Source organism: Amycolatopsis sp. NPDC114484, assembly GCF_055633755.1.
The window spans coordinates 489,639-602,810 of sequence record NZ_JBVKDQ010000001.1; the positions used below are offsets into that span (position 1 = coordinate 489,639).

Consider the following 113,172-nt stretch of genomic DNA (forward strand, 5'->3'; position numbering starts at 1 on the left):
AAATCGAGTTCTACCATCGATGTCATGGCCGAGGAAGAGACGATCGCCGCGCAGCCCGCGACCGAGACCAAGCCGTTGACCGAGCGCGACATCCGGGTGTCCGACGACGAGCGCGAACACGTGGTCGGGGTGCTGCAGAAAGCGATCGGCCACGGGATGCTCACCCTCGACGAGTTCACCGAACGCACCGACCAGGCGCTCGCGGCCCGCACCAGGGGCGACCTCAACGCCGTTCTCGCCGACCTGCCCGGGCTGGTGCACCCCGGAGCGGCACCGCAATACGCGCCGATGCCCGAACCTCCCGGCTACGGGCCGAACTACGGGCTGGGCAGGCGGCTCGAACTCAACGCCAAGTACTCGTCACTGCAGCGCAGCGGCCCGTGGCAGGTGCCGGCCGCGATGGTGGTGCGCAACAAGTACGGCAGCACCAAACTCGACTTCACCGAGGCCCGCGTCGCCACCCCGGTGGTGCAGATCGAACTCGACTCGAAGTGGGGTTCGGTCGAGCTGATCATCCCGCAGCACGCGGCGGTGGACTACAACTCGATCACCGAGATCAAGTTCGGCTCGCTCGACGACAAGACCGGCAGCAACGGCCGCGCGGGCACCCCGCGCTACGTGCTGACCGGCCGCATCCACGGAGGCTCGCTGGTCATCCGCCACCCTCGGCGGGGCATCTTCGGCTGACCAGCGTCCGGCGCCGGATCCGGTTACCCCATCTCTCACCCGGGTCCGGCGTCCCCTTATGCGGAAACTGCCTCCGCGACCGCCTTGCGCGCCGAGGCGGGATCGGCGGTGGCGAGCGCCGCCGCCGCGATCTCTCGCGCCTGCTCCCGCGACACCGTCGCCAGGCTCGCGCCGACCGCGCGGACCGCCGGGGCGTTCATCGACAGACTCGTCAGGCCGAGCCCGGCCAGCACCAGCGCGAGCCGCGGGTCGGCCGCCGCCTCGCCGCACACGCCCGCCGGTTTGCCGGTCGCTTCCGCCGCGTCGCCGATCAGCTTCAGCAGGCGCAGCAATCCGGGCTGCCACGGGTCGTTCAGCTTCGCCACCGCGCCGAGCTGACGGTCGGCGGCGAAGGTGTACTGGGCCAGGTCGTTCGTGCCGACAGAGACGAAATCGACCACGTCCAGGATTTCCCGCGCCAGCACCGCGGCGGCGGGAATCTCGATCATCACGCCCGCGCGGGCGATCCCGGCGGCGCGCACGCGCTCGGCGAACCAGGCGGCTTCCTCGACGGTGCCGACCATCGGGGCCATCACCGAAACTTCCGCGCCGGAATCCTCCGCCGCGCCCGCGATGGCTTCGAGCTGCCGGTCGAGCACCTCCGGCCGGTCGAACGCGATCCGCAGGCCGCGGACGCCGAGCGCCGGGTTGGGCTCGTCGTCCGGGGACAGGAACGCGAGCGGTTTGTCCGCGCCCGCGTCCAGCGTGCGCACGATGACCGGCTTGCCGCGGAACGGCGAAAGCACTGCGGCATAGGCTTTTCGCTGCTCTTCGACGGACGGCTCGGCCGGCGCGTCGAGGTAGCAGAACTCGGTGCGGAACAGCCCGACTCCCTCGGCGCCCGCGTCCGCGGCGGCCTGCGCGTCGGCCGGGGAGCCGACGTTGCCGTACACCTTCACCCGGTGCCCGTCGGACAGCTCGCCGACGCCGTTCCATTCGGCCGGGCCAGAAGCGGCGGCGGTGACGATCGGCGCGGACGGGTCGACCGTCTCGATCACGCCGGTGTCGCCGTCGACCGACAGCGCCTTGGCGTCGGAGGCCAGCAGCCCGCGCACCGCGACGACCGCCGGAATTCCCAGCGCCCGCGCGAGAATCGCGGTGTGGCTCGTCGGGCCGCCCTCCTCGGTGACCAGCGCGAGCACCTTCGCCGGGTCGAGCCCCGCGGTGTCGGCGGGCGCGAGGTCGCGGGCGACGAGCACGCTCGGCGACGTCAGCTCGGGCACCCCGGGAGGGGCGACGCCGAGCAGTTCGGCGACGAGCCGGTCGCGCACGTCACGAACGTCGCGGACCCGCTCGGCCATATACCCGCCGGCGGCCGCCAGTGCGTCGGCGAAACCTTCGGCGGCCTGGTAGACGGCGCGGGCCGCGGGTAGGTTCCGCGCCGTCACCAGCTGTTGAGCCTGAGCGGCGAGCGCCGGGTCGGCGGCCATCGCGGCGGTCGTGATCAGGATCGTCGCGGCCTCGCCGGTCGCGGCCTCGGCGTGGGCTTCCAGCCGCGCGGCGACCGCCTGCGCGGCGGGCTCGATCCGGGCCGCCTCCGCCGCCGGATCCTCCGGCGCGGGCGTGCTGGCGGGTTCCCCGAGCGGCTCGGCGACCCGCACGACGGGTCCGCTCGCGCGTCCGGGGCTCACCGCGACCCCGGTCAGCGAGGAACCGGCAGCGGACTCGGCCGGAGCGGCGGCACTCTCAGACATGGTCTAGACCATAGCTCACGTGGACGGCGATCTCCCGGGGCGCCGCACCCGTTTCCCGATTTCGCACCCGTTCGACCACCGGACGCACCTCCTCGTGCCACCAAGCGCGGGCCAGTTCCGCGCGGTCGCGCGGCACCCGGCCCCGCAAAGTCTGCCGGAAACCCCAGTCCTCCGCCGAGTCCGCGAGCCGGAACCAGTCAGCCGGGTCGTCCAGCCACAGGTCGGTCCGATCGGCGTCAGCGAGCGGGACGCGCTCCAGGAACATCCGCTCGGCCTTCTTCGACGTGACGTCGCGATCGTGCGCACCGACCGCACCTCGGCCAGGACAGTCTCGGCACCGCGCGCCCTGGCCAGCGCGATCCGGTGAGGTCCGGCCTCCACGAAGTGTCTGTCTCCCAGCCGCACGAGCCGCACTGGCGGGCCTGGCTCATTCCAGCTCGGCGGCCGTCGGATACGACGGCTGGGCCCCATGCCGCGTCACGGTCACCGCGGCCACCTTCACCGCCCGCTCGGCGGCTTCGACCAGGTCAGCGCCATCGGCGAGAGCCGCCGCCAACGCACCAGCGAACGCATCGCCCGCGCCCGTCGTGTCGACTGCTTCCACCTGGGGCGATTCGACCGTTGTCGACTTGTCGCCCTCAATCACCGCCGCGCCCTTGGCACCGAGCGTGACCACGGCCGCGCGCGGGCCGAGTTCGAGGAGTTTTCGCGGGTCAGCGTCCTCCGAGCCGAGCAGATAAGCCGCCTCGTGCTCGTTGACCAGCAGGACGTCCAGCGCGGCCAGCGTTTCGGGCGACACCTCGGCCGCCGGGGAGAGGTTCAGCAGCACCCGCACGCCGTTCTCGCGCGCCCGCACCACCGCGCGTTCGATCGTCGGCAGCGGCACTTCCAGCGAGGCGACGAGCACGCGGACGCCGTCCAGCGCCTCGTCGGTGATGTCCCCGGGTTCCAGCGCGGAGTTCGCGCCGGGGGAGACCAGGATGGAGTTTTCCCCGTCCGGAGTCACGGTGATGTAGGCGATTCCGGTAGGCCGATCGACAGTCCGAACGAATTGCGTATCGACACCCGCATTAGACAACGAATCCCGCAGCATTCGACCGTATGGATCGTCGCCGACCGCACCGAGCAACGCGACGTCCGCTCCGAGTTTTCCCGCCGCGACCGCGGTATTCGCTCCCTTGCCGCCCGGGGACAACGCGGTGTCGCCGCCCAGCACCGTCTCGCCGCCGCCGGGACGACGATCGACCGGCACCACCAAATCGGCATTCGCGGACCCGACCACCAGCACCGCAGCACTCATGCCGCCACTCTGCCATGACCCGTCCTTTCCGCCATCTGTGCCCGAAAGTGAAAGCGTTTGTAACTTTCTCGGCGCTCAGTGCGACAATCAGGCGGAACAGCGACTGGCCGTCACTCGATCGGGGGATCCGTATCCCCCGGGCGTCACTTCTGCGACGGGCTTCGCTCTTCTTCGAGCGTCACTGGCCTTGAGCCGATGACGTTGCCCCGACCGGAAGCGCACCGGAGAGGGCATCGGGTCGCCGGCGCCGATCACGTAGCCCCCCGAGTGATCGGCGTCGGCGGCGCCCCGATTCGCGCGCCAGGTGCCTGAAATGGTGTCCAGACCACCTAGACTGCCCAGATGAGCAGCCCCACACGCAGGGGTCGCGCGCGAGCGGCTACCGAATCCGACATCCGCCGGACCGCGCGAAAACTGCTGGTAGGCCAGGGTCCGGAAGCCGTGACGCTGCGGGCCATCGCCCGGGAGCTGGGGATCACCGCACCGGCTCTCTACCGCTACTACGAATCCCGCGACGACCTGCTGGAGAACCTCCGCCTCGACGTCTGCACCGACCTCGCCGCCGAAATCGCCGAGGACATCGCGGAACTCAAGGACGAGGGCCTGCTGCAGCTGTTCCAGATCTGCAAAGGCTTCCGAAGCTGGGCGCTGACCCACACCAAGGAATTCACCCTGGTGTTCGCGTCGCCGACCGGGGCCACCGGCACCGCGACCGGCAGCGCGCTGCGCAGGCTGGACGAGCCGTTCGGCAAGATCTTCCTCGCCGCGGCGGGCCACGTGCTCGCCCAGCACGACCTGGTCATGCCGCCGAACGACGTGGTCCCGCCCGAACTCCGCGACGACCTCACCGCGTTCCAGCAGGACCTGCTCACGGTGCTCAAGGAGTCCGGACGGGAGATCCCGCCGGAGAAGCTGGACCTCGGGCTCACCTACCTGATGATCACCTTCTGGGCGCGGCTCTACGGCCACGTGACCCTCGAGGTGTTCGGCAACTACCCGATCCCGGTGTCCAAACCCGACGTGCTGTTCGAGGCCATGCTCACCGACCTCGCCCGCGACGTCGGCCTCTACTCGGGTTAGGCCGCGTGGCCGCCGTCGACCGAAATGGTCGAGCCGGTCACGTACGCGCTGGCCGGCGAGGCGAGGAACGCCACCGTGTCGGCCACTTCCGCGGGCTTGCCGTACCGGCCGGCAGCGGTCATGGACGCCTGGTCCGCGGCGTACGGGCCGTCGGCCGGGTTCATGTCGGTATCGGTGGGTCCCGGGTGCACCAGGTTCACCGTCACGCCGTTCGGAGCCAGTTCGCGGGCCAGCGCCTTGGTCAGCCCGACCATCGCGGACTTGCTGACCGCGTACAGCACCATCCCCGGACCCGGCACGCGATCGGTCACGCAGCTGCCGATCGTGATCACCCGGCCGCCCTCGCCGAGGTGCTTGGCCGCCGCCTTCGTCGCGGCCAGCACGCCGCGCACGTTCACCGCGAGCACCCGGTCGACGTCGTCCATCCCAGTCTGCTCCAGCGGCCCGACGAAACCGACGCCCGCGTTGTTGACCAGCACGTCCAGCCGTCCGAACTCGGCGACCGCCGCCTCGACCGCGGCTTCCACGGCCGCCGGATCGGCGCTGTCCGCACCGACGGCGAGCGCGCGCCGCCCGAGCGCCTTGATCCGGTCGACCACTTCCGCCGCCTGCTCGGCGTTCACCGCGTAGGTGAGCACCACATCCGCCCCAGCCTCGGCGAGCCGCGTGGCCGTCGCCGCACCGATTCCGCGGCTGCCGCCGGTCACCAATGCCACTTTGCCGTCGAGGTTCATGTTCGTCCTTCCGGTGTGTTTCCCTTGCCCTCCAATAAAAGCGGGACAGGACGGACGAAGCTGGCGTCTTTCGGTCGCGGCGGTCCCGGACACAAAACCGGCCCGGGACCGCGAAGTCCCGGGCCGGTGTGCGGCTAGCCGCTCAGAGCACGATGTTGACCAGCCGGCCCGGCACCACGATCACCTTGCGCGGCGTCTTGTCGCCGACCAGCGCGGCGATCTTCTCGTCCGCCAGCGCGGTCGCCCGCACCGCGTCGTTCTTCGCGTCCGCGGCCACGGTGATCCGCGAGCGGACCTTGCCGTTGACCTGGATCGGGTACTCGACCGAGTCCTCGACCAGGTACTTCTCGTTCACGACCGGGAACGGCCCGTGCACCAGCGAGTCCACGTGGCCCATCCGGTGCCACAGTTCCTCGGCGACGTGCGGGGCCAGCGGAGCCAGCAGCAGCACCAGCGGCTCGGCCACCTCGCGCGGGGTCCCCGCGGCCGAGCCGTACACCTTGGTCAGGTGGTTGTTCAGCTCGATCAGCTTCGCGCCGGCAGTGTTGAACCGCATCTCCGCGTAGTCCTCGCGGACCCCGGCGATGGTGCGGTGCAACAGCTTCCGGTCCGCCTCGGTCGCCTCGTCCGCCGAGACCCGCAGCTCGCCGGTCTGCTCGTCGACCAGCAGCCGCCACAGCCGCTGCAGGAACCGGTGCGCGCCGACGACGTCCTTGGTCGCCCACGGCCGCGACATGTCCAGCGGACCCATCGACATCTCGTACACGCGGAAGGTGTCCGCGCCGTAGGTGTCCGACATTTCGTCCGGCGTCACGGCGTTCTTCAGGCTCTTGCCCATCTTGCCGTATTCCTGCTTGACCTCTTCGTCGCCGAAGAAGAACTTGCCGTCGCGCTCGACGACGTCCTCAGCAGGCACGTACACACCGCGCTTGTCGGTGTAGGCGAACGCCTCGATGTAGCCCTGGTTGAACAGGCGGCGGTACGGCTCCTTCGAGGACACGTGGCCCAGGTCGTACAGCACCTTGTGCCAGAACCGGGAGTACAGCAGGTGCAGCACCGCGTGCTCGACGCCGCCGACGTACAGATCGACGCCGCCCGGGTCGTCCACGCCGTGCTCGGCCGGACGCGGGCCCAACCAGTACGCCTCGTTCTCCGGCGCGCAGAACACGTCCTGGCTCGCCGGGTCGACGTAGCGCAGCTGGTACCAGCAGGAACCAGCCCACTGCGGCATGACGTTGGTGTCGCGGCGGTACTTCTTCGGCCCGTCGCCCAGGTCCAGGGTGACCTCGACCCAGTCCTTCGCGCGCGACAGCGGCGGCGACGGCTCGGAATCGGCGTCGTCCGGGTCGAAGGTCTTCGGCGAGTAGTCGTCGACCTCCGGCAGCACGACCGGCAGCTGGTCCTCGGGCAGCGCGATCGGCAGGTTGTTCTCGTCGTAGACGATCGGGAACGGCTCGCCCCAGTAGCGCTGGCGGGCGAACAGCCAGTCGCGCAGCTTGTACTGCACGGTGCCCTCGCCCGCGCCGCGGTCCTCCAGCCAGGCGATGATCGTCTTCTTGGCGTCGGCGACGCCCATGCCGTTCAGGTCAACGGTGTCGTTGGCGGAGTTGATCGCCGGACCGTCGCCGGTGAACGCCTCGCCCTCGAAGCCCTCGCCAGGGTCGACCGTGCGGACGATCTCCAGCTCGAACTTCTTCGCGAAGTCGTAGTCGCGCTGGTCCTGCGCGGGCACCGCCATGATCGCGCCGGTGCCGTAGCCCATCAGCACGTAGTCGCCGACGAAGACCGGGATTTCCTTGCCGTTGACCGGGTTCACCGCGTAGGTGCCGGTGAAGACGCCGGTCTTCTCCTTGTTCTCCTGCCGGTCCAGATCGGACTTGCGGGAGGCCGCGGCCCGGTAGGCGGCGATGGCCTCGGCGGGCGTCTTCGCGCCGCCGGTCCAGCTTTCCGGGTGCTCGCCCGGCCACTGCGCCGCGGTCAGCTTCTCGACCAGCGGGTGCTCCGGCGCGATCACCATGTAGGTGGCGCCGAACAGGGTGTCCGGACGGGTGGTGAAGACCTCGATCTTCTCGTCTCCGGCGGCGAACGCGACGCGCGCGCCCTGCGAGCGGCCGACCCAGTTGCGCTGCATGGACTTGACCTTGTCCGGCCAGTCCAGCAGCTCCAGGTCGTCGACCAGGCGGTCGGCGTACGCGGTGATCCGCATCATCCACTGGCGCAGGCTCTTGCGGAACACCGGGAAGTTGCCGCGGTCGCTGCGGCCGTCCGCGGTCACCTCCTCGTTCGCGACGACGGTGCCCAGGCCGGGAGCCCAGTTCACCGGGGCCTCGGAGATGTAGACCAGCCGGTGGTCGTCGATGATCTTGCGCTGCTCGACAGTGCTCAGCTCGGCCCACGGGCGGCCGTCCGGCGTCGCGCGCTCACCCGCGGCGTACGCCTTCTCCAGCTCCTCGATCGGGCGCGCCTTGCGGGCGTCCTCGTCGTAGTAGGAGTTGAAGATCTGCAGGAAGATCCACTGTGTCCACTTGTAGTAGTCCGGGTCGATCGTCTCGATCGACCGGCGCTCGTCGTGGCCCAGTCCCAGCCGCTTCAGCTGGCGGCGCATCGTGGCGATGTTCTGCTCGGTCGTGGTGCGCGGATGCGTGCCGGTCTGCACCGCGTACTGCTCGGCGGGCAGGCCGAACGCGTCGTAGCCCAGCGTGTGCAGCACGTTCCGGCCGATCATCCGGTGATACCGCGCGTAGACGTCGGTGCCGATGTAGCCCAGCGGGTGCCCGACGTGCAGGCCGGAACCGGACGGGTACGGGAACATGTCCTGCACGAACAGCTTGTCCGAGGGCACCGGCTCGCCCGCTTCGGCGAGCGGACCGACCGGGTTCGGCGCGTGGTAGGTGCCGTGGTCGGACCAGTGGTCCTGCCAGCGCTGCTCGATCTGCCCGGCCAGCTCCGCGGTGTAGCGGAACGGCGGGGCGTGCTCAGCGTCCGCGGCACTCTTCGCCGCGGCCCCGGTGGCCTCGTCAGACCCAGTCATCGCCGTCTTCCTCCGTGTCGAGCCACTCCCAGAAACAACTCGACCCCCCAAGCCAGAAGGCATGAGGGGTCGCCGCGCCGAGCCGGTCATCGGACCAGGTCAGCGCGGCAGGCCAAGGAGCAGCCGAGCCGTGTTCATGCACTCATCGTAACGCGCTGGTCAAAGCCGTTCCGACGGGACCGCCAAAGCGACGACCTGGGTCACCTGGGACGCGGAGAAGTTGTTGTCGCTCACGAGCAGGAGACTGCGCTGACCGGACGGCAGCGCCGGGCCCCAGGTCATCCCCTCGATGTTGTCCACGGTGGACAGCGGAAGGTCGGAAAGGTCGACGAGCAGCTTTTTCTTCACCGGCTTGACGTGCTTGGCGGCGGTCAGGGACGGGGTGTCGAGGACGTTCGTCGCGCCGGTGGTGTCGATCTCGAAGATGCGCACCTTGTTGCCGACGCCGGTGACGAAGGACCGCTCCATCATCAGGAATTTCGTCGGATCCGCCTGGTTCACCGCGAGCATCGAGGAAACGCCGGTGTCGGCGAACCCGGTGGCGGGCTTCGGCGCGGCGAAAAGCTTCTCCTGCGGATACGCGTACTGCGCGAGCACGTGCCCGAACCGGCTCTGCAGGGTGATCCGCGACAACGCGCCCGACGTCGGCGTGGGCGGCGGCCCGTCCTGCAGCAGCGGGGCCTCGACCTCGCTGGCCAGCAGTGTGCCGAAGCCGGTGTAGGCGAGGCCTTCGAGGACGTAATTGCGGCGCGGACCAGCGTCCGGCGTCATCCGCTCGTTGGCGGGCAGCGGCAGATCGCGCACGTAGCGGCCGTCCCGGGCGGCTTCGCGGATCGACGGCTGGATCAGGTGCTGGTCAGCGAGCCGGTCGCCTTCCTGCGACCAGACGTAATGCCCGGTCCACGGGTCGACGCGCAGTTCCTCGGGGTCGATCGTCTGCTCGTTCTGCGGAGCGGCCGGGTCGTTCTTCGCGAGCGGCGGGTACGGCGTGCCGTCCGGGCGCAGCAGCGGCTGTGTGCCGGTGAAGGTGACCGGACCCACACCGTTGGCGCTGACGTCGAACTTCGCGGTGTAGAAGCGCGCCGGGTTGATCGCGGAGCGGTCGTCGCTGATGAAGACGTAGCCGCCGGTGCGCGGATCGAAGTCGATCGACGACAACCCGCCGACCGTCGTGCCCTGGAACTGCAGATTGTGCGGCACCCGCTGCTCGCCGAGCAGCCGGACCGGACGCGGCGCGGCGTCGGCGGTTCCCGGGATGAGCAAGGACAGCGTGACGATCCCGGCGGCGGCGAGCACCCGGTGTCGCGTGGACGAAGACATGGCCGCTAGCACAGCCGACGAGGGTATCCGGGACATGGCCGTGAGGTCACGCTTATCCTCAAGAGGTGTTCGCTATCGCGCTCGTCCCGATCGTCCTTGGTGTCGTCGTCGGCTGGGGTGGTTTCCTCGGCATGCGCGGACGGCTGAGCAGGGCAAGCGGGGCCGGAGTCCGGACCGAAGCCTCGATGCGCAGCGAAGAGGCGTTCAAGCTCGCCAACCGGGTGGCCGGAATCCCGACCCTGGCCGGCGGCGCGGCCGCGGTGGTCTGCGGACTCGCCGGCCTCGCGATCCCCGCTACCGCTGGCCTGGTGGCCGCCGCGATCGTCGGACTGCTCGGCCTGCTGGTGATGGTCGTCGCCGGTGCCCGGATGGGTGCCCGAGCCGCGCTGACAGTGCCCGCCCCCGCGCCGGTCCCGTCCGGTTGCAGCGGCTGCGCGTGCGGCGCCGGCGGCTGCGGAGTCCTGCAGAAGTCCAGCGAGGCCTAATTCCGCTGCAAATCGCCGGGATGGGTGGCCAGCAACGCGAGCGGCACCCCCTGGCGGCGCAGTACCTGTCCCCACAGATCGCGGCTGGGCGGCGCGAGAATGTCGCTGGGCAACGCGGGGACGATCACCCAGTCCTCGCGCTCGATCTCGCCCGCGAGCTGCCCTGAGTCCCATCCGGCGTAGCCCGCGAACACGCGCACGCCCCGCACCTTCGGCACGAGAACCTCGGGATCGCTGTCCAGATCGACGAGCGCGACCGGCCCCCGCACCGCGACCACGCCCGGAACGCTGGAGGCGGTCTCCCCAGTCCGCAACGCGGCGAGACAAAGCGCGGTCTTCTTGTCGACCGGCCCGCCGACGAAGACGGACTGAGGCTCGGCGACGTGCGCGCCCCACCCCGGCAGGACGTCATTCACCGGGACGTCGGACGGCCGGTTCAAGACCACCCCGAGCGTGCCCTCCGCCCGGTGATCGATCACGAACACCACGGTCCGCTTGAAGTTCGGGTCGAACATCGTGGGTGCGGCGACCAGGAGCGTTCCCGGTTCAACCTCGGCGTCCGCTGGCACGCCACCCATGATCCCATCACCCGCCACGGGAAATCCTCCCGGCACGGGAACACCAGCACCACGCGCCTCGTTGAGAACAGTGAGCCGGCGCACTCGTGTCCCCCGGGCTCACTGAAGAACCGCCTTTGTGGAATACCGGTCCGGCCGGAGCCACACTGCGCCAAGCCGCCGAGAGGCGAAACGAGTGCGCCGGTGTCGGCTCTTCCTGTTCGGCGCTTCGCACCTTCCCCCCGGCCACCGGCGCCGAGTACCCGGGGGGCCGAGCCCCCCGGACCCCCGCGGTGCCTTTGGTGGCGGTTTTCGGGGTGGCGGGGGCGGAGCCCCCTTTGGCTTCGGGGTGGGTGGGTTGGGTTGTGGGGGTGCGGGTGGGTTGTTGCCCCGGTGGTTAGCCCCGGTAGTTAGTGGTGGGGCTTGCTGGAAGTTTGTCTGGTTTGTTGATCCCTGTCGGGTTTGTTGAGGCACTTGGCGGTGTGGGGCGGGCTGGCTGCGCTTTGCTGTGCCGTCGTGAGCTTTCGTTCTGTTGTGAGCTTTTCGTTCTGTTGTGACTCGCACGCTCTGTGTGCGTGAGAGTGATCGGTCCCTGCTGCGGTGTTCGCCCGCAGGTGGCCATTGCTTTGTTTTCTGCGGCGTGCGCCTTCTGCGCTTTGGGCGCTTGCGGTCCTTGCCAGCGGTGCGCCCTTTCTGCGCTTCGGTTGCTTGCGGTCCTTGCCAGCGGTGCGGGCTTTCTGCACTTCCGGCGCTTGCGCGCGTCCTTGCCAGCGGCGTGCCTTCTGCACTTCCGGCCCTTGCGCGCCCTTGCCTGCGGCGTGCTTTTGGGCTTCGGGCGCTTGCGGTCCTTGCCAGCGGTGCGGGCTTTCTGCGCTCCGGGCGCTTGGGGGCCTTGTCTGCGGTGTGCTTTCTGCGCTTCGGGTGCTTGCGTTTCGCTGGTTTGTGGTGGTGCTTTTTGCGGGGCGGTCGCTCGGCCTCGGGTTGCGGTGCGCTCGGTCTCTTTGGGTCGGGTTGTGGGTGGTCTGCTCAGCTGTCCTGGTTTGTGGGTGTTCGGTGCCTCGCGGAGCGGTGTCTGTGCTGGGGTCTGCTCTCGTTGTCTCTCTCCTCTTGCTCGGTGCGGCCTCCTCTTGCTCGGTGCGGCGTTTAGCTGGCTGCGGGTCCGGTGTGGGGTGGGTGTGTTGCGGGCGGCTGTTCTGCATCTTCTTTGGCCGTGGGGGTTGCGCGGCTCGGTTGCGTGTTGTGCTGCGTCTCGCTGGGTGGTGGGTAGTGCTTCGTTGGGTGTCTGGCGGGGCTGGTGCGTCGTGGGAGTGTTGGGGGCTTGTTTTTTTGGGGGTTTTGTCGGGGGGTCTCGGTAGGGTTGCGGGGTGACGGTGGGGGAGCGGCGGCTGGGTTGGCAGTTGGTTCGGGATCCGTTGTTTCGGCGGTTGCTGTTCACGCGGTTCGCGGCGCAGTGGGGGGACGGCGTCTTCCGGGCCGGGTTGGCTGGGGCCGTTTTGTTCAATCCCGAGCGGGCGACCGATCCGCTGGCCATCGCGGAGGGGTTCGCGGCCTTGCTGCTTCCGTATTCGCTGGTGGGGCCGTTCGCGGGGGCGTTGCTCGACCGGTGGGATCGGCGGCGGGTGCTCGTGTTCGCCAATCTCGTGAGGGCTGCCGCGATCGTGGCGTCGGTCTTCGCGGTGGGTGCGGGTGTGGGCGGGATCGGGTTGTTTTCGCTCGCGTTGCTCGCCGAGGGGATCAGCCGGTTCATCGGGTCTGGGCTGTCGGCCGCGTTGCCGCACATCGTGGAGCCCAAGGCGGTCGTTTCCGCGAACGCGGTGGCGGCGACGCTCGGGTCGGCGATCGCGGTCGTCGGGGGCGGGTGCGCGATCGGGTTGCGGGCGGTGTTCGGGTCGGGGGACGTCGGCTCGGCGGAGACCACGGCGTTCGCGGCGGTCGGGGCGTTGCTGTCGGCCTTCCTCGCGCATCGGTTCGCGAAGGGAGTGCTTGGGCCGACCGTCGTCGACGAGCCGACTAATCCGGTCGTGGCGGTTGCGCGGGGGCTCGCGGACGGAGCGAGGCACGCCTGGCGGGCACCCAACGTCACAGCCGGGTTCGTCGCGTTGTTCGCACATCGTGCCGCGTACGGGATTTCGTTGCTGGTCAGCGTGTTGCTGATGCGCAATTACTTCACTGACGACGGGATTTTCCGAGCGGGACTACCGGGGCTTGGGCAGCTGGTCGCGTGTGCGGGGGCGGGCATTCTCGTAGCTGGCCTGGTGACGGCGCGGCTGATCCGGTCGGTCGGCCGGGTTCGGACGGTTCTGGGGTCGCTGCTCATCTCAGCGGTCACGCAGGCCGCGCTCGGGTTGCCGATGTCGCTGCCGTTGGCGGTGGTCGCGTCGTTCCTGATCATGGGGACCGGCCAGGTGTTGAGGCTGTCCGTCGATTCCTCGGTACAGCTGGATGTCGCGGACGAGGCGCGCGGACGGGTCTTCGCTCTCTACGACACCCTGTTCAACATCACCCAGGTGGTGGCGGTCTCGATCGCGGCGGCCTTCGTCAAGGACAACGGGTACTCGCCGGAGCTGATGGTCGTCGCGACCGCGCTCTATCTGCTGGGCGGGGCCGGATATCTGCTGGCCCGCCGACGCCGCGGCGATTCGCTGCCGCAAACCGTTGAAGCCAAACGGGGGTAGTAACTCACCGTTTGGCATTAGGGTGACTTGTGACCCGGTCGAGTTAATCTCGGCACGCGCAACCGACACGAGGGGCCACCGTGAGCACCATCGGCGACGACCGTGCCCGTCTCGACGCCGCTCCAGCTGTCCTGACCTCGCCCGACGGGCTCGTCCGCGCGACCGCCGGGCCGGCTGGCACGCTCGGCCGGCTCGAGTTCGCCCCGGACGCCTTCGAACGGACGACGCCCGCGCAGCTCGCGTTGACCGTCCAGGCCCTTGTCCAGCACCTGGCCGACGCCCCCGAACCGCAGCACGCCTCCTCTATGCCTGCTCCGCGGCCGACCCCGCGCCGCGTCCGTCCGCGCGGAACCGTTCCGCAGAACCGCCGTCGCGGGTCCTGATGCCGTCCGCTCCGGACGGGATGATTCACGTGGAACCAACGAGTACCGGTCAGCAGGCGCTCGTCGAGATCGGTCGGCTGATCCGGGCGAACCGGGCCGACCCGGACGCGGCGGCCGGTATCGGGTTCGCCCAGCTCGGCGACCATTTCGAGGTGCAGGCGCGCAATACCGTCGCGAGCACCGAGGTCGTCCAGCGGCTCACTGCGTTGCGCGCCGAGATGTATCAGCAGGGCCGGGGCACCTGGGTTCAGGCGCGTTACGTGCTCACCCCGGAAGGCACGTTCGACTTCGAATATTTCACCGACGGCGAGCCCCCGTGGACCACGCCGCCCGATTCGAGCGCCTACCTCGCCGAACTCGCCACCTTCCCCCGCGACGACGAACACCTTCCCGACTGGTGGCGGCTGCACGTCGGCCTCCAGCTCGGCGTCGAATTCCGGCGTGCCACAGCCGGAACCGGCGAACCGCTGTCGGAGGAAGAACTGCCGCTCGTGCTGCGGTACCTCGAACGCGAGGCCGCGGTCGGCGAACGACACCGCACCGACGGCACCTGGATCTGGCCGGTCGAGGTGGCCGAGCAGCTGCGCGAACACGGCGCGGCACCCGAGGCCGAACTGCTGCAGCACATCCGCGACCTGGGCTTTCACCCCCCGTACGTCGAACCTCTGGTGCGCCGCACGGCGGAAGCCGACCTCGCCGGGAAGCCCCGTCCGCGACCGACCGCGGACGACCTCCAGCGGACCGCGGCCGACGTCGCGGCCGAGCGGGAGACCAATCCGGATCCGGTCCTGTCCGACGCCGAACTGCTGGCCCACCTCGGCCACCGGCTCGACTCCTTCGGCATCTGGCGCGACGTCCGCTGTCTCGGCGGCCGGGAAGCCGGAAAATGGAGCCTCTACCAGGTCAGAGCCGGTTGGGCAGTCGTCGCGCCGGACGGCCGCGAGCAGACCTTCGCCGGACTCGAAGACGCCGCTCACCAGCTGTTCGGCGCGCTCCTGCTGCATCCCGCCCGCGCGACCGGCGGCCGCGAAACCCCGCTGGAAACGGCGAGGGAGGTCGCCGACTGGCCGGTCCAGCCCGTGCCGGGTGACCCTCCCCTCACGCTGCTGCGGAACAAGAGACTCACTCGGTTGGCGGAAGGTACCGTCGTCCTGCGATTCGGTGAAGAACCCGGCAACCTGGTCCACCACCAGGCGGTACGGTTCCCGACGACGTCCCTGCCACTCGAACGGGAGCGCATGACCAGCACTTTTCGCCTCCGAAGATCACTCCACGTGATCACCGGGGTGACGGTGGCCTGGGCGAACCTTCCTGGCGGAGCGGTGGCGTACGTCTTGCCCAAGCCGATCGCGGAGCACGAGTCCGACGGAAGCCTGGAGAGGATCGAGTAGGTGGAAGCGGCGGAAGCGGTAGACAAGGTCGGGAAGTGGTTGCGCGCCGTGCACGGCCCCGAGGTCTCCGGGCCGGGCGGCCTCCGGGTCGATCACAACCGCGTGCTGCGGGTCCCCGAAGGCTGGTCGATCCCCTACAACACCGTCGCGTTCCTCGACGACGGCCGTCCGGACAAGGAACTGTTCCCCGCGCCGTCGGTGCTCGTGCGCGAGCCGGACGGCGAACTGCGCCAGGCGCATCCGCATCCGGGTGGGCTCAGCACCCCGGTCGCGTACCCGGGCCAGGAGAGCTGGCGCGAGGTCGTCGACCCGGAGTACGCGAAGGCCGGGCTCGGCGAACTCGGCGTGCCGCTGCCCGCGGTCGCGGGATGGGTGAAGGTCGACAACGACGGCCACCAGACCGGTGACGAACGCGAGAACCCGGAGTACAAGGCCGGTCCGATCCGCCGCGGCTACCCCAAGCCGGAAAACCCGCTGGAAACCCTCCTCGCCTTCGCCAGCGTCGGCTGGCTCTCGCGCGAACAGCTGCTGATCGGCCTGCTGCGCTGCGAGGTCTTCGTGCCGTTCGACCTCAAAACCGGCGCGACCGACCGTTTCTACTTCTCCGAGGAACGCAACGAGCTGCGCGTCTTCAGCTCGACCCGGCACCTGCCCGCCCGCGAGCACGCCTGGTGGCGCGTCGACCTGGCGACGCTCGCCGAGTTCGAGCACCCGCCGAACCTGGTGATCAACGGCGGACCGGCGACGTTCGAGGACGTCGCGGGCGCCGAGCTGACCACGATCGCGAAGCGGTTCCCCCGCCACGAGCCGCGGGTCGACGAGAACGGCCGCTGCCCGGAGATCGAAGAAGACCTGGAGAAGTTCGCCGTCGAGACCGCCGCCCGGATCGGGCTGGAGAAGCCGGTCGACGTGCCGAAGGCGGCCGCGGAACGCGCGCGGCGGCACGGTTTCGAACTGACCGCCGACGAATGCCGCAAGACCGTCCTCGGCCGGTCGTGGCTGCGCCGGTTCGAGCAGCCGGAGCCGAGCCGCTCGCGGCCGAACGACTTGCGCGCCAACGGTCTCGTGCCGTCGTGGGACAACGAGGGCCGGATCGTGCCGAAGCTCGACACGTTCGGCAAGTACCCCGAGACGAACCTGGAGAACTTCCGGTACGGCTGGCAGCGGGTCGTCGGCGCGTGGGTCGGGTTCGCGCTCGGCGAGGCGCTCGGGTCGGCCGTCGACCGGATGCGGCTGGACGAGATCGTCTCGACCTACGGTCCGGACGGCGTCCGCGAACTGCCGCTCGCCTTCGATCAGCCGGGCCGGATCGGCGCGATGACCCAGCGGCTGCTTTTCCTGACCGAGGCGGTGATCCGCAGCCCGCATCGCGAGCAGCCGGAGTCGCGCGACGTCGAAAAGCTATTCCCCAGCGTGGTCCGCGGCGCGCTGGGCCGCTGGCTGCACACGCAGGGCGCGGCGATCCAGAACGCCGACGGTTTCCTGGTCAAGGTGCCCGAACTGCACGCCCGCCGCGCCATCGACGACGCCGAGCTCAACGCGTACCACGCGCTGGTCACCGGCGATCCGCAAGCCGTGCCGTTGTCCGGCCCGACCGCGCTGCTCGGCGCGCTGCCCGCGGTGCTGACCGCGGCCGGTCCGGGCACCGGGTTCAGCGGCGGCATCGGCCAGGTCGTGCGCGATCTGGCCGGCGTGACGCACCAGCCGGACGACGTGGCCGCGGCGACGTACCTGGCGTGGGTGTTCGAGAAGGCGCTCACGAAGGACTCGTTCAGCTATCCGGTGTGGAACCTGTCCCGCGAGGTTCTCGAAGAGCACGACGGCCCGGAATGGGGACCGGTGCGCGACCTGGTCGCCGAGGCGGTGCCGTTCTTCGGCGAGCACGGTCTGCCGGACCTGCGGATGCCGGAGCTGATCGGCGACGGGCAGAGCACGCTGTCCGTCCTCGGCCGTTCGTTCGCCGCGCTGTCCGGGTTCGAGAACTACCCGGAGCAGGCCATGTTGCGCGCGGTGAACCACTCCGGCCGCAGCGCGCTCACCGGCGCGTTGACCGGTGCGCTGCTCGGCGCGCGGGTGGGCGTTCCCGGGCTGCCCCGAAAGTGGGTCGAGCAGCTGGAACTGCACCACCTGATCGAACAGGTGGCGACCGACGCGCTGTGGCATTTCGACCGCCATTCGGCGCGGAACGCACTCGGCGAAGCCTGGGTTCAGCGCTACCCACGGCACTGATCGGTCACTCGAGCAGGTATTTGTGGGCGCATATTCTCCCGTCTCCGGTGACCGATGGTCGGGTCGTGACACGGTCAGATAGGTTCGTTGCGGCTACACGGGGGACTTCGGGGAGGAACCAGACGTGCGGTACCGGGTGGAATCGGGAGAACGCCCAGACGGCCTGTACGCGACGCTCGACGATCGCACTTTCGCGGCGCGGCGCTCCACCACCGACGGCACGCTGCTGCTGACGGTCGTCGGCGACGAGGAAGCGCCAGAGGGCTTCGACCGCGAGCACGAGGGCAAGCCGGCGAGAGTCGTACTCGCGAACGAGGTGCCCGCGACGTTCGACCTGCGCACCTACGTCGAATACGACGACGAACTGTTCGAGGTCGCTCCGGGCGACCAGCCGAATCTGACCCTGCGCTGGACGCGGCACGATCCGGCGCGCGCCGCGCAGCTCGGGCTCACCGATTTCTCGGTGACCGTCCCGGGCAAGCAGCTCACCGGGCTGTGGCTGACCCGGCACGACTACGGCGAGCCGAAGGCCGAGACCGAGGGCGGCGACCAGACGCGGATCCTGCGCGGGATCGGCCGCACGCTGCGCCAGGTGCCCGGCGGATGGTCGCGGGTCGCGGCGCAGTTCCGGCAGGTCGGCGACTACTCCGAACTGGAGGTCCGCGCGGTCGGCGACGAGAACGGCCCGGTTTCGGTGTCGCTGCCCGGCACGCCGCAGCTGAGCACGCTGTTCACTCAGCTGCGCGCGGCGATGTACCAGCCCGAAAGCGGCACCTGGTTCCAAGGCACCTTCACCCTCGACGCCGATTCGCAGTTCGATTTCGACTTCGACGCCGACCAGGAGCCGGACTGGCGGCTGCCGCCCAACGACGGCGGCGAGCCCGCCCGCGAGTCCTATCTCGTCGAGCTGACCCGCTTCCCGCGCCCGGACAAGCACCTGCCGGACTGGCTCGGCGCGAAGGCCGGGCTGCCGCTGACCGTCGGGTTCCGCCAGGCGCGTCCGGTCGACGTGCACAACGAGGGCGAACGGCCCGTGGTGAACCGTCCGCCGGTGCCGCCGGACCAGGTCCGCGGCGTGCTCGACTACCTGTTCCGCGCACCCGTCGTCCTGCACCGGCCGGTCCCGCAGCCGGACATCTTCGCGCCCGGCGCGCCGCCGGACGTGCCGCAGGCCTTCCACACCGACGGCACCTGGATCTGGCCCGCCGCTGTGCCGCACTACCTGCGCAAATACGGCGTTCCGCCGGAGCCGGAGCTGGTCGAGCACATCCGCGCCGCCGGGTTCCGGCCGCCGATCGTGCGCGATCTGGTCCGCGCGACCGCCGAGGCCGACGTGCTCGGCAAACCGCGTCCGGGGCGTACCGAGGCGGACCTCCCGGACGACAGCGCGCTCGCCCGCGCGGTCCGCGGCGAACAGACCCATGGACTGCGCGGGGCCGAGACTTTGGCCCTGTTACAGCAACGGCTCGTCGAGCACGGCGTGCCGTCGTCGGCGTACCGGATCGGCGCGAACGAGGTGCCCGCCGAGGGTGTGTGGACGTTGCGCCGCGCGGAAAACGGCTGGGAGGTGTCGCGTCCGCCGACGGTGGAACCGGTCGCGTTCGCCAACCTCGCCGACGCGGCCCGGTTCCTCCTCGGCACGCTGCTGATGCTGCCGCCGCAGGCCGCGGAGGAATCCGATCAGCCCGCGGACTGGCCGATTCTGCCGATGCGCGGCGAGCCGCCGCTGTCGTTCTTCCGCGGCAAGCGGATCGTCGCGCTGCCCGCGGGCACGACGGTGGTCCGGTTCGGCCCCGAGGCCGGCAACCTGGTGCACGCGAATTCGGTGCGGTTCCTCGAAACCTCGCTGACGCCGGACCGCGAACGCGACCGGCACGAGTACCGCGTGCAGCGCACGATCCGGGTGCTGACCGGCGTCACCAATCCGTGGGGTCAACAGCCGGGCGGAGCGACGGCGTACCTGCTGCCGCGGCCGATCGCGCAGCACTTGGAGCAGGGAACGCTATCCCGGCTGTGAAGCCGTGATCAGCACGGCGGGCGACCACCAGTAGTCCGCGAGCGGTTCCACTGTCACGTCGGCGAATCCGGCTGCTTCAAGCTGCCGGGTCCACTGCGCGGCCGGATGTTCCCAGTTCGTCCGCGCCTTCCCGGCGGCGACGCCGAGCAGCACGGGCAGCAGAAATCCTTGTGCCACCAGGGAAGCTTGCTCGCCGTACTCGGCGACGCCGCGTTCGTACCGCCGCGCGAGCGACTCCAGGTCGGCGGTGTCCGGCACGTCGAATTCGGCCAGCACCAACCGTTCCGTCCTCGGCCGCAACGCGCTCAACACCTCGGCTCGGGTCGAAGGCTCGACCGACTGCAGCGCGAACGTCGACTGCGTGAGGTTCCACGTGGAACCATCCGCGGCGAGAAAGTCCTGTGCGGTCAACGAAAACCGGCGCGCACCAGGGACTTCGACGTCCGCGAGCAGCGCTTCCGACGGTTCCACCAGGTCGATCCGCTCCGGCCGGAACGCAGCCGCGGCCAGCGCCGGTTCGATCGCCAACCCGTCGCCGCACCCGAGATCCAGCAACGCCGCCGGACGCCAGGAGTCGTACCGCGCAGCCAGTTCTTCGCTCAACCGCCGGTACAACTCGACGTTCCCGCCACCGCGAATGAACGCCGTGAACGCGGCGGGCTGGTCGTACACCGGACCGCTCGACTCACCCGCGAGATACGTCGCCAGCTCAGCGCCCAACGGAGTCCCGGAAGCCAAGGCAAGCGCACTCGCCCGCTCGACATCACCGTCCCGATACGCCGCCAGCGCACCAGCCACCCCGCTCACAGCGGCACCCACAACGTCACCCTCGTTCCGCTTCCCGGACTCGATTCGACCAGCGAAGTCCCGCCGACCTCGGACAACCGCGCGGTGATCGACTCGCTGATCCCGAACCCGGCGGGCCGGTCCTGCGGACTGAACCCGGTGCCGTGGTCCCGCGTGATCACCGCGATCCCGCCGTTGCGTTCCTCCACGCGTACCACGACCTTGTCCGTCTCCGCGTGCTTCATCGTGTTGCGCATGGCTTCCCGCACCGCGTCGCGGATCGCGATCTGCCGGACCTCCGACAGCGTGTCGTTGTCCAGCTCAGCGATCACCAGCTGTGCCCGCAGACCGTCGCGCGCCATCTCCGCCGCCAGCGCCGCGAGCTTCTCGCCGAGCGGCCGCGCGCCCTCCTCGGCCCGCTGCGCGGCGGCGGTCTCGATCGTCTGCCGCAGCTCGATCGCCTGTGCGCGGGCCAGCCGTTGCACCTCGACCAGGCGCTGATCCGAATCGCCCGGACCGCCGAGCGCGATCGCCTCCAGCGTCTGCAGCACCGTGTCGTGCAGCATCCGGTGCTGCCGCGCGCGTTCGGCGAGCCGCCCGTTGCGGGTCCCGTACGCCAGCGCCAGCCGGATCCCGAGCCCGAGCAGGATCAGCGCGCCGACCGCCGTGAACAGGACGCCGAACATCGTCGGGTACAGCGACGCGGCCTGCGCGAAATCGAACGTGCCGTGGTTGAGCAGGTCCGACAGCAGCCGCACCGGCAGGCTGAGCACCGCCAGCCCGATCCCGGACGGGATGCCGACGGCGAGCGTAAGCAGGGCGACGCTGCCGAGCAGGTGTTTGTCCGCGACGCCGACCGCGTCGTGGAACACCGCGGGCGACACCGTCGCGCCCAGGAACAGTTCGAACGTGAGCGTGGCCACGAGGTCGGCCAGCAGCAGCCGTCCCGCGAGGTCGCTGCGGAACGGGGCCCGGCGCATCATCCAGAACAGGCCGAACGCACTCAGCGCGACCGAGCACGCGGTGACGATCGCGACCGACGCCAGCCCGGCCGACCCGTGCTTGACCGCGTACGAGGCGAACGTCGACGGCACCACCAGCAGCCGGTAGACGAGCGGGACCAGCACCACGTACCGGGCCGCGCGCAACAGCAACCCGTCGTGGTGCCGTTCGTCGACCGGACCGGCCATTCGCGAGATCCGCTGCAGCGCGCGCACCGGGGTCGGATCGGCGATCTCGTCGGTCAGCCCGGTCGTCGCGGTGGCCAGCGCGGGGGTGCCGCGCCGCAGCAACATGACGAGAAAGCTGGCACCGCGCCGGTCCCCGTCGTGCTGCCGCGTCATCGATCCCCCTGTTCGGTTCGAGACAGGGAGTATCTCGGCTGCCCGGTCGATGATCCAGAGGCCAAAGGGGGATCGTGGCGAACCCGCGATCCTGAGTTCACTTCCCGGGACTACTCGCCCGAGCCGAGCCCCTCCGCCTTCGCCCACTTCTTGAGCTCGGCAACCGCCTCGTCGTGCTCCAGCGGGCCGCGGTCGAGCCGCAGCTCCTTGAGGAACTTCCAGGCTCGGCCGACCTGCGGGCCTGGCGGGAGGCCGAGCAGCCGCATGATCTCGTTGCCGTCTAGGTCCGGCCGGACGCGGTCGAGGTCCTCCTGCTCCTTGATCCGCTCGATGCGGGCCTCGAGGTCGTCGTAGGTCGCCTGCAGCGCGGCCGCCTTGCGCTTGTTGCGCGTGGTCGAATCGGCGCGGACGAGCTTGTGCAGCCGGGTCAGCAGGTCGCCGGCGTCGGTGACGTAGCGGCGGACCGCCGAATCGGTCCACTCGCCGCCGCCGTACCCGTGAAACCGCAGGTGGAGGAACACGAGCTGGGAGACCTGCTCGATGATTTCCTTCGAGTACTTCAGCGCCCGCAAACGTTTGCGGGTCATCCGCGCACCGACCACCTCGTGGTGGTGGAAGCTCACGCCGCCGCCGGGGGTGAACTCGCGGGTGGCCGGCTTGCCGACGTCGTGCAGCAGCGCGGCCAGCCGCAGCACCAGGTCCGGCTCGCTGGTCGGCTCGTGCGATTTCTCGAGCGCGATCGCCTGGGCGAGCACGGTGAGCGAGTGCTGGTAGACGTCCTTGTGCTGGTGATGCTCGTCGATCGCCAGCCGCATCCCGGGCAGTTCGGGCAGCACGCGATCGGCCAGCCCGGTGTCGACCAGCAGCTCCAGGCCCGGCCGCGGATCCGGGGCGAGCATCAGCTTCGACAGCTCGGTCTGGACCCGCTCGGCGGTGATCCGGTCGATCTCCTCGGCCATCGACGTCATCGCCTCGACCACGCGCGGCGCGGCGGTGAAGCCGAGCTGCGCGGAGAACCGGGCGGCGCGCATCATCCGCAGCGGGTCGTCGGCGAACGACTCCTGCGGCAGCGCCGGGGTGTCGAGCACCTTCAGCCGCAGCGCGTCCATCCCGTCGTACGGGTCGATGAACGTCTTCCCGACCAGGTCGATCGCCATCGCGTTGACGGTGAAGTCCCGGCGAAGCAGGTCGCCCTCGATGGTGTCGCCGAAGGTGACCTCGGGGTTGCGGCCGACGCGGTCGTAGCTGTCCGCGCGGAAGGTGGTGATCTCGAGCGTCGTGCCGTTCTTGGTGACGCCGACGGTGCCGAACGCGATGCCGACGTCCCAGACCGCGTCGCCCCATTCGCTCACGATCTGCAGCACCCGATCCGGGCGCGCGTCGGTGGTGAAGTCGAGGTCGCTCGACAGCCTGCCGAGCAGCGCGTCTCGCACGCTGCCGCCGACCAGGTACAAGCTGTGGCCAGCGCGCGCGAAGCGCTCGGCCAGCTCGTCGGCAAGCGGGGACACTCGCATCAATTCCGTCACCGCGTTCTGCTGGGCGACCAGGTTGTTCACTCGAATCCCACCACGAAAATGGCGCCAACGCTGCGGACGCCGCCGGACACGGACACGGAGAGCCAGAGTACCCGGGCGGCCGTTTGCTCTAGCATCGCAGCATGTCTGGATCTGCCGGTCGCGCCGGACCGCCGACGCCGCGCCGGCGGCGACGGCGCCACCGCGGCAGGCGGCTGACCACGGTCGACGAGACCTCGGCGGGCGGACTGGTCGTCGACCCGGAGCGGGAACGCGCGGTGCTGATCGGGCGGCTCGACCGACACGGCAGACTGCTGTGGTCGTTGCCGAAGGGCCACATCGAGGACGGGGAGACGGTGGAGCAGACCGCGGTGCGCGAGGTGAAGGAGGAAACCGGCATCTCCGCGCGCGTGCTGCACCCGCTGGGCACCATCGACTACTGGTTCGTCGCGCAGCAGCGCCGGGTGCACAAGACCGTGCACCATTTCCTGCTCGAGGCCACCGGCGGCGAGCTGTCGGACGAGGACGTCGAGGTGACCGAGGTCGCCTGGGTCCCGCTGGCCGAGCTGGAGACCACCCTCGCCTACGCGGACGAGCGCAAGCTGGTTCGCGGGGCAGCAGAACTTTTCGCGCCCGACGAGCGCGGCTGAGAGGGAGCACCCGAGTGAAGCGGCCCGCCGCCTTCTTGCTGTCCTTGCTGATCGTCGCCGCCACCGCGTTGTTCGGTGCGCCGGCGGGCGCGCAGGAGAATCCGTCGCCGGAACCCGCCCGGCTGCGGCTCGACCTCGGCCAGCTGTCCCCGCGTCTGGTCACCAGCTCGGACCAGGCCATCACGGTGACCGGGACGGTGACCAACACCGGGTCCCGGCGGATCGTCAAGCCGATGGCCCGGCTGCAGATCGGCGAACGCCTCGCCAGCCCGCGCGCGATGGACTCGGTGCTCGCCGGAACCCCGGTGCAGGACACCCCGCTGACCGATTTCACCCCGCTCGCCGAGGACCTGGAGCCGGGCCAGAGCGCTCGGCTGGACATCACCGTGCCGCTCACCGGACCGCGCGGCGCGGCGCTCCGGCCGGGCGTGTACCCGCTGCTGGTGAACGTGAACGGCACCCCGGAGTACGGCGGCCCGGCCCGGCTCGCGGCGGTGAGCCTGCTCATGCCGGTGCTGTCGACGCCGGGCCACGCGAACAACCAGGCGACCCAGCGGCATTCGAAAGTGGCCGTGCTCTGGCCGATCACCGACAGCACGCCGCACATCCAGTCCGCGCCGTTCGGCGTGCCGATGACGCTCACCGACGATTCGCTTGCCGACGAGCTGAGCCCGGGCGGACGGCTGTATTCGCTGGTCTCGGCGGCGCGGGCGGCGCAGGAGAACAACCAGAAGATCGGCAGCTCGCTCTGCTTCGCCCTCGATCCCGACCTGCTGCGCACCGTCGACGCGATGCGAAACGGCTACCGCGTCAGCGGCGGAGCGACCGGCAAAGGCTCGGACGCCGCGTCGAACTGGCTGGCGGCGCTGCGCGCGCTGGTCACCGGCCGGTGTGTGCTCCCGCTGCCGTTCGCCGACGCCGACCTCACCACGCTGGGCAAGGTCCAGGGCGCCGGCGGCAATCCCGATTCGGGCCTGATGACCACGGCGCTGAGCGGCACCGCGACGATCCGCCAGGTGCTCGGCGTCGAGTCGAAAAGCGGCGTGCTGTGGCCGGGCGGGACGCCGGACGACAAGGCGCTGTCGGCGATTTCGACGGGCGGCTTCCAGACCGTGCTCACCGACAGCAGCAAACTGCGCGCGGGTGGTGACGACGAGACCGTCACCGGCGCGGCGACGCTTTCCGACGGCCTCCGCGCGCAGCCGACCAACACGATGGCCACCGCCGGTCTCACCGGATTCGCGCCGAGCCCGCAGACGCCGACCACCTTCAGCGGTGCGTCGCAGCGCGCGGTCTCCACGCAGAACGGACTCGCCGCGATCGCGTTCGAGGCCGGGCTCGGCCGTACCGACGGCTCGGCCGGCGGGCCGATGCTCATCTCTCCGCCTCGGCGCTGGGACGCCACCACCGACGAGCTGAACGCCTTCCTGTCCGGGCTCGGCAAGCTGACCAGCGCGGGCGTGACAGCCGGGTCGACGCTCGACGACCTGCTGGGGAGCGCCCCCGAGGGCAGCGCCTCGCTCGTCGCGGGCGCCCATTCGGACGGCGGCGCGGCGGTCGCCGATCAGCTGTCCGGCCTCGACCAGGACGCCACCGGCCTGCTGTCCGCGATGCAGGTGGACCAGCGGAACCGGGTCGAGCCGAAGACGATCGTCGGACCGGTGCGCGACGCGCTGGTCCGCGGCAGTTCGACCGCGTTCGGACCCTCCGGGGCGCCCTCGTCCGCCTCGGCGAACGCGACCGCCGAACTCGGCGCGATCCGCGACCAGGTGACCGTCGAACAGCCGAAGCAAACGATTGCGCTCGCGTCCGGGTCCTCGCCGCTGCCCGTGTACGTGCACAACGACCTGCCGGTCGGCGTCAGCGCGCAGATCGCCCTCAAGAACAACATGGGCGTCCGGCTCTCCGAACAGACCAAGAACTGGCTCTTCCCGGCGAAGGGCGGGCAGACCAAATACGTGCAGATCGAGGCGCTGCGGGCCGGGCACCTGTCGGTCGATGTGTCCTTGACCACCCCGGCGGGCGCTGACCTCGGCGCGACCGCGCGGTTCGAGCTGACCTCGACCGAATACGGCCCGATCACCATCATCGTCACCGTCGCCGCTGGTTGCGCGCTGTTGCTGCTCGCGTCCCGGCGGATCTACCGGCGGATCAAGGAAAGCCGAGGCGGCACGCCCTGACATGCCAAGGGGCCGGGTGCTCGCGCCCGTTCCCGATTACCCTGGGTCGGCGCTGCCACAATGGCAGGGAGCAGGAGACCGCCGAGGATTGGGCACGCGTTGGACAAAGAGCCGGGTCAACCACCCGAGCGTGCGGGTCGTCCTCGGCGGGACGGCGCGGCGCCGAGGCGGGACGACCAGCCTCCACGCCGCGCGGTGCGAGACGCCCGTCGCCAGCCGCCCCCTCCGCCGCCGCCGGTAGAACGCAGGCAGCCGCCGCCCAATGGCACCCGCCGGATGCCGCTGCCGGACGACCGTCCGCCTGCTCCTCCCGACCGGGCTCAGCCGCGCCGGATCGACCCGCGCGGCGGCGAACCCCGAGAACCGCGCGAGCCCCGCGAACCACGGGACCGCGCGCCGCGCCGCGTCCCGCCGCCTCCTCCTCCGAACGGCCAGCGACCGGCCCCGACCAGGGCCGCCATGCCGCCGGTGCGCAGGCCGCCCCCGCCGAGGCCCTCCGGGCCGCCGTCGGGTCCGCAGCAGCTCCCGCCGTCCGGCCCGCAACCGCTCCCGCCGCCGGGGGCGCAACCGCTTCCGCCGGCGAACCAGCCGCCTAACCGCGGCCAGCTTCCGCAGCCGACCCCTCCGCCTGCGAACGTGCCGGGCCCGCCGCCGGTGCATCGCGGCCGCGGCCCTCGCCCCGGCGCGCCGATCCGGCCGTGGCAGGAAGAGGCGATGCGGGACCCGGACGCGACCCGGTTCATCCCGCGCACCGCGGGCGTCCCGCTGGCGGCTCCGTCGCGCTGGCCGACCGCCGACCCGGACGTGCTGCGCCCGTACGACGCGCTGGCCACCCAGGTCATGCCGCGGATCAAGGACGCGCCGCTCGCGCGTCCGGCCGAGGCTCCCGAGCAGCCGAAGGACGAGGGCCCGTCGGTCGCCAAGGCGTCCGGCCGGATGGCGATCGCGTCGCTGATCAGCCGCATCACCGGCTTCCTGTGGAAGGTGCTGCTGGTCGCGGCGATCGGTTCCGGGATCGCGACCGACTCGTTCAACGTCGCGAACACGATGCCGAACATCATCTTCGAGCTGCTGCTCGGCGGCGTGCTCACCAGTGTGGTGGTGCCGCTGCTGGTGCGTTCGCAGGACGACCCGGACCACGGGCAGGCCTATGCGCAGCGGCTGCTGACCACCGGTATCACCGTGCTGTTCATCGGCACCGTGATCGCGGTGATCGCGGCGCCGGCGTTCACCTCGCTCTACATCGATTCGTCCGGGCACGCGAGTGCGGGCCTGACCACGGCGTTCGCCTACCTGCTGCTGCCGGAGATCTTCTTCTACGGCGTGTTCGCGCTGGTCTCGGCGATGCTGAACGCCAAGCACGTGTTCGGGCCGACCGCGTGGGCCCCGGTGATCAACAACCTGGTGGTCATCTTCACCATCCTCGTGGTGTGGCTGATGCCCGGTTCGATCGACACCGACCATCCGTCGATCACCGACCCGAAGGTGCTCACGCTCGGCCTCGGCGTCACCGGCGGCATCGCCGCGCAGGCGCTCATGCTGATCCCGCCGCTGCTGCGGTCGGGCTTCCGCCCGCGCTGGCGGTGGGGCCTGGACAGCCGGATGAAGGAGTTCGGCGGCCTGGCGCTGTGGGTCGTCGGCTACGTCGCGGTCAGCCAGGTCGGCCTCACGATCACCACCCGCGTGCTCACCAAGGGCACCTCGGGCGGCGTCACCGCCTACAACTACGCGTGGCTGCTGTTCCAGCTGCCCTACGGCGTGCTCGGCGTCTCGCTGCTGACCGCGATCATGCCGAGGATGAGCCGTGCCGCTGCCGACGGCGACACGAAGAAACTGGTCAGCGACCTGTCCTACGCCTCGCGAATCTCCACGGTCACCCTCGTGCCGATCTCCGCGGTGATGACGATCGTCGGCTCGTCGATGGGCGTCGCGCTGTTCGCGATGGGCAAGGGCACGCTGGAGGACGCCCAGCGGATGGGCCAGGCGCTGGCGATCACGGCGTTCGCGCTGCTGCCGTACGCGCTGGTCATGCTGCAAATGCGGGTCTTCTACGCGATGAAGGACGCCCGCACGCCGACGTTGATCATGATCGTGATGACGGTCGTCAAGGTGCCGCTGCTGTTCCTGTGCCCGGTGCTGCTGAACGCGGAGAACGTCGTGCTCGGCGTGATGATGGTGAACGCGCTGACCTACGTGATCGGCGCGATGCTCGGCCAGGTGTGGCTGTGGGTGACGCTCGGCAACCTCCGCAGCAAGCGGGTGATCGGGGTGATCCTGTTCACCGTCGTGGCGAGCGTCCTCGGGGTCGGGGCCGCGTGGGTCGTCGGGCTGATCGTGCCCTCTTCGCTCAGCCCGGTTCCGCACGCCTGGATCAAGCTCATCCTGCAGGGATTCGTCGGGATCGCGGTCTCGTTCGGGGTGCTCATGGCGCTGAAGGTCGAGGAGCTGAAGCCCGTAACATCGAGGTTCACCCGATTGATCAAGCGCGGGTAACGATTGATTCACGACTCACGACGCTTCTACGGCTGATGATCCGGGTACCCTCGGTGCCGGGAGCGAAGCGGGAGAGAGCGTGGACACGAGACGAAGCGAGCAGGCGGGGGACGCCGCGGGCATTCGCGCCCGGGGCGGATCGCTCGCGCCCGGACGCGTCGTAGGGGACGGCCGGTATCGCCTGCTTGCCCAGTTCGGGGTGGACGAACGGGCCGCCGCGCACCTGTGGCGGGCACGAGACGGGCAGCTCAAGCGAGATGTCGCACTGACCTTGCTGGTCGGCGATCCGGCGGATCCGGAGGCGGCCCGGCAGGCCCGGCGCACGCTGGAACGGGCCGCGCACGCGTCGAAGTTCGGGCACGGAGGCGTCGCCCGGGTGCTGGACGTGCTCAGCCTCGGCAGCGGAGTCACCTCCAGCGAGGGCTTGCTCGGCGTCGTGGTGGCGGAGTGGACCAAGGGCAGCGACCTGGTGGACCTGGTCGCGCAACGCCCGGTGGCCCCCGCCGCGGCCGCGCGGATGGTGCAGGCGCTCGCCGAAGCGGTCGACCACGCCCACCAGAACGGCCTCGTGCTGGGCCTCGACCACCCGCAGCGGCTGCGGCTCACCCCGGGCGGTGCGCTCAAGCTCGCCTTCCCCGGCCCGCTGCCGGAAGCCACTCTCCGCGACGACGTCAAGGCGCTCGGCGCGGTTTTGTATCTGCTGCTCACCGGACGCTGGGCGCTGCCGGGCGGACCGCCCGCGATCCCTGCGGCGCCGCTCACCCCGCAGGGGCACGTCGTGCCGCCGCGGTCGCTGGTGCCCGCGGTGCCGCCGGAGCTGTCTTCGCTGGCCGTGCGCACGATCGAGGACGGCGGCAGCGGCGGGATCCGCACCAGCTCGGCCATCCTGCGCGTGCTCGGCCAGGTCGCCGAGCAGGAGGAACGCACCCAGCTGATCAACGCGGTCGGCAAGGACGAGGCCACGACGGAGACCGACGGCACGATCTGGACCACGAAGAAGCCGGTGAAGGACGTCGCGCGGCGGCGGAAGCTGGCCTTCGGCGTCACCGTGCTGGTCGTCGCCACCGTGGTGATCCTCGCGTGGGGCGGGCTGATGCTGATCAACCTGTTCCAGGGCGACGGCAAGCCCACCGGTCCCGCGATCAACGTCGCGGCCCCGCCGAGCAGTGCTCCGGCGAAACCGGGCAACCAGTCCCCGCCGCCGGCGAACCAGCCGCCCGCGGGGCCGAAGCTCGGCGACCCGGTGGCCCCGAAGTCGGCGTCGCTCTACAACCCCCAGGGCTCCGGCGACAACGCGGGCCGGGCGAAGAACACCATCGACGGCGATCCGGGCACGGTCTGGAAGACCGACCAGTACCAGCAGCAGCTGCCCACGCTGAAGCCCGGCGTCGGCATCGCGGTCCAGTTCGACAACCCGGTGAACCTCGCGCAGGTGAAGATCAGCGCGGACAGCCCGGGCACGAAGGTCGAGATCCGGTCCGCGGACAGCAAGAACCCGCAGCTCGACGACACCAAGGTGGTCGGAAGCGGCGATTTGAACGGGCCGGACACCACGATCACCCTGCAGCAGCCGACGCAAAGCCAGTACTTCATCGTCTGGATCACCCAGCTAGGCGACAACGGCGGCAACGGCTTCGTGAGCCAGATCGGAGAACTGAGCTTCCTGCCTGCGGCGTGAGCTGCGAGCACGACTCAGTAGGCTCTGCCGGGTGACGGCTGCAGCTCCCACGGATGCGGATCTGATCGCGGCACACGCCGCGGGCGATCCGCATGCGTTCAGTGAACTGGTCCGGCGGCATAGAGACCGCATGTGGGCGGTAGCGCTGCGCACGCTGCGCGATCCGGAAGAGGCGGCGGACGCGCTGCAGGAGGCGTTCATCTCGGCCTTCCGCGCGGCGGGCAAGTTCCGCGCGGAGTCGCAGGTCACGACCTGGTTGCACCGGATCGTGGTGAACGCGTGCCTCGACCGGATCCGGCGAAGGCAGGCCCGTCCGACCGTTCCGCTGCCCGAGACCGGCGAGTACAACGAACCGGCCGCGCCCGGCGATTCGATGGCGGAGAAGGAAACCAGCCTGCTGGTCCGCAAGGCGCTCGACGAGCTGCCCGAGGACCAACGCGCGCCGATCCTGCTCGTCGACGTCGAGGGCTATTCCGTCGCCGAGACGGCGAAAATGCTCGGCATCGCCGAGGGCACGGTCAAAAGCCGATGCGCGCGCGGGCGGGGAAAACTCGCGAAGGTTCTCGGGCATCTGCGGAACCCGGACGGGGGTGGCGACGTCCCAACTAACGAAAGCAAACGCAAGCACGCCACTTCGGACGGGTCCCGGAGTGCCGGGCGAGCCCAGCGCTCGCCGGGGAACGGGGAGGGACGATGACGGACGAGAGCCGGGGGGCAGGCGGAACCATCGGACCGCCCTGGTCTGTCGACCTGCTCGCCGACCTCCACGCCGGGGTCCTCGACGACCAGGAGGCAGCTCAGCTCTGGCCGCGGGTGAACGCGGATCCGGAGGCGAGCGCGATCATCGAGGCCCTTGAGGCGACCACCGCCGACCTGTCCGCGCTCGCCGCGGAACCGGCCCCGCCGATGCCCGCGGAGTTCGCGGCCAGGCTCGACGCCGCGCTCGCCGCGGAGTCGGCGGCCCGGCAGGAGGCCACGTTTCCGGCGGCCGCACCGGCACCCGCTGAGCAGCCGGTCGCGCCGGTGGTGGACCTGTCGGCGGCGAGGAAGCGGCGGAACCGGCAGCTCGGCTGGGGCGCCGGGATCCTGACCGCCGCCGCGGCCGCCGCGGTAGCCATCACGCTGACGATTCCTGGCACGACTACCTCGGACACGTCCGGCGTCGCCGCGCCCGCACCGTCCGCGGTAGGCGGTCCGTCCGTGGGCAGCGACGGCAGCGGTGCGGAATCGCTGCTGGGCGGCGGCCTGGGCGTGCGGAACTACGGCCCGCTGCAGGACTCGAAGCGGTTCGACGCGTGCGTCGCCGCGGCCGGAATGGACCCCGACGTGCGGCCGGAAGGCGTGCGGCCGGTGACCGTCGGGGGCAAGCCGGGCGTGGTGGCGATTTACACCACCGGCAAGCTCGCGCAGTTCCGGCTGGTCGCGTTCGGCGCGGACTGCGGACCGGGGAACCCGGACAAGCTGTTCGACAAGGTGGTCGGCAAGAAGTAGCGGCCCGGACGTAGCGGGCGTCACCGCCGGGAACACCTCCACCTACGATCGTGTTGAGCCTGGAGCACAGGTCATGACGAGCGGAGGTTGACGGGTGGCTGCCGAGGAAATCAGGAACCTGATCGTCGTCGGGTCGGGTCCTGCCGGTTACACCGCAGCGGTCTACGCGGCGCGCGCACAGCTCGAACCGCTGGTGTTCGAGGGCACGCAGTTCGGCGGCGCGCTGATGACGACCACCGAGGTCGAGAACTTCCCGGGCTTCCGCGACGGGATCCAGGGTCCGGACCTGATGGAGGAGATGCGCAAGCAGGCCGAGCGCTTCGGCGCCGAGCTGCGCGCGGAGGACGTCGAGTCGCTCGAGCTGACTGGCGACATCAAGTACGTCGTCGCGAACGGCAAGCGCTATGCCGCGCGCGCTGTCGTGCTGGCCATGGGCGCCGCCGCGCGGTACCTGAAGGTGCCGGGCGAGCAGGAGCTGCTCGGCCGCGGCGTGTCCGCCTGCGCGACCTGCGACGGCTTCTTCTTCCGCGACCACGACATCGCGGTGGCCGGCGGCGGCGACTCGGCGATGGAGGAGGCGACCTTCCTGACGAAGTTCGCCAAGTCCGTGACGATCGTGCACCGCCGCGACGAGTTCCGGGCGTCGAAGATCATGCTCGAACGCGCCCGCGCGAACGAGAAGATCAAGTGGCAGCTGAACTCGCAGATCACCGGCGTCGAGGGCGACGGGACGGTGTCCGGCCTGAAGGTGCGCGACACGCGGTCCGGCGAGGAGAAGACGCTCGACGTGACCGGGTTCTTCGTCGCGATCGGCCACGACCCGCGCAGCGAACTGGTGCGCGGACAGGTGGACGTGGACGAGGACGGTTACGTGCTCACCCAGGGCCGCACGTCCTACACCAACGTGCCCGGCGTGTTCGCCGCCGGCGACTTGGTGGACCGCACCTACCGGCAGGCGATCACCGCGGCCGGCTCCGGCTGCAGCGCGGCGATCGACGCGGAACGATGGCTCGCGGAGCACGGCGAGACCGAGGCGCACGAGGCACCGGAACTGGTCGGCGGCGGCTACGGCGCCGGCGAGCACTGACTTTCCCACCGAGTTGAAGGAGCAAGCGATGTCCGAACCCGTGAAGGTGACTGACAAGTCGTTCGTGGACGACGTCCTGACCAGCGAGAAGCCCGTTCTCGTCGACTTCTGGGCGACCTGGTGCGGCCCGTGCAAGATGGTCGCCCCGGTGCTCGAGGAGATCGCCAAGGAAAACGGCGACAAGATCACCGTCGCGAAGCTCGACATCGACGAGAACCCGAACACGGCGCGTGACTACCAGGTGATGTCGATTCCGACGCTGATCCTGTTCCAGGGCGGCAAGCCGGTGAAGCAGATCGTGGGCGCGAAGCCGAAGGCCGCGCTGCTGTCCGATCTCGCCGACGTGCTCTGAGCGGTCCACCTGCTGAGAACCCGGGCCAGCGACGATCGACTCGCCGGTCCGGGTTCTCGCACGTTCGGGAACCACCCGCACGGGGGTGTGGACGCAGGTGCACTCGGCGTGTCCGCCGAGGGACCGCGCACCCCTTCGGTGGCGCACCGACCGGGCCTGCGTACTCACCGAGAGTTCACAGGGCACAATAGGTGCCTGGGTCCCCCCAACCCAGGTTTCTGTTTCGCATCGAGCCGGTTTCGGTGCCTGAGGAAGAGCGAGGAGTGCATGCGGGTACTCCGCCGCGGTGACGCCGGTCCCGACGTCGCCGAGATCAGGTCGATCCTTGCCGGGATGGATCTGCTCCCGCCGGTGGCGGGGACCGAGCGGTACAACACGTTCGACGTCGCGGTGGAGCAGGCCGTGCGCGCGTTCCAGCAGCGCCGCGGGCTCATCACCGACGGTGTAGTGGGCCAGGCGACGTATCAGGCGCTCAAGGGCGCCAGCTATCACCTCGGGAGCCGCCCGCTCCAGTACCTTTTGTCGGCGCCGGTGAACGGCGACGACGTTTTCACTCTTCAGGAGCGGCTCACCGAACTGGGCTTCGACGCGGGCCGCCCGGACGGGTATTTCGGCCCGCAGACCGAGCGCGCCCTGCGCACGTTCCAGCGCGACATGCGCCTGACGTCCGACGGCATCTGCGGCCCGGCCACGATCCGCGAGCTGCACCGCCTGTCGTCGCCGCGCGCCCGCGGCGGCCGCCCGGTCTTCCTGCGCGAGCAGGAGCAGGTCCGCCAGGCCGGCCCGCGCCTGCGCGGCAAGCGCATCGTGATCGACCCGGGCCACGGCGGCGAGGACCTCGGCGTCGTCGCCGGCGGTCTGCGCGAGGCGGACATCGCCTGGGACCTGGCGCGACGGCTCGAAGGCCGGATGCAGGCCACCGGCATGGAAGCCCTGATCAGCCGCGGCCCGAACCACAGCCCGACTGATTTTGAGCGAGCCCGTTTCGCCAACGACGCCGGTGCGGACCTGTTCCTGTCGCTGCACAGCGACAGCAACCCGTCGCCGCGCGCGCAGGGCGTCGCGAGCTTCCACTTCGGCACCGGCAACGGCACGACGTCCACCGTCGGCGAACTGCTGGCCGGCTTCATCCAGCGCGAGGTCGCCGCCCGCACCGGCTTGCTGGACTGCCGCACGCACTACAAGACGTGGGAGATCTTCACCCGCACGCGCTGCCCAGCCGTCCGCGTGGAAATCGGCTACCTGACCAACCCGGACGACGCCGCCCGCCTCGGCGACCCCGCCTTCCGTGACGTCGTGGCCGAGGGCATCCTCATCGCCGTCAAACGCCTGTACCTCCTTGGCGAGGGCGATCAGCCGACCGGCACCTTCACCTTCGCCGACGTCCTGGCCCACGAACTCGCGAAGGCCGAGTAACGCCCCCTCTTTGTTCGACCCCGGCCTTCCGCCTTACCCCCCGCTTCAGCCCTGAGTCGCCCTGCCCCGGACTTTCCCCGCCGAATACCGCCAGGGCCCCATCAAGCACGCCCCGACCGGCTGACGCCCCCTCTCCGCCCGCCCCTGTTTACCCGTGCTGACCCGCCCTCACCTCAGCCAACCACTACCCACAGTCACCACGGGCCGCCTAACCCCGGCCCAAAACCCCCAACCCCCACCGCTCCCTCCCCGGGGCGCCAGCCACCACCCCACGCACCGCCAACCGCGACCCGCGACGCCCCAAAACCAGAGCCACCCCCACCGCTTAACCGGCGCCACAAGAACTTGCGCCCGGCCGCTCCAGCGCCCACCACACCTGGTGGCAGCCCCCACCCTCACCGGGGGGCGTCCCCAGATCCATTCTATCCATCCACAGCTTTTCCACGGCTTCTATCTGCAATCTGTGGATAACTCGGGGGTTCTTCCACAGTTGCGCACAGGTACCGGGAGTGGGTGTTTCCCGGCCGATCCGGAGGTGGTATGGGGTGCCTCGGACAGCGGCAGAGGACAAGCACGCCCGGAAAGAACCGGCGGGGAACCGGGCGCGGGCTGACCTCGGTCGATGCTGTTCAGGCGGCTACGAGACGGGCCGGAATGGCGCTCGAAGCGAGGGGTGGAAGTCCCAGGGAAGCTCGGCGGGAGACCGGAGGCATCGGGGGATCAGCACGGAGAGTGACCGTCGGGCCGGAGTGGGGCCGGGAGTTACGGATCACGGCGAGCGAGTCCGGTGGGTTGTTCATGGTGGGTGCCAGCAAGGTCATTCTGGCTGATCTGAACGGCCGCGAAATCGCCTAGGCAGCGAGCAGGGAAGGCTCCACCGCGCGAGGCGAGTCAGGCCCGGCCGAGGCTGGGCTCTGCGGTTGTGATCGTCACCTGGCCGAGCAGCCGCTCGAGGGCCGCTTCGACGTCTTCCTTCCAGGTGATCGCCGAGCGCAGTTCCAGGCGCAGCCGCGGGTACTTCGGGTGCGGACGGACCGTTTTGAAGCCCACGCTCTGCAGGAACGCGGCGGGCAGCACGCACGAGTGCTGCTCCAGCGGGTCCTCGTCGTCGGGGGTGGCGTCGCCGAAGGATTCGATCGCCCGAACGCCGCGTTTGGTCAGGTCTTTCGCCACGGCCTGCACCAGCATCCGGCCGAGGCCGCCACCGCGGAATTCCGGCAGGATCTGGGCCGCGGTGAGCAGGACGGCGTCCGCGCTGGGCGGCGACGTCGGGAAAGCGAGCGAGCGCGGCACCGCGTTCGGCGGGGCGTAGAGCACGAACCCGACCGGCAGCGTGTCGCTGTAGACGATGCGGCCGCAGGAACCCCATTCCAGCAGCACGCTGGACACCCAGGCCTCCTTCTCGACCTCGGTGGAACCGTATTCCTCGGCCTGCGCCTTCAAATGCGGCGCGAGCTCCCAGTACACGCACTGCCGACAGCTCTTGGGCAGGTGCTCGAGATTGTCCAAGGTGACGCCCACCACGCGACGTGACACCTGAAACCTCCCTGGACCCCGCAACTCCGGCCTCCGCACCCGCAAGAGCGCAGGCAGCACCGGAAGAACCACCCCGAGGATAGGCCGATGTGACAAGCGCCGGAAGAGCGGGGAGCCGGAAGAGGCCGCGGTTACACTCGATGGATCTACCAGCAGGTACCCACCGAGCCCTCAGGTGTCCGATGACCGAGAACCGCCCAGCCAAGCCGCAGACCGGCCGCCACAATCTCGACCCGCATCTCGACCGGTACGCGGCACGTACCGCCGGGATGACCGCATCCGAGATCCGCGCGCTTTTCGCAGTGGCAAGCCGGCCGGAAGTCGTCTCGCTCGCCGGCGGCATGCCGAACCTCGCCGCGCTGCCGCTCGACACGCTCTCGGCCCAGGTCGGCGAGATCATCGCCGAGGAGGGGCTCGTCGCCCTGCAGTACGGGTCCGCGCACGGCGTTCCGGCGCTGCGTGACCAGATCTGCGAAATCATGGCTCTCGAGGGCATCAAGGCGCACCCCGACGACGTCGTGGTCACCGTCGGTTCCCAGATGGGCCTCGACATGGTGACCCGGCTTTTCTGCGACCCAGGTGACGTCGTGATCGCCGAAGGCCCGTCGTACGTCGGCGCGCTCGGATCGTTTTCCGCGTACCAGGCGAACGTCGTGCACGTCGCGATGGACGAGCACGGTCTGGTGCCCGAAGGGTTGCTAGAAGCCTTGCGCCAGGCCGAAAAGGCCGGACAGCGGGTCAAATTCCTTTACACGATCCCGAATTTCCACAACCCGGCCGGCGTTACCCTTTCCGTCGAACGGCGTCCGGAGATCGTCGAGATCTGCCGCGAGTACGGCGTGCTGATCATCGAGGACAATCCTTACGGCCTGCTCGGTTTCGACGGCCAGACCTACCCGGCGCTGCGCTCGCTCGACCCGGACAACGTCGTGTACCTCGGCTCGTTCTCGAAGACGTTCGCCTCCGGGTTGCGCGTCGGCTGGGTGCTCGCGCCGCACGCGGTGCGCGAAAAGCTGGTGCTGGCAGCGGAATCCGCGACGCTGTGCCCGCCGACCTTCAACCAGATGATCGTCTCGCGCTATCTCGCGACGCACGACTGGAAGGGTCAGATCAAGAAGTTCCGGGAGAACTACCGCGAACGCCGCGACGCGATGTTGTCGGCGCTGCAACAGTATCTGCCGCCCGGCTGCTCCTGGACCAACCCCGACGGCGGCTTCTACGTATGGGTCACCGTGCCGGAAGGCGTTGACACCAAAGCGATGTTGCCGCGCGCGGTCACCGCCCGGGTGGCGTACGCGTCCGGCACCGGTTTCTACGCCGACGGTTTCGGCTCCCGCCAGATGCGGCTGTCGTACTGCTACCCGACGCCGGAGCGCATCCGGGAAGGCGTGCGCAGGCTCGCCGCGGTGCTCGAGTCCGAAATGGACCTCAACCGCACCTTCGGTAGCGTGAAGGCGCGCACCATCCCGGGGCCCGAGACCCCGTCTCCGGACACGGTCTGACCGGCCCTGCGACACTAAGGAGTTCCCACGGTGGTCGACCGTACCGTTGCCGTGCTCGCCGGCGGGCTTTCCCACGAACGCGACGTTTCTCTCCGCTCCGGGCGCCGGCTGTCCGCCGCGCTGCGGGCCGAGGGGCTCACGGTGGAGGAGTGGGACACCGACGCCGGACTGCTGGAACGGCTGCGCACGCAGCGTCCGGACGCGGTCGTCGTCGCCCTGCACGGAGGCGAGGGCGAGAACGGCTCGGTGCAGACCGTGCTGGAGATGCTCGACGTGCCGTTCGTCGGCACCCACTCGCAGGGCTGCCGCCGGGCCTGGGACAAGCCGACCGCGAAGGCGTTCGTGCAGCAGGCCGGGTTCTCGACGCCGGACTGGGTTGTGTTGCCGCACAGCACTTTCCGGGAGCTGGGCGCCCAGTCGGTGCTCGACGCGATGGTCGAGCGGCTCGGTCTTCCGCTGATCCTCAAGCCGGATCAGGGCGGGTCCGCGCTCGGCACGCAGGTGGTCCGGGAGGCGGCGGAGTTGCCCGCGGCGATGGTCGGCTGCTTCGCCTACGGCGACACCGTGCTCGCGGAACGGTTCGTAGACGGCGTTGAAGTGGCCGTCACGGTCATCGAAGGGGAGAACGGGGCCGAGGCCCTGCCCGCGGTGGAGATCGTGCCGGAGAGCGGCGTCTACGACTACACCGCGCGCTACACCGCCGGTCTCACCGACTTCTTCACCCCGGCCCGGATTTCCGACGAAGCCGCTAAGGCGGTGGGTGAACTCGCCGTCGGCGCGCACCGGTGGCTCGGGCTGCGCGACATCTCGCGCACCGACGCGGTGATCACGCCGGACGGGGGAGTCCACTTCCTCGAAGTGAACCTCTCGCCGGGTCTCACCGAAACCTCGACGGTGCCGATGGCTGTCGAAGCCGCTGGCACCACCCTCGGTTCAGTTTTCGCGGACCTAGTCGCGCGCGCAGTCGCCCGCGCGAACTAAAACCTGGCGGACGGGGGCGGGCGGCGGACTGCCGCCCCTCCCCGCGCCGATCGATTGCGGCGGCCACTCCGGGTGACCATGGCCGCCCCGATCCGCAATCATCACCGTGACGAAACGCCCCTGGGTGATCCCTAATCGGTTTCGTCGGTCTGATTCGCCGATTTTTCCCCGGAATTCGCGTCGATGATCCCGACGATCCGCTCGAGGTCGTCCACCGATCCGAACTCGAGAACGATGCGTCCCTTGCGCCGTCCGAGGTCGACCTTCACCCGGGTGTCGAACCGATCGGACAGCCGGTTCGCGAGTTCCTGCAATCCGGGTGCCTGGATCGGCTTGCGGGGAGCGGCCTTCGGCTTGGCCGGCTTCTCGCTCTTCTTCAGCGTGACGGCTTCCTCGGTGGCGCGCACCGACATGCCCTCCGCGACGATCCGCGCCGCCAGTTCCTCCTGGCTTTCCGGATCCTCCAACGACAGCAGCGCCCGCGCGTGCCCGGCGGACAGGACGCCAGCGGCCACTCGCCGCTGCACCGCGAGGGGGAGTTTGAGCAGCCGGATGGTGTTCGTGATGACCGGACGGCTGCGCCCGATGCGGCTCGCCAGCTCCTCGTGCGTCACCGCGAACTCGTCGAGCAGCTGCTGGTAGGCCGCCGCCTCTTCGAGCGGGTTCAGCTGCACGCGGTGGATGTTCTCCAGCAGCGCGTCCCGCAGCATCGACTCGTCGGCGGTCTGCCGCACGATCGCGGGGATCGCCTCGAGCTCCGCCTGCTGCGAGGCCCGCAGCCGGCGCTCGCCCATGACGAGTTCGTACTCGTCGTCCCCGAGTTCGCGGACGACGATCGGTTGCATGAGCCCGAACTCGCGGATCGAATGCTCGAGTTCGGCGAGCGCTTCCTCGTCGAAAACCTGGCGAGGCTGCTTCGGGTTCGGCTTGACCGAGCTGACCGGGATCTCGCGGTACACCGCGCCGGCGACCTCGCCGCTCGGCTGGCCCGCCGCGCCGTTCGCGGCGAACCAGCCCTTGTCCTCGCGCACTGCTTTCTCCGCGGCCGTGCTGGCCTCGGTCGCGGCCGGAGGAGGCGTCGCCGGTCCGGTCGGGATCAGGGCCGCCAGTCCGCGGCCGAGCCCTCCTCTGCGCTCAGTCATGTGGTGCTGCTCCTCTCGTTCACGCCCCGCTCGGCGATCTCCTTCGCCGCGTCGAGATAACTCATGGCACCACGTGAACCGGGGTCGTAGGAGAGGACGGTCTGGCCGTAGCCGGGTGCCTCGGACACCTTCACGCTGCGCGGGATGACGGTCTTCAGCACCGTGTCGCCGAAGTGGTTGCGGACCTCATTGGTCACCTGGTCGGCCAGTTTGGTGCGACCGTCGTACATGGTGAGCAGAATCGTGGACACACTGAGTTCGCGGTTCAGGTGCTGCTGCACGAGTTCGATGTTGCTGAGGAGCTGCCCGAGACCTTCGAGCGCGTAGTACTCGCACTGGATCGGGATGAGCACTTCCTGCGCCGCCACCATCGCGTTGACGGTGAGGAGACCGAGCGACGGCGGGCAGTCGATGAAGACGTAGTCGACGCCGATCTGGTCGAGCACCTCGGACGACAGTGCCTCCTTGAGCCGCGTTTCGCGGTTCGCCATGGAGACGAGTTCGATCTCGGCACCGGCGAGGTCGATCGTCGCGGGCACGCAGAAGAGGTTGGGGGACTGCTCGCTCTGCTGCGCGGCCTCGGCAATCGAGACCTCGCCGATGAGCACCTCGTAGATCGACGGCGTCCCGGAGCGGTGGTCGATGTCGAGCGCGGTGCTGGCGTTGCCCTGTGGGTCGAGGTCGATCACCAAAGTTTTCAGCCCGTGCACGGCGAGCGCCGCGGCCAGGTTGACGGTGCTGGTCGTCTTGCCGACCCCGCCCTTCTGGTTCGCGACGGTGAGCACGCGGCGGCGAGACGGCCGGGGGAGCACCCCTTCCTTGGGGTGGAGCACGCTCGCGGCGCGAACGGCTTCTTCAGCGATCGGCGTCCAGCCCATCTCCTGGCTGGCCTGCGCGGAGTCGGACGGCGGGGGATTCACCGGTCTCGACACCTCCTCCTGATAGACGATTCGTGGGCGTTCACACCGCGATGTTTCACGTGGAACGGCGCGGCTCTTGTCGTTCGCTAGCTCCGTCTGCCGCGTGGCCGGTTCGGCTTCGGCGGCAGGCGACGGATCAGGATCACCGTGCTGGGGACTTCGAGTACTGCCTTCCCGCATTCCGCGACCTGTGGTTCGGCACCACCGGCCTTACGCACCGCGTCGCGGTCACGGGAGATCTCTTCAGCGGCGCTGGCGCCTTTGAGGGCGACCAGTCGACCTTCGGGACGAACCAGGGGAAGGCACCAGCCCGCGAGCCGAGCAAGAGGGGCGACCGCGCGGGCGGTGACGACGTCTGCGCCACCCAGCTGCTCGCGTACGGACCGCTCCTCGGCGCGTCCACGGACGATGGTGATCGGGAGTTCCAGCTTCTCGGCGACCTCGGCCAACCAGTCAACCCGGCGAGCCATGGGTTCCAAGAGCACGATATCGAGGTCTGGTCGAGCGATCGCCAGCGGCACTCCCGGAAGCCCGGCACCCGACCCGACATCGACCACGCGCGCATCAGATGGGATCTGCTCACCGATCACCGCGGAGTTCAGCACGTGCCGCTCCCACAGCCGGTCCACCTCACGCGGGCCGATCAATCCTCGCTCGACCCCATGAGTCGCCAGCAGCTCCACGTACCCGGCGGCTTGCTCGACGCGCTCCCCGAACACCTCCACCGCCGCGGTCCGGACCGTCCCGGTGGCGCCGTCCAAGCTCACTACTCCCACTCCTCGCTCCGCGCGTTTCACGTGAAACGCGCTCGGTTGATTGTCCCTGATGCCGACGCCAAATCGAGCCGACAGACCGCAACTGTGGACAACTCCACTCGAGTCGCCGAGCGATCCACAGGTCGTTTCACGTGAAACGCGATCCGCGGGTGAAGCGGGCGGCGAGTTTCACGTGAAACGCCACGCTTGTAATTCACTCCACCTTCGAACCGAACAGCCGCCGTCCGACGCATCAGTGAGGACACCACACCGGAGGGGACTCATCATGGGCAAGGTCATCACCGAGCCGCGATGTCGCTCGACGGCTACATCGCCGGACTTCAGCGGCGAGCGGCGAGTTGCTCGACCCGATGAACGTCACCACGGTCGTCCTGACCCAGCGCCGTCCCGACGACCGGCCGGAGGGCGACGAGAACTTCGTCTTCGTCACGAGCGGGATCGAGGCGGCGGTGGCGAGAGCCAACAACTAGCCGGGGGAGACAAGAACATCATCATCAACGGGGGGGACAGATGACGCGGCAATGCCTGGAGGCCGACCTGCTCGACGAGGTCGGCGTCGAACTGGTGCCGGTCGTCCTGGGCGACGGGAAGACTCTGTTCGGGGAAGTCGCGCCGGCGCGCTTCGAGGGATTGATCGCGGTCGTCGAGGGAGCCGGGGTGACACACCTGCGGTACCGAGACAACCGGCAGGCATAAAAGAAGCGGCCCACCGGAGTGCTTCCGGTGGGCCGCTTCGGCTCAGTGCTCTACGCGTCCGAGGGCTCAGTCCTCGGGGAAGATCACCACGCGGCGCTTGGGGTCTTCGCCTTCACTCTCGCTCGTGACGCCCTTGACCGTCGCGACCGCGTCGTGGACGACCTTGCGCTCGAACGGGCTCATCGGCTGCAGCCGCACCCGCTCGCCGCTCGACAGCACCGACTCGGCGGTGGACCGGCCGAGCTCGCGCAACTCCTCCCGGCGGTCCGCGCGCCAGCCGGCGATGTCCAGCATCAGCCGGCTGCGCGAGCCGGTCTCCTGCTGGACCGCGAGCCGGGTCAGCTCCTGCAGCGCTTCGAGCACCGTGCCGCGGGGGCCGACCAGCTTCTCCAGGTCGTCGCCGCCGTCGATGCTGACGATCGCGCGGCCCGCTTCGACGTCCAGATCGATGTCGCCGTCATAGTCGAGCAGGTCCAGCAGACGCTCGAGGTAGTCGCCGGCGATGTCGCCCTCTTGCACGAGAGCGTCGTCACCGCCCGCCTTCGGCTCGGCCGGTGCGCTCGTCTCTTCCTGATCGGCGTCGATCGTGTCGACCGTCTCCGACATCTTCAGTCTCCTCTCCGAACCCGAAGCGTCAGCGACGCTTCCGGCCCGACTTCCTGTTCGAGTCCTTGAGGAGCCCGGGCACTCCGGTGCCGTTCTCCTTCGATCCGTTCTGGTTCGACGTCTGCTCCGGCGCGCTCTCCGCCGGTTCGGCTGCCTTCGTCTCGGACGGCGCGGCACCGTCGGACTTCGCGTTGCCGGACTTGCCGCCACCGGAAGACGTCTGCGCGAAGCCGTGCGCCGAACCCGCCTTGGTCACCTTGCCCTGCTGACCCTGCTGCTGGTTCTTCTTCTGCTGCACCGGCTTCTGCCCGACCTTCGGCGCGGTCGGCTTCTGGCCCGGCTTCGGGCCGAGCGACGCGCGCTTCTCGGCCGCTTCTTCCTTGCGGGCCGCCTCTTCCTTGTCGATCTTCGTGTAGACGAGGCGCTGCTGCATGAGCGTCCAGCCGTTGTTCGCCAGCCAGTAGAAGAGCAGGCCGAGCGGGAAGAACGCACCGAAGACGAGCACACCGAGCGGGAAGATGTACATGGTGAGCTTGTTCATGATCGCGGTCTGCGGGGTGCCCGCGGCCGACGCGTTCTGCCGCGACACCGAGTGCCGCGCGGTGAGGTGCGTGGCGATCGAGGCGATGATCATCAGCGGCAGCGCGACCGGGAGGACCTCCCAGTGCCACCCGCCGTTCGCGACGTGCCCGGCGACGGCGCCGACGCCGTTGTTGACCGCCTCGCCCATGTTGACGCCGAAGAGCTTCGCGCTCGTGTACGACACCACGTCGTGTTCGTTGAAGAAGTAGTTCTCGGTCTTCGCGCCGCCGCCGGCGGGCGGCATGGTGAACGCACGGAGCACGTGGTTCAGGCCGATGAAGACCGGGATCTGGAGGATCATCGGAAGGCAGCTGCCGAGCGGGTTGACGCCGTGCTCGCGCTGGAGCTTCTGCATCTCCTGCGCCTGGCGCTGCCGGTCGTTCGCGTACTTCTTCTGGATCTTCTTCATTTCCGGCGCGAAGTCTTGCATCTTCTTCATCGACCGGACCTGGTTCACGAACGGCTTGAACATGATGCCGCGGACGGTGAACGTCAGGAAGATGATGCCGAGGATCCACGAGATCGCGGTCGCTTCCCCGAAGACGAACCCGAAGACCTTGTGCCAACACCACAAGATGAAGGACACGGGGTAGTAGATGAAATCGAGCACTGAGCTACTCCTCGATCGGTGTTTCAGGCGTGCGGTGCCGCCACGAGAACTTCTCGGGCACCGGGTCGCGGCCGGGCGGGGTCCAGGGGCCGCAGCGAAGCAGTCGTCGCAGCGCGAGGTAGGAGCCTCCGGCCGCGCCGTGGCGGGTCAGGGCTTCGACTGCGTACGCGCTGCAGCTCGGGTAGAACCGGCAGGCCGGAGGGAGGAATGGCGAAATCGCCTTGCGGTAGAACCGCACGGGAAGGAGCAGTACCCACGCGACCGGTCCCGGCCGGGGCGGCTTCTCTTCCTCAGGTGGCGCTTCGGTGGTGCTGTGCTCGGAGGTGGCGTCCATGGCCGTTTACACCGCTGATCCGTGGTCGGGTGCCGCGCCCTGCTGACGCGGCTGCCGGGGAGCATCGGCCCCGGCCGGGCGGCCGGACGGCGCGAGGCCGAGCCGGCGCAGCGCGGCGTCGAGATCGGAGCCGAGCTCCGCGCTCGACGCGGACGCCGCCGGGGGCAATGCCCGTACCACCAACGAAGTGCCCGCGGGCAGGGTTCCGAGACGCGCGGAAACAAGGTGGCGCAACCGCCGGGTCACCCGGTGGCGCACCACCGAGTTGCCGACGGCCTTGCTCACCACAAAACCCGCCCTGGCCGCGAACGAGGCGGCCACGGACGGGTCCGTGGTCAACGCATGAACGACGAGGCGGCGCCTGCCGGCTCGGGACCCCCGGCGGAGGACGACCCGGAAGTCCTCGCTCCGCCGCAGACGTGCGCCAGCGGGCAGCACGACGCGGTTGCGCGGAGCCGGATCAGGCGGACAGCTCGGCGCGGCCCTTGCGACGGCGCGCCGCGAGGATGCCGCGACCCGCGCGGGTCCGCATGCGCAGGCGGAAACCGTGGGTCTTCGCGCGACGACGGTTGTTCGGCTGGAAGGTGCGCTTGCCCTTGCTCACTGCTTCTCCTGTGTCTCGGCCGTCGGGCGACGGCGGATTCCCCGGCGCCCGGCGTGTCGTGCGGGTCGCACGGAAGTTCGTGCTGTCTCCTACCACCGGGTGGTCTCGTCACGACGAGCGACGACATACGTAGGCACGCGAAACGCACCCGTCGCATACGGGAGACCTTACGAGGGTACGCACCCCGGTCGTGAACGCCGCAGGCGCCCCTCCGCCACCCTCGGCGACCGGCCCGCGAGACTGCCTCCCGGCACGGCGCGGCACCGAATGGCAACACGCCGTACACCGTGAAATGCTTGCGCAGCACCACGCCTTGTGGCATCGGGCAGGGCTTGTTAGCGTGCCTCTCTCGGCCTCCGGGCAGGACTGATGCGGCCTCACTGGCGCCGGGGGGTGTGGAGGCGCCCGGGGAGTACGCCGAGCCCGCAGGTGGCGTGGCTGCGGACGGCCGTACATTAGTGCACAGCTGTGGACAACTTTGTGGATATCGCTGTGCCGTCGCGCGGGTGAGTCCGGACCGCGTGCTCGAGGCGAGCTTTCAGGACGTGCTCGGGGTGGGTCCGAGGCGTGCGCGCCGACGAGGGGAGGGGAGTCAGACCGGTGTCGGAGCACCAGCACAATCTGGGCGTCATCTGGGAGCAGGTGGTGCGGGAGCTGTCCGACGGCACCCTCTCCCCGCAGCAACGAGCCTGGATGCGGGTGACCCGCCCGATCGGTCTCCTCGACGGCACCGCGCTGCTCGCCGCGCCGAGCGATTTCGCGAAGGAAGCCATCGAACGCGCGCTGCGCACCTCGATCACCGAAGCGCTGTCCCGTCGGCTCGGCCGTCCCGTGTCTCTCGCGGTGAAGGTCGACAGCACCGAACCGGTCGCGCCGGTGCCCCGTTATGCGACGTCACCCGCCCGGGTGGAAAACGATGTCCCGCATCCGGAGCCGATGCCGCCCGCGAGCCCGCACCCGGAGAACGGCCAGGCCGACCACGTGCGCCCGGAGCGCCCGAAGCCGAAACCGCCGCCGCGCCGGCCGCAGGTCGAAGCGGCCGGTCTTCCGCCGGCGCGGGTCGACCCGCCGCCGCCACCTCCGCAGCAGCCGATGCACCCGGTCCACCCCGGTCTGGACGACCTCGAGGACCCGGACGAAGAAGTCGACGAAGAGGGCGAAGCGCTGGCGACCGCCAACGAGATCTGGCCCCGGTTCGCCGGGCAGCCGATCGCGGGCCAGCCCTACACCGCGCCCGCGCAGCCGCAGACGTCGAAGACGAAGCTGAACGAGAAGTACAACTTCGACACCTTCGTCATCGGCGCCTCCAACCGCTTCGCGCACGCCGCCGCGGTGGCCGTGGCCGAGGCGCCGGCCCGGGCGTACAACCCGCTGTTCATCTGGGGCGAGTCCGGGCTCGGCAAGACGCACCTGCTGCACGCCGTCGGCCACTACGCGCAGCGGCTGTTCCCCGGCATGCGCGTGCGCTACGTCTCGACCGAAGAGTTCACGAACGACTTCATCAACTCGCTGCGAGACGACCGCAAGGTCGCCTTCCAGCGGCGTTATCGCGACGTCGACATCCTGCTGGTGGACGACATCCAGTTCCTGGAGGGCAAGGAAGGCACCCAGGAGGAGTTCTTCCACACCTTCAACACGCTGCACAACCAGAACAAGCAGATCGTGGTCAGCTCCGACCGGCCGCCCAAGCGGCTGGAAACCCTGGAGGACCGGCTGCGGACGCGGTTCGAATGGGGCCTGATCACCGACATCCAGCCGCCTGAGCTGGAGACCCGGATCGCGATCCTCCGCAAGAAGGCGGCGCAGGACCGGCTCGCGGTGCCCGGCGACGTGCTGGAGTTCATCGCGTCGCGGGTCGAGGCGAACATCCGCGAGCTGGAGGGCGCGCTGATCCGCGTCACCGCGTTCGCGTCGCTGAACCAGCAGCCGGTGGAAGCCGGGCTCGCCGAGATCGTGCTGCGCGACCTGATCCCGGATTCGCACACGCCGGAGATCACCGCGCCGACCATCATGGGCGTCACCGCCGAGTTCTTCGACGTGACGCTCGACGAGCTGTGCGGGCCCGGCAAGACGAAGGCGCTCGCCACGGCCCGCCAGATCGCGATGTACCTCTGCCGCGAGCTGACCGAGATGTCGCTGCCGAAGATCGGGCAGACGTTCGGCGGCCGCGACCACACGACCGTCATGCACGCGGACAAGAAGATCCGCAAGGAGATGGCCGAGCGCAGGCGGATCTACGACCAGGTGCAAGAGCTGACGTCGCGGATCAAGCAGCGCGCCCGGCAGTAGCCGACTGCCGCGTTTGGACACTCGCTTGTAGACAGTCCTGTTTCGACGCTGAAGGGCACCACGGACACCCGTGGTGCCCTTTTTGTTGCCCTGACTGGCTTCTCGCCCGTACGCAGCTGAAGCGTGCGTACGGAGGAGCGTAGGAGCGAAGCACACGTACGTATCCACAGACGTCCACAGCCTGTGTACACAGAATTTCTCAAACTTATTGATACACAAGGGGTTTTCCCCAGGGTGTGGGCAGTTTGCCCACAGTGCCAACGGATCCCAGAGCTGCGACGATCCGGATTTGCTCCACATGCCGCCCACACCGAATCCACAGGTTGTCCCCAGGGTTGTCCACGCTGATTCCCCAGGTTGCCCACAGGTCATCCACAGCTGTGGTTCGTCACTCACCAGGGCGATCCCGACCGCTCAGACTGCCCCCAGAGCCTGGGTACAACTCGGCCCCAACCTGGGGACAACCCTGGGGACAACTAGGCCCGATTGTGGATGAATCGGGGGCAGCCCGAAACCATCCACCGATCGGCCGAACCATCCACCGATCCACCACCAGGGCTGCCCACAGGCCCGCGCCCGCCACGACCAGCGCGAACGAGCCCTGTCCACACAATCCACAGCCCCTATTACTGCTACTGGTTTTTCATCTCTTCTAAGAAAGAACAGAACAAAAACAGGCGGAGGACGAAACTGGGGACAAGCCGAGATTCGTGTCGTCTTGTCGACAAAGTGAAGGGGAGGCCGAGGTGACGGCACCCCCGGCGACGGCCTAACGTGGATGTCTGCAGCTGGTCCGTTCCCGCGCGGGGCGGACCGGACCGGCGGGGACCCGGTCGCACGCGGTGCTCACGACCGGTACCCGGCGACCCCTTCACGAGCCGAGGGGCTCGGCTGTCGAAAGGAAGCGCGCATGAAGATCCGCGTCGAGCGCGACGGGCTCGCCGACGCCGTCGCGTGGGTGGCCAGAAGCCTCCCCTCCCGGCCTCCGGTGCCGGTGCTTGGCGGCGTCCTCCTCGACGCGGGCGCGGACGGGGAGTCCGACGCGCTCACGGTCTCCGGCTTCGACTACGAGGTCTCGGCCACGGTCGGCGTTCCCGCGACCATCGCCGACGGCGGACGGCTGCTCGTCTCCGGCCGCCTCCTCGCCGACATCACCAAGGCGCTGCCCGCGCAGCCGGTGGAGATCTCCGTCGACGGCGCCCGCGCCACCATCACGTGCGGCAGCGCCCGGTTCAGCCTCCCGACCATGCCGGTCGAGGACTACCCGCAGCTGCCGTCCCAGCCCGCCCGCGCGGGTGAGCTCACCGGCGACGTCTTCGGCCAGGCGGTCACCCAGGTCGCCACCGCGGCCGGCAAGGACGACACGCTCCCCATGCTCACCGGCATGCGGCTGGAGATCTCCGGCGAGACGCTCACCCTCGTCGCCACCGACCGGTTCCGGCTCGCCATGCGCGAGTTCACCTGGAAGCCGGCCGAGGGCCTGTCCGACGCCGCGGTGCTCGTCCCGGCGCGCACGCTCGCCGAGGCCGCCAAGACGCTCGGCGGCGCGGGCACCACCGTGCAGCTCGCGCTCGCTTCCGGCGACGGCCTGCTCGGCCTGTCCGGCGCGGGCCGCTACACGACCACCCGGCTGCTCGACGCCGAGTTCCCGCCGTATCGCCAGCTGCTGCCCGCGAACCACACTTCCCGGGCGGTCATCGAGGTCAGCGCGCTCACCGAGTCGATCAAGCGCGTGTCGCTGGTCGCCGAGCGCGGCACCCAGGTCCGGCTCGAGTTCGGCGACGGCTCGCTGCGGCTGTCCGCGGGCGGCGACGACGAGGGCAGCGCCGAAGAGGAACTGCAGGTCGACTACGAGGGCGAGCCGGTCACCATCGCGTTCAACCCCGGCTACCTCGTCGACGGGCTCGGCGCGCTGCACAGCGACCGGGCCGAACTGACCTTCACCACGCCCAACCGTCCGGCGCTGATCAAGCCCGCCGACGCCGAGGGCAACGTCGTCCCCGGGTATCTCTACCTGCTCATGCCGGTCCGGCTGCCGGGCTGAGCGCGGCGCGTCCAACCGAGGAAAACCGATCCAATCCAAAGGGGATCTCATGGTTCAGCTGGGTCTCGTCGGCCTGGGCAAGATGGGCTTCAACATGCGCGAGCGGCTGCGCGCCGCCGGGCACGAGGTGGTCGGGTACGACCGCAACCAGGACGTCAGCGACTCGACCTCGCTCGAAGACCTGGTCTCCAAGCTGTCCGGTCCCCGTATCGTGTGGATCATGGTCCCGGCCGGGGAGCCGACCCGGCAGACCGTCACCGAGCTCGGGCAGCTGCTGTCCGAGGGCGACCTGGTGATCGACGGCGGGAACTCGAAGTTCACCGACGACAAGCTGAACGCCGACCTGCTCGCCGCGCACGGCGTCGGCTATCTCGACTGCGGCGTCTCCGGCGGCGTGTGGGGCAAGGACAACGGCTACGGCCTGATGGTCGGCGGCGCGGCGTCCGACGTCCAGCGCGCGATGCCGATCTTCGACGCGCTGCGTCCGGAGGGCCCGCGCGAGGAAGGCTTCTCGCACGCCGGCTCGGTCGGTGCCGGGCACTACGCGAAGATGATCCACAACGGCATCGAGTACGGCATCATGCAGGCCTACGCCGAGGGTTTCGAACTGCTCGAAGCCGCGAAGATCGTCGACGACGTGCCCGCCGTGATCAAGGGCTGGCAGCGCGGCACCGTGGTCCGCTCCTGGCTGCTCGACCTGCTGGTGCGCGCGCTGGACGAGGACCCGGATCTGGACGACCTCGAAGGCTACGTCGAGGACTCCGGCGAAGGCCGCTGGACGCTGGAGGAAGCGGTCAACAACGCGGTGCCCGCCCCGGTGCTGTCGGCAGCGCTGTTCGCCCGGTTCTCCTCGCGGCAGAAGGACTCCGCCGCGATGCGCGCCGTCGCCGCGCTGCGCAACCAGTTCGGCGGTCACGCGGTGAAGAAGGCCGGGAGCTAGCCTCCCCCCCCGGTCCCCGCCCGTGTATCTCCGACATCTCCAGGTCACCGACTTCCGGTCCTGGCCGCTGGCCGACCTCGCCCTCGAACCGGGGCCGGTCGTGCTGGTCGGCCAGAACGGCCGGGGGAAGACGAACCTGCTCGAAGCGATCGGCTACGTGGCGACCCTCGGTTCGCACCGGGTCGCCACGGACGCCCCGCTCGTCCGCCATGGCTGTGAACGCGCGCTCGTCCGGGTCGCGGTCGTCAACGAGGACCGCGAGCTGACGGTCGAACTCGAGATCACGCCCGGCCGGGCCAACCGTGCGCGCGTGAATCGCGGCGCGGTCGGCAAGCCGCGCGACGTGCTCGGCATTCTGCGTACGGTGCTGTTCTCTCCGGAGGACCTCTCGCTCGTGCGCGGCGATCCGAGCGAACGTCGTCGGTTCATGGACGAACTGCTCGTGCTTCGCGCGCCTAGGTACGCGGGTGTGCGCGCGGACTACGAGAAGGTGCTTAAGCAGCGCAACGCGCTTCTTAAGACTGCGGGCAAACGCCGTACTGGTCGCGAAGACCCGTACGCACTGTCGACGCTCGACGTGTGGGACGACCATCTCTCGGTGGCTGGCGCGCAGCTGCTGGCCGCACGGTTGAACCTCATCGCGGACCTCGCGCCGTACACGGCCGACGCTTATATGGGCGTCGCGCCCGACTCTCGCCCGGCGAAGATCGCGTACAAGTCTTCGCTCGGCGAAGCGCTTCCGCCGTCGTACGGAGTGCCGGGCGGAGAGCGTGCGGACACAGAAGTACTGCGCGAGCTATTGCTGAAGGCGCTGGCCGAGACGCGGCGGCAGGAACTGGAGCGAGGCATCAGTCTCGTCGGCCCGCATCGGGACGAGCTGGAGCTGATTCTCGGCGAACTGCCGGCGAAGGGGTACGCGAGCCACGGCGAGTCGTGGTCGTTCGCGCTCGCGTTGCGGCTCGGAAGTTACGAGCTTCTGCGTGCCGAAGCGGGCGAACCGGTGTTGTTGCTGGACGATGTCTTTGCCGAACTCGACCGCAAGCGCCGGGCCCGGCTGGCCGAGGTCTCCGCGAGCGCCGAGCAGGTGCTCATCACCGCGGCGGTGGCCGAGGACGTGCCCGAGGAACTCGCCGGTGCGAGGTTCACGGTGGCCGACGGGGAGGTGAACCGTGCCTGAACAGCCACAACGACCACGCGGGGTGACCGGGGTCACGCGAGTTGCCCACCGATCTGGGGACAAACCTGTGGACAGTGTGGATAAACCCGGAGCCGCGTTATCGCCGCGCGTGACGAACCGGCCGGATGGCCGTCTTGACACCTCGAAAGCGGACGACACCCCCCGAAATCCCGCGCGTGGCGCGACTGAGCGTGACAGTTCCACTGGGCCGAACGAGACCCCCGCCGGGGAGGCTCCGAGCGGCCGCGACCTCGCGCACGCCGCGCTCGAAGCGGCGAAGGCGAAGGCCCGCGAGCGCGGCGCCCCGCCGAATCTCCGCCGCGGCCGGATCACCGGGGGCGGCGGGCAGAACCGGGCGCGCCGTCGCTGGTCCGGTCCCGGCGCGGATCCGCGCGACCCGCAGCCGCTGGGGCGGCTCGTGTCGAGGCTGATCTCCGACAGCGGCTGGCAGGGCACCATGACCAACGCCCGCGTGTTCGGGCAGTGGGCCCGGCTCGTGGGCGAGGACGTCGCCGAACACGCCCAGCCGATCGCGCTGAAAGACGGCGAGCTGACCGTCCGCGCGAGTTCCACCGCGTGGGCGACGCAGTTGCGGTTGCTGCAGGGCAAGTTGCTGGCGAAGATCGCCGCGGGCGTCGGGAACGGCGTCGTGAAGCGGATGCGGATCCAGGGTCCGACCGCTCCGAGCTGGCGGAAAGGACCCCGGCACGTGCCTGGTCGCGGACCGCGTGACACGTACGGCTGACGGGGGTTGCGGCTGGGCGGGTCATTGCCCCGAGAACCGGGTCGCGCCGGTTCGGATACGACCTGACTCGCCTAAGGGTGATTTCGTGCCTCTGCGACAGACTGAGAGGTGTCCTTGCCGCATGTGAGCGCGCGCGGCCAAGTACACTGTTGTAGTAGCGGACGTCCGCTCGGGCGAGACGAGGAGAAACAACGCCGGTGACCGAGAACAAGAGCGAGTACAACGCGTCGTCCATCACCGTGCTCGAAGGCCTCGAAGCAGTTCGCAAGCGCCCCGGCATGTACATCGGTTCCACCGGTGAGCGCGGTCTCCACCACCTGGTCCAGGAGGTGGTGGACAACTCCGTGGACGAGGCGATGGCGGGGTACGCCACCAAGGTCGAGGTTACTCTCCTCGAGGACGGCGGGGTGCGGGTAGTCGACGACGGCCGCGGCATCCCGGTCGACATGCACCCCAAGGAGAAGAAGCCGACGCTCGAGGTCGTGCTCACCATCCTGCACGCGGGCGGCAAGTTCGACAGCGACTCCTACGCGGTGTCCGGCGGTCTGCACGGCGTCGGCGTCTCCGTGGTGAACGCGCTGTCCACGAAGCTGCTCGCGGAGATCAAGGTCGGCGGCCGCAGCTGGCGCCAGGAGTACACGAACCAGGTCCCCGGTCCGCTCGAGGACCTCGGCCCGGCCACCGACACCGGCACCACCATCACGTTCTGGGCCGACGGCGACATCTTCGAGACCACCACCTACAACTTCGAGACCATCTCGCGCCGGCTGCAGGAGATGGCGTTCCTCAACAAGGGCCTCACCCTGTCGCTGCGCGACGAGCGGGTGTCGGACGAGGAGACCGAAGAGGACGCCGCGGGCAAGCCGGCGAGGATCAAGGAAAAGGTCTACTGCTACCCGGGCGGCCTTGAGGACTTCGTCAAGCACATCAACGGCAGCAAGGACCCGATCCACGAGAGCGTCATCTCCTTCGACGCCAAGGGCACCGGCCTCGAGGTCGAGGTCGCGATGCAGTGGAACACCGGGTTCACGCCGTCGGTGTACACCTTCGCCAACACGATCAACACGCACGAGGGCGGCACGCACGAAGAGGGCTTCCGCGCCGCGCTCACCCGTGTGGTCAACGCGTACGCGCGCGAGAAGAAGCTGCTCAAGGAGAAGGACGCGAACCTGACCGGCGACGACGTGCGCGAGGGTCTCGCCGCGATCGTGTCGATCAAGCTGTCCGAACCGCAGTTCGAGGGCCAGACGAAGACCAAGCTGGGCAACAGCGAGGCCAAGACGTTCGTGCAGCAGCAGTCGAACGAATGGCTCGGCGACTGGTTCGAGCGCAACCCGAGCGAAGCCAAGACGATCATCAACAAGTCGATCTCGTCGGCGCAGGCCCGGCTCGCTGCCCGCAAGGCGCGCGACCTGGTGCGGCGCAAGGGCGCGCTGGAGATCGGCGGTCTTCCTGGCAAGCTCAAGGACTGCCGTTCGAACGACCCCGGCGAGTGCGAGCTCTACATCGTGGAGGGCGACTCGGCGGGCGGTTCGGCCAAGGAAGGCCGCGACTCGATGTACCAGGCGATCCTGCCGATCCGGGGCAAGATCATCAACGTCGAGAAGGCCCGCATCGACCGCGTCCTCAAAAACACCGAGGTCCAGTCGCTGATCACCGCGCTCGGCACCGGTATCCACGACGATTTCGACCTCTCGAAGCTGCGCTATCACAAGATCGTGCTGATGGCCGACGCCGACGTCGACGGCCAGCACATCACCACGCTGCTGCTCACCCTGCTGTTCCGCTTCATGACGCCGCTGATCGAGCACGGCCACGTGTTCCTGTCGCGGCCGCCGCTGTACAAGATCAAGTGGCCGCGGTCGGAGCCGGAGTACGCGTACTCGGACAAGGAACGCGACGCGGTCATCCAGGCGGGCGTCGAGTCCGGTCGCCGCCTTCCGAAGGACGACGCGATCCAGCGGTACAAGGGTCTCGGCGAGATGAACGCCGACGAGCTGTGGGAGACCACGATGGACCCGGCGAACCGGCTGCTCGGGCAGGTCACGCTCGACGACGCGGCGCAGGCCGACGAACTGTTCTCCGTGCTGATGGGCGAGGACGTGGAAGCCCGCCGCTCGTTCATCACGCGCAACGCCAAGGACGTGCGCTTCCTGGACGTGTAGGCGTCCCCTCCTAACTCACTTCCCCAGGACTGCTCACCGAGAAGGACCTCATGACGGAAACCTTGCCGCCGGAACACGACCGGATCGAACCGGTCGACATCCAGCAGGAGATGCAGCGCTCCTACATCGACTACGCGATGAGCGTCATCGTGTCGCGGGCGCTGCCGGACGTGCGCGACGGCCTCAAGCCGGTGGCGCGCCGGATCCTGTACTCGATGTTCGACTCCGGGTTCCGCCCGGACCGCGGGTACAACAAGTGCTCCCGCGTCGTCGGCGACGTCATGGGCAACTACCACCCGCACGGCGACTCGGCGATCTACGACGCGCTCGTGCGGCTCGCCCAGCCGTGGTCGCTGCGCTACCCGCTGATCGACGGCCAGGGCAACTTCGGCTCGTCGGGCAACGACCCCGCCGCCGCGATGCGGTACACCGAGTCCCGCCTCGCGCCGCTGGCGATGCAGATGCTCGCGGACATCGAAGAGGACACCGTCGATTTCCGCGACAACTACGACGGGCGTACGCAAGAGCCCGACGTGCTGCCGTCGCGGTTCCCGAACCTGCTGGTCAACGGCGGTTCCGGGATCGCGGTCGGGATGGCGACGAACATCCCGCCGCACAACCTGCGCGAGGTGTCCGAAGGCGTCGTGTGGGCGCTGGAGAACCCCGAGGCGACCGACGACGAACTGCTGGCCGCGCTGCTCGTGCGGGTCAAGGGCCCGGACTTCCCGACCAAGGCGATGATCCTCGGCACCTCGGGCATCGAGGACGCCTACCGCACCGGCCGCGGTTCGATCCGGATGCGCGCGGTCGTCGAGGTCGAAGAGGACGCCAAGGGCCGCACGATCCTGGTCGTGTCCGAGCTGCCGTACCAGGTGAACCCGGACAACCTGGTGGAGAACATCGCGCACCTGGTGCGCGACGGCAAGATCACCGGGATCTCGGACATCGCGGACGAGTCCAACAGCCGCTCCGGCATGCGGATCGTCGTCACGATCAAGCGCGACGCGGTGGCGAAGGTGGTGCTGAACAACCTGTTCAAGCACACCCAGCTGCAGCAGAACTTCGGCGTGAACATGCTGGCGCTGGTCGACGACGTGCCGCGCACGCTGCGGCTCGACCAGATCATCCGGCACTACGTGAAGCACCAGGTCGACGTGATCGTGCGGCGCACCCGGTACCGGCTGCGCAAGGCCGAGGAACGGGCCCACATCCTGCGCGGTCTGGTCAAGGCGCTCGACATGCTGGACGAGGTGATCGCCCTGATCCGGCGGTCGCCCTCGGCCGACGAGGCCCGGCCGGGCCTGATGTCGCTGCTCGAGATCGACGAGATCCAGGCCACCGCGATCCTGGACATGCAGCTGCGCCGGCTGGCCGCGCTGGAGCGGCAGCGGATCATCGACACCCTGGCCGAGATCGAGCTGGAGATCGCCGATCTCAAGGACATCCTCGCGAAGCCCGAGCGGCAGCGGTCGATCATCCGCGACGAGCTGATGGAGATCGTCGACAAGTACGGCGACGACCGGCGCACGAAGATCATCCCGTTCGACGGCGACGTGTCGGTCGAGGACCTGATCGCGCAGGAAGACGTCGTCGTCACCATCACCCGCACGGGCTACGCCAAGCGGACGAAAACCGATCTGTACCGCTCGCAGAAGCGCGGCGGCAAGGGCGTGCAGGGCGCGACGCTGAAGCAGGACGACATCGTCCAGCACTTCTTCGTGTGCTCCACGCACGACTGGATCCTGTTCTTCACGAACAAGGGCCGGGTGTACCGGGCGAAGGCCTACGACCTGCCCGAGGCCAACCGCAACGCGCGCGGCCAGCACGTGGCGAACCTGCTCGCGTTCCAGCCGGACGAGCAGATCGCCCAGGTCATCGAGATCCCGAACTACGAGGTCGCGCCGTACCTGGTGCTCGCCACGCAGCGCGGCCTGGTGAAGAAGACGAAGCTCACCGACTTCGACTCCAACCGCGCGGGCGGGCTCATCGCGATCAACCTGCGCGAGGGCGACGAGCTGATGGGCGCGGTGCTGGCCGCGGCCGAGGACGACCTGCTGCTGGTGTCCGCGGGAGGCCAGTCGATCCGCTTCCACGCCACCGACGAGGCGCTGCGCCCGATGGGCCGCCCGACCTCGGGCGTGCTGGGCATGCGGTTCAACGACGGTGACGAACTGCTCGGCATCAGCGTGGTCAAACCGGACAAGTTCCTGCTGGTCGCCACGGACGGCGCGTATGCGAAGCGGACGCCGATCGAGGACTATCCGGTACAGGGCCGCGGCGGCAAGGGCGTGCTCACCATCCAGCACGACAGCAAACGTGGCAGGCTGGTGGGGGCACTCATCGTCGACGAGGACGACGAGCTGTTCGCCATCACGTCCAGCGGCGGGGTCATCCGCACGCCGGCGCGGGACGTGCGCAAGGCGGGCAGGCAGACCAAGGGCGTTCGGCTGATGAACCTGGGTGACGGAACCACTCTTCTCGCGGTCGCACGCAACGCGGACGAGGGTTCGGACGTCGCCAATGGTGGCGAGGACTCCGCCGAGGACGGTTCCGAGGTTTCGGAAGTCTCGGAAGTTTCGGAAGCCGAGGCTTCCGAGACGGTTTCGGAGGAAGCGGCCGAGGCTACGCCAGAGGAGCCCACAGCAGAAGACGGCACGGCGCCGGAGCAGTGATCGGCGCCCCACGCACGGGTAAGGACTGACTCAACGTGGCACCATCCGAAAAGGCCGACGACGCGTCGGCCAACCCGCCCTGGCAGCGCACCGCCAAGGACGGCGGCGGCGACTCCGAGGCCATGGCCACGGCGCGGATCGCGACCGAGGACGTGCCCACCGCGGCTCCGGAACCGGCCGCGGTCGAGAACGACTACCCGGTGAGCGGCACGGCGGCGCCCCGGCTCTTCGGAGGCGAGGCCCCGCCGCCCGCGGACGACGTGCCGCCCGCGGGCCGCACCCGGCCGACGCCGAGCGCACTGCGCCGTCCCGGCCGGGGCCCGCGCCGGGCGAGCCTGCAGATCAAGCGGTTCGACCCGTGGTCGGTGCTGAAGCTGGCACTGGTGCTCGGGGTCGCGATGTTCTTCGTGTGGCTGGTCGCGGTCGGCGTGCTCTACACCGTGCTCGACGGCATGGGCGTGTGGGACAAGCTGAACGGCACGTACTCGTCCCTGGTCGGCGGCGAGGGCGCGAACGCGTCCGCGGAACCGCTGATCAGCGCCGGTCGCGTGTTCGGCATCGCGGCCATCCTCGGGGCGATCAACATCGTGCTGGTGTCCGCGCTGGCCACGGTGAGCGCGTTCATCTACAACGTGTCGGCGGACCTCGCGGGCGGGCTGGAAGTCACCCTGTCCGAGCGGGAGTAACCCGGTTGCGAGAGCTCCGTTCATCGCGTCGGCCGATCGCTCGAGTTGCTTGAGGCCGCGCGGTCCGGAAGGTCGATACCCGGTTGCAAGAGCGGATGAGGGGTCCGGTAAAGTACTCCTCGTTCGACGGGCCCATAGCTCAGGCGGTTAGAGCGCTTCGCTGATAACGAAGAGGTCCCAGGTTCAAGTCCTGGTGGGCCCACATTTCCGGAAGGCCGGTTCGCAGCTCCTGCGGACCGGCCTTTCTGGTATTTCGGATGACTGCCCGGCGGCGCGGTCGCCAGAATCAGCCGCATGCGGACTCCGGGGGAGATCCGTCATCAGCTGAGCCGCGGTGTGGTCGCCGCGCAGTGGGATGACGAAGCGGGCTTGGCCGAAACCTCGGCCTGGCTCGAGTCGGCGACTGGGCGCGAGCTGCTGCGGATCGACGACTGCTCTCGCTCGTCCCGCTTCAAGGAGCCGGTGATGGGGCGGGTGAAGGAGCGGAAGCTGAAGCGCGCTCCGCTGGTGGTGCTGGTGTTGGCTTCGATGCACCACGACGGGCACCTTCGGGAGCGGGCGGTTCGCCTGTTGTGTTCTTCGGATGGCGCGTTGAGCGACCGGGCACTGGCGGTCCGGGTGCACGATCACGTCGAGGTGGTCCGCGAGCTGGCCGAACACGAGGTGCTGCGGCGCACGACGTTGGCGCAGGCTGAGCAGATCGTGCCGCTGTTGCAGCGGATTTCGCGGCGCTGGCGGGGTTCGGAAGTTCTCGCGCGCTATCTGCGGGTGCTGGTCGCCGCGCATGGTGAGGCGTCGGTGTGGGCGTGCTTGCGAGATTCCGCGGACTTTGACGTGCGGCGGACTGCGTTCCGGCGCAGCTTCGAGCCCGGCTTGCTCGGTTTGCCGGACGCGGTCCGGTTGCTGCCTGGGGAACGGGACCAGATTGTCCGGCGGCAGTTGCTCGGTGTCGTCGCTGAGGGGGCGACACCGGACGTCATCGCCGAGGTGTTGCTGCGCGGCCGGTCCGCGGAGAGCCGGGTGCTCGGGTTGGTGAAGCTGACCGCGGCGCAGCTGGATCCGGTTGACGTGGAACGACTTCTGGTCGACCGGTCGGTGCTGGTGCGGATGTGGGCGCGGCTGCGCTGGCAGGAAATGCGGCGCGATCCGGTCGCGGTTTATGCCGCGGTCGCGCGTTCTTCCGCTCGGGCGGTGGTGCGGGCTCGTGCGTATGTCGGGCTCGCGGAGACTGGGAGCGAGCTTGACCGTGCGGAGATCGTCGGTCTTGCCCAGAGTGCTGACCTGCCGTTGAAGAAGGCTGGTTTGTCGTTGCTTCGCGGCAAGGCTGTTGCTTCGGACGCGCCGTGGTTGCTGCGCGAAATGACGAGCGAGCATTCGCGGGTGGCCCGGATGGCGTCGGACGTGCTCAGTGGCAGTCCGCAGTTGTGGTCGCTCGCGGATTTGTTGGTATTCAAGGATTCTGCGGATCCGGAGCTGCGACGTCGGGGATGGTGGCTGCACCGCGGTCTCGGCGGATGGGAGTCGGTGATCGCCGATCTGGAGTTCTTGGTCGCCGGGGCGGTTTTGGTCCGTCCGCTGGTGCTGCCGATGTATTTCCAGCCGACTGACGCGCAGCGGCAACGTATCGCGGCTCTGCTGAGCACGGGTTCCCTTGACCGGCAACAGGTTCTGGAGGTCGCCTTCGCCGCCGGGGTCTCGGTGTGATCAGCGGGTCTGCCGGTACAGGTCGCGCAGCAGGGCGATTTCCGCGCCGTGGTGCAGGAGTTCCTGGTTGACCCACCAGACGATCTCGAGGAAGGGGTTTTCGGCGTCGCTGCCGTGTGGGTAGGTGGAGTAGCCGACGGTATCTAGCGCGGCGTTGTCGATGGTCGACAAGGCTTCGCGCCAGGCGGTCGCACCGGCGTCGAAGGCGGCGATGGCTGTCGTGACGTCGCCGGCGATCGGGTAGTCATCACGGGTCTTGGTGTGGGTGCCCGCGGTGTGGTCGGCGCGGAGGGCGAGCATTTCGCTGAGGTGACTGAGCCGCCAGGCGATGGTGGTGAACGGCGGCGGCGGCGGTTGCGGGTACGGCGCGGCGTCGCGGCCCCATTCGCCGGTGCCGGCCAGGTGGGTCGCGCGCGGTCCGGGTCCCCCGGCGCGGCGGCGCACCGACCAGTTCCCGGGGACCGGTGGCCAGTGATATTCGGCGTCGGTCATCGGGCTGATCGGTATCTCGGAGCCGTCGCCGCTGTCCACGAAGGGGCCGGTGATGCGGTTCGCGAGGCGGGTGCGGGCGAAGTCGAACTGGTCGAGCAATGGTGCCAAACGGGGTGGGGGCACGAAAACTCCCTGGTCCGATGCCGGGAAAGCCTGGTTCAGTGTGGCATGACCGGCGAGGATCTGGGCGAGGGTTGGGACAGCGTCGCGACGCTTGTCGACGGGCGATGGGTCGAGCGGCGGCCCAAGCGGGACGAGGTGCGCGCTTGGCTGCTCCGGGAGACGACGGTGTTGCCGTGGCTGGCTCCGCAGTTGCCGCTGATGGTGCCGGTTCCTCTTGTGTGGCAGGAAGATCCGTTGGTCGTGCGGCATGAATTGGTGCCAGGAGAGCCGGGCGAACTGACCGCTGACGACGGCCGCGCGCTCGGTCGATTCCTCCGCGCTTTGCACAGTGCGGACGTCGCCAAGGCACGCGAACTCGGTGCGGAGCCGGAAAAGTTGGCCCTCGATGCCGTCCCGCCGTTGCTCGGTTCGCTGGCTGGTCGTGCTCGTGCGCTGCTGGCGGAGGTCGAGGACTATCCAGCAAACACCGTCGTGCACGGAGACCTCGGGCCAGAGCACCTGCTCAAGCAGGACGGCCGGTTGAGCGGGGTGATCGACTGGTCCGACGTGTCGATCGGCGACCCGGCGCGGGACCTGGCGTGGCTGCTGTTCTGGACCTCGGCGGAGTGCGTCGCGGGGTTCTCCGCGGAGTACGAGGTCACGCCCGAACTGCGTCGGCGCGCGTGGGCGTGGAACCAGCTGGGCCCGTGGTACGAGGTGACGTACGGACTGGAGAACAACCGTCCTGACCTGGTCGAATCGGGTCTCGCCGGAACTCGCGACCGGCTCGTGGAGACGAGTCAGCCCTGCCGGGAAGAGAAGGACCGGCAGGGCTGAGCTTTGCGTGGACGCTGGGTCCGTCCGATTCAACGGACCCAGCACTCCGGATATTCCCGGTGTTCCACGTGGAACGAGAGACGGAACCGCTGGACGGGACGCGCGGCGGGTCCGGTAGCATCGAGGGGTAGCGCAAGCACTCAGAAGGGGGCTTCAGGTGAAGAAGCTGTTGGCACTCGCGGTCGTCGCGGGCGGCGTCCTGTTCGTCGTCAAGCGGAACAAGGCCGCCAAGGCCGAGGCTGACCTGTGGCGTGAAGCCACCACGCCTGCCGCCCCGTCGGCGAACGGCAGCGCGCCGGCCAAGGCCGCGGACGCGTCCCGCAACTGACCCACACCTCGCGGACCCCGGTCCGCACCGGGCCTGTAGCTCAATTGGTAGAGCACCGCCTTTGCAAGGCGGGGGTCAGGGGTTCGATTCCCCTCAGGTCCACCCGCGATCCCCGTTCGGCCGAGGCTGAACGGGGATTCGTGCGTTCCCGGGGCGCTACGGAATCTGCTTCAACCGGTCGATGATCTTGAAGACGGCTTCCCCGAACACCTGGTTGAGCGCGGGCGGCTGGTAGTCCTCGCTGCGGAAAGCCGAGATGGTGACCAGGTGGCGACCCACCTTGAGTGACAGGTCCGCGTGTCCGGGAGTCATCGGAACCCAGCAGATCTCGCCGTCGCCCACCTTCTTGTTCGAAGTCGCTTCCCTGGGCTGGCCGCCCGGGCCGGCGACGCGTGGGTGGCAGGTCGCGTGGTTGGCGTACGTCGCGCCGTCCAGGTTTTCGTACGTCTCGACGCGCACCGTCAAGCCGTCCTGTTTGGCCTTGTCGCCGGTGTTGGCGTGGTTCGTGCGGAAGCAGCTGCTCCATACGTACTGCCAAGACCCTTTGCCGTGCTCGCCGGGTTCGGCGTTCAGCCGAGACGGCTGTACGGAGGATTGTTCCTCGACCCGGCCGGAGACGGTGTCGTTGGTGAACGAAAGCCCCCAATCCTCGGATTTGTAGATCTCGCAGGCGTTCGGCAGGTTCCAGGGCGGGCCGAAGCGGAAGTTGGACAGTCCGGTTTGCTCGGGCCCGGCCGCCAGTTTGGCCGCGACCTGGTCGATCAAGAACTTGAGCGCGTCTTCCGGCTTCTTGGTGAGACCCGGCCCGTCCTCGGAGGTGCCGGCGTGCATGTCCAGCGTGGCCCAGTACTGGTCTCCGCCCCAGAAGAAGTACACCTCGTAGTCGTCGTCGTGGACGAGGCTGCCCATCGTCACGTAGATCTGCAGGTCGCCGCGGGTCTCGTGACTGACCGGATGGGATTTGACGTTCTTTTGCGATTCCGGGTTGGTGGCCAGCCGCCAGACGGTGTCCCGGTCGCTCGACATGTCGTCGCTCTGGTACTGCTTCTGGCTGATGCCGAGGGACAGCTTGTACGTTTCGTTCTTGCCGGTCAACAAGCACATCGACGCCGGCTCCGGCCCGATGCTGGGACCGGTCGATTGGTAGGCGACAGTGCCGGGGGCGGGCGGCCCGTCGTCGCCGGTGAACTTGTGCTGCATGAAGGCGCTGTTCGGGCCGAGCACGAATCCCGCTCGCTGCATCAGGAACGGGTTCATGACGGCGCAGGCGTCGTAGACCGGGTGTCCCGCATAGGTTTTCGCTTTGGCGGGGGCAGTGGTCAGGTTCTGCAGTGCGATCCCGGACTCGGCCTGTTTCGCCTCCGGAGTGTCGGCCGGAAGAGCTTTGCCCACGACCGCGGTGCTGCACCCGGCGGCCAGCAGTGCTGACGCCGCGAGACAGCCCAAAATCCTGGCCCGCTTGGAAACCATCAAGAACCCCCTGCTCTCGTGCCAGTAAGAGTAACGAGGGCGGCGGATGCTGGCTTGACTTCAACTCTTCTTGAAGTTTCATCCTTCGAGAGTCAGCAGTGATCTCGAAGGGGCATTCATGAGTATCAATCAGGTTGTGCGGCCTGACTTCGCGCGCACGGACGTCGATGTGGTGCTGGTCGCCGAGACGACCGTCGAGGCGACGGAAGTGCTTGCTCGGCTGGAGAAAGAATCCTGGCCTGCTGGGCTGGTTTCGTTCAACGCGTTGGCCAGTACCGAAGAGGCGTCGTCGCTGGTCTACACCCAGTGGGCGGAGGGAACAGCTGACCCCAGCTTCGTGCATCGGGTTTCCGGAGCTGATCCGGTGGAATATCGGTTGTACCGCAGTGGAAATCGGGACAACTCGGTGGTTCCGGGGTGCATTGTCGTGGTGAGCGTTGAGTTCGATGGCGCAGACGCGCAGCGGCAGCGGCGTTGGATCGACACTGTGTTCGGCGCGTTGGGCAGTGAAGAAATGCCTGCTCCGGGCGGGTTATCCGGGCATTTCCACGTCAGCAGCGACGGGACCCGAGTGCTCAACTATGCGGAGTGGACCGACGAACAGTCGCATCGCGACGCGTTGGCGCGGTCCGGCCGGGGGACGGTCGGCGTGACTGACGAGTGGCGGAAGGTGCAGGAGTTTCCGGGGGTGCGCGGCAGCGGATTCCGGAGGTACCGGATGGTGCGCAGCCTTTCGTTTGGACTGTCCGAAAAGGACCCGGCCTGATCAAGGCTGCCGCGCAGTTGCTCAGGCGCTTTGCGGAGCGAAGGCGGTCGCGTCGGGTGCGGGAAGGGCACCGAGTTGGATGCGTGCGCCGAGTTCGTCTCGGACACCCCAATGCTCGGCGAGCAGAAGACCTTCAGTGCGGTAGATGTGCACGGTGGTCATCCGGTACGGCTTGCCTCCGGTGCCCTGGCCGTGAATCGCGTCGACGCCGGTTCCGGTGGCGCTCGCGCGGATGACGACGCGGTGGTCGGTATCGAAGACGTCGTCGACGGTGTATCTGATCCTCAGCACCTGATGCACGAAGGTGAGAATCTGCCGGTAGCCCGCGGGGCCGGGCGGCAGGGGGAACGGCGAACCGTGGTCGACGAAGTCCCTGGTGACCAGGTTGTCCAGGACGGCCAGTTCTCCGGTGTTGATCGCGTCGAACACGGCCAGGGCGGCGGTGCGTGCGGGGTTGTTCACGGCTACGCTCCTCTCCAGACTTGACTGGAAGTCAAATCCAGTGGAATCGGAATCTAACTGATGGGGAGGGTCGTGGCGAGGCAGTACAGCGCCCCGCAGCGGGAGGAGAAAGCCCAGGCCACCCGCGCGCACATCGTGCGGACGGCGGGTGGCCTGCTGCTTGGCGGCGGAGGCTACGCGGGAATGACGATCACCGGGCTCGCCGGGGCGGCCGGGGTCAGTCCGCAGACGGTGTACAACTCCGTCGGCGGAAAGGCCGAGGTCATCAAGGCGGTGTACGACGTCAGGCTCGCCGGCGACGAGGAACGGACGCCGATGAGCGACCGTCCCGAATTTCGCCGGGTGGCCGACGCGGCCGATGTGCCGTCTTACGCGGTCGCGTACGCCGCTTGGACCCGGACGATCTACGACCGGGTCGGGCCTCTGCTCGGGGTGCTGGTCGCACACGGTCCCGGTGGCGACCCGGTGTTGGAAGCCTTCGTGGCGACCATCGATTCCGAACGCAGGAACGGCAACACACGCAGCCTGCACGGCCTCGCGGAGCGCGGGCAACTGGCGTTGCGTGACTTCGACGACGCGGTCGACGCGGTCTGGACGCTGACCGCGCCCGAGGTGTACGACCGGCTTGTCCAACGTTGCGGTTGGGAACCGGCGGCGTATGAACGGTGGCTGGCCAATCAGTTGAGTACGGCTCTGTCCGGTTAGCGGCCGTATTCGGGCGAGGGCAACGGAAAGGGGGCCGGGTTGAGCCGGACCCACGCGACGGCGAGTTCAGATAGCCGGGCCAGGTCTTCATCGGAGCCGTTGCCGGAGCGGATGCGCTTGGCGAGGGCGTGCGCTTCCTGAAGTTCGGGCAGCGGGGTGCCGGACGCGAAGTAGCCGGGGAGTGCGTCGGTCATCGCGCGGAAGGCGCGATCCCAGTTCACGCTGCCGTTGTCGAGGATCTCGTGAGCGACTTTGCCGGATACGCGGATCGCTTCTCCCTGCACGGTTTCCGCCGCACCCGAGGACGGCACTAGCAGTTCCCACAGTTGGTCGTGCTGTTTCTGCCAGCTGCCGTCGGGCACCTCGATCGGGGAGGTGCCGTCGTGGATCAGCCGCGGCGGGACCGGTTCGACGTCGAACAAGCGGTACAGCTTGCTCAGCCCGGCGTCGGTCTCTTCGAGGTAATCGGGATTGAAAGCCGTGCGGTGGAACTCGAAGTTGGCACCGATCCGGCGTACTTGGTCTCGAGCCTTGTCGGTCACGGCCGCGCCAGCGTCGAGGAGGAGGGAGGCAGTTCGGGCCATGCCGGGGATGCCGATGTTCGAGGTGTGCCGCAAACCGGTCAGGAGAAGGTCGGAGCCCGGCTCGATGTTCGCACCATGTTCGAGCAATACTCGCACCGTTGTTGGCTGCTGGTTGCTGACGGCACCGTGCAACGGGGTGCCTCTGCGGGCTGATGGCCGTTCAAGGTCAGCACCTAGGGAGAGCAACAGCGGGATCTGCGCTGTTTTGCCTCGCGCGGCCCGAGTCCACAGTGGAGTTTCGTCGTATTGGTCGGGCGCATCGACATCGAGGCCTTGGCTGGTCAGCCAGACGATGAGTTCGTCCGGACAGTCCAGGTATCCGAGCGCCGTTTGCTTGCCGTAGCCGCCGCGGGCGTCCAGTTCGGTGCGTTCGAACACGGCTTGGAGTTCGGCGAGCGACACGGACGTCAGCATTTCGCCGAAGTTCTTCGGCAGTGTTTTTCGCTTGCGCATCGCGGGTTTCTCCTCGGCATCCGGCGACGCCAGCTTAATGATCAGGAGGGCAGTTCGGATCGCAGACGATGTTGCAGTTCGATGAGCGTCTGCCGGGCCAGGTCCAGGCGTTCCAGGTCTAGCCCATCGGTGGTGCGCAGGGCCAGATCTTCATACGCCGCCTGCATTCGGTGCAATGCGGCAAGGCCGGTCGGGGTTGGTTCGAGCAGTTTGGCGCGTTGGTGCGCGGGGTTCGGGCGGTAGCGGGCCAGGTCGTCGTCGACGAGCAGGTCGGCGACGCGTTGGACGCTTTGCCTTGTGTGGCCTAGCTGGGAGGCGATGGCTCCGACCGGGGCGGGTTCCGCTTCGACCGCGGCCAGCACCTGGTAGCGCGCGACGCTCAACCCCGTCGGGCGGGCGATGCCGTTGCCTACTGTTTCCAGGACGTCGGAGAGCCGGATGACCTCGTCCATCAGGTCGTTGTAGGCGTCGCAGGCCTTCTTGACAGCATGCTGTCGTATCGCTAGTTTGTCGGACATGACAGCATGCTGTCATTCAGCGCTGAGCCATGCAACAGCTCGAGAGGATCATCTGGTGCGGATCGGCATAGGACTTCCGAATCAAGTACGCGACGTCGACCCCACGGTCGTGCCGCGGTGGGCGGCCCGGGCGGAGGAAGCGGGGTTTTCCTCGCTGGCGACGATCGGCAGGTACGCGTATCCCGGGGTGAGCGACACGGTTTCGCTGGCGGCCGCGGCCGGGGCGACGACGCGGATCGGGCTGCTCAGCGGCGTGCTGCTCGCGCCGACGTGGCCGGCCGCGTTGCTGGCCAAGGAAATCGCGAGCATCGACGGCGTTTCCGGACATCGGCTGACGTTCGGCGTCGGGGTGGGGCTTCGGGAGGAAGAGTTCACCGTGCCTGGGCTTGGGGCGCGCGGTCGGGGTGCGCGGTTCGACGCTGATCTGGAGATTTACCGCGAAGTGTGGGGCGGCAAGCCGGTCGGGGAGAACGCGGCGGTGCCTGCTGGGGCTCGGCAGGTGCCGATGTTGTTTGGTGGCTACACCGAGCAGGCGTTGCAGCGCATGGTGCGGTGGGGCACGGGTTATATCGCTGGTTCGGGGTCGGTGTCGGCTAGCGCGCCTCGGTTCGCGGCGGCGAAACGTGCCTGGAGCGAGGGCGGTCGGGAGGGGGAGCCGCGACTGGTTTCGTTGGCCTACTTCGTTTTGGGGGACGTCGACGCTGGGTTGGCGAATGTGCGGGACTTCTATCGGTTGGCTCCGAAGGAAGTCGCGGACAGCGTGGTGCCCTGCGCGTCTGCGGAGATGGTGAAGAAGTCCATCGCGGACTTCGCTGAGCTGGGCGTGGACGAGTTGATTTTCGTACCGGTGACTGACGACGTGGACGAAATCGCTCGCCTGGCAGACGTCGTCGGCTGAGCATCGTCCAGGAAGATGACTCCGACATCGTGGCCTCATCCGGGACATCACCGATGTTCGCGGTACTGGGCGGCTCCAAGCTGAAGTCATGAGACTACGCGTAACAGCGATCATCGCGGCGATGCTTGTCGTCGTCGGGGCGGGGACCGCGCAGGCGGAGCCGAGATTGGCGTTGCCGCGGCCTGGCGGATCAGTCCGGTCGGGACTGCCGGCTTTCACTTCACCGACACCTCCCGCGCGGATCCGTGGGTTCCTTCGCGGCGGCGGGAAATGATGGTCACGCTGTGGTACCCGGCGCAGTATCCGGGGCGGCGGGCCACGCAGTACCTCACGCAGCGGGAATCGGAGCTGATGGTGGAGGAGACGGGTGATAAGTCGCTGCCCAAGGATCTGCTGACGAAGGTGCGGATTCATTCCACTGTGGACGCTATGCCGCAGTATCGGCGGATGCCGTTGGTGGTGCTTTCGCCTGGGTTCACGTTGCCGCGCGCGACGTTGTCGTCGCTGGCGGAGGAGCTGGCCAGTCGCGGGTATGTCGTTGCGGGGATCGGGCACAACTACGAGGCGATCGCGACCACCTTCCCGGACGGGCACACGACGCAATGCGTGGCATGTGACATCAAGGACTGGAAAAAGCTCGTCACGACCCGGGCGGCGGATGTGTCGTTCGTGCTCGATCGGTTCGTCGGACCGCATCCGGCGTGGGGCGGCGGACAGCTGATCGACGCGCGGCGGATCGCGATGATCGGGCATTCGATCGGCGGAGCCAGCACGGCGCCGGCGATGCTGGCCGACCGGCGAATCCGCGCCGGAGCGATGCTGGACGGCATGTATTACTTCCCGGTGACCGGGCTGGATCGGCCGTTTCTTCAGTTCGGGGCTCCGGTGCATCAGCCGGGCGGGACGGTCGATCCGTCGTGGGACTCGGCGTGGCGCGAGATGACCGGGTGGAAGCGGTGGATCACCGTCGACGGTGGCGACCACAGCATGTTCACCGATGAGCTGCTGCTCTTCCAACAGGCCGGGGCGAAGTTGCCGGGGGTGGAGATCGATCCGTTGCGGGGGATCCGGGTCGGTGAGGCGTACCTGACCGCGTTCCTCGACGAGCACCTGCGCGGGTGGCACCAGCGACTGCTGGACGGGCCGTCGCCGCGGTTTCCTGAAGTGCGCTTTTGGGGCTGAGACTCTCTGCTGGGAAGTTCGGCGGAATTTCTTCGCAACCCCCTCCGGCGGTGTGCGTCTCTATAGGCAAAGGGAAAGCCAAGAGCGGGTCAGGGGAGAATTGAAATGCTCATGAAGACTGTCAAATTGGCCACCGTCGGAGCGGCTCTCGGCGCGGTCGCGCTGCTTTCCGCGTGCTCTGGCCAGAATTCGGCAGCCCCGGCGAGCAACCAATCCGCCCCGGTCAACGTCGCGGCGAAGAGCCAGGTGCAGCAGCCGAATGCGTCGGTCAAAAAGGGTGGCAGCGGCGGTGGCGGGGCCAGCTCGGAGGACGTTAATTGCAGTGAACACGGCGGTACTGTCGGGCCGCGCAAGGTTTCTTTGATCGCGGACGCGACCAAGGCCGGTACCGTTGGCTGCACTGAGGCGTTCAACGTTATTACCGAATACTTCGACAATATCGACAAGGCCGTCGGGTCCAGCTACATGCTGACTGTCCAGGGCTGGCAGTGCCTGACCGACACCGGCGCGGAGGGCACGCACGAGATCCGTTGCGAGAAGGACGGTCTCAAGATGCACACGACTCCGCCGAAGGACGAGAACACGCCGGACCCGCAGGAGCAGGGCACGGGGTACAACGGGGTCCCGATCGACCCGCCGACTGCGCAGGACCAGGGCACTGGCTACAACGGAGTTCCGGTTGACCCGCCGAACGCGCAGGACCAGGGGACTGGGTACAACGGCGCGCCGATCGACAACCCGGACCAGAACTGAGCTAGTTCAGCGCGGGTGAGTCGCTGATCCAGCGTTGGACGCCGAAGTAGGGCCAGGCCTCGCGGGGCCTGGCCCTTTTCGTGCGGCGGGTGTCGGGGCGAAGATGGGCGCATGGCCGATTTCGTCCAGCCCGACGGCGACATCCACCGCGGCTCCCGGGCAAGGCTGTCGCGCGTGGCCCGGGCGAAGAACCGGGCCGTCCGAGCCGCAACAATGAAGGTCCGGTTCGCGCAGGTAGATCACCAGATAGCGCGGGATCTCGCGATTGACCTAGATGTAGAGATCCGGTGAGAGAGCGGGTCATCCGAGCGGACGGGTGACCGGGGTCGCCAATGGCGGTTCCGCGGACTAAACCAGCACTGAAGACAGCCCACCCCGCAACACCTGATAAGCCGCCTCCGCCCGCGCGACCGCGTCCGGGTAAGTCTCCTCGGCGCTCCGACCACCACGGATCTCCCGGGCATTGTGAAACCCCAAGATCCGCTGCGCCCCGAAAATCTGCGCCGCCACCAACCGCGCGGTGAACTCGTCCGCGACGCCGCACGAAGCCTGCAGTTCCTCCACCAGTTCCTGCTCCTTCTCCAGCAGGTACGTGGCCAGTCGAGCCAGCAGCGCCGGCGTTGAGTACAGCAGGGTGTGGCACGTGATCGCGTCCGGCGAGTCGTTCAGGCCGGTCAGCGGGTCGTGGTCGGCCAGCCGCGCTAGGAAAGACCTCTCCAGCGCGGACAGCGCGGACTCCCCGGCTGCTCGGGAGCGGACGATCTCCGCGGGGCCGTTCTCGTCGGCGAACTGGTGGATGACCAGGTCTTCCTTCGTCGGGAAGTACGCGAACAGCGTCGGCTTCGAGATCTCGGCTTCGGCGGCGATGTCGGCGACCGAGACCCCGTCGAAGCCGGATTCCCGGAACAACCGCAGCGCCGCCGAGGCGATCGTTTCCCTCGTGCGGCGGCGTTTGCGCTCGCGCAGTCCTGACACGAGCGTCAGCCTAACCGGAGCTCGAACCCAGATAAAAACTTGACTAGGTTGTATATTTAACTCAGTCAAGAAACAGGGGGCGGGTAGTGGAACCAGAGATCCGGGCGGAGCGCGAGTATCTCCAGGCCTGTCACGCAGAACTGGACCGCATGCGGGAGGAGATCAAGACCGCGATCGCGACGGGGATGGGCGAGGGCGACGCGGTCGACGACAAGTACTTCAACCACGTCCTCCGGCAGTTTCGCACCGAGATCGCCGAGGAGCTAGCGGATATCGACGACGCGCCGCTCTTCTTCGGCCGCCTCGACTACCCGCCGGGCGAGGTCTACGAAGCCGCGCGCGGGTCGCATACTCGGTCGCCAGCGCATGACCTGGTTTACCTGGGGCGCAGAGGAATCCGCGACGACGACGGCGAACCTCTGGTGATCGATTGGCGGGCGCCGCTCGCCAGGGCGTTTTACGAAGCCGATCACGATCATCCGATGGGGGTCCGGGTCCGGCGCCGCTACGGCTTCGACCAGGCGGGACTGCTCAGCGCGTACGAGGACGAGCCGCTCGATCGGCCTGGGTCGTCGGCTAACCGGCTGCTCACCGCGGAGATCGAGCGGCCGCGGCAGGGGCCGATGCGCGACATCGTCGCCACGATTCAGCCGGATCAGATGCGGTTGGTTCGCGCGCCGGTGGATCGGACGTTGTGCATCCAAGGCGCGCCGGGGACGGGCAAGACAGCGGTTGGCCTGCATCGGCTGGCGTATCTGCTCTACACCGAGCGGGCGCGGCTGCAGAAAGCAGGCGGGGTCGCGGTGATCGGGCCGAACCGGTCGTTTCTCGCTTACATCGCGGGCGTGCTTCCGGCGCTTGGCGAGGTGGCGGTTTCCCAAGCCACGATTGACGAACTGACCGGCGCGGGGCATCCGGCCGAGCATGTCGACGAGCCGCGGACGGCGCGGATCAAGGGTGACGTTCGGATGGCGGAGGTCGTTCGGAGACACCTGTGGGCGCGGATCCAGCCGGTCGATCGGACGCTCGAAGTCAAGTACCAGCACCGGACCTGGCGGTTGTACCCGGAGGACATCGCCGAGGAACTGAAAGAGATCCTCAGCCGCGGCGCGGATTACAGCGCGGGGCGCGAATTGCTGGCCCAGCGGCTCGCGCATCGGATCTTGCGCGAGATGGAGCGGTCCGGCGGGACGAGCGCGACGCTGCATCAGCTCCGCCGCAACGCCGCGATCAACAAGGCGGTCCGTGACATGTGGCCCGCGGTCGAGCCTGCGCGACTGGTCTACGACTTGCTCACCGACCGGACGAGTCTTGCCCAAGCGGCGGAAGGGATCCTGACCACCGAGGAACAGGAAGCTTTGCTCCGGCCACGGCCGCGCAGTCGTAAGGCGATGACCTGGTCGACGCTCGATCTGGCGTTGCTGGACGAGGTCGCGGCGCTGGTCGAGCGGCCGGCGAAACTCGGGCACGTCGTGGTGGACGAGGCGCAGGATCTCAGTCCGATGCATCTGCGGGCGATCGCGCGCAGATTGGCTGGTGCCTGCACGGTTCTCGGCGACGTCGCGCAGGCGACCAGTCCGTCCGCGGTCCGCGAGTGGACCACGGTGCTGACCCATCTCGACCGGTCCGGCGGGCGGATCGAAGAACTTACGCACGGCTACCGCGTTCCGGCGGATGTCCTCGATTTCGCGGCTCGGCTGCTTCCGCACATCGCGCCAGACCTGCGCAGTCCCACGTCGTTCCGGCATTCCGCGGATGCCTTGCACCTGACCGAAACAGACGAGACGGTCGCCGCCGCGGTCGATGCTTGTGCGAAAGCGCTGCTCCAGGAGGGGTCGATCGGGTTGTTGGCTGCGGACGCGGATATTCCGGAGTTAAGCCGGGCCCTCGCCGAACGCGGGTTGGACCACGCGGTGCTGGGCGCCGAGGGAACCGCTCGGATCACGTTGGCGCCGGTCAGTTTGGCGAAGGGGCTGGAGTACGACACGGTCCTGGTGGTCGAACCGGCGCGGATCGTGGCGGCGGAAGAGCGTGGGCTGCAACGGTTGTACGTCGCGCTCACCCGCGCGGTCAGCACGTTGCACGTCCTCCACTCGGATCGGCTGCCGGAGCCGTTGCTGGCTCAGACCGCGGCGGTCTGACGGCGAGTCGAGTAGAACTGCCAGCCCAGAAAACCCAGCGCTAGCAGCAAATAGCTGTTGCCGATCAAGTGCTCGACGGGGCCCCAGGACAGCTCCAGGTACCCGTTCTTCGGCAGCCACGAATGCGGGGCGATCACGAAAATCGCGGCCACCGCGGCCAAACCGGCGACGGCGATCCGAGTGTGCGCGCGAGCGGCGAACAGCACGATCGCCGGCACGATCCACACCCAGTGGTGGGACCACGAAATCGGCGAACACACCAGGATCGCCGCCGTATTGAGCAGGAACGCCATCGGCGGGTCGGCACGCAGCATCGCGGGAACGGTCAGGGCGAGCGCGGCCAACGTCAGCACCGCGACCAGGATCAGCGTCGGGGTATCGGGAAGTCCGAACCGGTGCACCGCGCCCTGGATCGTCTGGTTCGTCGCGAAAATCGATCCGCTCATGCCGGACGCGCCGGTCAGCCCGCCGCCGAACCAGTACTTCATCGACGCTTCCGGCGCGATCACGAACCCGGCCACGCCAGCGAGCACGAAGGTGACCACCGTGGTCACGGCGGCGCGGAAGTCCTTTTTCAGCAGGAAGAACAGCAGGAACCCGGCGGGGGTGATCTTCATGGCGGCGGCGAGGCCAAGCAGGACGCCGCGCGGCAGCCGGGTCCGGGGGCCGAGGCAGTCGATCACCACGAGCGCCATCAGAATCAGGTTGATTTGCCCGAACCACAACGTCTCGCGAACCGGTTCGAAGGCCAGCGACCCGGCGCCGAGCAGCAGCGCGGCCAGCAACGCGGTCCGCCGCCGGGCATGCGGCCGGACCACGACGTAGACGGTCCCGCAGAGCGCCGCCAGCGAGACGGCGAGCATCAAGATGGCGCCCAACGGCAACGGCATCGCGGCGAACACCAGGAACACGACGGCCGCGAACGGCGGGTAGATGAACGGCAGGATCAGCCCGGCGCGGGTCGGCGGGAGCGGGCCGTAGACGTCCTCGCCCTGGGCGAGCGCCCGCGCGCCGGAGCGGTAGATCTCCAGGTCGAGCGGCCACATCGTGCAGACGAGCCACAGAATCACCGCGGCCACCGCCACCGAGGCGAGGACCAGTGCGAACACTGCCGGACGACGGGTGCCGGCGTCGTCTAGCCACCGGCGCAGCGCGACAGCGGGGGGCCGGAGGGAAGTCACCCCCGCGATCATGCCGCCTGCGATCACCCGTTCGCGCAGTGGGGGCGGGACCAGGCCACTTCGTCGACGGCGAGCCACGGCGCGTTCGCGGCGGCCGCGGGGGTGACCCCGGCGAAGGCTTTGACCTCGTGGTGCAGGTGCGACTGGTCGACATATCCGCTCTCCGCGGCCACCGAGGCCGGGCTTTCGCCAGCGGCGAGCCGGTGTACCGCGTGGTCGAACCGGACCAGCTGCGCGGCGCGTTTCGGGCTCAGTCCGAGCTGGCCGCGGAACCGTGACCACAGCCGTTTCCGGCTCCATCCGGTCTCGTCGGCCAGCTGCTCGATCCGTACCTGGCCGTGGTGCGCGTCCATCCGTCGCCAGGCGAAGGCGACTTCCGGGTCGACCGTGCGGCCGGCCTCGTACCGTTTCCCTAACACGGCTTCTACCAGCGCAAATCGGTCGTTCCAGGAACTAATGGCGCGCAACTGGTCTGGCAGCTCGGTAGGCCAGACGTCCTCGATGGACACGACCTCGCCGCTCAGATCCGTCCCGAGCACCGAGTGCGCGACCTCGGGGGACAGCCGGATCTGCACGCATTCGATGTCCTGCCCCCGGACACGCATCCCCTGCGGCGCGAGCCCGGCGACAATGCTGCCGCGAGCGACGTCGTTGACGAGCAGCCGTTCGCGGAGGTTGAGAAACAGCGTGACCGCCGGATACGGGACCACCGTCAGATCGACCAGGTCAACGGTGTCGCCGACAAACCCGGCCATTTGCACGCCCGGCAGCCGGAGCGGGCGGGACGGCACGGCGATGCCCCACACCGCCGCCCCGTCGCGAGCCCACTCGGCTGGTCGCATGCCTCCATCGTACGGCGGCGCGACATTTCTCCAAGACCGGCGACACCGGCTCCGACCAGGCTGAACGGATCTCGGAAAGGGGATCCGTCATGGTCGATCCGTTCAGCTCCGCCGTCGAAGTCGCTGCCGCAATCCGGGCGAAGGAGGTGAGCCCGGTCGAGGTCGCCGACTGCTACCTCGGCCGCATCGCCGAGCTGGATCCGAAGTTCAACGCGTTCTGCTTCCGCGCCGACGACGAGGTCCGCGCCGCCGCGAGAGCGGCCGCTGATGCTGTGGTGTGGTCCAAGCCGAAGGAACTGCCGCCGTTCCACGGGGTTCCGCTGCCGATCAAGGATCTGGTGAACGTCAAAGGCTGGCCGACCACCTACGGCTCGCTGGCCACCGACCGCTCTCCGCAGCCAAAGTCGGACCCGATCGTGCGGCGGTTCACCGACGCGGGGTTCCTCCCGCTCGGCAAGACCACGACGTCGGAATTCGGCGCGGTGCCGTTCACCGAAAGCGAGGCGCAGGGCATCTCGCGCAACCCGTGGGATCCGGACCGCACGCCCGGCGGTTCGTCCAGCGGCGCCGGGATCTCCGTCATTGCGGGAATGGCTCCGGTCGCACACGCGGAGGACGGCGGCGGCTCGATCCGCATCCCGGCGTCGTGCACCGGTCTCGTCGGGTTGAAGCCGACTCGCGGCCTGATCACGAATGCCGTGGTGGAGGTCGAAGGCTTCGCGACCAGTGGCGTCGTCAGCCGGACATTGGTCGATACTGCCGCCGTGCTGGACGTCCTCGCGCGGCATGATCCTGGCGCGTGGTGGTCGCAGCCGACGCCGACGCGGTTGCTTGCCAAAGCGCTGGCTAAAGAACCGCCATCCGGCCTGCGGATCGGCGTCCTCACCACCTCGCTGATCGACGGCATCCCCGTCGACCCGGCCTGCCTGACCGCAGTCGACAAAACCCTTCGCGCGCTCGAAGAGGCCGGACACCAGATCGTCGACAAACCGCTTCCACTGCCGACGTCCGAGGAGCTGATCTCGACGTTCCTGAAGGTCTGGAACGTCGCCAGCGCGGGCATCCCGCTGATCGACCCGGACCGCGTCGAACCGCACAACCGGGCACAGCGCGAAGCCGCGAGGTCGGTCGACTCCTGGACCTACGCGGAGAGCGTGCACAAGACCCAGGTGTTGTCGCGCCGCATTGTCGAGGCCTTCGTCGACAGCTTCGACCTGCTGGTCACGCCGACCATGGCGTGCCTGCCACCGAAGGTCGGCGCGTGGCGAGCGAGCGGAAATCCCGTGGTGGCCGCGTACCCGATGGGCGTCTTCACGTCGCTGTTCAACGTGACCGGTCAGCCGGCGATCTCCCTGCCGCTGAATCACGACGAAGCCAGCGGCCTGCCGGTCGGCGTCCAGTTGGTGGCCGCGCCATGGCGGGAGGACCTGCTGTTGCAGATCTCCCGAACCTTGGAACAGGCACTGCCCTGGACGGACCGGCGGCCGCCGCTCGACCTCGGCTAGCCGACGTAGGCGGCCAGGTGCTTCCCGGTCAGCGTCCGCTTCTTCTTCACCAGCTCGGCGGGCGTCCCCTCGAAGACCACCTGGCCGCCGTCGTGCCCGGCGCCGGGACCGAGGTCGATGATCCAGTCGGCGTGCGCCATCACGGCCTGGTGGTGCTCGATGACGATCACCGACTTGCCCGCTTCGACCAGGCGGTCCAGCAGCCCGAGCAGCTGTTCCACGTCGGCGAGGTGCAGGCCGGTGGTCGGCTCGTCGAGGATGTACACGCCGCCGCCTGACCCCATGTGCGTCGCCAGCTTCAGCCGCTGCCGCTCGCCGCCGGACAGCGTGGTCAGCGGCTGGCCGAGGGTCAGGTAGCCGAGCCCGACCTGCTCCATCCGCTCGAGAATCCGGTGCGCGGCCGGGGTTTTCGCGTCGCCTTCGGCGAAGAAGGCGGTGGCCTGCGCGACCGACATCGCGAGCACCTCGCTGATGTCGCGGCCGCCGAAGTGGTACTCCAGCACCGAGGCGTCGAACCGCTTGCCCTCACAGACCTCGCAGGGGGTGGCCACTCCGGCCATCATCCCGAGGTCGGTGTAGATGACTCCGTTGCCGTTGCAGTTCGGGCAGGCACCCTCGGAGTTGGCGCTGAACAGCGCGGGTTTCACGTTGTTGGCCTTGGCGAAGGCCTTGCGGATCGGTTCGAGCAGCCCGGTGTAGGTCGCTGGGTTGCTCCGCCGCGAACCGCGGATCGGGGCCTGATCCACCGACACGACGTCGTCCGATTCCCGGATCGAGCCGTGGATCAGCGAGCTTTTACCCGATCCGGCGACGCCAGTGATCACGCACAGCACGCCGAGCGGGATGTCGACGTCCACGTCCTGCAGGTTGTGCGTGTTCGCGCCCCGGATCTCCAGCACGCCCGTGCGTTCCCGCACCGACGGCTTGAGCGAGGCGCGGTCGTCAAGGTGCTTGCCAGTCAACGTCTTGCTCGCGCGCAGACCGTCCACAGTGCCCTCGAAACACACCGTGCCGCCGTTCGTCCCCGCGCCCGGCCCGAGGTCGACGACATGGTCGGCGATCGCGATCGCCTCCGGCTTGTGCTCCACGACGAGAACGGTGTTTCCCTTGTCCCGCAACCGGAGCAGCAGGTCGTTCATCCGCTGGATGTCGTGCGGGTGCAGGCCGATGGTGGGCTCGTCGAAGACATAGGTGACGTCGGTGAGCGACGATCCGAGATGCCGGACCATCTTCACCCGCTGCGCCTCGCCGCCGGACAGCGTGCCCGCGGGCCGGTCCAGCGACAGGTAGCCGAGCCCGATCTCCACGAACGATTCGAGCGTCTCGTGCAGCGACTTCAACAGTGGCGCGACCGACGGTTCGGACAGTTTCCCGACCCAATCGGCGAGATCGCTGATCTGCATCGCGCACACGTCGGCGATGCTCATCCCGTCGATCTTGGACGACCGCGCCAGTTCGCTCAGCCGCGTCCCGTCGCATTCCGGGCACGTCGCGAAGGTGACCGCCCGGTCCACGAACGCGCGGATGTGCGGCTGCATCGCCTCGACGTCCTTGGCCAGGTACGACTTCTGGATCCTCAGCACCAGACCCTCGTAGGTCATGTTGATGCCTTCGATCTTCATCCGCGTCGGTTCCTTGTACAGGAAGTCCTGCAGCTCGCGCTTCGTGTACTTGCGGATCGGCTTCTCCGGATCGACCAGTCCGGATCCGGTGTAGAGCCGGTAATTCCAGCCGCCCGGCGTGTACCCGGGGATGGTCAGCGCGCCCTCGGCGAGCGATTTCGAATCGTCGTACAGCTGGGAAAGGTCGATGTCGTTGATCGAACCGCGGCCCTCGCAGCGCGGGCACATGCCGCCGGTGATGCTGAAGCTGCGCCGTTCCTTGATCTCCTTCCCGGCGCGCTTCACGGTGACCGCGCCCGCCCCGCTGAGCGAGGCGACGTTGAACGAGAACGCCTGCGACGAACCGATGTGCGGAGTGCCGAGCCTGCTGAACAGGATCCGCAGCATCGCGTTGGCGTCGGTGGCGGTGCCGACCGTCGAGCGCGGATCGGCCCCCATCCGCTGCTGGTCGACGATGATCGCGGTGGTCAGCCCGTCGAGCACGTCGACCTCGGGCCGGGCCAGCGTCGGCATGAAACCCTGCACGAAACTGCTGTAGGTCTCGTTGATCAGCCGCTGCGATTCGGCCGCGATGGTGCTGAACACCAGCGAGCTTTTGCCCGAGCCGGACACTCCGGTGAACACCGTCAGCCGGCGCTTCGGGAGTTCGACGCTGACGTCCTTGAGGTTGTTCACGCGGGCGCCCTGCACGCGGATCAGGTCATGGCTGTTAGCGGCGTGCTCCGGCGCGGGCTTCCCCTTGGCCTTCGTCATGTCTCTCCCTGTTTCTTTCCCCAGAGGTCCGGCTCGGACTTCTTCAGCTCGCTTGCTGGATGCGGATCAGGTTCCCGGCCGGGTCGCGGAAGGAGCAGTCGCGGACGCCGTAGGGCTGGTCGGTGGGCTCCTGCACGACCTCGGCGTCGCTGGCCTGCAACCGGTTGAAGGTCGCGTCGACGTCCTTGGTGGCCAGGTTCAGCGCGGCGTAGGTGCCCTTGGCCATCATTTCGGTGATCATCCGGCGTTCGTCGTCGGTGAGGCCGGGGAACGCGGCGACCGGCTGCAGCACGACCGAGGTGTCCGGCTGTCCGGGCGGGCCGACGGTAATCCAGGCCATCTCGCCGTACTTGACGTTGTTGCGCACCTCGAAGCCGAGGACGTCGCGGTAAAAGGTCAGCGTCGCTTCCGGATCGGTGTGCGGGAGGAAGCTCGCGTGAATCGTCATCTCCATGCCGATCACACTAGGTGCGCGCCGAACGGGGTGCTTCTCGATTCCTGATCGGTCGCGTGACCTGTTTCGCGACGCACGGCGCCATGCCCTCGGTCGCTCCGGTCTCCTCCTGGCGGTAAACGCTTGGCGGCTTCCCGACCAGCTCAGTGAACCGCGTACTGAACGTCCCCAGCGACGAGAACCCGACCTCGAAACACACCTCGGTGACGCTCAGATCGCCTCGGCGCAGCAACGCCATCGCGCGCTCGATGCGACGGGTCATCAGATACGAGTACGGCGACTCTCCGTAAGCAGCGCGGAACTGCCGACTGAGGTGCCCGGCGGACACGTTGACGCTCCGCGCGAGCGCCTCGACGTCCAAGGGACGCGCGTATTCGCGGTCGATCCGGTCGCGCACCCGGCGCAACCGTGCGAGATCGGCCAATCGCTGCGCGTCGTCCGGTTTGCTGGTCACCCCGAAATCGTGCCACGACGATCGCCGAGGTCCCAGTAATCCGCTCTTTTGGGCTGGTGGCCGATTCGTTCAAGACCGCCGCGCGGCACCCGTGCGACGGTGTCCGGGTGACTGTGAAATTGGAGGCCGTCGCCCCTTTCCTCGCCGGGCACGGCCGATTGCTGGACCAGCGGCGGTTCGAGCTGCTGTTCGGAAACGGGCGGGCCGAGGAGGTGCTCGCGGCGGTCGCGGCGTACCGGAATCCCGACGGCGGCTACGGCTGGGGCCTGGAACCGGACCTGCGCGCGCCGGAAAGCCAGCCAGGCGGCGCGCTGCACGCCTTCGAGATGTTCGCCGACATCGCACCGGTGACCACGCCGCACGCGGTGCAGCTGTGCGATTGGCTGGAGTCGGTGTCGTTCACCGACGGCGGGCTGCCGTTCGCGTTCCCGGTCGCCGACCCGACCGCGTGCGCTCCCTTTTGGACCGGAGCCGATCCGACGGCGTTCTCGTTGCAGAGCACCGCGTTCGTCACGTCCGCGGCGTGGCGGGTCGCCGAACACGACCCGGCCGTCGCGGCGCATCCGTGGCTCGCGCGGGCGACCGAGACGTGCCTGCGCGCGATCCGGGACCTCGACGAGATGCCGCACGTCATCGAGCTGAGCTTCGCGATCCACCTGCTCGATGCCGCCTACGACCGGTATCCGGAAGCCGACGAACTGCTGACTGGCCTGGTGAGATTCCTGCCGGACAACGGGATCGTCCCGGTCCAAGGCGGTTCCGACGGCGAGGTGCTGCGTCCGCTGGACTTCAGCCCGGTGCCCGGCCCGTCCCGGCGGCTGTTCACCCCGGAAGCGATCGAAGCGGACCTGACCCGGCTGGAAGAGGGCCAGCAGCCCGACGGCGGCTGGACGGTCGACTTCGCGAGCTTCTCCCCGATGGCCGCGCTGGAGTGGCGCGGCTACGCCACTGTCGGGGCGCTTTCCAAGCTGCGCGCCAACTCCCGGCTCTAGGGCCAGAGCCGTTCGCGGACCCAGCCCGCGGGTTCGCGGCGATAACGGACCCGGACGTGCCGCCGGTCGTGCGAGGCCTGCCAGAACTCCACCGACTCCGGCTGGATCAGGTAGCGCGTCCACGTTTCCGGTGTCACGTCCGGGTTTTCCGCCACCCAGTCCGCGGCCGCCTCGGCAGCTTCGACCAGCTTCGCCGGGTCGGACAGCACCTCCGACTGATGTCCGACGTATGCCTCGGCCCGCGACGCGGGCGGTCGGTCGAGGAAGTCGGCGGCGGACACGTCAGCCGCGGCCGGGACCACCAGACCGCGCACGCGCACCTGTCGTCCGCGACCGGGCCAGAAGAACGTCAACGCTGCCCGCGGGTTCGCTGTCAGCTGCTGGCCCTTCGGGCTTTCCGAACTGGTCGCGACCGCCCAGCCGTCCTCGTCGACGTTCTTCAGGATCACTACCCGAGCGTCCGGCGCGCCGTCAGCGTCCACTGTGGACAGAGTGACGGCGTGCGGGGCCAGCACGTGCTCGCCGGCCTCGGTCAGCCAGGCGAGGAACAGCTCCTCGGGCGTTTCCGGGGTGTCGTCCGGGTCGAATTCCGGGAGCCGGTCGGGGAACGATTGCCAGCCGCGCAACGAAACCATGTCACCGACCGTACGGCGGTTGCCCCGGCGGCGGGTAGTGCGGCGGCTGCGGCCCGGCCGGACCCGCGGCGGGCGGAGGGCCGGTTTGCGGCATCGGCCCGGACGGAATCTGCCCGGGGAAGCCGCCGGGACCCGCTTGCGGCGGCTGCTGGTAGGCGGCCTGCTGGGCTTGCCACTGCACCTGCTGGAAAGCCTCGCCCGGCTGCGGGAAACAGAACGTCAGCTTCGCGTTGATCGCGCCGTGCATCGCCGCGCCCCAGAGCTTCCCGCCGGTGAACGCGTAGGTCATGCCCGCGTGCGGATCCACCGCGACCATCCGGGTTTCGCCGCCGAACTGGTTGCTCGTCTTCGCGCTCGCCAGCTGCGCCGCGTCCGGGTGCACGCGCCCGACGAGCCCGCAGATCACCACCGACGCGGCGGTCCAGCCGATCGTGCCCTGCACGTTGGCGCGGGCGTGCTGGGTGGCCATGCCGGTGAACTGGTGCAGCGTCGCCGCGTCCACCTCCGGATAAGCCCCGGCCACGACGCAGTAGTTCATCGTGGACAACATGATCGACTCGGTGAACAGGCCGACCGCGGCGGTCACCGGTCCGATCTGGACGGTGTTGAGCCTGCCGCCGCTGCGCACCACGCGTTCGGCGACCACCTGCAGGTACTGCTCGGGCGTGAGCACGTCCGCGACCTCCCCGGGCTGAGCGGAATCCGCTGTCATCGTCCCATGCGCCGCCTTCGCACGGACTTCACCGGGCATGGTTGACTGTGCCCGCCATGCGCCGACTTCTCGTTCTCGCCCCAGCCCTGGTCCTGCTCGCCGGCTGCAATCCGTCGAGCCCGGCGAAGGAGACTCCGTCTTCGGCGCCGGTGAGTTCCGCGTCGGCGTCGGCGGGGCTGCCGCCCGATCCGCGGCCCGCGCGCACCGCGGAGTGCCCGTACCTCTCGAACGAGACGGTGCAGGACGCGAACGGACAGCACGTCACCAAGGTGAGCGTGTCCGACGACGAGCCGCATCCGACGTGCTTTTTCTACCGCCCGGACGGCAGCGTCCAGCTGACCGTGCGGGTGTACGTGGGCAAGAGCGACGTCGCGACCGCGCTGGTCAACAAGGCCGCGCCGGTCGACACGTCGAACCCGGCGTCGGATCCGGCGGGGTGGAAGGGCGGCTACCAGCCCGCCGGCGACGGGGTGGTCTACGCCGTCGCGAAGGGCGAGACCGCCGTCATCGTGACGAGCAATCAGAAGCAGAGCATCAAAGCACGCACAGTGGCGAAAAAGGCTATCGCTGCCCTGAAGCTCTGAGTAACGGGCTCCGCACGGGTGAGTGAAGTTGATCTTGTATTACTCTAAGCAGCACGCGCGGTCCCCCCAACACTCGCGCGGCGGGTGCCCGTCCGGCACCGAATACTTGGTTACCCCTTTTCGACGACAAGGACAGATTCGTGGCTGACACCCTCAAGGAAATCCTGCTCGACTCGAGCCGTCGCCCCAGTGTGGTCACCGACCTCGGAGAGCTCGTGGACGCCGAGGTCTCCGACAAGGGCGGGGTCTCGGGCGCGGTCGTGAAGACCGGCTTCGCCGCCGTCAAGAAGATCAAGCCGGGCATCATCCCGTCCGCGGTCGACAGCCTGCTGGACGACTTCGCCGGCGCGCTCGAGCCGTTCTACGGCGACTACCGCGCGAAGGGCGGCAACGACTTCGGCGCGTACCTGAGCAGCCGCTCGGACGAGGCTTCGGACGCGCTGCTCGGGGTTACCGACAGCCGTGCGGACCGCAGCAGCCGCGACAGCATCAAGAAGGTCTACTCGAAGCTGCGCCCGAACGGCAAGAAGAACGTCGAGGAGGCGCTGCCGCGTCTCGGCCAGCTGATCGACAAGCACGCCGCCGCGGTCTGAACCGACTGAGCGACAGCACGAAAAAGGGCCCCGGGACGCACTTCCCGGGGCCCTTTTCGCGTGGTCAGTTCTTCTTCTCCGCAGCCGACGTGCTCGGCGCCTTGCCGTTGGTCTTGGGCTCGCCCGGCTTGGCGTCCTTCGAGTCCTTGGCGTCCTTGGCCTCCGGAGCCGGCTTCGGGGCCGGGGGAGCGGGCGGGGTGGCCTTCGGCGGAACCGGAGCGACCGGCGGCTCCTGCTGACGCGACTTCAGCGCGACGGCGGTGCCGACCGCGACCGCGCCGAGACCGAGGATCCACGGCCAGCGGCGACGCTTGCGCGTGCCCTTGGCCGCGCCCTTCGCCTCCTCCAGAGCGGCGCGGAACTCCTTCTTCGCCGCCTTGAAGTCCTTCTTGCCGCGGCGCTTCGACTCGCCGGCCGACGCGGCGGCCTTGATCGCGGCCTTCTTGGCCTTGCGGCCCGGCTTCTTCATCTCGGCGATGCGGGCGAGCGCTTCCTTGCGCGCCGCGGCGGAGCTCTTCTTCAGCTCCTTGCGAGTCAGCTCCGTCTTCTTCGCCAGCTTGCGCCGGGCCCGGCGGCTCCGCTTGCCCAGCTCCTCCGCGCCGGCCTCGGCGGCCTTCGCGCCCGCCTTGCCCGCCTCGACGACCAGCTTCCGCAGGTCCGCCGAGCCGGACTTGGCCGACTCACCGACCGATTCCACGGCCCGGGTCATGGTCTTCACCTCATCAATCGTTGTGAAACAGATCTGTTGCTTGACATCTATCCTGCCCTTTTTCCGCCCGCACCGCTGCGGCTTCCCGCTGCGGGCGTCGCGGAAACGTGGAGAAAGTGTCTTCTTACTGGGCCGACGTCCGGCGCGACGGGCCGGGAACGCCCCCTGAACCCCCCCATTTGTGCGAAGGGGTGGCACGATGGCGGCGTGACTGAAAGCGCCCGCAAGGCCACCCTGCACACCAACCAGGGTGACATCCACGTGAACCTGCTGCCCGACCACGCGCCGAAGACCGTGGCGAACTTCGTGGGGCTGGCCACCGGCTCCAAGGAGTACACCCAGCCGAACGCGAAGGGCGGCAACTCCGGTCCGTTCTACGACGGCTCGATCTTCCACCGGGTCATCGACGGCTTCATGATCCAGGGCGGTGACCCGACGGGCACCGGCCGCGGCGGCCCCGGCTACAAGTTCGGCGACGAGTTCCACCCGGAGCTGCAGTTCTCCAAGCCGTACCTGCTGGCCATGGCGAACGCCGGGCCGGGCACCAACGGCTCGCAGTTCTTCATCACCGTCGCGCCGACCTCGCACCTGAACTTCCGCCACACGATCTTCGGCGAGGTCGCGGATCAGGACTCCCGGGGCGTCGTCGACGCCATCGCGACGGCCGCGACCGGCCCGGCGGACCGCCCGCTGTCCGACGTGGTCATCGAGAAGATCACCGTCGAAGACTGACGAGCCGCAGGCAGGGATGGGGTTTCGGTAGGTTGGAGTCATCGTGAGCCAACCGCCGAACCCGTCCGCGCCGTCTCTTCCCGGTTGCTGGTGGCATCCGAACCGCCAGACCGGTCTCAGCTGTGCCCGCTGCGGGCGTCCGGCCTGCCCGGACTGCCTGCGCGAAGCCCCGGTCGGGTTCCAGTGCACCGACTGCGTGCAAACCGGGGCGCAACAGCAGAAACAACAGCAACGGCAGTACCGCGACGCCGGGATGGGCTCCCGCACGATCGCCGGGGCCCGGCTGTCGAATTCGTACGTCGTCACCGCCACGTTGATCGCGGTGAACGTGGTGATCTTCCTGATCACCGTCATCCAGGCGAAGAGCCTGTTCGACAACGGTTCCGCCCGCATCGAGATGCTCGGCGAGCTGTGGACGTATCCCGCGCTCGGCGGCGGCGAATGGTGGCGGATCTTCACCTCGGGCTTCCTGCACTACGGGCCCATTCACATCGCGGCGAACGCGTTCTCGCTGTGGATGATGGGCCGCGCGCTGGAGCAGGTTTTCGGCAGGTCGCGGTATCTGGCCCTGTACTTCGTGTCGATGTTCGGCGCATCCACCGCGGTGCTGCTGTTCGACCAGCCGAACCGGCCGTCCGCAGGCGCTTCCGGGGCGATTTTCGGCCTGCTGGGCGCTTATGCGGTGATCGTGCTCAAGCTCCGGCTGAATCCCACCGCGCTGCTGATCAACTTGGTCATCAACGCCTACGTGACGTTCACGATCCCGCAGATCTCGATCCTCGCCCACGTCGGCGGGCTCGTGACCGGTGCGCTCGTGGCGGCCGCGATTCTCTACGCGCCGGAACGCAACCGAGTGCGGTGGCAGACCATCGGCCTGGTGATCATCACGGTCGCGCTCGTCGGGCTGGTCGCGTGGCGCGCTTCTCAGATCCCGTCGCTCGAATGCGACTTCGGCATAGCCCGAGGCCAATTGAGCTATCTCTGCGGCCTGTCAGGTTCCCGCTGACTGGGCCCGTAGCTCGGCAAGCACGTCTAGCACGTCGCGAGGATCCTCGCCGAGGTCGGTCTGCCCGAAGATGAACAGCTGATCGTCGTGCTCCAGCTCGAGCGTCACGCCGTCGCGGCCGAGGCGGCGCGTGCTGCGCAGCCGGACCGTCGTGCCGGTCCAGGGGAGCTGGTGCGTGCCGTTGAGCGTGCGGGCGCGCAAACCGTCCAGATCCGCGGACAGGCGCGGCCGCACGAGCGTCCAGTGGCCCGCGAACGCGCCGACGGCCAGCGTGGCGAGGCCGGTGAGCACCGCGCCCTTGCCGTCGCCGAAGGTCGCGTCCAGGACGGTTCCGACCAGCAACAGCGTGGTCAGGCCCCACGCCACTGCCACGAGGTTTCGGCGCGGGGCCCACGAGGCCGGGTGGTTATCCACAGGGGTTATCCACACTGGGGATGAGTCACACCGGTGTGATTCGGTGTCAATCGGCCGACCGGAGCAATGTCGATCCGGCGGATGGTCAGCGCCACCGCATCGTCATCAGCAGGCCGGCGATCATCGCGGCGAATCCGATGGCGAAGTTCCAGTTTCCGAGCTGGCTGAGGAACGAAACTTTGTCGCCGGCGATGTAGTTCACGACCAGCCACACCAGCCCGAGGAGCATGAGGCCGAACATGACGATCTTGTAGAACAGGTTCGACGGTCCCGCGGCCTGGACCTTCACCGGGGTGCGGCGGTCGACAGGCGGGGTGTACGCGGTCTTCTTGCGGACCTTCGACTTCGGCATCGTTTCCTCGCGTGCTCTCGGGCATTCCTGGTGGCGGCATCCTGGACGAGGTCCCGCTGTCGGGGTGCGCAACCAGCGCCACGTGCACACGTTAACGTAAAGGACGGCTCCGCAGCACCGGGCGGGAGCGGTCGGGTTTCTCAGACTGTGACAATAGCGCCACCTGGAGTGCCGAGGAGGACTCCTGCCGGGCGCGGGAGGAGCTTGCGTGACGCCGCAAGATTGGCCGGGCGAGGACGACCGCCGCCCCGGCACGGGACCTGACCGCCCGGTCCGCCGACAACCCCCGCCGCCGAGAAGGCAGGCCGGGGAGACGCCGCCGCGGCGAAGAGTGGCCGGCGATCCGGGTCGTAGATCACCCGAACAGCGCACGCCGATCGACCGGGGCGGACCGGCCCAGGGCGGCGAAAACCGGCCAGGGCAAGGGCGAGCGGGCGAGGGCAGGCCCCGCGAGGGTGACCCCCGCGGCGGGGATTTCGGCGGCGCGGATCCTCGCGGAGCCGCACAGCCCCGGCGCACCGCGGAGTTCCGCGCCGAAGGCACCCCGCCGCGCGGCGAACGACGGCCGGCCGACCCGCGCGCGGCAGGCGGCCGTAGCGGAGAGTTCCGCGCCGATCGTCCCCAGCCGGGAGACCCTGGCCGACGTCCCCGTAGCGGAGATCCCCGCCGTCAGCCGGAAGAAGGCCGCCAGATGCCTCGCCGGGTGGGCGGCGCGGCCCCGGATCCGTCCCGGCGGCGGATGACCGGTCCGGAGTTCGCCGACCAGCCGACCGAGGTGTTCTCCGCGGTCGCGGTCGCCGACGAGGACGACAAGAAGGTCAAGAAAACCCCGCCGCCGCTGGGCAAGGGCGGGATCGCGATCCGCACCGCGGGCGAAATCTTCATCACGCTCGGCGTCGTCGTGCTGCTGTTCATGGTCTACGAGGTCTGGGTCACCGACCTGTTCTCGGCGGAGAAACAGCACACCGCGAGCGATCAGCTCGAGGGCGACTGGCAGAAGGACCGCACGCTGCACCCCGAGCTGATCGACGGCAAGGCGTTCGCGCGGATCCACATCCCGTCGTTCGGCGCGGACTTCAACTTCACCATCCAGGAAGGCACCGGCGAGGACTCGCTGGCCGTCGGCCCCGGCCACTACAAGGGCACCGCGCTGCCGGGCGAGCCGGGCAACTTCGGCATCGCCGGGCACCGCGTCGGCAAGGGCGCGCCGTTCAACGACCTGGACAACCTGAGCTCCTGCGACCAGATCGTCATCGAGACGCACACCGATTTCTTCATCTACCAGGTGCTGCCCTACGACGACGAGATCAAGGGCTGGAGCAGCGGCAAGGGCGCGCAGCCGGAGTGCAAGGGCGTCTCCACGCTGCGCAATTCGAGCATCCCCGGCGGCGGGCCGTACGACGAGACGTTCGGCCGCAAGGTCGTCCAGCCGAGCCAGGGCGACGCGGTGAACGCGGTGCCCTACAAGCCGGCTGACGCGTTGCCGAAGGCGCAGCAGGCTTCGCTGCTCACGCTCACCACGTGCCACCCGCAGTTCTCGGCGAAGGAACGGCTGATCATCACCTCGGTGCTGACCCGCCAGGTGCCGAAGACGCAGGTGTCGGACTACACGACGCTGCTGAAGAAGATCGGAGTCGGTTCCTGATGTACGGCTGGCTCTGGCGGCATCTGCCCGGTCCGTTCGCGGTGAAGTTCGCGATCGCGCTCGTGCTGGTGCTCGGAATCGTGGCGTTGCTGATGTTCGTGGTGTTCCCGTGGCTGGACCCGCTGCTGTGGTTCAACAACGTGTCGGTGAACAACTGAGGTTCGGCGTCTTCCTGGTCTCGGGCCGCTTCCCGGGCCAGGACGACGCCGCCGTACTGCGGCGTACCGTCCGCGCGGCCGCCGCGGCCGAGACCGCTGGTTTCGACGACGTGTGGCTGGCCGAGCACCACTTCATGCCGTACGGGGTGTGCCCGTCGGCGATCACGCTCGCCGCGCACGTGCTTGGTCAGACGTCGCGGATCTGCGTGGGTACGGCGGTGAGCGTGCTGTCCACGACGCATCCGGTCGCGTTGGCCGAGCAATGGTCAATGCTCGACGCCCTCTCCGAGGGCCGCCTGCGGTTGGGTGTTGGCCGGGGCGGGCCGTGGCAGGACCTGGAGGTGTTCGGCACTGGATTGCCGCGCTACGAAACGGGTTTCGCCGAGTCGCTGGATCTCCTGCTGACCTCTGCGTCTGGTCGGGTCTCGGCCAGCGGTTCGCATTTCGCCTTCCGCGAGGTACGGCTGCGCCCTGCTCCGCAACGCTCCCCGCAAGTGGTGGTGGCCTGCGGAGGACCGGCTTCTTCCGCGGTCCGGCTGGCTGCTGAACGTGAGTTGCCGTTATTGCTGGGCCTGCACGCGGATGATGCGGAGAAGTCGGCAACTGTTGCTGCTTACGGCAAACCGGCGGCCCACGTGTCGACCGTGCTGTGCCAGGTCGGTGACGATGCCGCCGCGGTGGTGCGCCGTGCGTTGCCCGGTTGGCTGTCGGATGGCTTGGCCGCCCACGTGCCGGTGGACGATCGGCCTGGTCCGGCTCGGGATCCTGGGGAGTACACCGAAAAACTGTGCGCGATCCATCCGGTCGGCCCGGTTGTCCATTGTGTCGAGACCTTGCGGACGAGTCTCGGCCGTACTGGGATCGCCCACGTGATCATGTTCGTGGAGGCGTCCGGCACGGTGGAGGGGACGCTGGCGAATATCGCGCGGATCGGCGCTGAGGTGTTGCCCGCGCTGCGGGGTTAGTCGATCGCGGGCAGGTGCGCCTCGGCGTACGCAGCAAGCTGTGCCGCTTCCCAGTCGAGCCGTTTGCTCGCCAGATCGTCGATGGTCTGGCTCAACCAAGCCATTTCCGCCGCGGCCATCGCGTGCAGGTAGCGCATCTCCACCACGGACACCTGCGGGAAGTCCGGCATCGCGTCGACCTCGGCCAGTCCGGCTTCGAGTTCAGCGGCGTGCGCGGTCACCTGGTCGCGTCGCCGGGTCAGCAGGCGGAGCGCCTCGTCCGGGGTCAGCAGCATCAGGAACGACAGCGCGGCCGGGAATTCCGGGTACTCGCGGTCGCCGCCGACGAGCATTTCGGCCAGCCATTCGTCCAGCACCGCGCGGCCTTCGCCGGTCAGCTCGTAAAGAGTCCGTTCCGGGTACTGCTGGTCGCGCTCGGTCTGCCCCGCCGCGATCAGTCCCGCGTCGGCCAGTCGCGTGACGGTTTTGTACACGGTGGCGCGCTGGCTGATGTTGATCACCTCGCCCTTGCCTCGCTGTTTGAGCATCGCCAGCACCCCGTAGGGATGCAGCGGCCGCTCGGCGAGGAGCGCGAGCACGGCAAGGGCCAGCGGCGAGCGCCGGTACTTGCTGGTCACGGGCACAGACTAGCCGAACGCTCCGTTGCCGGTCGACTAGTGTTAGTAACACTAGTATCTATAACACTATGAACAGTTCGCCATTTCACGTGCTCGTCATCGGAGCGGGCACCGGTGGTCTATGCCTGGCCCAGGGCCTCAAACGGGCCGGGATCAGCGTCGCGGTCTACGAACGCGACCGCGCCCGCCGCGACGGGCTGCAGGGCTATCGGGTCGGCATCGACGCCGACGGCAAGCGCGCCCTGCGGGACAACCTGAGCCCAGAGCTGTACCGGACTTTTCTCGCCACCTGTGCGTCGCGGCCGATCTACGGCAACCAGATGACCAAGGACAAGAAGTTCCTGTTCTCTTCCTCCCTGGCGGAGGTGAAGCCGGAGGACCTGCCGTTAGAGGAGGACCAGGACGAGTCGGTCAGCCGGATGACGTTGCGGCAGGTGCTGCTGACCGGGGTCGAGGACGTCGTCGTCTTCGGCAAAACGTTCTCGCGCTACGAGCGGTCCCCGGACGGCCGGGTCACCGCCTTCTTCACCGACGGCAGCTCGGCGACCGGTGATCTGCTGATCGGCGCGGAGGGCACGAACTCAGTAGTGCGCAAGCAATACCTGCCGCAGGCCAAGCTGGTCGACACCGGTCTGATCGGCCTCACCGGCAAGACCCCGCTCACGGCCGAGACCCGCGCGCTGCTCCCGGAACGGATGTTGCGCGGCGTCAGCCTGGTGCACGGCGGCAAGGGGTGCATGTGCGTCTTCCACGTCATGCAGTTCAAGTGGGACAACGACGGCGAGGTCAAGAACGGCATTGGGGCCACGGACGCCGAACTGATCAAGAACTGGCCCGGCCTGCTTTACGACAACAGCCGCGACTACATCATGTGGGGTTTCGCGGCGGCCGACACCTGGCTGCCGGACGACGTGACTCGCTTGCGCGGCAAGGAAATCCAGCAGGTGGTGCTGGAACTGGCCAAGGACTGGCATCCGGACTTCCGCCGGATCTTCGCGCTCGGCGACCCGGGCAGCAGCTTCCCGCTGACGATCCGGACGTCCGAGCCGATCCCGGAATGGAAGACCAGCACCGTGACGCTGATCGGCGACGCGATGCACACCATGACCCCGGGCCGCGGCGTCGGAGCCAACACGGCGCTGCGGGACGCCCGCCTGCTCACGCGCACTTTGGCCAAAGCCGCCCGCGGCGAGGTTTCCCTGCTGGCGGCGGTGCACGAGTACGAGACCAAGATGGCCCGCTACGCCTGGGACGCGGTCGTCAAATCGCGGGCGCAGATGGACGGCCGCTCGATCCTGCACAAGGGCGGCGTCGGCGGCGCGTTCGCCCGGGCCGGCATGCGCACGGCGATGCGGGTGATGGACCGGGTCGGCCCGGTCAAACGCAAGGTGCTCGCTTCCGAGCTGAATTTCCGCGGCGCCGGCCGCGAAGACGAGGACTGAACTCGGGGTTTGCCCGGTGCCGGGCAAACCCCGAGACACGCTGGTTAGCAGTCCCGCAGTTCAGGGCTCTGGTTCAGCAACTGTCCCCGCGGCGAAACAAACGCGCGGTACCGATCCCCGTCCGCCTCCCGGAACACCGCCACCCGGTGGCAGTTCTGGAACGCCAGCTTCACCCCGAAATGCCGCTCCAGCCCGCCCCGGATCGCGTCCGAGGCCAGCGCGCGCAGGAGCTGGCCGCGCTCGGCCTCGCTCGGCGGCGGGGTTTCGTTGTCCGCGAATCCGTCCGCGGCGGTGTCCGCTTCCGCGATCACTCCGGTGATGACCTCCCACGCGTAGGGCAGCGATTCCCGCACGCAGGCCACGAACTCGGCGTCGGAGACCTCCCCGCGTTCGGCCTTTTCCAGCAGCGCGGGCGATACGTCCAAGGACAAGACAACCTCCATGGTCAGCGGTACCCCTCAGAGCTACCGGCCCGCCGGACCCGGCCACAAGAGAAAACGAGTTTCATCACCACTTTGGTGGATCACTCCCACCGGAACAGCCGCACGGCGAGCGCCGTTCCGCCCAGCGCGAAGGCGGCCAACGCGACGAACTGCAGCGGCTGCCCGCCATTGCCGACCCAGGCGTCTTGCAGCGACTGGGTGCCGGGTGGGAGGTAGGCACCGATTTTCTGGAGCACCGCTGGCAGCAGCGGTCGTGGAAGATAGACGCCGCCGAGGAACATGATGGGGAAGAAGGCGATCATCGCGAGTCCGCCCGCGGCTTTGCCGGTGCGGGCGAGGGACGCGGCGATCAGGCCCAGCGCGAAGACCGACACCAGGCCTAGCAGGAGGGCCAGCAGGAAGAGCCCGGAATGGCGCGGGATCGGCACGTCGAAGGCGATTCTGGCGGTGACGAGCATCAGCGCCACCCCGGCCAGTGCCACCGCGGCGTGGATCAGCACCTGCGCGAGCAGGAGATATGCGGGCGGCACGGGTGTGGTGGCGAGGCGGCGGAGGACGCCGTGCTCGCGGTAGGTCGCGACGGCGGCCGGGAGCACCTGCAGGCCCAGCATCGCCAGTGCGATCACGACCAGCGACGGCACCCACAGGTCGACAAATCGGTAGCCGTCGGTGACGGGGCTTGGCTCCCGCATTCCGGGGATCGAGCCGACGCCCAGCAGGACCGCGGTCGGCAGGCAGACGCCCAGGATCGCCCACAGCGGCGTGCGCAGGAACAGTTTTGCTTCGGTGGCGAGCAAGGTACGCATCAGAGAACCCCATGAGCAGTAAGAGCGACGAACGCGTCGTGCAGGGTGGGCTGGCGGGTGTTGGCGAGGAGTTCGGCGGGGGTGCCGCTGGCGATGACGCGGCCGTGGTCGAGCAGGACCAGGCGGTCGCACAGCCGTTGTGCCTCGTCCATGAAGTGAGTGACCAGTACGACCGTCACGCCGGAGGCGCGCACGTTCTCGACTAGCCGCCAGGTTTCTTGCCGGGCGTGCGGGTCGAGGCCCGTGGTCAGTTCGTCGAGGATGGCCAGCTCGGGGTTGCCGACCAGGGCCAGCGCGATGGACAGCCGTTGCCGGAGACCGCCGGAAAGCTTGCCGAAGGCGATGTCGCGGTGGGCCTCGAGGCCGAGCTTGGTCAGCAGGACGTCGATGTCGGCCGGGTTCGGATAGAAGGACGCGAACAGCGCGAGCGCCTCGCGGACCCGCAGCTTCTCCGGCAGCCGTGCGTCCTGCAGTTGGGTGCCGACGCGGCGGCGCAGTTCGGCGGCGTCGCGCGCCGGATCCAAGCCCAGTACGGAAATCGTGCCGGAATCCGGCGAACGCAGACCCTGGAGACATTCGACCGTGGTGGTCTTGCCCGCCCCGTTCGTGCCGAGAATGCCGAAGATCTCGCCGCGGTCGACGGAGAAGGAGACACCGTCGACCGCGACCCGGCCCCCATAGGCTTTGCGGAGTTCGGAAACTTCGATAAGTGGCATGCGAACGACACTAGGAGCGCCCGCAGTCCGGCAGAATGAGCCGGAAACCTCAGTTGAGGTGGGGTTTTGCGAGTGCCGGGGTGGGGCTAGGGCCACCCCGGTCCGGGAGCTGCGGCCAGGGTCCGACGCGGCCGGGGCGGCGAGACTGGGGCGCGAAAGGGGGTGGCCATGACGTCGGTGCGGCGCGCGTGGGCACTCGCCGGGCTCGCGGTGGTGAGCTGGGTCGATGTCCTGCTCGAACTGATCGCGTTCGCGTTGTTGTGCGTCGGCCTCGTGCTCTTCTTCTCCCCAGCGGTGGAACTCGCGCGCGTTCGGTCGCGGCGTACCCGGGAGCTGGTCGGCCGGTGGACCGGACAGGAGATCCCGAGCCCGTATCGGCCCGCCCCGCCGGAGCCGGTACGCGAGCGTGACGGCTGGTATCGCGACGGCACCCAGCTCTACCGGCGAGCGTGGTGGATCCGCTGGAATCGACGTTTCACGTGGATCATGGAGGATCCGGCGACCGGCAGGGAGTTCGGCTGGCAGCTGCTGAACCCGCTGGTCGCGCTGGTTTTCGCCGCGTTTTCGCTGGTCGCCGGCCCGGTCGCGCTGCGTGGGTACGCCCGGTGGACCGGGTACTGGCTTGGTCCGCACGCGCCGCGCGAGAAGAGCTGGCTCCGCCGCCGGTCCGAGGCGCTCGGGTATCAGCTCGGGCTGTGGGCGATTTCCCTGGCACAGCTGGGGATGGCGGTCGCCCAGATCATCGTGCTGACCGGCGCGGTGGTGGTGTTTCCGACTCTCACACTGGCCAGTCGCGCGGTCACCGACACTTTCCGCCGCGAAGCCGAGCGCTGGACCGGGGTGCGGATCGCCCAGCCGTATCTGCCGCCGCCCGCGCTGCCGGTGCCGCGCGGCGACGGGCTGTACCAGTTCGGCAAGCAGCTGTACGAGGAACCGTGGTGGCCGATGCTGCGCGCCCGGATCCATTGGGTGCTCCACGACCGCGCGACCTGGCGGGACATGGCGGCCGCGGTGGTGTTGCCAGTGGTGACGCCGGTGTTGTGGGTGCCGTCGGCGGCGCTGGTCTTCTGGGGGATTTACGGCCTGGTCGCGCTGTGGAGCACCGGCCAGCACGGCTGGTTCGAGATGGTGGGGCTGCCCGCGGTGACCAGCACCGGAGGCGCGTTCGCGATGACGCCGGTGGCGTTGGCGGCGGTGTTCGCCGGGCTGCTGCCGACGCCGTGGCTCGCCGGCTGGCAGGCGAAACTCGGGCGGTGGCTGCTCGGTCCGACCGAGGCGTCCCGGCTGGCGCAGCGTGTGCACCGGCTGGACCAGACGCGGGTCGAGGTCAACGTCGCGCAGGCCGCGGAGCTGCGGCGGATCGAACGCGACCTGCACGACGGTATCCAGTCGCGGCTCGTCGCGATGGGGATGAAGCTCGGCGCGGTGGAAGCATTGATCGACCACGATCCGGACAAGGCGAAACAGCTGGCCGCGGAGTTGCGGGAAGCGTCGTCGGAAGCGCTCACCGAGCTGCGGTCGCTGGTGCGGGGCATTCATCCGCCGGTGCTGTCGGAGCGTGGATTGGTCGACGCGGTGCGGGCGGCGGCGCTGGACAGTCCGTTGAAAGTCGAGGTCACGGCGACGGTGCCGGGGCGGCTCGAACAGCCAGTGGAGGCTTGCGCGTACTTCGCGGTGTGCGAATTACTTGGCAACGCGGCAAAACACGGCGAGGCCCGGCGCGCGACCGTGGCGCTGGAATATCTCGACGGGCTGCTGCGAGCGACGGTCACCGACGACGGCAAGGGCGGGGCGGACGCCGCGCGCGGCACGGGTTTGCGCGGGATCGAGCGGAGACTGTCGGGGTTCGCCGGTAGGTTGGCGTTGACCAGCCCGCCGGGTGGCCCGACGGAGGCGATTGTGGAGGTGCCGTGCCAGCTCGACCCCGAACCGTCGTCGCCGAAGACCAGTACCTCCTCCGAGACGGCCTGACCCACCTGCTCGCCGCGCACGGCTTCGACGTCGTCGCGGCCGTCGGCTCCGGGCCCGAACTCGCCGCCGCGCTCCGGGAACACCGGCCGGACGTGTCCATTGTGGACGTACGGATGCCGCCGACCAATACCGACGAGGGTCTGCAGGTCGCTCTCGCGGCTCGCCGGGAGACGCCGGGACTGCCGATTCTCGTGCTGTCGCAACACGTTGAGCAGCTGTACGCGCGCGAACTGCTGGCGGACGGCACCGGCGCGGTCGGCTATCTGTTGAAGGATCGGGTATTCAACGCGGAGCAGTTCATCGACGCGGTCCGCCGGGTCGCTGCGGGCGGGACCGCGATGGACCCGGAAGTGATCGCGAAACTGGTGGCTGGCAACGCTTCCGACCCGTTGGCGGCCTTGACTCCGCGAGAACGCGAGGTGCTCGGCTTGATGGCGGAAGGCTGTTCGAACGCCGCGATCGCCAGCCGGTTGTACTTCAGCGAAGGCGCGGTCGGCAAACACACCGCGAATATCTTCGGCAAACTCGGGATCTCCGCGTCGGACGACACGAATCGCCGCGTGCTGGCCGTGCTGAAGTTCCTCGGTTCTAGCTGAGCGGCACCCGCACAGCTGGCGGAAGCGGTCCGGCGGCTGGAGATGCCCGGAACGACTGGATCAGCAACGCAGTGAACCGTCGTACCGCCGCGACGCGGGCGGCAACCGGTTCCACCTGGATGCCCCCGCCCGCGACCAGCGCCAGCACAATGTCTTCCAGCACGAAATCCGGGCGTAGCTCGCCGGTTTCCTTCGCCCGGCGGATGAGTTCGAGCAGCAACCGCAGCGTCCGGGCGCGGTCGGCGGCGAAGTCGAGTCGTCGCGGCAGTTGTGCGACGAACGCGCGGAAGCCCTGCTCACGCGCGTGCACCTCGGCGAGTTTCTCCAGCACGAGGACGAAACCCTGCCACGGGTCAGCCGCGGCAAGGCCCTCCTCGACGATCGACGAGCACAACGCCAGTTCCTCGGCGAAGGCTTCGGCGATGAGCGCGTCCTTGGTCGGAAAATGCCGGTAAACCGTCGCGACGCTCACCTCGGCCTGCCGCGCTATCTCCCGCATCGGCACGCCGTATCCGCGCACGGTGAAAGCCACCCGGGCCGTCGCGAGAATGCGCAAGCGGTTGTGGGAGGCGTCGGTTCGTCTCACTTCGGCCGTCACCCCTCTCACTTCCGGCGGTGCTGCTGACCTGCGGTAATACCTTCGAACGCATGAAAGCAGTCCAGTTTTCCCAGTATGGCCCGCCCAGCGTCGTACACGTCGCCGATGTCGCCGAACCGCACGCCGGGCCTGGTGAGATTCGCGTTTCCGTGCGTGCCTCCGGCCTTTCGACCGGCGAAATCGCCATCCGGTCCGGTGCGCGCACAATGCCGGTGACCTTCCCGTTCCGGACCGGGTACGACGCTGCGGGAGTGGTGGACGAGGTCGGCGACGGAGTTGCCGGGATCGAGCCTGGTGCACCCGTCTTCGGCATGACAGCCGCGAATCGCCGCGGAGCCAACGCCGAGTACGCCGTTCTCGTTCACTGGGCAGCCAAACCGGCCGCGTGGAGCTGGGCCGAGGCAGGCGGTGCCGCGGGCGCGATCGAAACCGCCACCCGGGTGTTGGATCAGTTGCCTGGTGGAACGCTCCTGGTGCACGGCGCGGCGGGCGGGGTCGGCTCGGTCGCGGTCCAGTTGGCAGTAGCGCGCGGTGCCACCGTGATCGGCACCGCGAGCCCGCACAACCACGATTTCCTGCGTTCCCTCGGTGCCGAGCCGACGACCTACGGGCCCGGGCTGGTCGACCGAGTCCGCAGCGTCGACGCGGTCTTCGACTGCGCCGGGGGAGCCTTGCCGGACCTGATCGAGATCGCCGGAGACCCTGCCCGGGTCATCACGATCACCGACGCCACCGCGCCACAGCATGGCGTGCACTTCTCGCACAGCGCCTCGATCCCCGGCGCTGACCCGCTGGCAGTGCATGGCCTCGACGCCGCGGTAAAGCTCGCCGAGGAAGGCCGGTTAAGGATTCCCGTCGCGGCGACCTTCCCGCTGAGCGAAGCCGCGGCCGCGCACGAACTGAGCGAAACCCGGCACGCCCGCGGGAAGATCGTCTACGTGAACTGACTCAGCCGAGCGAAACCCGCACCATCTCGTCCCGCTCCACGACCTTCACCCGCTCGCGTCCCTCGGCCTCGCCGAGCGCCTTCTCGTGCGTGTCGAGTTTGCCCCACCCTTCCCAGGTGGTGAACGAAATTCCTCGCGCGGCAAGGAATTCCAGGATCGCGTCCGGCGACGAATGCCGCGGCGCGGCGAGAGTGTCCGCGTCCGCCAGGAGGTTCGCGACGGTCTCGGCCGCGTCGCCCTTCGTGTGCCCGATCAGGCCGACCGGACCGCGCTTGATCCAGCCGGTCACGTACACGCCGGGCACCTGGTTCTCGTCCAGGTCCAGCACGCGGCCGCCTTGGTTCGGGATGACGCCCGCGGTGTGGTCGAACGGGATCTCCGGCAGGTGCGACGACAGGTACCCGACCGCGCGGTACACCGCCTGCACGTCCCAGTCGTGGAACTCGCCGGTGCCGACGACCTTGCCGTCGCGGTACTCGGTGCGTTCGGTGCGCAGGCCGACGACCTTGCCGTCCTCGCCGAGCACCTCGACCGGCGAGTGGAAGAAGTGCAGGTGCAGCCGGCGCGGACGGGTGCCTTCGTCGCGAATCGCCCATTCCTGCAGCGTCTTCACGACCATGTCGGTCTGCTTGGAGGACCGCAGTTCGGCGACGCTCGCCTCGTCGAACTCCATGTCCTCGGGGTGCACGATCACCTCGACGTTCGGCGAATGGTCCAGTTCGCGCAGTTCCAGCGGTGAGAACTTCGCCTGCGCCGGGCCGCGGCGGCCGAACACGTGCACGTCGGTGACCGGGTTGGCCTTCAGCCCCTCGTAGACGTTCGCCGGGATGTCGGTCGACAGGAGTTCGTCAGCGGTCTTGGCGAGCACGCGCGCCACGTCCAGCGCGACGTTGCCGACGCCGAGCACTGCGACCGAGGACGCATTGAGCGGCCAGGTGCGCGGCACGTCCGGGTGGCCGTCGTACCAGGACACGAAGTCGGCGGCGCCGTGGCTGCCGTCGAGGTCGATGCCGGGGAGGTCGAGTGCGCGGTCGGCCATCGCGCCGGTCGCGAAGATGACCGCGTCGTAGAACTCGCGCAGGTCGTCGAGCTTCAGGTCGGTGCCGTAGTCGACGTTGCCGAGCAGCCGGATGTTCGGCCGGTCCAGCACCTTGTGCAGGGCGTTGACGATGCCCTTGATGCGCGGGTGGTCGGGCGCGACGCCGTAGCGGATCAGCCCGAACGGCGCTGGCATGCGCTCGAACAGGTCGATCTCGACGCTCGCGTCGGACTTGTCCAGCAGGTCGGCGGCGTAAATGCCGGCGGGGCCGGCGCCCACCACGGCGACACGAAGGATTCGGCTCACCGGTCCACGGTAAGTTAGGTGATCCTAACAATCACTGTGATCTGGCGTACGGTCCAGCAGGTGGGAGCCGCTAAGCTGGCGGCATGCGCGTTCTCGTCGTCGACAACTACGACAGCTTCGTCTACAACCTCGTCCAGTACCTGGCGCAGCTCGGCGCCGACTGCACGGTGTGGCGCAACGACGTCGTCGACCTCGATCGCGTGCCCGAGTTCGACGCGGTGCTCGTGTCCCCGGGTCCGGGAACGCCGGAACGTGCGGGTCAGAGCATCGAAGTGATCGCGAAATGCGCCGAGACCCGCACGCCGATGCTGGGCGTCTGCCTCGGCCACCAGGCGCTGGGCGTGCACTTCGGCGCCACCGTCGACCGGGCGAACGAGCTGCTGCACGGCAAGACCAGCCAGGTGCGCCACACCGGCGCCGGCATCCTCGCCGGGCTGCCGGAGGAGTTCACCGCCACTCGCTATCACTCGCTCACCGTGCTGCCGGAGACCATCGATCCGGCCGTTTTCGAGGTCACCGGGACCACCGAGAGCGGCATCGTGATGGGCATGCGGCACCGCGAGCTGCCGCTGGAGGGCGTGCAGTTCCACCCCGAGTCCGTCCTCACCGAATGCGGGCACCGGATGCTCGCGAACTGGATGGCCTCGGCAGGGCACCCGGTCGCGCCGTCGGTCGTCGACGACCTGGAGCGGGCCACCCGCACCCTGCAGAAGGCCGCGACTGCGTGACCGCGCCGACTCCGCTGATCCGGCTCAGCGGAGTCGGAAAACGTTACGGCAGCGGCGAACCCGTCCTGACGCACGTCGATTTCGAGGTGCCCGCCGGACGGGTCGTCGGCATCCTCGGCACGAACGGATCGGGCAAATCGACGCTGCTGCGGATACTCGCCGGGGTTTCGCGGGCGTCGTACGGCGACCGCATCGGAAGCCCGTCGGTCGGCTACCTGCCGGACCGGTTCCCCGGCGGCCAGCGGCTGAGCGCGCGGGCGTACCTGCGGCATCTCGGTCGGATCCGCGGGCTGGCTGACCTGTCCGGCATCGACCCGCTGCTGAAGCGGCTCGCACTGGTCGGCAGCCCGGACGCGCAGCTGCGAACGCTGTCGAAAGGCAACGCGCAGAAGGTCGGCCTCGCCCAAGCCGTCCTGGTGCGCCCGGACCTGCTGATCCTCGACGAACCCTGGTCCGGCCTCGACGTCGGCACACACGCGGTGCTCGGCGAACTGGTCGCGGAAACCCGCGCCCGGGGCGCGAGCGTCGTGTTCACCGACCACCGGCCAGACGTCGTACGCGACCACGCCGACGAGGTGTACCGGCTCGAATCCGGCCGGATCGCGCCGCTGGGAACCCATCCGGAGCGCAAACGGATCACCCTGCTGCCGGTGTCGTCCAGCGTCGACAACTGGTCCGCCGAACCAGGCGTGCACGCGGTCGCCGACCAGGCAGGCGGCGTGGTCCTGACCGTCGACGCCGAACACGCCGACGCCGTCCTGCTGCGCGCCCTGTCCGGCGGCTGGTCGGTGCGGGAGGTGGCGCCGTGCTCGCAGTGAGCCGTTATTACCTGGCGCTGCTGGGACATTCGCAGCGATACCTGCCGGCTGGGCTCACGTACCTCGCTTTGTGCTCGATCCTTTACGCAGACCCGAGTTCGCCAGTGCTTCCGTTGTACGGCGTGAGCGGCGCGGGGGTTCTCGTACTTGGTTGCTGGCTCACGATCGCGTTGCTGGACATCGAAGACCCGGTGCAGCGGTTGATCACGCTCAACCACGCTGGGGGAAACCGCAAAACCATTGGCGGCGCGGTTGTTTCGGTGTTCGGCTGCACCCTGGTGTGCACGGTGGCGACCGTCGCGTGGGCTGGGACGCATCGGAATCAGCTGCACTGGCAGATCATCAGTGCTGGCTTGGCGACACATCTGGCGTGCGCTTTGGTCGGCATCGCGATCGGCCTGCCTTGCTCGCGATTGCTGGTGTCGCGCATCGGATGGACAGTGCTCGTGGCGGTCCTCGTGCTCGGCGCGGTGCTGTTGGGGAAGTGGGTTCCGCTGGTGCATCCGCTGCTGGAGGCGCTCATGAGCGGTGCCCCGTACGGCGGCCCGCTGGGATTGGCGATTGGCATGTCGGTGGTGCTGCTGGCAGCGAGCATGACTGTGGTCGCCGCGGTCTCGGCGCGCCGGTCTTGAATCTCTTCGACGCAAACCACCACTCGGTCACCACACGGCTTGGAATATTCTTCCCTTTGTTCGATCCGGCTGGCGGGGGCATCCACCTCCCATCGGACAGCGAATTCAGCGATTTCGACCGCCTGCCACTCAGTGCGGTAAATGTGCGTATCCTCTCTGGTCAAGCAGCATTTCCAGCGACAGCACGCACTGTAATTCGCAAATTGCATTCCGCATATGCCGATTTGGGGGTTCCGGATTCGGTAGCGAGTCGGTTACCCTCGCGCCGTCTGTTCGGCCCGTGAGGGGAGCATCCGTGACGGCAGGGATCGCCGCGATCAGTGTGGACGGCTCCGCGGACGAGTTGCGGCAGCTGGTTTCCTGGCTCGGCGCCGAGGATGAACTCGCCGGCCGGGTGCGGCTCGCCGGGCCCGGCAGTGGCGTTGTCGTGATGGTGAGCAGCCGGTCGGCGGGCACTTTCTGCCGGTCCCTTTTCGGCTGGTTGCGCGGGCAGCGCGACGGGCGGCAGGTGTCGCTCACCGTGAAGCGGTCCGGGGCCGTCGAAGAGCTGGACGTCGACTGCGGCGGCGGGCACGACGTAGACGAGGTGCTCGCCAGCGTGCGGAGTTTCCTCGACCAGGACTGATCGGCCGGCGCGAAAAAAGGGCCCGCACGGTGCGCACCGTGCGGGCCCTCCGTTACGAGCGGGTCAGCCGTTGTTGCGGATTCCGCCCGGCGGGAAGATCCCGCCGGTGCTCGTCGTCGGCGAGCCGCCGCTGCCGTCGTCGGCCTTGAGCGTCAGCACGATCGTCTGGTTCGGGCTGATCTGGCTGCCTGCCTGCGGATTCTGCTTCACCACGGTGTTCGGCTGGCCGCCGCCGCTGTGCGTCGTCTGCGTCTGGATGCTGCCTGACCAGCCTTCCTTCTGCAGCGCCTGCGTCGCCTGGTCCTGGGTCATCCCGGTCAGGTCCGGCATCTGGATCTGCTGCGGACCGGACGACACGGTCAGCTTCACCAGGCTGTTCGGGGGCAGGTTGCCGCCGTTGGGCTGCTGGTCGATGACCTGGTCCTTCGGCTTGTCCGAGTTCTGGTCGGTGCGCTGGACCTGGAAACCGGCGTTCTCCAGCGTCTGCTTCGCAGTCGCGTAGTCCTGGCCGACCGTGTTCGGCACCTTCTTCTGCGCGACGCCCGACCCGACGACGATGTCCACCGGCGTGCCCTCAGTGGCCGAGGAGTTCGCGGTCGGGCTCTGCGACACGACCTTGCCGACGTCGCTCTGGTTCTCGACGGTCTTCGAGGTCGTGTTGCCGAGCTTCAGCTTGGCCTGCTCGAGCGCCGCCTTCGCCTCGTCCGGCGACTTGCCCTGCAGGTCCGGCACCTTGGTGGTGCCCGGCTTCACGCCGACGGTGAGGGTGATCGTGGACGTGGTCGGCACCGTCGCGCCGACCTGCGGGTCGATCGCGATGACCTTGTCGATCTGGTCCTCGGTGCAGGTCTGGCCGCCGGGGTTGCTCGCCTCGGGGCCGCACACCACGTTCTTGGTCGGCCCGAACGACGAGAAGCCCTGCTGCTGCAGCGTCGCCTTCGCCTGCGGCACCGGCTGGTTGAGCACCGCCGGGACCTGCGCGTCCTTGTTGGTGTCGCGGAACGATCCGGACAGCCACACGATCAGCAGCACCACGCCCGCCACGAGCAGCGCCGCGATCACCGCGAAGATGATCCGGCGGCGGCGCTTGGCCCGCGGGTCCTCTTCCGGATCGTCGGCGTACTCGTCGTAGGCCTGCGGCTGGCGCCGGTCGGCGTTCATCACCTGGGTGCGCTCGTCGTCCGACATCACCATCGGGGCCGACGGACGCTGCCCGGAGAGCGTCCGGACCAGGTCCGACCGCATCTCGGCGGCCGACTGGTACCGGTTCGCCGGGCCCTTGGCCAGCGCCTTCAGCACGACCGCGTCCAGTTCCGGCGACACCGCCGGGTTCACCGACGACGGCGGGTTCGGGTCCTCCCGCACGTGCTGATACGCCACCGCGACCGGGGAATCGCCGGTGAACGGCGGCTCGCCGGTGATCAGTTCGTACAGCACACAGCCCGCCGCGTAGACGTCCGAGCGGGCGTCCACCGATTCGCCGCGCGCCTGCTCCGGCGAGAGGTACTGGGCGGTGCCGATGACGGCCGCGGTCTGCGTCATCGCCGACTGGCCGTCGTGCATGGCGCGCGCGATGCCGAAGTCCATCACCTTGACGGCGCCGTTCTTCGTGATCATCACGTTCGCCGGCTTCACGTCGCGGTGCACGATGCCGTGCCGGTGCGAGAAGTCGAGCGCGGCGCAGACGTCGGCCATGACCTCCATCGCGCGCTTCTGCGACAGCGGGCCCTCGGTCTTGACGATGTCGCGCAGCGTCCGGCCTTCGACGTACTCCATCACGATGTAGGGCAGCGGCCCGACATCGGTGTTCGCCTCGCCGGTGTCGTACACGGCGACGATCGCGGGGTGGTTCAGCGCGGCGGCGTTCTGCGCCTCGCGCCGGAACCGCTCCTGGAACTGCGGATCGCGGGCGAGGTCCGCGCGCAGGACCTTGATCGCGACTTCCCGGCCCAGCCGCACGTCGTGCCCGTGGTGGACCTCGGACATACCGCCGTACCCGAGCGTGTCGCCCAGCTCGTACCGATTGGAGAGCAGTCTGGGTGTCGTCATCGCTTCGTGCCGTTCCATTCCGTCCAAGGTGTGGTCATCATGCCTTGCAGGCCCTGGGCCTCGCTCGTACCGGCCGGGGTGGCTGAGGTCGGTCCGCTCCCGCTGTCCACGCTTCGCGGCGGTCCGCCGTTGCCGGCCGACACCACTCTCGCGATCAAGAACGCCACGGCCACCAGGACCACGACGACGACCACCGCGAGAAGTACCCACCAGCCCCACTGATTCCGCCTCGGCGGCGGGACCGGCGGCACTGGCGGACCCGGCGGAGCCGAGAGCGGCCGGAACGCCGGATTGGAGCTGGGCCCGATCGGCGCGCCGGGAGCCGCCTGCGGCAATGCGGGCGGAACCGGCGGTGCCTGGCCTGCCGCGTAGGCGGCGTTGACCAGGCCGAGCGGGGTGGGCAGCGGGCGGCCGGCCCGGACCGCGGCCACCGCGCCGGCGAACTCGCCGCCGCTGGCGTACCGCTGCCGGGGGTCCTTCACGAGCGTCGCCTCGATCACCGCCCGCGCGCCCGGCGGGACGTCCGGCGGCAGCGGCGGCGGGACGTCGCGGATGTGCATCATCGCGACCGTCACCGCGTTCTCGGACAGGAACGGCCGGTGCCCGGCGAGGCATTCGTACCCGCACACGGCGAGCGAATACACGTCGCTGGCCGGTTCCGCGTCCTGACCGAGTGCCTGCTCCGGCGCGATGTAGTGCGCCGTGCCCATGACCATGCCGGAGCGGGTGACCGGGGCCGCGTCGGCGGCCTTGGCCACGCCGAAGTCGGTGATCTTCACCTTGCCCGCGGGGGTGACCAGGATGTTGCCCGGCTTCACGTCGCGGTGCACCAGGCCCTGCTCGTGCGCGGCCTGCAGCGCGGTGCCCGCCTGTTCGAGCAGGTCGAGCGTGTAGTCCGCGGTGAGCCGCCCGTGCTTGGCGAGGATGCCCGCCAGCGGATCGCCCTCGACGTACTCCATCACCAGGTACGCGATGGACAGATCCTCGTCGACTGTCTCGCCGTAGTCGTGCACCGCGGCGATCCCGGCGTGGTTCAGCGACGCGGTCATCCGCGCCTCGGTACGGAACCGGTGCAGGAATTCGGCGTCGCCGGACAGTTCGGCCTTCAGCACCTTCACCGCGACGATCCGGTCGAGCCGGGTGTCGCTCGCCTGCCAGACCTCGCCCATCCCGCCGACGGCGATCCGGTTCGTCAGCTTGTAGCGCTCGGCCAGCAGCTGACCCGAGGACAGCATCTGCTATCCACCCCCGAGCCGGGCGGCGATGGCGGCACGGCCGATCTCGGCGGCCACCGTGCCGCCGGTCGCGGCGAGACCGCGGTTGCCGCCGTTCTCGACGACGACCGACACGGCGATCTGCGGGTTGTCAGACGGCGCGAACGCGGTGTACCACGCGTGCGGCGCGGTGTTCTTCGAGTCGGCGCCGTGCTCGGCGGTACCGGTCTTCGACGCGATCTTCAGCGCGTCGTTCTTGCCGCCGCCCTTGGTGAAGGACTCCGACGCGATCATCATGTCGGTGAGGATCTTGTCGTTCTCCGGCGACAGCGCGGGCTTGCCGGTGAGCTGCTCCGGGTCGACGTTCTCGACCGTCGACAGGTCCGGGGCCAGGATCGACTGGATCAGCTGCGGCTTCATCGCGTAACCGTTGTTCGCGACGGTCGCCGACAGCAGGCAGTCCTGCAGCGGGGTGAGCCGGACGTCGCGCTGGCCGATGCCGCTCTGGTAGAGCGCGCCCGGCGAGTCGAGCGGGCCGACGGTCGAGCCGACGACCCGCATCGGCACGGTGAGGTCGTTCTGCCCGATGCCGAAGTTGGCCGCCGCCGCCTTCATCTTGTCCGCGCCGAGCTGGCCGGAGAACGTCGCGAACGGCACGTTGCACGAGTGCGCCAGCGCGTCCTTGAACGTGTTGCCGGGGCAGGTTTCGCCGCCGTAGTTCTCCAGCGTCGTGTTCGTGCCCGGCAGCTGCACGTTCGGCGCGGTGCTGACCTGGGTGTCCGGGCCGATCCCGCTCTCCAGCGCCGCGGCGGCGGTGACGATCTTGAACGTCGACCCCGGCGGGTAGTTCTCCGAGATCGCCCGGTTCAGCATCGGGTTCTTCGGGTCCTTGGAGTAGGCGTCCCAGGCCTTGTTCTGGTCGGTGCCGTGCGTCGCCAGCTGGTTCGGGTCGTACGACGGGGTCGACACCATCGCCAGGACGCGGCCGGTCTTCGGCTCCATCGCGACCACCGCGCCGGTGTAGCCGCGCTGCGTCATCAGGTCGTAGGCGGCCTTCTGCACCTTCGGGTCGATGGTGAGCTTCACGTTGCCGCCGCGCGGATCGCGGCCGGTGACCATGTCCGACAACCGGCGCACGAACAGCCGCGGGTCCGACCCGTTCAGCACGTCGTCCTGGGCGCGCTCGAGCCCGCCCGCGCCGTAGTTGATCGAGTAGTACCCGGTGACCGGGGCGTACATCGGGCCGTCGGCGTAGGTGCGGAAGAACTTGAACTTGTCGGTCGAGGGCTTCACGCCGGCGAGCACGGTGCCGTCCGGCGTGACGATCTGGCCGCGCTGGCGGGAGTACTCGTCGTAGAGCACCCGCTGGTTGCGCGGGTCGGTGCGGTACGTGTCGGCCTTGATGACCTGGACGTAGGTGTCGTTGGCCAGCAGCAGCACGATCATCACGAGCATCGCCATGCCGACCTTGCGCAGGGGGGCGTTCACGCGGTCCTCCCGTTCGGGTCGCCTTCGGCTGGCGGACGCCGCACCAGCACGGTGTGCGCCTCGGCGATCGGAGCCTGCGGCTGCTGCGGCTTCGGCCGGGAGGCCGGCCTGCGCGCCGCGTCCGAAATACGCAGCATCAGGGCGACCAGGATGTAGTTCGCCAGCAGCGAAGAGCCGCCGTAGGACAGGAACGGCGCGGTGACCCCGGTTTCCGGGATGAGCGCGGTGACGCCGCCGACGACCACGAAGATCTGGATCACGATGGTGAAGGCGAGCCCGCCGCCGAGCAGTTTGCCGAACGTGTCGCGCACGGCCAGCGCGCTGCGCATACCGCGCATCGCGAGCAGCACGTACAGCATCAGCACCGCGGCCAGCCCGATGAAGCCGAGTTCCTCGCCGATCGCGGCGGTGATGAAGTCGGTGCTCGCGGCGGGCGGGATGTCCGGGCGGCCGGCGCCGAGCCCGGTGCCGCCGACGCCGCCGGTACCGAGCCCGAACAGGCCCTGCGCGAGCTGGTAGCTGCCGCCCAGCACGTCGTAGCGCGGGCCGGTGGGGTTGAGCCAGTTCTCCACGCGCTGCTGGACGTGGCCGAACAGGTTGTAGGCGATGAGGCAGCCGCCGACGAAGAACGTCAGCCCGACCACGACCCAGATCGCGCGCTCGGTCGCGACGTAGAGCATCACCAGGATGATGCTGAAATACAGCAGCGACGTGCCGAGGTCCTTCTCGAACACGAGCACGCCGATCGCGACGGCGGCGGCGATCAGGATCGGGCCGAGATCACGCGCGCGCGGCAGTTCCACGCCGAGGAACTTCTTGCCCGCCACCATGAACAAATCGCGTTTGGACACCAGGAACGACGCGAAGAAGATCATCAGCAGCAGCTTCGCGAACTCGCCCGGCTGGATCGAGAAGAACGGCAGCTTCAGCCACACCTTCGCGCCGCCCGCCTCGGACAGGCTGGCGGGCAGCACCGCGGGCAGCGCGAGCGCGCCGAGCCCGACCAGGCCGGCGATGTAGCTGTAGCGGGTCAGCGTGCGGTGGTCGTTGACCACCACGAGCACGATCACGAACAGCACCAGCGAAACCGCGGTGAACAGCAGCTGTTTGGTGATCTCCGGCGAGTACTCCTTGCCGCGCTGCAACGCCGATTCGGCCTTCGCCAGGTCGAGCCGGTGAATCATCACCAGCCCGATCCCGTTCAGCAGCGCGACGCACGGCAGCAGCACCGGGTCGGCGTACGGGGCCCACCGGCGCACGGCGAGGTGCGTCGTGGCGAGCACGCCGAGGTAAGCGAGTCCCACCCACAGGATCGAGAGCGTCAGCTCCTGCTCCTGGTTGGCCTCGACGATGACCAGCGCCAGGGTGACGATGCCCGCCGCGAACGCCAGCAACGCGAGCTCCGTGCCCCTGCGCTTGGGGAGGTCTCGCGGCGGATTGGTGGCGAACTGGGCGGACGTCGGGTCGGCCAACGGCTGGCCCATCAGTTACCGCCCCCTGTCGGCGGCGTACCCGCCGTCGAGCAGTCCCTCCCCGCAGGCTGGTTCGCCGACGAAGGCGTGCCGCCGGGCGGCGCCACGCTGGACGAGGGCGCACCCGACTGCGGGACGCCCGTGGAAGAGGTCGGCTTGCAGTCCGACAGCTTCTTCTTGAGACGCAGGAAATCGTCGATGTACTTGCGCGCGTCGTCGAGGCTTTCGCGCTTCACGCCGTTCTGCACGGCGATCCGCGCGTCCTCCTGCAACGCGGAGACGCGGAGCTTGTCGGTGCACAGCTGGCCCGGCGGGCAGGAGCCCTGCTCGAGCGCGTGCAGGTCGATGCCGAGGATGCTGCCCGGGACGCCGCGGTAGATCACGACCTCCTGATCGGGGCCCTCTCCGACGTAATACTGGCTGAGCACGAAGTATCGAGTCGCGATCGCGGCGGCGCCCAGCACGATCAGCACCACGACCGCCCCCACGAGCCAGCGGAACCGTTTCCGCCGTTTCGCCTTCGGGTCTTCCGGCGGGGCCTGCTGCTCCGGTCGCGGCTGCGGCGGCGGCTGGGTCAGCGCGCGCGCCCTGGCCGCGGGGGAGTCGCCCTGATGCATCTCGTCGCTGCCGTCGCCCGCGGCCCCGCCCACGATCGGGGCGTCGTCGCCGAAATCGACGTCGACCACGTCGGCGATGATGACGGTCACGTTGTCCGTGCCGCCGCCCTTGAGCGCGAGTTCGATCATCCGGTCGGCGCAGTCCTGCGGATCCGGGATCTGCACGGCCTCGGCGAGCGTCTCGTCGCTGACCATTCCGGACAAACCGTCGGAGCAAATCAGGTACCGGTCACCGGGACGCGCTTCGCGCACGGTGAGGCTCGGCTCGACCTCGTGTCCGGTGAGCGCTTTGAGCAGCAGCGACCGCTGCGGGTGCACCGCCGCCTCTTCCGGCGTGATGCGGCCCTGTTCGAGCAGTTCGTTGACGAAGCTGTCGTCGCGGGTGATCTGGGCGAACTGGCCGCCGCGCATCAGGTACGCGCGGGAGTCGCCCACGTGGACCAGACCAAGTCTGCTTCCCGCGAACAAGACAGCGGTGAGCGTGGTGCCCATGCCGTCGAGATCAGGGTCCTGGGACACCAGTTCGGCGATCGCCGCGTTGCCGTTCTGGACGGCTTCGCGGAGCTGGGCGAGCAGGTCGTCTCCCGGCTCGTCGTCGTCGAGCGGGGCGAGCGAGGCGATGACGACCTTGCTGGCCACCTCACCTGCGGCGTGCCCGCCCATGCCGTCGGCGAGTGCGAGGAGACGCGGGCCGGCGTACACGGAGTCCTGGTTGTTAGAGCGCACCAGGCCCCGGTCGCTGCGGGCCGCGTAGCGGAGGACGAGAGTCATGGGCGAAGCTCGATCACCGTCTTGCCGATCCGGATGGGGACTCCGAGCGGGACCCGGAGGGGTGCAGTGACCTTAGCCCGGTCGAGATAGGTCCCGTTCGTCGAGCCCAGATCTTCCACGTACCAGTCCTCCCCGCGCAGCGCGATCCGGGCGTGCCGGGTCGATGCGTAGTCGTCGTCGAGCACCAGCGTCGAGTCGTCGGCCCGGCCGATGAGGATCGGCCGCCCGTCGAGCGCGATGCGGGTGCCCGCGAGGGCTCCGTGTGTGACGAGCAGTTGCTGCGGGGCCTTGCTGCCCCGCGGCTTCTTCTCTTTGTTGCGGCGGAAGGACGGCACCTGGACCCGGAGGCCCGACGCGGCGTAGAGGTCCGAGCGCACGACTCGGAGCGCGGCGAACACGAAGAGCCAGAGCAGCACGAGAAAGCCCACTCTGGTGAGTTGAACGACCAGCTCTGGCACTTGTTGTGTCCGCTCCCGCCTGTGCCTGCAAGCCGCGGCGCCACGCGCGCCGCGGTTCCCCCCGCACGACAATTCTGCGGGAACCCTGTGGACGGTCTGCGATCAGCCCTGGGTTCGGAACACCAGGGACGAATGGCCCACCCGGATCACGTCGCCGTCGGCCAGCTGCCAGGTCTGCACCGGAGTGCCGTTGACCGTGGACCCGTTGGTCGAACCGATGTCGGCGAGCGTCGCGCTCTGGCCGTCCCAGGTGATCTCCAGGTGCCGCCGGGACACGCCGGTGTCCGGGAGCCGGAAGTCGGCGTCCTGGCCGCGGCCGACCACGTTCGCGCCCTGCTTCAGCGAATAGGTGCGGTTGGAGCCGTCGTCCAACTGGAGGCTCGCCTGCAGCTGCCGTCCGGGAACCGGAGCGCCCTGCTGCGCGTACGGGTCCTGGCCGTAGGCCGCCTGCGGCTGGCCGCCGTACTGGTCGTACCCGCCCTGCTGGCCGTAACCCTGGTCGTAGCCCGCCGCCGGGGGCTGGCCGCCGTAACCCTGGTCGTATCCCTGCTGCGGCTGACCGCCGTAGCCCTGGTCGTACCCGCCCTGCGGAGCCTGGCCATAGCCCTGGTCGTAGCCCGGCGCGGGAGGCTGGCCGCCGTAACCCTGGTCATAACCCTGCTGCGGCTGCCCGCCATAGCCCTGGTCGTAACCGGGCTGCTGGGCCTGGCCGCCGTACTGGTCGTAGCCCTGCGCCGGGGGCTGGCCGCCGTAGCCCTGGTCGTAGCCCTGCGCGGGAGGCTGGCCGCCGTAGCCCTGGTCGTACCCGGGCTGCTGGCCACCCTGCTGTCCGTAGCCGTACTGGCCCTGCTGGCCGTACGGGTCACCCTGGTCGTATTGGCCGTAGCCGGGGGGCTGGCTCATTGGTGGGTCTCCTGCGTTGCTGGGTCGTGCCGACCGTGACGGCCCTTCCCCCGCATTGGCGCGGGCGTCGGGATCGACGGACGAACGGGTCTTGAACTGTCCAGTATGCAGCGCCTCGTTGCGCTCGAGTGATACGACGACGTCACCATAGGTGTCCCAGCCCTGTGCGGCGAGGTGTTCCGCCACCGCCCTCGCGAGAACCCCGGTGACCCGCTGCTCATCGCCGGCCATGCGATCGTGGTCAGCCGTCCCCAAAGACACGATGTAGTGATTCGGGGCGAGCTGCCGACCGCCTGCCAGCTCACGAACGTTCTCCTCGCCTTCCCTCTCGAGCGCAACCGCCACTTCCTGCGTGACGACGTTGCCGCCGAACATGCGCGCGAAAGTATTCCCCACCAGGTTCTCGAGTCGCCTGTCAAAGCGCTCAACGCGACCCACCGGGGACAACCTCCTCACATGTGTGCTTCCCCCTCGATCCTATCCGGGGGAGGAAGGGTTGGGCATGCCCCCGGTGAAACCCGTCGGAAGGCCCTGCTAAGCTTTGCTGGCTGCCTCAAGGAAGCAACTCGGGCGAGTGGCGGAATGGCAGACGCGCACGGTTCAGGTCCGTGTGTCCGAAAGGACGTGAGGGTTCAACTCCCTCCTCGCCCACCATGGTCAGGCCCCCAGCCGCTTGCGCGACTGGGGGCCTTTTCCGTTTGTCGGTCGTCCTTTGACCCGGGGGCCGAGCCCCCGGACCCCCGCGGTGCCTTCGGTTGCGGTTGGCGGGCGGGGTGGTGAGTGGGCCGCGGCTTGGCGGTTGGTTGGGGTCGCCGGGGTCGCTGGGCGGTGTGGGGCGGGGCACATTTTTTGCGGGTGGGTTTCTGCGTTTTGCTGTCGGGGGGTGGTTGTCTCGTTACAATCAGTGGCGCTGACGGCTGCGAGGGGAGACGTGGATGTCGGGCGGGTACCAGGTCGATCTTGGGCGGATGGGGACTCTCATCTCCACGCTCGAGCAGGCCAAAGAGCGGATGACCAGCGCCAACGCGAAGCTCAAGGGGTCTTCGCCCGGTGAGCTGGGGAGCCGGGACATCGATTCGGCCGGTGGCGAGTTCCAAGATCGGTGGGAGTACGGGATCGGGAAGATCGCCGAGTTCTCCGGGACCGTGGCCGAGGGGCTGTCCAAAGCGAAACAGGTCTACGCGGACATGGAGAAGAAGGTCGCGGACCAATTCGGGAAAGGGACGGGTGCGCCCGCCGCCGCCTCGCCGTCGGCGATCAGCGCTCGGCTGGACGGGCCGGGCCGATGAATTGGGACCGGGTCGAGGACGCGGTCGCGCCGGTGCGGACCGGAAGTTATCCGGCTCTCGGGTTCGATCCCGCGCCCGGTGTCGTGGCGAAGGTGACGGACGTCGCGACGACGTTGGGCAGCGTCGCGACCGAAATGGGCCAGGCCTACGAGGATCTGACGAAGCTCGGGAAATCCGACGGATTCTGGGAAGGCGACGGGGCGCGGGCGTTCCAGAAAACGGTCGGGCAGGTGCCGGACTACCTGGACAAGGCGCATCGATCGCTGTCCGGTGCCTCCGGGACCCTGACCAGGTGGGCCGAAGACCTCGGCACCATGCAGCGACAGGCGGCGGACCTGGAGCACCAGGCGGAGGCGGCCCAGACGCAGGTGAACTCGGCACAAGCCAACCCCGACTTTCGGCTGGCCGGGCAGACTTTCAGTGACCCGGCGCAGGTGCAGCAGGCCCAGGAGGCGCTGGGGAAGGCGCAGCAGCAACTGAACAAGGCGCAGGGAGACCTGGACGCTTTGCGCGAGAGCGCGAAACGGTTGCTTGCCCAGCACGTCGACCTCGCGGGCCAAGTCGCCGAAGCACTCCGCAAGGCGAAGGACGAAGCGCCGGAAGAACCTGGTCTGCTCGACAAAATCGGCGATGCCATCGGCAAAATGGTCGACGGGATCAAGAAACTCGCCGGCGACGTCTGGGGCTGGGTCAAGGACCACGCCGACGTCATCGCCAAGATCGGCGACGTACTGTCCACCGTCGGCAACGTGCTGGGTGTAGTCGCACTGGCCACGTCCTGGATCCCCGGGGTCAACGCGGTCACCGCGGCCGCGGCGGTAGGGGTCAGTGCCGCGGCCGCCGGGACGAAGCTGCTCGCGAAAGCCGCTGGCGCCGAGGTGTCGTGGGGAAGTATCGCGATGGACGCGGTTGGCGTCATTCCCGGCGGAAAAGTCGTGGCAGGAGCCAAGAACGCGGTCACCCAGGCCACGCGTGGGGCTGCTCTGGCGAAAATGGGGAAGGCGGGCGAACTGGCGGGCAAGGTGCCAGGCGTCGGGCAAAAGGTGCTCAAGGGAATCGGCGGCACGGTGGCCAGGGACGGAGCCGGCGCCGCGATCAAGATCGACGGGCAAGTGGTCAAAATCGGCGGCCAGGACGTCAGCCCCATCACGATGAACGCGCTGCGATCCGATCCCGCCGCGGCGATCGACCAGGCGGCCCGGTACTCGCACGGAAAAGCCGTCGATCTGGCGAACAAGCTTCCCGGGGTCAACCTGGAACCGTTCAGCAACAAGGGAATCGTGGCCGGAGTTGCGGTCAACTCCGGGATCGGCGTGGCGAAGGCCGAAGCGAAAGACTACGCGGCGGACAAGATCACCGGCGGCTGACGCGAGCCCGGAGGTGACTGTGACGTTAGAGGTGACGGGTGAATCAAGGGAGAGAGTCGGTACTCGGGTGGGCGACGGCCTCGTGGGGAGAGCCCGCGGGGGTGGTCGCGTTCCAGCGCAAGCGCTTCAAGCTGACCCTTCCGAACCGGCAGGACATCGGGACGTGGAGCCTCGGCAAGAAAATCCTCTACGTCCTTGCCTTTCCGATCCTTATTCCGTACGCGCTCGTCCTGTATGTACTGGACTTTTGGGAGATCTACCCGAAGTGGCCGACCAGGGTTGGGACACTGACCGTGCGCGGGACCATGCCGTACGGCCCGGCGGTTGAGTTCGTCGACCTGATGAAGAAGGCGCCGAAAAAGTCTTGGGTCGCCTTTTCGAGGTCGCACGTCGTCTTCGTCGGAGAAGGGCTCGAGCAGGGTGTTCCGGTGCCGTTCTGGCAAAGCGGGCCGGAGGTGAACGTGGAGCTCACGCCGGGAGCCGAGGAGGGTGCGCTTCGGATCTACTGGCCGGAGCACGGCCAGGCAGTTCTGAAGCTGAGCGAAGAGGAAGAGGTTCTGGTCAAGAGCTTCGCCCAATCGTATGGCGAAGGGTGGTCTCGCTTCCGGTAATCGCCGATGGTCGCACTGCCACCCCCAAGACAGGACGGGAACTCATGTCGGACGTGTCCGCTCCACCGGAACCACCCGGGTTCTCCCTCTTCCTGCCGGACGGATTCATTGCCTTGCCCGCAGGGGAGATCGACGAGGAAAAGTTTCGTTCCCTCGCCGCTTCGGTGTCCGCTGAGTTCGGCGAGGGTCCGGACGCCGAGCCAGACCAGGGCATCGCCGAAACGACCGCGATGCTCGCCACGACCGCGGCCATGGCCGCGGCTGGCGGATCCAGCTACACCGCAGCCGGGTTCTTCCGCTCACCAGACGACTTGAAGCGGCCGATCATGGCGGTGGTCAACTGCTTCTGTCT

General features: G+C 68.8%; 107 protein-coding genes and 3 tRNA genes (1 of these 110 cut by a window edge). 62 read left to right on the top strand and 48 right to left on the bottom strand.

Annotated elements, in window-relative coordinates; genetic code table 11:
• Positions 1-24: 24 nt before the first annotated feature.
• Positions 25-687 carry a DUF1707 SHOCT-like domain-containing protein gene (locus ACZ7SW_RS02410; RefSeq protein ID WP_470228626.1) on the top strand — a complete coding sequence of 221 codons (663 nt, stop codon included), beginning with the start codon at positions 25-27 and terminating at the stop codon, positions 685-687.
• Between the two features lie 56 nt (positions 688-743).
• On the opposite strand, the gene ptsP is transcribed toward ACZ7SW_RS02410, so the two are convergent.
• The 3 genes from ptsP to ACZ7SW_RS02425 form a co-directional block, all read right to left on the bottom strand.
• Positions 744-2,420, bottom strand: coding sequence for a phosphoenolpyruvate--protein phosphotransferase (gene ptsP / locus ACZ7SW_RS02415; protein WP_470228627.1), 1,677 nt, complete (start codon positions 2,418-2,420; stop codon positions 744-746).
• Positions 2,413-2,685, bottom strand: a complete 273-nt coding sequence (locus ACZ7SW_RS02420; protein ID WP_470228628.1) for a hypothetical protein — start codon at positions 2,683-2,685, stop codon at positions 2,413-2,415. Before ACZ7SW_RS02420 ends, ptsP begins: the two co-directional genes overlap by 8 nt.
• A 162-nt stretch (positions 2,686-2,847) precedes the next feature.
• The gene (locus ACZ7SW_RS02425; RefSeq protein ID WP_470228629.1) at positions 2,848-3,720 is read right to left on the bottom strand and encodes a ribokinase; all 873 of its coding nucleotides are present in this window, start codon (positions 3,718-3,720) and stop codon (positions 2,848-2,850) included.
• Positions 3,721-4,062: 342 nt separating this feature from the next.
• Here ACZ7SW_RS02425 and ACZ7SW_RS02430 point away from each other — a divergent pair, with 342 nt between their 5' ends.
• Positions 4,063-4,800 carry a TetR/AcrR family transcriptional regulator gene (locus ACZ7SW_RS02430; protein WP_470228630.1) on the top strand — a complete coding sequence of 246 codons (738 nt, stop codon included), beginning with the start codon at positions 4,063-4,065 and terminating at the stop codon, positions 4,798-4,800.
• Here the strand turns inward: ACZ7SW_RS02430 and ACZ7SW_RS02435 are convergent.
• The 3 genes from ACZ7SW_RS02435 to ACZ7SW_RS02445 all read right to left on the bottom strand — a co-directional run bounded on the left by ACZ7SW_RS02435 (position 4,797) and on the right by ACZ7SW_RS02445 (position 9,885).
• A complete protein-coding gene (locus ACZ7SW_RS02435; RefSeq protein WP_470228631.1) occupies positions 4,797-5,534 on the bottom strand; it encodes a 3-oxoacyl-ACP reductase family protein in 738 nt (245 codons plus the stop codon). The two genes, ACZ7SW_RS02430 and ACZ7SW_RS02435, sit on opposite strands and share 4 nt — an antisense overlap.
• Positions 5,535-5,676: 142 nt before the next feature.
• Positions 5,677-8,565: a leucine--tRNA ligase gene (leuS, locus tag ACZ7SW_RS02440; protein ID WP_470228632.1), complete on the bottom strand. Its 2,889-nt coding sequence runs from the start codon at positions 8,563-8,565 to the stop codon at positions 5,677-5,679.
• Positions 8,566-8,724: 159 nt separating this feature from the next.
• The gene (locus tag ACZ7SW_RS02445; protein ID WP_470228633.1) at positions 8,725-9,885 is read right to left on the bottom strand and encodes an esterase-like activity of phytase family protein; all 1,161 of its coding nucleotides are present in this window, start codon (positions 9,883-9,885) and stop codon (positions 8,725-8,727) included.
• Positions 9,886-9,950: 65 nt separating this feature from the next.
• On the opposite strand from ACZ7SW_RS02445, the gene ACZ7SW_RS02450 reads away from it, so the two are divergent.
• Positions 9,951-10,370 (top strand): SdpI family protein, encoded by a 420-nt coding sequence (locus tag ACZ7SW_RS02450; RefSeq protein ID WP_470228634.1) that lies wholly within the window; start codon positions 9,951-9,953, stop codon positions 10,368-10,370.
• Here the strand turns inward: ACZ7SW_RS02450 and ACZ7SW_RS02455 are convergent.
• A complete protein-coding gene (locus tag ACZ7SW_RS02455) occupies positions 10,367-10,948 on the bottom strand; it encodes a YqgE/AlgH family protein (protein WP_037809108.1) in 582 nt (193 codons plus the stop codon). The two genes, ACZ7SW_RS02450 and ACZ7SW_RS02455, sit on opposite strands and share 4 nt — an antisense overlap.
• Before the next feature lie 1,343 nt (positions 10,949-12,291).
• Between ACZ7SW_RS02455 and ACZ7SW_RS02460 the strand changes: the two genes are divergently transcribed.
• From ACZ7SW_RS02460 to ACZ7SW_RS02480, 5 genes are all read left to right on the top strand, one after another.
• Complete coding sequence (locus tag ACZ7SW_RS02460) at positions 12,292-13,602, top strand: MFS transporter (RefSeq protein WP_470228635.1); 1,311 nt, start codon at positions 12,292-12,294, stop codon at positions 13,600-13,602.
• Between the two features lie 80 nt (positions 13,603-13,682).
• Entirely contained in the window at positions 13,683-13,985 is a 303-nt protein-coding gene (locus ACZ7SW_RS02465; protein ID WP_344282493.1) for a hypothetical protein, read from the top strand.
• A gap of 20 nt (positions 13,986-14,005) precedes the next feature.
• The gene (locus ACZ7SW_RS02470; RefSeq protein ID WP_470228636.1) at positions 14,006-15,376 is read left to right on the top strand and encodes a TNT domain-containing protein; all 1,371 of its coding nucleotides are present in this window, start codon (positions 14,006-14,008) and stop codon (positions 15,374-15,376) included.
• Entirely contained in the window at positions 15,377-17,605 is a 2,229-nt protein-coding gene (locus tag ACZ7SW_RS02475) for an ADP-ribosylglycohydrolase family protein (RefSeq protein ID WP_470228637.1), read from the top strand. It abuts the gene before it with no gap.
• 124 nt (positions 17,606-17,729) lie between these two features.
• The gene (locus tag ACZ7SW_RS02480) at positions 17,730-19,622 is read left to right on the top strand and encodes a TNT domain-containing protein (RefSeq protein ID WP_470228638.1); all 1,893 of its coding nucleotides are present in this window, start codon (positions 17,730-17,732) and stop codon (positions 19,620-19,622) included.
• On the opposite strand, the gene ACZ7SW_RS02485 is transcribed toward ACZ7SW_RS02480, so the two are convergent.
• From ACZ7SW_RS02485 to ACZ7SW_RS02495, 3 genes are all read right to left on the bottom strand, one after another.
• Positions 19,608-20,441 (bottom strand): class I SAM-dependent methyltransferase, encoded by an 834-nt coding sequence (locus tag ACZ7SW_RS02485; RefSeq protein ID WP_470228639.1) that lies wholly within the window; start codon positions 20,439-20,441, stop codon positions 19,608-19,610. The two genes, ACZ7SW_RS02480 and ACZ7SW_RS02485, sit on opposite strands and share 15 nt — an antisense overlap.
• Positions 20,426-21,751, bottom strand: a complete 1,326-nt coding sequence (locus ACZ7SW_RS02490) for a sensor histidine kinase (protein ID WP_470228640.1) — start codon at positions 21,749-21,751, stop codon at positions 20,426-20,428. Before ACZ7SW_RS02490 ends, ACZ7SW_RS02485 begins: the two co-directional genes overlap by 16 nt.
• Before the next feature lie 110 nt (positions 21,752-21,861).
• Positions 21,862-23,307, bottom strand: coding sequence for a CCA tRNA nucleotidyltransferase (locus tag ACZ7SW_RS02495; RefSeq protein WP_470228641.1), 1,446 nt, complete (start codon positions 23,305-23,307; stop codon positions 21,862-21,864).
• 101 nt (positions 23,308-23,408) lie between these two features.
• Here ACZ7SW_RS02495 and ACZ7SW_RS02500 point away from each other — a divergent pair, with 101 nt between their 5' ends.
• The 9 genes from ACZ7SW_RS02500 to ACZ7SW_RS02540 all read left to right on the top strand — a co-directional run bounded on the left by ACZ7SW_RS02500 (position 23,409) and on the right by ACZ7SW_RS02540 (position 34,612).
• Entirely contained in the window at positions 23,409-23,915 is a 507-nt protein-coding gene (locus tag ACZ7SW_RS02500) for an NUDIX hydrolase (protein ID WP_009085315.1), read from the top strand.
• A gap of 14 nt (positions 23,916-23,929) precedes the next feature.
• Positions 23,930-26,095 (top strand): DUF6049 family protein, encoded by a 2,166-nt coding sequence (locus ACZ7SW_RS02505; protein WP_470228642.1) that lies wholly within the window; start codon positions 23,930-23,932, stop codon positions 26,093-26,095.
• Positions 26,096-26,809: 714 nt separating this feature from the next.
• Complete coding sequence (murJ, locus tag ACZ7SW_RS02510) at positions 26,810-28,588, top strand: murein biosynthesis integral membrane protein MurJ (protein WP_470228643.1); 1,779 nt, start codon at positions 26,810-26,812, stop codon at positions 28,586-28,588.
• A 79-nt stretch (positions 28,589-28,667) separates the two neighbouring features.
• Positions 28,668-30,266 (top strand): hypothetical protein, encoded by a 1,599-nt coding sequence (locus tag ACZ7SW_RS02515; protein ID WP_470228644.1) that lies wholly within the window; start codon positions 28,668-28,670, stop codon positions 30,264-30,266.
• Positions 30,267-30,297: 31 nt separating this feature from the next.
• On the top strand, positions 30,298-30,963 hold the full coding sequence (gene sigM / locus ACZ7SW_RS02520; RefSeq protein ID WP_470228645.1) for an RNA polymerase sigma factor SigM: 666 nt from the start codon (positions 30,298-30,300) through the stop codon (positions 30,961-30,963).
• Entirely contained in the window at positions 30,960-31,757 is a 798-nt protein-coding gene (locus ACZ7SW_RS02525; protein ID WP_470228646.1) for a hypothetical protein, read from the top strand. Before sigM ends, ACZ7SW_RS02525 begins: the two co-directional genes overlap by 4 nt.
• Positions 31,758-31,851: 94 nt before the next feature.
• The gene (trxB, locus tag ACZ7SW_RS02530) at positions 31,852-32,844 is read left to right on the top strand and encodes a thioredoxin-disulfide reductase (protein WP_470228647.1); all 993 of its coding nucleotides are present in this window, start codon (positions 31,852-31,854) and stop codon (positions 32,842-32,844) included.
• A gap of 28 nt (positions 32,845-32,872) precedes the next feature.
• Entirely contained in the window at positions 32,873-33,196 is a 324-nt protein-coding gene (trxA, locus tag ACZ7SW_RS02535; RefSeq protein WP_009085330.1) for a thioredoxin, read from the top strand.
• A 267-nt stretch (positions 33,197-33,463) separates the two neighbouring features.
• On the top strand, positions 33,464-34,612 hold the full coding sequence (locus tag ACZ7SW_RS02540; RefSeq protein WP_470228648.1) for an N-acetylmuramoyl-L-alanine amidase: 1,149 nt from the start codon (positions 33,464-33,466) through the stop codon (positions 34,610-34,612).
• A gap of 891 nt (positions 34,613-35,503) precedes the next feature.
• Here the strand turns inward: ACZ7SW_RS02540 and ACZ7SW_RS02545 are convergent.
• A complete protein-coding gene (locus ACZ7SW_RS02545) occupies positions 35,504-36,148 on the bottom strand; it encodes a GNAT family N-acetyltransferase (RefSeq protein ID WP_470228649.1) in 645 nt (214 codons plus the stop codon).
• A 182-nt stretch (positions 36,149-36,330) separates the two neighbouring features.
• Between ACZ7SW_RS02545 and ACZ7SW_RS02550 the strand changes: the two genes are divergently transcribed.
• Together ACZ7SW_RS02550 and ACZ7SW_RS02555 are read left to right on the top strand one after the other, a co-directional pair.
• Complete coding sequence (locus tag ACZ7SW_RS02550) at positions 36,331-37,650, top strand: aminotransferase-like domain-containing protein (protein ID WP_470228650.1); 1,320 nt, start codon at positions 36,331-36,333, stop codon at positions 37,648-37,650.
• A 30-nt stretch (positions 37,651-37,680) separates the two neighbouring features.
• Positions 37,681-38,631 carry a D-alanine--D-alanine ligase family protein gene (locus ACZ7SW_RS02555; protein WP_344282439.1) on the top strand — a complete coding sequence of 317 codons (951 nt, stop codon included), beginning with the start codon at positions 37,681-37,683 and terminating at the stop codon, positions 38,629-38,631.
• 131 nt (positions 38,632-38,762) lie between these two features.
• Here the strand turns inward: ACZ7SW_RS02555 and ACZ7SW_RS02560 are convergent, their stop codons facing one another.
• The 3 genes from ACZ7SW_RS02560 to rsmG form a co-directional block, all read right to left on the bottom strand.
• On the bottom strand, positions 38,763-39,773 hold the full coding sequence (locus tag ACZ7SW_RS02560; protein ID WP_470228651.1) for a ParB/RepB/Spo0J family partition protein: 1,011 nt from the start codon (positions 39,771-39,773) through the stop codon (positions 38,763-38,765).
• On the bottom strand, positions 39,770-40,693 hold the full coding sequence (locus tag ACZ7SW_RS02565) for a ParA family protein (protein WP_470228652.1): 924 nt from the start codon (positions 40,691-40,693) through the stop codon (positions 39,770-39,772). Before ACZ7SW_RS02565 ends, ACZ7SW_RS02560 begins: the two co-directional genes overlap by 4 nt.
• Before the next feature lie 86 nt (positions 40,694-40,779).
• Positions 40,780-41,460 (bottom strand): 16S rRNA (guanine(527)-N(7))-methyltransferase RsmG, encoded by a 681-nt coding sequence (gene rsmG / locus ACZ7SW_RS02570; protein ID WP_470228653.1) that lies wholly within the window; start codon positions 41,458-41,460, stop codon positions 40,780-40,782.
• A gap of 519 nt (positions 41,461-41,979) precedes the next feature.
• Between rsmG and ACZ7SW_RS02575 the strand changes: the two genes are divergently transcribed.
• Entirely contained in the window at positions 41,980-42,165 is a 186-nt protein-coding gene (locus ACZ7SW_RS02575; protein WP_470228654.1) for a hypothetical protein, read from the top strand.
• Between the two features lie 66 nt (positions 42,166-42,231).
• Here ACZ7SW_RS02575 and ACZ7SW_RS02580 read toward each other — a convergent pair whose 3' ends face one another.
• From ACZ7SW_RS02580 to rpmH, 5 genes are read right to left on the bottom strand one after another with little or no spacing between them, the layout of a single operon-like run.
• The gene (locus ACZ7SW_RS02580) at positions 42,232-42,771 is read right to left on the bottom strand and encodes a Jag family protein (protein ID WP_067578310.1); all 540 of its coding nucleotides are present in this window, start codon (positions 42,769-42,771) and stop codon (positions 42,232-42,234) included.
• A 28-nt stretch (positions 42,772-42,799) separates the two neighbouring features.
• Positions 42,800-43,963, bottom strand: a complete 1,164-nt coding sequence (yidC, locus tag ACZ7SW_RS02585) for a membrane protein insertase YidC (RefSeq protein WP_470228655.1) — start codon at positions 43,961-43,963, stop codon at positions 42,800-42,802.
• A gap of 4 nt (positions 43,964-43,967) precedes the next feature.
• Positions 43,968-44,297, bottom strand: a complete 330-nt coding sequence (yidD, locus tag ACZ7SW_RS02590; protein WP_470228656.1) for a membrane protein insertion efficiency factor YidD — start codon at positions 44,295-44,297, stop codon at positions 43,968-43,970.
• 6 nt (positions 44,298-44,303) lie between these two features.
• The gene (gene rnpA, locus ACZ7SW_RS02595; RefSeq protein ID WP_116205227.1) at positions 44,304-44,735 is read right to left on the bottom strand and encodes a ribonuclease P protein component; all 432 of its coding nucleotides are present in this window, start codon (positions 44,733-44,735) and stop codon (positions 44,304-44,306) included.
• A 22-nt stretch (positions 44,736-44,757) separates the two neighbouring features.
• Positions 44,758-44,901 carry a 50S ribosomal protein L34 gene (gene rpmH / locus ACZ7SW_RS02600; RefSeq protein WP_116205226.1) on the bottom strand — a complete coding sequence of 48 codons (144 nt, stop codon included), beginning with the start codon at positions 44,899-44,901 and terminating at the stop codon, positions 44,758-44,760.
• A gap of 600 nt (positions 44,902-45,501) precedes the next feature.
• On the opposite strand from rpmH, the gene dnaA reads away from it, so the two are divergent.
• From dnaA to ACZ7SW_RS02650, 10 genes are all read left to right on the top strand, one after another.
• Positions 45,502-47,190 (top strand): chromosomal replication initiator protein DnaA, encoded by a 1,689-nt coding sequence (dnaA, locus tag ACZ7SW_RS02605; RefSeq protein WP_470228657.1) that lies wholly within the window; start codon positions 45,502-45,504, stop codon positions 47,188-47,190.
• Positions 47,191-48,100: 910 nt separating this feature from the next.
• On the top strand, positions 48,101-49,234 hold the full coding sequence (dnaN, locus tag ACZ7SW_RS02610) for a DNA polymerase III subunit beta (protein WP_470228658.1): 1,134 nt from the start codon (positions 48,101-48,103) through the stop codon (positions 49,232-49,234).
• Positions 49,235-49,283: 49 nt separating this feature from the next.
• On the top strand, positions 49,284-50,174 hold the full coding sequence (gene gnd, locus ACZ7SW_RS02615) for a phosphogluconate dehydrogenase (NAD(+)-dependent, decarboxylating) (protein WP_470228659.1): 891 nt from the start codon (positions 49,284-49,286) through the stop codon (positions 50,172-50,174).
• 22 nt (positions 50,175-50,196) lie between these two features.
• On the top strand, positions 50,197-51,351 hold the full coding sequence (gene recF / locus ACZ7SW_RS02620; RefSeq protein ID WP_470228660.1) for a DNA replication/repair protein RecF: 1,155 nt from the start codon (positions 50,197-50,199) through the stop codon (positions 51,349-51,351).
• Between the two features lie 109 nt (positions 51,352-51,460).
• On the top strand, positions 51,461-52,096 hold the full coding sequence (locus ACZ7SW_RS02625) for a DciA family protein (RefSeq protein WP_470228661.1): 636 nt from the start codon (positions 51,461-51,463) through the stop codon (positions 52,094-52,096).
• Between the two features lie 197 nt (positions 52,097-52,293).
• On the top strand, positions 52,294-54,261 hold the full coding sequence (gyrB, locus tag ACZ7SW_RS02630) for a DNA topoisomerase (ATP-hydrolyzing) subunit B (RefSeq protein WP_470228662.1): 1,968 nt from the start codon (positions 52,294-52,296) through the stop codon (positions 54,259-54,261).
• Positions 54,262-54,311: 50 nt separating this feature from the next.
• Positions 54,312-56,933: a DNA gyrase subunit A gene (gene gyrA / locus ACZ7SW_RS02635; protein WP_470228663.1), complete on the top strand. Its 2,622-nt coding sequence runs from the start codon at positions 54,312-54,314 to the stop codon at positions 56,931-56,933.
• A gap of 35 nt (positions 56,934-56,968) precedes the next feature.
• Entirely contained in the window at positions 56,969-57,619 is a 651-nt protein-coding gene (locus ACZ7SW_RS02640) for a DUF3566 domain-containing protein (protein ID WP_470228664.1), read from the top strand.
• A 128-nt stretch (positions 57,620-57,747) separates the two neighbouring features.
• Positions 57,748-57,821 (top strand) — tRNA-Ile (locus tag ACZ7SW_RS02645).
• Between the two features lie 92 nt (positions 57,822-57,913).
• Positions 57,914-59,323, top strand: a complete 1,410-nt coding sequence (locus ACZ7SW_RS02650) for a hypothetical protein (RefSeq protein ID WP_470228665.1) — start codon at positions 57,914-57,916, stop codon at positions 59,321-59,323.
• Here ACZ7SW_RS02650 and ACZ7SW_RS02655 read toward each other — a convergent pair whose 3' ends face one another.
• Complete coding sequence (locus ACZ7SW_RS02655; protein WP_470228666.1) at positions 59,324-59,938, bottom strand: DinB family protein; 615 nt, start codon at positions 59,936-59,938, stop codon at positions 59,324-59,326.
• 45 nt (positions 59,939-59,983) lie between these two features.
• Here ACZ7SW_RS02655 and ACZ7SW_RS02660 point away from each other — a divergent pair, with 45 nt between their 5' ends.
• From ACZ7SW_RS02660 to ACZ7SW_RS02670, 3 genes are all read left to right on the top strand, one after another.
• Entirely contained in the window at positions 59,984-60,754 is a 771-nt protein-coding gene (locus tag ACZ7SW_RS02660) for a phosphotransferase (RefSeq protein ID WP_470228667.1), read from the top strand.
• 157 nt (positions 60,755-60,911) lie between these two features.
• A complete protein-coding gene (locus ACZ7SW_RS02665; protein WP_020663676.1) occupies positions 60,912-61,082 on the top strand; it encodes a DLW-39 family protein in 171 nt (56 codons plus the stop codon).
• A gap of 29 nt (positions 61,083-61,111) precedes the next feature.
• Positions 61,112-61,184 (top strand) — tRNA-Ala (locus tag ACZ7SW_RS02670).
• Positions 61,185-61,238: 54 nt separating this feature from the next.
• On the opposite strand, the gene ACZ7SW_RS02675 is transcribed toward ACZ7SW_RS02670, so the two are convergent.
• A complete protein-coding gene (locus tag ACZ7SW_RS02675; RefSeq protein ID WP_470228668.1) occupies positions 61,239-62,552 on the bottom strand; it encodes a hypothetical protein in 1,314 nt (437 codons plus the stop codon).
• Positions 62,553-62,670: 118 nt separating this feature from the next.
• Here ACZ7SW_RS02675 and ACZ7SW_RS02680 point away from each other — a divergent pair, with 118 nt between their 5' ends.
• Positions 62,671-63,318: a hypothetical protein gene (locus ACZ7SW_RS02680; RefSeq protein WP_470228669.1), complete on the top strand. Its 648-nt coding sequence runs from the start codon at positions 62,671-62,673 to the stop codon at positions 63,316-63,318.
• 21 nt (positions 63,319-63,339) lie between these two features.
• On the opposite strand, the gene ACZ7SW_RS02685 is transcribed toward ACZ7SW_RS02680, so the two are convergent.
• Positions 63,340-63,780 carry an ester cyclase gene (locus tag ACZ7SW_RS02685; RefSeq protein WP_470228670.1) on the bottom strand — a complete coding sequence of 147 codons (441 nt, stop codon included), beginning with the start codon at positions 63,778-63,780 and terminating at the stop codon, positions 63,340-63,342.
• Between the two features lie 72 nt (positions 63,781-63,852).
• Here ACZ7SW_RS02685 and ACZ7SW_RS02690 point away from each other — a divergent pair, with 72 nt between their 5' ends.
• Entirely contained in the window at positions 63,853-64,485 is a 633-nt protein-coding gene (locus ACZ7SW_RS02690; protein ID WP_470228671.1) for a TetR/AcrR family transcriptional regulator, read from the top strand.
• Here the strand turns inward: ACZ7SW_RS02690 and ACZ7SW_RS02695 are convergent.
• The gene (locus ACZ7SW_RS02695; RefSeq protein ID WP_470228672.1) at positions 64,482-65,522 is read right to left on the bottom strand and encodes an ankyrin repeat domain-containing protein; all 1,041 of its coding nucleotides are present in this window, start codon (positions 65,520-65,522) and stop codon (positions 64,482-64,484) included. The two genes, ACZ7SW_RS02690 and ACZ7SW_RS02695, sit on opposite strands and share 4 nt — an antisense overlap.
• Positions 65,523-65,563: 41 nt before the next feature.
• The gene (locus ACZ7SW_RS02700) at positions 65,564-66,040 is read right to left on the bottom strand and encodes a MarR family winged helix-turn-helix transcriptional regulator (RefSeq protein ID WP_470228673.1); all 477 of its coding nucleotides are present in this window, start codon (positions 66,038-66,040) and stop codon (positions 65,564-65,566) included.
• A gap of 55 nt (positions 66,041-66,095) precedes the next feature.
• Here ACZ7SW_RS02700 and ACZ7SW_RS02705 point away from each other — a divergent pair, with 55 nt between their 5' ends.
• The 4 genes from ACZ7SW_RS02705 (at position 66,096) to ACZ7SW_RS02720 (ending at position 69,164) form a co-directional block, all read left to right on the top strand.
• On the top strand, positions 66,096-66,938 hold the full coding sequence (locus tag ACZ7SW_RS02705; RefSeq protein WP_470228674.1) for an LLM class flavin-dependent oxidoreductase: 843 nt from the start codon (positions 66,096-66,098) through the stop codon (positions 66,936-66,938).
• A 270-nt stretch (positions 66,939-67,208) separates the two neighbouring features.
• On the top strand, positions 67,209-68,120 hold the full coding sequence (locus tag ACZ7SW_RS02710; protein WP_470228675.1) for an alpha/beta hydrolase family protein: 912 nt from the start codon (positions 67,209-67,211) through the stop codon (positions 68,118-68,120).
• Positions 68,121-68,225: 105 nt separating this feature from the next.
• Positions 68,226-68,873 (top strand): hypothetical protein, encoded by a 648-nt coding sequence (locus ACZ7SW_RS02715; RefSeq protein ID WP_470228676.1) that lies wholly within the window; start codon positions 68,226-68,228, stop codon positions 68,871-68,873.
• Between the two features lie 111 nt (positions 68,874-68,984).
• Complete coding sequence (locus ACZ7SW_RS02720; protein ID WP_470228677.1) at positions 68,985-69,164, top strand: hypothetical protein; 180 nt, start codon at positions 68,985-68,987, stop codon at positions 69,162-69,164.
• A gap of 57 nt (positions 69,165-69,221) precedes the next feature.
• On the opposite strand, the gene ACZ7SW_RS02725 is transcribed toward ACZ7SW_RS02720, so the two are convergent.
• Positions 69,222-69,848, bottom strand: a complete 627-nt coding sequence (locus ACZ7SW_RS02725) for a TetR/AcrR family transcriptional regulator (protein WP_470228678.1) — start codon at positions 69,846-69,848, stop codon at positions 69,222-69,224.
• Between the two features lie 86 nt (positions 69,849-69,934).
• Between ACZ7SW_RS02725 and ACZ7SW_RS02730 the strand changes: the two genes are divergently transcribed.
• Positions 69,935-71,989, top strand: a complete 2,055-nt coding sequence (locus ACZ7SW_RS02730; RefSeq protein ID WP_470228679.1) for a HelD family protein — start codon at positions 69,935-69,937, stop codon at positions 71,987-71,989.
• On the opposite strand, the gene ACZ7SW_RS02735 is transcribed toward ACZ7SW_RS02730, so the two are convergent.
• Complete coding sequence (locus ACZ7SW_RS02735) at positions 71,971-73,170, bottom strand: glycosyltransferase 87 family protein (protein WP_470228680.1); 1,200 nt, start codon at positions 73,168-73,170, stop codon at positions 71,971-71,973. The genes ACZ7SW_RS02730 and ACZ7SW_RS02735 overlap by 19 nt on opposite strands.
• Before the next feature lie 23 nt (positions 73,171-73,193).
• Positions 73,194-74,012 carry a helix-turn-helix domain-containing protein gene (locus ACZ7SW_RS02740; RefSeq protein ID WP_470228681.1) on the bottom strand — a complete coding sequence of 273 codons (819 nt, stop codon included), beginning with the start codon at positions 74,010-74,012 and terminating at the stop codon, positions 73,194-73,196.
• An 89-nt stretch (positions 74,013-74,101) separates the two neighbouring features.
• Between ACZ7SW_RS02740 and ACZ7SW_RS02745 the strand changes: the two genes are divergently transcribed.
• Positions 74,102-75,517 carry an amidase gene (locus ACZ7SW_RS02745; RefSeq protein ID WP_470228682.1) on the top strand — a complete coding sequence of 472 codons (1,416 nt, stop codon included), beginning with the start codon at positions 74,102-74,104 and terminating at the stop codon, positions 75,515-75,517.
• On the opposite strand, the gene ACZ7SW_RS02750 is transcribed toward ACZ7SW_RS02745, so the two are convergent.
• Genes ACZ7SW_RS02750 through ACZ7SW_RS02760 form a run of 3 tightly spaced genes read right to left on the bottom strand, consistent with a single transcriptional unit; the run spans position 75,514 to position 78,800 of the window.
• Positions 75,514-77,892, bottom strand: coding sequence for an ATP-binding cassette domain-containing protein (locus tag ACZ7SW_RS02750; protein WP_470228683.1), 2,379 nt, complete (start codon positions 77,890-77,892; stop codon positions 75,514-75,516). The genes ACZ7SW_RS02745 and ACZ7SW_RS02750 overlap by 4 nt on opposite strands.
• A gap of 43 nt (positions 77,893-77,935) precedes the next feature.
• On the bottom strand, positions 77,936-78,346 hold the full coding sequence (locus tag ACZ7SW_RS02755; protein ID WP_470228684.1) for a VOC family protein: 411 nt from the start codon (positions 78,344-78,346) through the stop codon (positions 77,936-77,938).
• 10 nt (positions 78,347-78,356) lie between these two features.
• Positions 78,357-78,800, bottom strand: a complete 444-nt coding sequence (locus ACZ7SW_RS02760; RefSeq protein ID WP_009085513.1) for a helix-turn-helix transcriptional regulator — start codon at positions 78,798-78,800, stop codon at positions 78,357-78,359.
• A 107-nt stretch (positions 78,801-78,907) separates the two neighbouring features.
• Between ACZ7SW_RS02760 and ACZ7SW_RS02765 the strand changes: the two genes are divergently transcribed.
• A complete protein-coding gene (locus ACZ7SW_RS02765; protein WP_470228685.1) occupies positions 78,908-79,792 on the top strand; it encodes a hypothetical protein in 885 nt (294 codons plus the stop codon).
• Here ACZ7SW_RS02765 and ACZ7SW_RS02770 read toward each other — a convergent pair.
• Both ACZ7SW_RS02770 and ACZ7SW_RS02775 read right to left on the bottom strand, forming a co-directional pair.
• Positions 79,789-80,427 (bottom strand): pyridoxine/pyridoxamine 5'-phosphate oxidase, encoded by a 639-nt coding sequence (locus ACZ7SW_RS02770; RefSeq protein ID WP_470228686.1) that lies wholly within the window; start codon positions 80,425-80,427, stop codon positions 79,789-79,791. The genes ACZ7SW_RS02765 and ACZ7SW_RS02770 overlap by 4 nt on opposite strands.
• 1 nt (position 80,428) lies before the next feature.
• Positions 80,429-81,100 carry a hypothetical protein gene (locus ACZ7SW_RS02775; protein ID WP_470229229.1) on the bottom strand — a complete coding sequence of 224 codons (672 nt, stop codon included), beginning with the start codon at positions 81,098-81,100 and terminating at the stop codon, positions 80,429-80,431.
• 95 nt (positions 81,101-81,195) lie between these two features.
• On the opposite strand from ACZ7SW_RS02775, the gene ACZ7SW_RS02780 reads away from it, so the two are divergent.
• Complete coding sequence (locus ACZ7SW_RS02780; RefSeq protein ID WP_470228687.1) at positions 81,196-81,723, top strand: DUF2020 domain-containing protein; 528 nt, start codon at positions 81,196-81,198, stop codon at positions 81,721-81,723.
• Positions 81,724-81,863: 140 nt separating this feature from the next.
• Positions 81,864-82,316, top strand: a complete 453-nt coding sequence (locus ACZ7SW_RS02785; protein ID WP_470228688.1) for a DUF6918 family protein — start codon at positions 81,864-81,866, stop codon at positions 82,314-82,316.
• 64 nt (positions 82,317-82,380) lie between these two features.
• Here ACZ7SW_RS02785 and ACZ7SW_RS02790 read toward each other — a convergent pair whose 3' ends face one another.
• Entirely contained in the window at positions 82,381-83,025 is a 645-nt protein-coding gene (locus tag ACZ7SW_RS02790) for a hypothetical protein (RefSeq protein ID WP_470228689.1), read from the bottom strand.
• 207 nt (positions 83,026-83,232) lie between these two features.
• Between ACZ7SW_RS02790 and ACZ7SW_RS02795 the strand changes: the two genes are divergently transcribed.
• Positions 83,233-83,757 (top strand): peptidylprolyl isomerase, encoded by a 525-nt coding sequence (locus ACZ7SW_RS02795; protein ID WP_470228690.1) that lies wholly within the window; start codon positions 83,233-83,235, stop codon positions 83,755-83,757.
• 43 nt (positions 83,758-83,800) lie between these two features.
• Complete coding sequence (locus ACZ7SW_RS02800; RefSeq protein WP_470228691.1) at positions 83,801-84,763, top strand: rhomboid family intramembrane serine protease; 963 nt, start codon at positions 83,801-83,803, stop codon at positions 84,761-84,763.
• On the opposite strand, the gene ACZ7SW_RS02805 is transcribed toward ACZ7SW_RS02800, so the two are convergent.
• Together ACZ7SW_RS02805 and crgA are read right to left on the bottom strand one after the other, a co-directional pair.
• The gene (locus tag ACZ7SW_RS02805; RefSeq protein WP_470228692.1) at positions 84,749-85,129 is read right to left on the bottom strand and encodes a PH domain-containing protein; all 381 of its coding nucleotides are present in this window, start codon (positions 85,127-85,129) and stop codon (positions 84,749-84,751) included. The two genes, ACZ7SW_RS02800 and ACZ7SW_RS02805, sit on opposite strands and share 15 nt — an antisense overlap.
• Before the next feature lie 133 nt (positions 85,130-85,262).
• Positions 85,263-85,529: a cell division protein CrgA gene (gene crgA / locus ACZ7SW_RS02810; protein WP_101436684.1), complete on the bottom strand. Its 267-nt coding sequence runs from the start codon at positions 85,527-85,529 to the stop codon at positions 85,263-85,265.
• 691 nt (positions 85,530-86,220) lie between these two features.
• On the opposite strand from crgA, the gene ACZ7SW_RS02815 reads away from it, so the two are divergent.
• The 3 genes from ACZ7SW_RS02815 to ACZ7SW_RS02825 are packed head-to-tail and all read left to right on the top strand — an operon-like array spanning position 86,221 to position 88,297.
• The gene (locus tag ACZ7SW_RS02815) at positions 86,221-87,174 is read left to right on the top strand and encodes a class E sortase (protein WP_470228693.1); all 954 of its coding nucleotides are present in this window, start codon (positions 86,221-86,223) and stop codon (positions 87,172-87,174) included.
• Positions 87,174-87,332 (top strand): hypothetical protein, encoded by a 159-nt coding sequence (locus tag ACZ7SW_RS02820; RefSeq protein ID WP_093572273.1) that lies wholly within the window; start codon positions 87,174-87,176, stop codon positions 87,330-87,332. The genes ACZ7SW_RS02815 and ACZ7SW_RS02820 overlap by 1 nt, the downstream gene beginning before the upstream one ends.
• A complete protein-coding gene (locus ACZ7SW_RS02825; protein ID WP_470228694.1) occupies positions 87,302-88,297 on the top strand; it encodes an LLM class flavin-dependent oxidoreductase in 996 nt (331 codons plus the stop codon). Before ACZ7SW_RS02820 ends, ACZ7SW_RS02825 begins: the two co-directional genes overlap by 31 nt.
• Here ACZ7SW_RS02825 and ACZ7SW_RS02830 read toward each other — a convergent pair.
• Entirely contained in the window at positions 88,294-88,914 is a 621-nt protein-coding gene (locus ACZ7SW_RS02830; protein WP_470228695.1) for a PadR family transcriptional regulator, read from the bottom strand. The two genes, ACZ7SW_RS02825 and ACZ7SW_RS02830, sit on opposite strands and share 4 nt — an antisense overlap.
• 68 nt (positions 88,915-88,982) lie before the next feature.
• Here ACZ7SW_RS02830 and ACZ7SW_RS02835 point away from each other — a divergent pair, with 68 nt between their 5' ends.
• Positions 88,983-90,356, top strand: coding sequence for an FAD-dependent oxidoreductase (locus ACZ7SW_RS02835; RefSeq protein WP_470228696.1), 1,374 nt, complete (start codon positions 88,983-88,985; stop codon positions 90,354-90,356).
• 44 nt (positions 90,357-90,400) lie between these two features.
• Here ACZ7SW_RS02835 and ACZ7SW_RS02840 read toward each other — a convergent pair whose 3' ends face one another.
• From ACZ7SW_RS02840 to ACZ7SW_RS02850, 3 genes are all read right to left on the bottom strand, one after another.
• Positions 90,401-90,787, bottom strand: coding sequence for an SCO5389 family protein (locus ACZ7SW_RS02840; protein WP_378308758.1), 387 nt, complete (start codon positions 90,785-90,787; stop codon positions 90,401-90,403).
• 92 nt (positions 90,788-90,879) lie between these two features.
• On the bottom strand, positions 90,880-91,605 hold the full coding sequence (locus ACZ7SW_RS02845) for an ABC transporter permease (protein WP_470228697.1): 726 nt from the start codon (positions 91,603-91,605) through the stop codon (positions 90,880-90,882).
• Positions 91,605-92,321, bottom strand: coding sequence for an ABC transporter ATP-binding protein (locus tag ACZ7SW_RS02850; RefSeq protein WP_470228698.1), 717 nt, complete (start codon positions 92,319-92,321; stop codon positions 91,605-91,607). Before ACZ7SW_RS02850 ends, ACZ7SW_RS02845 begins: the two co-directional genes overlap by 1 nt.
• Positions 92,322-92,489: 168 nt before the next feature.
• On the opposite strand from ACZ7SW_RS02850, the gene ACZ7SW_RS02855 reads away from it, so the two are divergent.
• Together ACZ7SW_RS02855 and ACZ7SW_RS02860 are read left to right on the top strand one after the other, a co-directional pair.
• Entirely contained in the window at positions 92,490-94,292 is a 1,803-nt protein-coding gene (locus tag ACZ7SW_RS02855) for a sensor histidine kinase (protein WP_470228699.1), read from the top strand.
• Positions 94,232-94,888 carry a response regulator gene (locus tag ACZ7SW_RS02860; protein WP_470228700.1) on the top strand — a complete coding sequence of 219 codons (657 nt, stop codon included), beginning with the start codon at positions 94,232-94,234 and terminating at the stop codon, positions 94,886-94,888. The genes ACZ7SW_RS02855 and ACZ7SW_RS02860 overlap by 61 nt, the downstream gene beginning before the upstream one ends.
• Here the strand turns inward: ACZ7SW_RS02860 and ACZ7SW_RS02865 are convergent.
• Entirely contained in the window at positions 94,881-95,474 is a 594-nt protein-coding gene (locus ACZ7SW_RS02865; protein WP_470228701.1) for a TetR/AcrR family transcriptional regulator, read from the bottom strand. The genes ACZ7SW_RS02860 and ACZ7SW_RS02865 overlap by 8 nt on opposite strands.
• Positions 95,475-95,536: 62 nt before the next feature.
• Between ACZ7SW_RS02865 and ACZ7SW_RS02870 the strand changes: the two genes are divergently transcribed.
• Positions 95,537-96,433: an NADP-dependent oxidoreductase gene (locus tag ACZ7SW_RS02870; protein WP_470228702.1), complete on the top strand. Its 897-nt coding sequence runs from the start codon at positions 95,537-95,539 to the stop codon at positions 96,431-96,433.
• 1 nt (position 96,434) lies between these two features.
• On the opposite strand, the gene ACZ7SW_RS02875 is transcribed toward ACZ7SW_RS02870, so the two are convergent.
• Entirely contained in the window at positions 96,435-97,751 is a 1,317-nt protein-coding gene (locus tag ACZ7SW_RS02875) for an FAD-dependent oxidoreductase (protein ID WP_470229230.1), read from the bottom strand.
• A gap of 110 nt (positions 97,752-97,861) precedes the next feature.
• Between ACZ7SW_RS02875 and ACZ7SW_RS02880 the strand changes: the two genes are divergently transcribed.
• The 4 genes from ACZ7SW_RS02880 (at position 97,862) to ACZ7SW_RS02895 (ending at position 100,581) form a co-directional block, all read left to right on the top strand.
• Entirely contained in the window at positions 97,862-98,506 is a 645-nt protein-coding gene (locus ACZ7SW_RS02880) for an aminodeoxychorismate/anthranilate synthase component II (RefSeq protein ID WP_470228703.1), read from the top strand.
• Positions 98,507-98,520: 14 nt separating this feature from the next.
• Positions 98,521-99,324, top strand: coding sequence for an ATP-binding cassette domain-containing protein (locus ACZ7SW_RS02885; protein ID WP_470229231.1), 804 nt, complete (start codon positions 98,521-98,523; stop codon positions 99,322-99,324).
• A complete protein-coding gene (locus ACZ7SW_RS02890) occupies positions 99,312-99,956 on the top strand; it encodes a hypothetical protein (RefSeq protein WP_470228704.1) in 645 nt (214 codons plus the stop codon). Before ACZ7SW_RS02885 ends, ACZ7SW_RS02890 begins: the two co-directional genes overlap by 13 nt.
• Before the next feature lie 295 nt (positions 99,957-100,251).
• Positions 100,252-100,581 (top strand): effector-associated constant component EACC1, encoded by a 330-nt coding sequence (locus tag ACZ7SW_RS02895; protein WP_470228705.1) that lies wholly within the window; start codon positions 100,252-100,254, stop codon positions 100,579-100,581.
• 63 nt (positions 100,582-100,644) lie between these two features.
• Here the strand turns inward: ACZ7SW_RS02895 and pknB are convergent, their stop codons facing one another.
• The 7 genes from pknB to ACZ7SW_RS02930 form a co-directional block, all read right to left on the bottom strand.
• Entirely contained in the window at positions 100,645-102,630 is a 1,986-nt protein-coding gene (gene pknB, locus ACZ7SW_RS02900) for a Stk1 family PASTA domain-containing Ser/Thr kinase (protein WP_470229232.1), read from the bottom strand.
• Complete coding sequence (locus tag ACZ7SW_RS02905) at positions 102,627-103,865, bottom strand: serine/threonine-protein kinase (protein WP_470228706.1); 1,239 nt, start codon at positions 103,863-103,865, stop codon at positions 102,627-102,629. Before ACZ7SW_RS02905 ends, pknB begins: the two co-directional genes overlap by 4 nt.
• Before the next feature lie 3 nt (positions 103,866-103,868).
• Positions 103,869-105,332, bottom strand: a complete 1,464-nt coding sequence (locus ACZ7SW_RS02910; RefSeq protein WP_470228707.1) for a peptidoglycan D,D-transpeptidase FtsI family protein — start codon at positions 105,330-105,332, stop codon at positions 103,869-103,871.
• Positions 105,329-106,816, bottom strand: a complete 1,488-nt coding sequence (locus ACZ7SW_RS02915) for an FtsW/RodA/SpoVE family cell cycle protein (protein ID WP_470228708.1) — start codon at positions 106,814-106,816, stop codon at positions 105,329-105,331. Before ACZ7SW_RS02915 ends, ACZ7SW_RS02910 begins: the two co-directional genes overlap by 4 nt.
• Positions 106,816-108,192, bottom strand: a complete 1,377-nt coding sequence (locus ACZ7SW_RS02920) for a PP2C family protein-serine/threonine phosphatase (protein WP_344282255.1) — start codon at positions 108,190-108,192, stop codon at positions 106,816-106,818. The genes ACZ7SW_RS02915 and ACZ7SW_RS02920 overlap by 1 nt, the downstream gene beginning before the upstream one ends.
• Positions 108,189-108,650: an FHA domain-containing protein FhaB/FipA gene (locus ACZ7SW_RS02925; RefSeq protein ID WP_037718919.1), complete on the bottom strand. Its 462-nt coding sequence runs from the start codon at positions 108,648-108,650 to the stop codon at positions 108,189-108,191. The genes ACZ7SW_RS02920 and ACZ7SW_RS02925 overlap by 4 nt, the downstream gene beginning before the upstream one ends.
• A gap of 102 nt (positions 108,651-108,752) precedes the next feature.
• Positions 108,753-109,991: a DUF3662 and FHA domain-containing protein gene (locus tag ACZ7SW_RS02930; RefSeq protein WP_470228709.1), complete on the bottom strand. Its 1,239-nt coding sequence runs from the start codon at positions 109,989-109,991 to the stop codon at positions 108,753-108,755.
• 130 nt (positions 109,992-110,121) lie between these two features.
• Between ACZ7SW_RS02930 and ACZ7SW_RS02935 the strand changes: the two genes are divergently transcribed.
• From ACZ7SW_RS02935 to ACZ7SW_RS02955, 5 genes are all read left to right on the top strand, one after another.
• A tRNA-Leu gene (locus tag ACZ7SW_RS02935) sits at positions 110,122-110,207 on the top strand.
• A 314-nt stretch (positions 110,208-110,521) separates the two neighbouring features.
• Positions 110,522-110,842 carry a hypothetical protein gene (locus ACZ7SW_RS02940; protein ID WP_470228710.1) on the top strand — a complete coding sequence of 107 codons (321 nt, stop codon included), beginning with the start codon at positions 110,522-110,524 and terminating at the stop codon, positions 110,840-110,842.
• Complete coding sequence (locus ACZ7SW_RS02945; protein ID WP_470228711.1) at positions 110,839-112,209, top strand: putative T7SS-secreted protein; 1,371 nt, start codon at positions 110,839-110,841, stop codon at positions 112,207-112,209. Before ACZ7SW_RS02940 ends, ACZ7SW_RS02945 begins: the two co-directional genes overlap by 4 nt.
• Positions 112,210-112,310: 101 nt before the next feature.
• Positions 112,311-112,820: a hypothetical protein gene (locus ACZ7SW_RS02950; protein WP_470228712.1), complete on the top strand. Its 510-nt coding sequence runs from the start codon at positions 112,311-112,313 to the stop codon at positions 112,818-112,820.
• Between the two features lie 53 nt (positions 112,821-112,873).
• Positions 112,874-113,172, top strand: partial view of a hypothetical protein gene (locus tag ACZ7SW_RS02955; RefSeq protein WP_470228713.1) — the start only. 319 nt of this gene lie beyond the right edge of the window; 299 of the gene's 618 nt are visible here — the first part of the coding sequence; it begins with the start codon at positions 112,874-112,876; its stop codon lies beyond the right edge, outside the window.

Excerpts from the sequence above, each read along its gene's own strand:
- ACZ7SW_RS02870 (WP_470228702.1), top strand. The coding sequence starts at position 95,537 with ATGAAAGCAGTCCAGTTTTCCCAGTATGGCCCGCCCAGCGTCGTACAC.
- gnd (WP_470228659.1), top strand. The coding sequence starts at position 49,284 with ATGGTTCAGCTGGGTCTCGTCGGCCTGGGCAAGATGGGCTTCAACATG.
- yidD (WP_470228656.1), bottom strand. The coding sequence starts at position 44,297 with ATGGACGCCACCTCCGAGCACAGCACCACCGAAGCGCCACCTGAGGAA.
- ptsP (WP_470228627.1), bottom strand. The coding sequence starts at position 2,420 with ATGTCTGAGAGTGCCGCCGCTCCGGCCGAGTCCGCTGCCGGTTCCTCG.
- ACZ7SW_RS02715 (WP_470228676.1), top strand. The coding sequence starts at position 68,226 with ATGCTCATGAAGACTGTCAAATTGGCCACCGTCGGAGCGGCTCTCGGC.
- ACZ7SW_RS02855 (WP_470228699.1), top strand. The coding sequence starts at position 92,490 with ATGACGTCGGTGCGGCGCGCGTGGGCACTCGCCGGGCTCGCGGTGGTG.
- ACZ7SW_RS02815 (WP_470228693.1), top strand. The coding sequence starts at position 86,221 with ATGCCTCGCCGGGTGGGCGGCGCGGCCCCGGATCCGTCCCGGCGGCGG.
- ACZ7SW_RS02575 (WP_470228654.1), top strand. The coding sequence starts at position 41,980 with ATGACGCGGCAATGCCTGGAGGCCGACCTGCTCGACGAGGTCGGCGTC.
- leuS (WP_470228632.1), bottom strand. The coding sequence starts at position 8,565 with ATGACTGGGTCTGACGAGGCCACCGGGGCCGCGGCGAAGAGTGCCGCG.
- ACZ7SW_RS02490 (WP_470228640.1), bottom strand. The coding sequence starts at position 21,751 with ATGACGCGGCAGCACGACGGGGACCGGCGCGGTGCCAGCTTTCTCGTC.
- ACZ7SW_RS02700 (WP_470228673.1), bottom strand. The coding sequence starts at position 66,040 with ATGTCCGACAAACTAGCGATACGACAGCATGCTGTCAAGAAGGCCTGC.
- ACZ7SW_RS02745 (WP_470228682.1), top strand. The coding sequence starts at position 74,102 with ATGGTCGATCCGTTCAGCTCCGCCGTCGAAGTCGCTGCCGCAATCCGG.
- ACZ7SW_RS02880 (WP_470228703.1), top strand. The coding sequence starts at position 97,862 with ATGCGCGTTCTCGTCGTCGACAACTACGACAGCTTCGTCTACAACCTC.
- ACZ7SW_RS02650 (WP_470228665.1), top strand. The coding sequence starts at position 57,914 with ATGCGGACTCCGGGGGAGATCCGTCATCAGCTGAGCCGCGGTGTGGTC.
- dnaN (WP_470228658.1), top strand. The coding sequence starts at position 48,101 with ATGAAGATCCGCGTCGAGCGCGACGGGCTCGCCGACGCCGTCGCGTGG.
- ACZ7SW_RS02755 (WP_470228684.1), bottom strand. The coding sequence starts at position 78,346 with ATGGAGATGACGATTCACGCGAGCTTCCTCCCGCACACCGATCCGGAA.
- ACZ7SW_RS02750 (WP_470228683.1), bottom strand. The coding sequence starts at position 77,892 with ATGACGAAGGCCAAGGGGAAGCCCGCGCCGGAGCACGCCGCTAACAGC.
- pknB (WP_470229232.1), bottom strand. The coding sequence starts at position 102,630 with ATGACGACACCCAGACTGCTCTCCAATCGGTACGAGCTGGGCGACACG.
- trxA (WP_009085330.1), top strand. The coding sequence starts at position 32,873 with ATGTCCGAACCCGTGAAGGTGACTGACAAGTCGTTCGTGGACGACGTC.
- ACZ7SW_RS02660 (WP_470228667.1), top strand. The coding sequence starts at position 59,984 with ATGACCGGCGAGGATCTGGGCGAGGGTTGGGACAGCGTCGCGACGCTT.
- ACZ7SW_RS02695 (WP_470228672.1), bottom strand. The coding sequence starts at position 65,522 with ATGCGCAAGCGAAAAACACTGCCGAAGAACTTCGGCGAAATGCTGACG.
- ACZ7SW_RS02945 (WP_470228711.1), top strand. The coding sequence starts at position 110,839 with ATGAATTGGGACCGGGTCGAGGACGCGGTCGCGCCGGTGCGGACCGGA.
- ACZ7SW_RS02675 (WP_470228668.1), bottom strand. The coding sequence starts at position 62,552 with ATGGTTTCCAAGCGGGCCAGGATTTTGGGCTGTCTCGCGGCGTCAGCA.
- crgA (WP_101436684.1), bottom strand. The coding sequence starts at position 85,529 with ATGCCGAAGTCGAAGGTCCGCAAGAAGACCGCGTACACCCCGCCTGTC.
- ACZ7SW_RS02455 (WP_037809108.1), bottom strand. The coding sequence starts at position 10,948 with ATGGGTGGCGTGCCAGCGGACGCCGAGGTTGAACCGGGAACGCTCCTG.
- ACZ7SW_RS02525 (WP_470228646.1), top strand. The coding sequence starts at position 30,960 with ATGACGGACGAGAGCCGGGGGGCAGGCGGAACCATCGGACCGCCCTGG.
- ACZ7SW_RS02915 (WP_470228708.1), bottom strand. The coding sequence starts at position 106,816 with ATGGGCCAGCCGTTGGCCGACCCGACGTCCGCCCAGTTCGCCACCAAT.
- ACZ7SW_RS02905 (WP_470228706.1), bottom strand. The coding sequence starts at position 103,865 with ATGCTGTCCTCGGGTCAGCTGCTGGCCGAGCGCTACAAGCTGACGAAC.
- ACZ7SW_RS02920 (WP_344282255.1), bottom strand. The coding sequence starts at position 108,192 with ATGACTCTCGTCCTCCGCTACGCGGCCCGCAGCGACCGGGGCCTGGTG.
- ACZ7SW_RS02680 (WP_470228669.1), top strand. The coding sequence starts at position 62,671 with ATGAGTATCAATCAGGTTGTGCGGCCTGACTTCGCGCGCACGGACGTC.
- ACZ7SW_RS02560 (WP_470228651.1), bottom strand. The coding sequence starts at position 39,773 with ATGACTGAGCGCAGAGGAGGGCTCGGCCGCGGACTGGCGGCCCTGATC.
- ACZ7SW_RS02445 (WP_470228633.1), bottom strand. The coding sequence starts at position 9,885 with ATGTCTTCGTCCACGCGACACCGGGTGCTCGCCGCCGCCGGGATCGTC.
- ACZ7SW_RS02435 (WP_470228631.1), bottom strand. The coding sequence starts at position 5,534 with ATGAACCTCGACGGCAAAGTGGCATTGGTGACCGGCGGCAGCCGCGGA.
- murJ (WP_470228643.1), top strand. The coding sequence starts at position 26,810 with ATGCGGGACCCGGACGCGACCCGGTTCATCCCGCGCACCGCGGGCGTC.
- ACZ7SW_RS02470 (WP_470228636.1), top strand. The coding sequence starts at position 14,006 with ATGATTCACGTGGAACCAACGAGTACCGGTCAGCAGGCGCTCGTCGAG.
- ACZ7SW_RS02710 (WP_470228675.1), top strand. The coding sequence starts at position 67,209 with ATGATGGTCACGCTGTGGTACCCGGCGCAGTATCCGGGGCGGCGGGCC.
- ACZ7SW_RS02835 (WP_470228696.1), top strand. The coding sequence starts at position 88,983 with ATGAACAGTTCGCCATTTCACGTGCTCGTCATCGGAGCGGGCACCGGT.
- ACZ7SW_RS02780 (WP_470228687.1), top strand. The coding sequence starts at position 81,196 with ATGCGCCGACTTCTCGTTCTCGCCCCAGCCCTGGTCCTGCTCGCCGGC.
- ACZ7SW_RS02940 (WP_470228710.1), top strand. The coding sequence starts at position 110,522 with ATGGGGACTCTCATCTCCACGCTCGAGCAGGCCAAAGAGCGGATGACC.
- ACZ7SW_RS02550 (WP_470228650.1), top strand. The coding sequence starts at position 36,331 with ATGACCGAGAACCGCCCAGCCAAGCCGCAGACCGGCCGCCACAATCTC.
- ACZ7SW_RS02770 (WP_470228686.1), bottom strand. The coding sequence starts at position 80,427 with ATGGTTTCGTTGCGCGGCTGGCAATCGTTCCCCGACCGGCTCCCGGAA.
- ACZ7SW_RS02720 (WP_470228677.1), top strand. The coding sequence starts at position 68,985 with ATGGCCGATTTCGTCCAGCCCGACGGCGACATCCACCGCGGCTCCCGG.
- ACZ7SW_RS02500 (WP_009085315.1), top strand. The coding sequence starts at position 23,409 with ATGTCTGGATCTGCCGGTCGCGCCGGACCGCCGACGCCGCGCCGGCGG.
- ACZ7SW_RS02425 (WP_470228629.1), bottom strand. The coding sequence starts at position 3,720 with ATGAGTGCTGCGGTGCTGGTGGTCGGGTCCGCGAATGCCGATTTGGTG.
- gyrA (WP_470228663.1), top strand. The coding sequence starts at position 54,312 with ATGACGGAAACCTTGCCGCCGGAACACGACCGGATCGAACCGGTCGAC.
- ACZ7SW_RS02820 (WP_093572273.1), top strand. The coding sequence starts at position 87,174 with ATGTACGGCTGGCTCTGGCGGCATCTGCCCGGTCCGTTCGCGGTGAAG.
- ACZ7SW_RS02430 (WP_470228630.1), top strand. The coding sequence starts at position 4,063 with ATGAGCAGCCCCACACGCAGGGGTCGCGCGCGAGCGGCTACCGAATCC.
- ACZ7SW_RS02850 (WP_470228698.1), bottom strand. The coding sequence starts at position 92,321 with ATGCCACTTATCGAAGTTTCCGAACTCCGCAAAGCCTATGGGGGCCGG.
- ACZ7SW_RS02580 (WP_067578310.1), bottom strand. The coding sequence starts at position 42,771 with ATGTCGGAGACGGTCGACACGATCGACGCCGATCAGGAAGAGACGAGC.
- ACZ7SW_RS02410 (WP_470228626.1), top strand. The coding sequence starts at position 25 with ATGGCCGAGGAAGAGACGATCGCCGCGCAGCCCGCGACCGAGACCAAG.
- ACZ7SW_RS02540 (WP_470228648.1), top strand. The coding sequence starts at position 33,464 with ATGCGGGTACTCCGCCGCGGTGACGCCGGTCCCGACGTCGCCGAGATC.
- ACZ7SW_RS02420 (WP_470228628.1), bottom strand. The coding sequence starts at position 2,685 with ATGTTCCTGGAGCGCGTCCCGCTCGCTGACGCCGATCGGACCGACCTG.
- ACZ7SW_RS02790 (WP_470228689.1), bottom strand. The coding sequence starts at position 83,025 with ATGACCCGGGCCGTGGAATCGGTCGGTGAGTCGGCCAAGTCCGGCTCG.
- ACZ7SW_RS02740 (WP_470228681.1), bottom strand. The coding sequence starts at position 74,012 with ATGCGACCAGCCGAGTGGGCTCGCGACGGGGCGGCGGTGTGGGGCATC.
- ACZ7SW_RS02845 (WP_470228697.1), bottom strand. The coding sequence starts at position 91,605 with ATGCGTACCTTGCTCGCCACCGAAGCAAAACTGTTCCTGCGCACGCCG.